Here is a 110,612-nt window from a genome sequence, read left to right as displayed (position 1 = left end):
CGAGCGCGCGCTCCAGGACATCAAGAACCCGAACATCATCGCGCTCGAGACGATCGCCGCCGCCGTGCCGCTGAACGAGAAGATCATCGCCAGGGTCGAGGCGCTGAGCGGCGTCTTCGACCGCTCGTCCGACCTTCTCGACATGGACAAGCCCTTCACCATCAAGCTCTCGACCGGTCTCGAAGCCAGCTTCCAGTCGGCCCATCTCGACATCAAGGGCGGCAAGATGGAGACGAGCGAGCCGGTCGCCATCAAGGCGGACGAAGCGTCCATTGTTGCGCAGTCGCTCAAGATAACGGATAAGGGACGCATTATCACTTTTCAGGGCGCCGTTCGGGTGAACATCCAGCCGTCCGCCATCCGCAAAACGGGCAATTGAGAGCCGGGCCAGTCATGATATTCGAACGCCGCATACCGCTTCTTCCGACCGGCCTGCTGATCGCCACGGGCTTCGCGCTCATGGCCGCATCTCCGGCGGCGCTCGCCCAATCGACCAAGAGCAATCTGAACGGCCTCAAGCTGTCGAACGAACAGCCGATCCAGATCGAGAGCGACGCGCTCGAGATCCGCGAGCAGGAAAAGACCGCGCTGTTCTCCGGCAATGTCAAGGTCGTGCAGGGTACGACGACGCTGCAATCCGGCAACATGACGGTGCACTACCGCGGCGAAGGCACCAGCGTCACCAATGGCGATGCCGACATCGAGAAGATCGACGTCACCGACAAGGTGTTCCTGTCTTCGGGAACGCAGCAGGCGACCGCCGACAAGGGGACCTTCAATCTCGACGCCCAGGTCTTCGTCCTCGAGGGCGACCGCGTGGTGCTGTCGGAAGGCCAGAATGTCTTCGTCGGCTGCAAGCTGACGGTGCAGATGAATTCCGGGGAAGCGAAGCTCGACAGTTGCGGCGGCCGGGTGCAGATCCAGCTCGACCCCAAGTCCCAGAAGAAGAATTAATAGCATCGGCCCCAACGTGAAGATTCCCGTCGTCTCAGACCTGATCGGCGCAAAGCAGGCGCAGCAGCCGAAGCCTGCGGAGACGCGCCTCGACAAGGCGCGCTACGAGGGCACGCTGATCGCCCACGGCCTGACGAAGAGCTACAACACGCGGCGCGTGGTCAACGGGGTGTCGCTCGTCGTGCGCCGCGGCGAGGCGGTCGGCCTTCTCGGGCCGAACGGCGCCGGCAAGACGACCTGCTTCTACATGATCACCGGCCTCGTTCCGGTCGACGCGGGCACCATCGCCATCAATGGCAATGAAGTGACCGGCATGCCGATGTATCGGCGCGCACGCCTCGGCGTCGGCTACCTGCCGCAGGAAGCGTCGATCTTTCGCGGCCTGACGGTCGAGGAGAATATCCGCGCGGTTCTCGAACTGCACGAGAGCGACCGCAGGAAGCGCGAAGCCAAGCTCGACGAGTTGTTGAGCGAATTTCATATCGAAAAGCTTCGCAAGGCACCGGCCGTGGCGCTGTCGGGGGGCGAGCGTCGCCGCCTGGAAATCGCCCGGGCGCTCGCCACGGACCCGACCTTCATGCTGCTCGACGAACCGTTTGCCGGCGTCGACCCGATCTCGGTTTCCGACATCCAGAACCTGGTCCGCCACCTGACGGCCCGCGGCATCGGCGTGCTGATCACCGACCACAATGTGCGCGAAACGCTTGGCCTGATCGACCGCGCCTACATCATCCACGCCGGCGAGGTCTTGACCCACGGACGCGCCAACGACATCGTCAACAATGCCGATGTGCGCCGGCTTTATCTCGGCGACAAGTTCAGCCTCTGACACCCCCTACTTAAGAAATTCACCCGCCCTCCACGGTTCGGCTTGACCAAACGCCTCAAAAAAGCAATTTTTGGGCCAAGTGGAGTTTTGCGGAATTTTCGGCACCATCGCGCTGGAGATTCCAGGGGAATGTAGGGGAGTTTCGCGTCCGCATGGCTTTGTCGGCCAACCTATTCCTGCGCCAGAACCAGTCCCTGGTCATGACACCGCAACTGATGCAATCCATCCAGTTGCTGCAGATGACCCATCTCGAACTGATTCATTTCATCTCGCAGGAGGTGGAGAAGAATCCGCTGCTCGAGATGGCGTCGGATGACGGAGAACCGACCGGGGAGTCACGATCCGGCGGCAATGACGAAGCACAGTCGACCGCCCAGGCCGACAACAATGCGAGCGACGAAGGCAGTCCGGGCGCTTCGCTGGACAGCGAATGGTACGAGCCGGGCCATGGCAACAGCCTCAACGACCGTCTCGACTCCAACTTCGACAGCGCGCTTTCCGACGAGGGCACCGCCACCCGGGCCGACGCTCCGGAACTGCTCGGCCAGTGGAAGTCGATGCCCGGTGCCGGCTCGGAATCGGGGGAAGGCTACGACCTTGATGATTTCGTCGCGGGCCAGATCAGCATTCGCGACCATCTCAACCAGCAGGTTCCCTTCGCCCTTGCCAAGCCGGGTGATCGCCTGATCGCCGCGGTCCTTACCGATCATCTCGATGAGGCCGGCTACCTGCGCGCCGATCTGGCCGAGGTCGCGGCCCGCCTCGGCGACGACGTCGAACGCGTTTCGGCCGTTCTGGACATCCTGCAGAACCTCGACCCGCCAGGGATATTTGCCCGATCCTTGAGCGAATGCCTCTCTATCCAGCTCAGACAGCGCAACCGACTGGACCCGGCTATGCAGGCGCTGGTCGACAATCTCGAACTGCTCGCCAAGCGCGATTTCAACACCCTGAAGAAACTCTGCGGCGTCGACGAGGAAGATCTCATCGACATGCTGGCCGAGATCCGCAAGCTGAACCCGAAGCCCGGCAGCGGCTTCGAGAACACCATTCTCGAATCGGTCATACCGGATATCGTCGTGCGCCCGGCGCCGAACTGCACCTGGCAGGTCGAGCTCAATCCGGATGCCCTGCCCCGCATTCTGGTCAACCAGAATTACGTGACGGCGGTGGGCAAGGGCAGCAAGGCCTCCGACAAGGACCAGGCCTTCCTCTCGGAATGCCTGCAGAACGCCAATTGGCTGACGCGCAGCCTCGACCAGCGCGCCCGCACGATCGTCAAGGTGGCGTGCGAAATCGTCCGGCAGCAGGACGCCTTCCTGCAACACGGCGTCGATCATCTGCGCCCGCTCAATCTCAAGACCGTGGCCGACGCGATCAAGATGCACGAATCGACGGTCAGCCGGGTGACGTCGAACAAATACATGCTGACCCCGCGCGGGCTGTTCGAGCTCAAGTATTTCTTCAGCGTCTCGATCAATTCGGCTGAAGGCGGCGACAATCACTCGGCCGAGGCGGTGCGCCACCGGATCCGCACGATGATCGCCCAGGAAAGCCCGGAAGCGGTGCTGTCCGACGACGATATCGTGCATACCCTGAAGTCCTCGGGCGTCGATCTGGCGCGACGGACCGTGGCAAAATACCGCGAGGCGATGAACATCCCGTCCTCGGTGCAGCGGCGGCGCGAGAAGCGGGCGATTGCCAGGGTCTCGGCAATTTAGGATTGCGCAAATTCCGGTCAGGTTGAGGAAAAGTTAAGAAGACGTTGACTTTTGCAGACTGCGGGGCTAGAAGCCCGCCGCGATCGACACGGGTTAACAGACGGTCCGACTTATCCCCAGCACCCGCCCGGCACACAGGAAACGAACCGACATTAGCGCTCGAAAAGCTTGGATGCGGAAGGGGCTTGGCGTAAACTGATTTCGCCAACCAATGATAAGAAGGGAAACGCCATGAGTGTTCGTGTATCCGGCAAACATATGGAAATCGGCGATGCTTTCCGGCAGAAGATCGGTGAGCGGGTCGAGGACGCCGTCACGAAGTACTTCGACGGAGGGTATTCGGGTCAGGTTACCGTGACCAAGTCGGCAGCCGCTGCAGCGCAGTTCGTGGCCGATTGCATGGTGCACCTGGACGCGGGTGCCAACCTGCAGGCCACCGGTTCCGCCAATGATCCGCAGATCGCTTTCGACATGGCGGCAGACCGTATCGAGAAGCGCCTGCGCCGCTACAAGCGCAAGCTCAAGGATCACCACCCGGCCAACCAGTCCAACCCGTCGATCGAGATCGCCTACACGGTGATGGACGCAGTGCCGGACGAACATGATGAAGTGCCTGAGGATTACGCGCCGACGATCGTCGCCGAAAGCACCAAGCGGCTGCGCACCATGTCGGTGGCCAATGCCGTCATGGCGCTCGACATGACCGACGAACCGGTCCTGCTGTTCCGCAGCCCGGGCAATCAGGAAGTCAACATCGTCTACCGTCGCACCGACGGCAATATCGGATGGATCGATTCCGCCAACATCAAGGGCTGAAGAGCCCAATGGCAAGCGGCGGTCCGCCGCCGCTTGCTTCACCTTGTCTCGGCGGCATGAAGGATTTTGAAATGGCCTTGGCAGATTTGCTGCAACAAGATGCGGTCGTTCCCGCCCTTCGGGTAAATTCCAAGAAGCAGTTGCTGCAGGAATTGGCGGCCAAGGCCGCGAAGCTGACCGGCATTCCCGAGCGGGAAATCTTCGACGTCATCCTGCAGCGCGAGCGGCTCGGCTCCACCGGGGTGGGCAACGGTATCGCCATTCCGCACGGCAAGCTCAATCGCATCCACACCATTACCGGCATCTTCGCGCGGCTGGAGACAGCGGTCGACTTCGAGGCCCTTGACGACCAGCCGGTCGATCTCGTGTTCCTGCTGCTTGCGCCCGAAGGGGCCGGCGCCGATCATCTGAAGGCGCTGTCGCGCATCGCCCGCGTCCTGCGCGACCAGGATCTGGTGGCCAAGCTGCGCGCGACCGATTCCGCGTCGGCCATCTATGCCTTCCTCAACGAGGAACAGGCGTCGAACGCCGCCTGATCGCACAGACAAGACAGCAAGAAAAAAGCGCCCGATGGGCGCTTTTTTTGTTTAATCGTCCGGTCCGGCGGATCAGGCGTTCCTGGCGTCCGCGGCCTCGCCGTTGGCCTCGGCCTTCGGGCCACCCTTGGCAACGCCGACCATGGCCGGGCGAAGCACCCGGTCGCCGATCGCGTAGCCGGCCTGGACCACCTGCACGACGGTGTTGTTCGGCACGTCCGGATTGGGAATTTCGAACATCGCCTGATGGAAGTTCGGATCGAACTTCTGGCCTTCGGCGTCGATCTTGCGAACGCCGTGGCGCTCGAGCGTCGAGAGCATGCCGCGCTCGGTCATCTCCACGCCTTCGACCAGGGCCGAAAGGCCGGCATCAGCAGCGGCGCGGGCTTCATCCGGCAGGGCTTCGAGCGCGCGGCGCAGATTGTCGGAGACCGCCAGCATGTCACGGGCAAAGCCGGTGACGGCATAGGTCTTGGCATCCTTCAGCTCGCGTTCGGTGCGGCGACGCAGGTTGTCCATCTCCGCAGCCAGCCGCAGGAAACGGTCGCGCAGTTCGGCATTTTCGGCCTTCAGCGCTTCCAACGGATCGACCGGTTCATTGCCGGCCATGTTGGCTGCGTCCTGCGCCATGTCGGCTGCGGCCGTCTCGCCGGCCGTTGCGTCAGGTCCGTTGTTGTTGGCTTCGTCGGTCATGACGTCCTCCGAGTGACAGTGTTTGGAATTCCTGCCCGATATCAGGGTTTAAGGTGGAAAAATCAAGGCTTGGGCGAAAGAAGTCTGGAGCCCGGCGGGCTACAGCCCCGTCCGCGACAATCGCGCCATCAGCTGGGCCGTGTAGTCGACCATCGGCACGATGCGGGAATAGTTGAGCCGCGTCGGACCGATGACGCCGACCGCGCCGACGATCCGGTCCTCGCCGTCGCGATAGGGCGCGACGATCAGCGACGAGCCGGACAGCGAAAACAGCTTGTTTTCGGAGCCGATGAAGATGCGCACGCCGGGACCGCTTTCGGCGAGATTGAGGATCTCGATCAGGCTTTCCTTGCGCTCCAGATCGTCGAACAGCAGCCGCAGCCGGTCGATGTCCTCGGAGCCGGCGAGCCCTTCCAGCAGATTGGCACGGCCGCGCACGATCAGCCGCGTCGGCTTTTCCTCGTCGCTGCCGCCGGACCAGACGGCAAGGCCGCGCTCCACCAGATCCTGCGACAGGGTATCGAGTTCGCCGGCCACCTGCTGCTTCAACCGCACGAGCTGGGTGCGCAGTTCGGGCAGTGTCTGGCCTGTCATGTTGGCGTTGAGGAAATTGGCGGCCTCGGTCAGCTGAGAGGCGGTAATGCCGGCCGGCAGGTCGATGATGCGGTTTTCGACCTGGTTATGCTCGCCGACCAGCACGGCAAGCGCCTTTGTGGGCTCGAGCCGGATGAATTCGACATGCTTGAGGATGGGGTCGTTCTTGGCCGAGATGACCAGACCCGCGCCGCGCGACAGGCCGGACAGCATGCGGCTTGCCTCGGTGAGCAGGCTTTCCATCGGCTGGGCGGGACCCGGCGGGCGGATCTGCCGCTCGATGCTGCCGCGTTCCTCGGCGGTCAGATCGCCGACCTGCATGAAGGCATCGACGAAGAAGCGCAGTCCCTGCTGCGTCGGCAGGCGCCCGGCGCTGATATGCGGGGAATAGATCAACCCCAGATCCTCGAGGTCGGCCATCACATTGCGCACCGATGCGGGCGACAGCGACGTGGACAGGAGGCGGGACAGGTTGCGCGAGCCGAGCGGATCGCCGGATTCGAGATAGGTCTCGACGATACGCCGAAAGACCTCCCGGGAGCGATCATCCAGGGAGGCTGCCACGTCCTTGGACAGTGACGTCGGAGATTTCATTCGTCGCGCAGGCTTGGTTGGTCTGTCATTGTGCTGAAATATAGTCACTCCGGCACCGATCACCAATGGGGAATTTCGTCAAGTTCCGCCGGAATCGGCCTGCTCCATGGTTTTTCTTTGCAAATCGCAACCACGGACCGTAGAAGGCCACTAACGATCCAAGGAGTGGGCAATGCGGCCATCAGGCAGAAAAACCGACCAAATGCGCAAGGTGTCCTTCGAGCGCAATTTTTCCAAGCACGCGGAGGGTTCCTGCCTCGTCAAGTTCGGCGACACGCATGTGCTGTGCACTGCGAGCCTCGAGGAAAAGACCCCACCGTGGCTGCGCAACAGCGGCAAGGGCTGGGTCACGGCCGAATACGGCATGCTGCCGCGCGCCACCGGCGACCGCATGAAGCGCGAGGCCGCAGCCGGCAAGCAGGGCGGCCGCACGCAGGAAATCCAGCGGCTGATTGGCCGCTCGCTGCGCGCCATCGTTGATCTCGAAGCGCTCGGCGAGCGCCAGATCACGCTTGACTGCGACGTGATCCAGGCCGATGGCGGCACCCGCACGGCATCGATCACCGGTGCGTGGATTGCGTTGCACGACTGCCTGAAATGGATGGAAACCCGCAACATGGTGAAGGTCGAGAAGGTCCTGAAAGACCACGTCGCGGCCATTTCCTGCGGCATCTTCGCCAACCAGCCGGTCATCGACCTCGACTATCTGGAAGATTCGGCAGCCGAAACCGACGCCAATTTCGTCATGACCGGCTCCGGCGCGATCGTCGAGGTACAGGGCACCGCCGAAGGCGCGCCGTTCTCCGAAGAGGAATTCCTGACGCTGATGCGGCTTGCCCGCGGTGGTATCGGCGAACTTGTCGAGATGCAGAAGCAGGCCCTGCTCTAGGCGAGACAGACCAGAGGAACGGGAGACGTGGCGCAGCCCTTGGACGGTATCCTGGAGACAGCGATCTACGCCGCTGACCTCGATGCGGCGGAGGCTTTCTATGGCGGCGTGCTCGGCCTGGAAAAGGTGACCCGGCAGGCAAATCGGCATCTCTTCTACCGCTGCGGACCCGGCATCCTCCTGATCTTCAACCCGGCCGAGACGGCAAAGCCCGTCCCGGCCGGCGCCCTGCCGGTGCCAAGCCATGGGGCGACCGGACCCGGCCATGTCTGCTTCCGCGTGCGCGGCGAGCAGATGGACGGGATCGTCGCGCGGCTGCAGGCAGCGGGCGTGCCGGTGGAATCGGACTTCTGCTGGTCGAACGGAGCGCGTTCCATCTACTTCCGCGATCCGGCCGGCAACAGCCTGGAATGCGCAGAGCCCAGGCTCTGGAACCTCGAATAGGATTTGACCGCATGCGCAAGCTCGACACCCGCACCATAGTCGTCGCCAGCCACAATGCCGGCAAGATCGCCGAGATCGCCGACCTGATCGGCCCGTTCGGCTTTTCCGCTCGGAGCGCCGCCGAACTGAAGTTCGCCGAACCGGACGAGACCGGCACGACCTTCGAGGAAAACGCCGCGATCAAGGCGCTGGCCTCAGCCCGCGCCGCCGGCATGCCGGCGCTCTCCGACGATTCCGGCCTGGTCGTCGATGCCCTCGACGGGGCGCCCGGCGTCTACACCGCCAACTGGGCGGAGCGCGAGGACGGCAGCCGCGATTTCGCCATGGCCATGGAGAAGGTCGAAAAGGCTCTTGCCGAACGCGGCGTCACCACGCCCGAACAGCGCAGCGGGCGTTTCGTCAGCGTGCTGTGCCTGGCCTGGCCCGACGGTCACACGGAGATGTTTCGCGGCGAGGTGGAGGGCACGATCGTCTGGCCGCCGCGCGGCACCAAGGGCTTCGGTTACGATCCGGTCTTCCAGCCTGAAGGTTTCGACACCACCTTCGGCGAGATGACGTCGGAACAGAAGCATGGCTGGAAACCCGGCGATGCGCAGGCTCTCTCCCACCGGGCGCGCGCCTTCAAGATCTTCGTCGAAACCTGCCTGGAGGCCTGAGCCGCCGATGCTAGAGGCCCCGCCGCTTCTCCTGCCCGATACCGGCGAACCGGGCTTCGGCGTTTACGTGCACTGGCCGTTCTGCGCGGCCAAGTGCCCGTATTGCGATTTCAACAGCCATGTCCGCCACCAGCCGGTCGACCAGCCGCGCTTCGTCTCCGCCTTCCTGCGGGAGATGGAGGAGATGCGGCGGCTGAGCGGCCCCAAGACCGTCACCAGCATCTTTCTCGGCGGCGGCACGCCCTCGCTGATGGATCCGGCAACCGTCGGCGCGATCCTCGACGGCATTGCCCGCCAGTGGCATGTGCCCGACGGCATCGAGATCACCATGGAGGCCAATCCGTCGAGTGTCGAGGCCACCCGCTTTCGCGGCTATCGCGCAGCCGGCGTCAACCGCGCCTCGCTCGGCGTGCAGGCGCTCAACGATCCGGACCTGAAGTTCCTCGGCCGGCTGCACGATGTCGAGGATGCCTTGAAGGCGATCCGGCTGGCGCGCGAGATCTTTCCGCGCATGTCCTTCGACCTGATCTATGCCCGGCCGCACCAGACCGTCGAGGCCTGGGAAAAGGAACTTCGCCAGGCGATCTCCTATGCGGTCGACCACCTGTCGCTCTACCAGCTGACGATCGAGGAGGGCACGGCCTTCTTCGGCCTGCACAAGGCCGGCAAGTTCATCGTGCCGGACGAAGAACAGGCCGCACTGCTCTACGAGGCGACGCAGGAAATCACGGCAAGCGAAGGGCTTCCGGCCTACGAGGTTTCCAACCATGCCCGCCCGGGCGCGGAAAGCCGGCACAACCTCACCTACTGGCGCTATGGCGACTATGCCGGCATCGGCCCCGGCGCCCACGGTCGGCTGACGCGCGGCCGCGACAAGCTTGCGACCGCGACCGAACGCAATCCGGAAGGCTGGCTTGCCGCCGTCGAGCGCGACGGCCACGGCATGATCGAACAGGAATTGCTGGGATCGGACGAGCAGGCCGACGAGCTGCTGTTGATGGGGCTTCGGCTGCGCGAAGGCGTGGACCTTGCCCGCTGGCAGCAGCTTTCCGGCCGCGATCCGGATCCGGTGCGCGAGCAGACTTTACTGGAACACGGTTTCATCGAGAGGCTCGGCAATTCGCGGCTGCGCTGCACGCCCAAGGGCATGCTGATCCTCGACGCGGTGGTGGCCGATCTCGCCTGCTGAGAAGGTCGGCGGTGCGCCTGGCATGGTCAGCCGCGCGCCCAGACATGGAGCCAGTCGGTCGGCTCGCCGTCATAGCCGCCGCCGGACGCCGTCTCTATCCGGGGCGTGGCAAATCCAGCGAGAAGATAGGCATCCGTCAGCCATTCCTGGTCGGGCCGATTGTAGTAGCGGCCGAAGCGATCGCCCCCCTCCTCGACCCCTGCCTTGAAACTTGCATGGAAGTGGCCTCCGTCCCTCAGCGCGCGGCGGATGCGGCGAAGGACATCGGGAAGCTCGGCGCGGGGCACGTGCAGCAGGCAGGCATTGGCCCAGACGCCGTCATAGGCAGCCACCTCGTCCAGACCGGAAAAGCGCATCACCCGGACGGGAAGCCCGAGCCTTGCCTCCGCCTCACGCGCCATGGCGGCCGAACCGTCCGTCGGCGTCACGGCAAAGCCGCGTTCGATCAGCCATGCGCTGTCAGCGCCCGCACCGCAACCGAGCTCCAGGATCGTGCCGCCCGGCGGCAACAGGTCGGCGAAAGCCGTCAGCCGCGCGACCGGTTCCTGGCGTTGCCGGGCCGCATAGGTGGCCGCGTTCTCGTCATAGAAGGCGATCGGCTTGTCCGGTGAGTTCTCCAAGTCGTGGCTCCGCGATTGGCCGCAACGAAGAAGGCCGGCGTTTCCACCGGCCTTCCGTCATGCGTTGTTTTCGTTGATCAGCCGCTTGAGCAGCTCGATCTCGTGGCTGAGCTTGGTGTCCTCGCCGACCAGTTCCTCGATCTTGCGCACCGCATGCAGCACGGTCGTGTGATCGCGCCCGCCAAAGCGGCGGCCGATTTCCGGAAAGGAGCGCGGCGTCAGCGTCTTGGCGAGATACATGGCGATCTGGCGCGGCTTGACGATGACACGGGTGCGGCGGTTCGACACCAGTTCCTGGCGCGAGACATTGTAGTGGCGTGCGACGATGCGCTGGATGTCCTCGATACGGACGCGCTTCTGCTCGGCGGCGCCGACCAGATGGGCGAGCAGTTCGTCGACCCGTTCGACCGACAGGTTCGGCTCGAAGGAGCGGCGGAAGATCAGCTGGTTGAAGGCGCCTTCCAGGTCGCGGCCGCTGCTCGTCACGTTGCGCGCGACGTGCGACAGGATTTCCAGCGGAATGTCGAGCGATGCGTCGTCCTTCTTGGCGGCATCAAGCCGGCTCTTCAGCATTTCCAGGCGCATCTCGTAGTCCGGCGCTTCCATCTCGATGGCAACGCCACCCTGGAGGCGCGAACGCACCCGCGGATCGAGCGATTCCAGCTCCCAGGGGGCGCGGTCGGCGGCGACGACGACCTGCTTGGCGCTGTCGAGCAGCATGTTGAGGAGATGGCAGAATTCGTGCTGGATCATCTTGCCCTGCAGGAACTGCATGTCGTCGATAATCAACAGGTCGATATGGCGCAGCGAGTCCTTGAGCGTCAGGGCATCGTTGTCGCGGATCGCGGTGGCAAAGCGCCACATGAAATATTCGGCCGTCAGATAGACGACGCGCGGCGCGCGCGGGCTGTGCACGGCGGCATTGGCGATCGCCTGCAACAGGTGGGTCTTGCCCAGCCCGACGGAGGAGTGAATGAACAACGGGTTGAAGCGAACGGCGCCGGCGCCGGCTTCGGCAATCGTCTTGGCGGCGGCAAGGGCCACGCGGTTCGACGCGCCTTCGACATAGCCGTCAAAGGTATAGCGGCTGTCGAGCGGCGAACCGAAGAGCGGGCCGTTCGGGGTGCTGCGCGTTGCCGGCGCATTGCCGACAGGCCCTGCGAGCTGGCCGATCGACTGGGCGGAAGACTTGCGGGTCGGCGCGGCGGGGGCCGTTTCCGCTGCCGGACGCTCGTCGGCGGCCGGGGCCTTCAGGTTGCGGCTTGCGCTGCGCACCAGGATCTCGACTTTCAGGATCGCCGGATCTTCCTGCTGGAAAATGCTGGTGATCAGGTCGAGGTAACGGTTGTTGATCCACGACTTGAGGAAAGTCGTCGGCACCGTCAGGCGCACGAGGCTCTTCGAGGCGGAGTGCAACTTCAGTCGACCGAACCAGCTGGCATAGACATCGGGACCGACCTGCGCCTTCAGCCGCTGGCTGAAGCGCTCGAACAGCACATCATGCTTCATTTCGGAATTGTCCCCTGCCGCATCGGAGCATACGGCGCCGAGCGCCGTCTGTGCATGGTCCCTGTTAACCAGCGCACCGGCCGTCACTGTATTCATCTGCATTTCGCCGCCTTTTCACTTCTCTGTCCCACCGGGCGCTGAACGTCCGATGTGCAACTTTTATCCCCGTGCGGTGTGCCGGGCCGCGCCCTCAAGAAGACGACGGCCACACCCCTTCATCGCGTGGCCTGCCCCAGCCAAAGGGTTCCCCATGCGACACGAAACGCGGTCACTGCAACAGCGACTTACATCCCGCAAATTCCGGCGGATCTTTCATCCTCGACATGAAAGACCTTGGCCGTGGCGGCGATCCGTTCCCATTCCTGTTCTTCCGCGCCGACTGATCACCGACGTTTTCGACAAAATCCCCCTTCCGCGGAAACCATGAGATTCCCGGCGCAAGACCAACACTGTCTGAAAAAACGGAATAGGGTAATCCCGCCACAAGAGACGATGAGTGGTCCTGACACGCAATTTGCCAGTTCAGATCACCCCCGGAGGTCAACTCCGCGCCCCTTGTTGAGAAGCATTAAGGCAGGATCAAAAGTGAAGATCAACTGTGATTTTTACGCAAAATTAAACCGCGGCCATTGACTCCCGCGCCCTCATCAGACTGTCACAATTACCGTCTGGAGAATCGCTTTTGAATCAACGAGATTCAAAAAAGGGCGGGGAGGAGCAGGGGAAAATCGCCCAAAAATAAAAATTCGCTTGACTCGAAACCGGGGCCACCTGCCGTTAAGTGAAGCCACCAGCGGCCGGCATTCCTCCCGTATCCATCTGAATTTATTGTGTTTTTTCTGTCATCCAGTTGACACCCAATTGTCAAACGGACCGCAGACCAAAGTCGAACCGAGCAAACGCAGAAAAAGCCCGGCTTCGCAGCCAGGCTCATTCAATCGTGACAAAAATGCGGCGAAAATTAGATCGCCAGCGCCTTAACGCGGCTCGCGAGACGCGAGATCTTGCGCGAAGCGGTGTTGGCGTGAACCACACCCTTGCCGGCTGCACGCTGCAGTTCCGGCTGTGCCGCCTGCAAGGCGTCCTTGGCGAGAGCGGCATCACCGGAGGCGATGGCTTCCTCGACCTTGCGGATGAAACCGCGAACGCGGGAACGGCGAGCCTTGTTGACTGCAGTACGGCGAGCGATCTTGCGGGTCGCCTTCTTCGCCGAAGTTGTATTGGCCATGGATGCCTCTCTTCGAATTCAAACCAAAACCCGCCACCGCCGCGTCGGGTCGTTGCGACCTGCCATATCAGCAATTCGGGAGCTATTCTCGGAAGAGCCATTGGCTCTCCCAACCGTGGGCGGGCATATAGCCCGAAAGCGCAGGGTCGTCAACGCGCAATTTGCAGGAAATCGCGCGTTGCGAGTCCCTTAGCGGTTCTTGAACACCGGCTTGCGCTTCTCAGTGAAGGCCGCCATGCCTTCCTTCTGGTCTTCCGTGGCAAAGAGCGAATGGAAAAGACGGCGCTCGAAGAGCAGCCCTTCACTCAGTGTCTGCTCGAAGGCCCGGCTGACAGTCTCCTTGACCATGCCGACGGCGGTCTGCGAAAAGCCGGCGATCTTCTCCGCCGCAGCCACCGCCTCGTCCAGCAGGCGCTCCTGGTCCACCACCCGCGCGACCAGTCCGGCGCTCTCGGCCTCGTGGGCGTCCATCAGCCGGCCGGTGAGGCAGAGGTCCATCGCCTTGGCCTTGCCGACCGCGCGCGTGAGGCGCTGGGTGCCGCCCATGCCCGGGATGACGCCGAGGGTGATTTCCGGCTGGCCGAACTTCGCCGTCTTGGCGGCGATGATGAAGTCGCACATCATGGCGAGTTCGCAGCCGCCGCCAAGCGCAAAGCCTGACACTGCGGCAATCATCGGCTTGCGGAAGCCCGCGACATCGTCCCAGCCGCTGAACAGATCGCCCCGATAGGCATCGACGAAGTCGAGCGACTGCATCTCCTTGATATCGGCGCCGGCGGCAAAGGCCTTTTCCGAACCGGTCAGCACGACGGCGCCGATGCCGTCATCCGCCTGCAGTTCACCGAGCAGCTGGCGCATTTCGGCCAGCACGGTCGAATTCAGCGCATTCAGCGCCTGCGGCCGGTTGAGCGTGATGATCGCCACGCGGCCGCGGGTCTCCAGCAGGAGGGTTTCATAGGTCATCGGTATCTCCCGTTTCTTCTTGAAGTCTATTTCTGGCAGTCACGACAATAGAATGACGAACGGCCGCCCTGCACGATGCGCTCGACCCTACCGCCGCAGCCGGGCGTGCGGCAAGCTTCACCCTCGCGGTCGTAGACGCAGAAACTGTGCTGAAAATAGCCGAGCGTGCCGTCGGTCTGGATATAGTCGCGCAACGACGAGCCGCCCGCCTCGATCGCCTCGGCGATCACCGCACGGATCGCCTCGGTGAGCGACTGCAGTTCCTTTTTCGGCCGGCCGGTCGCCGTCACCAGGGTCGCGGCCGCGCGCTTCGGCGACAGGTGCGATCGCCACAGCGCCTCGCACACATAGATATTGCCAAGTCCGGCCACGACCTTCTGATCGAGCAGGGCCGTCTTCAGCGGTTGCTGCTTGCCGGCGAAACGGCCGGCGAGATAGGCGGCGTCGAGCGTATTGCCGACGGGCTCGGGCCCGAGCTCGCGAAAGGCGGGATAGGCATCGAGATCGTTGCGCAGCGCCAAATCCATGAAGCCGAAACGGCGCGGGTCATTATAGATCACGCGCGCGACGCCCCTGCCCTGCGGTCGTTCAAGATGAAAGATGACGTGATCGTGCTTTTCGTCCTTCGACCGGGCATGGTGGAAATCGCCTGGCTGGTCGGACCTTTCCCCTTCCTCGATGCGGAACGATCCTGACATGCCGAGATGGGCGACCACGGTCGTTCCGTCGTCGAGATCGATCAGCAGGTATTTGGCGCGCCGGGCGAGACCGACGATCAGCCGGCCGGTCAGCCGTGCGACGAAATCGCGCGGCAGGGGAAAGCGCAGGTCGGGACGACGCAGCTCGACCCGCTGCATCACCGCCCCTTCCATGGTCGGCGAAAGCCCTCTTTTGACCGTCTCGACCTCTGGCAATTCCGGCATTGCATCCCATCTTTCCGTTTGAACGGCGCCTGAAACGTCTGTAGACCAGCGCAACAGCGCGTTTGCCGGCCAGGCCCGAGATAGCGCGCCTGAGGCGATTTCGCTATGGTCTTTCGACCGCATGAGACAATGGAGTGATCAGATGGCCGAGAGCCGCACTTCCGCCGATGGCGGCATGGAAACCTCCTACGGCTTCCGCGAGGTCGCGGAGGGCGAGAAGCAGGTTCTGGTCAACGAGGTCTTCCACAAGGTCGCCAAGCGCTACGACATCATGAACGACGTCATGTCGGCGGGCCTGCACCGCATCTGGAAGGATGCGATGATCGCGGCGCTCAACCCGCGCAAGGACCCCGCCTACAAGGTGCTCGACGTTGCCGGCGGAACCGGCGACATCGCGTTTCGCATCGTCGAGGCTTCCGGCCGGCTTGCCCACGCCACCGTGCTCGATATCAACGGCTCGATGCTCGGCGTCGGCGCCGAACGCGCGGAGAAAAAGGGCCTTTCGGACAACCTCACCTTCGTCGAGGCGAATGCCGAGGAACTGCCCTTCGAGGACAACAGCTTCGACGCCTACACGATCGCGTTTGGCATCCGCAACGTGCCGCGCATCGATGTCGCCTTGAGCGAGGCCTATCGCGTGCTTAAACGCGGCGGGCGCCTGCTGGTGCTGGAGTTCTCCGAAGTCGAGATGCCGCTGCTCGACCGCTTTTACGACCAGTGGTCGTTCAAGGCCATTCCGCGCTTCGGCAAGATGATCACGGGCGATGCGGAGCCCTACCAGTATCTGGTGGAATCGATCCGCAAGTTCCCCAACCAGGGCGATTTCGCCGCGATGATCTCCAAGGCCGGCTTCTCGCGCGTCACCTTCACCAATTATTCCGGCGGCATCGCAGCGCTGCATTCCGGCTGGAAACTCTGATCTTCATGAGCACTGTCGGGGCATATTTCCGCCTGGCGCGGGTGGGCTGGGTGCTGGTCAGGGAAGGCGTGATTTCCGCCCTGCCCTCGGAAGACCTTCCGCCGCTTGTCGCCTTCGCCAAGGGTGCGGCCGGACTTCTGGCGCGCAAGCGCGCCAGGCGCGAGCAGCGCTCAGACCGGCTGGCCCGCGCCGTCGAGCGGCTCGGCCCCTCCTATGTCAAGATCGGCCAGTTCCTGGCGACGCGGCCGGACGTCGTCGGCGCCGACTTCGCCGACGACCTCGCCGGACTGCAGGACCGCATGGCCTTCTTCCCGACGGACGCCGCCAAGGCGACCGTGACGGGATCGCTCGGCCGTTCCATCGACGATCTTTACGCCTCGTTCGGCGAGCCGATCGCTGCGGCCTCGATCGCCCAGGTCCATCCGGCGGAAGTCGACACACCCGACGGACGCAAGAAGGTGGCCGTCAAGGTCATCCGGCCCGGCGTGCGCAAGCGCTTCGCCGCCGATCTCGAGGCCATGTATCTCGTCTCCCACCTGCAGGAGCGTTTCCTGCCGCACACGCGGCGCCTGCGTCCCGTCGAAGTGACCCGCACGCTTGAGCAGACCACCAAGGTCGAGATGGACCTTCGGCTCGAGGCGGCAGCACTTTCGGAAATCACCGAGAACACCCGGAACGATCCGGGCTTCCGCGTGCCGATCGTCGACTGGGAGCGTACCGGTCGCGACGTCGTCACCATGGAGTGGATCGACGGCATCAAGATGTCGGATGTCGAGGCGCTGAAGGCGGCCGGCCACGATCTCGACCATCTGGCCGACACGCTGATCCAGTCCTTCCTGCGCCACACCCTGCGCGACGGCTTCTTCCATGCCGACATGCATCCGGGCAACCTGTTCGTCGCCCCGGACGGCATGATCGTCGCGGTCGACATGGGCATTGCCGGCCGTCTCGGCAAGAAGGAACGCCGCTTCCTCGCCGAGATCCTCTACGGCTTCATCACCCGCGACTATCTGCGGGTTGCCGAGGTGCATTTCGAGGCCGGTTACGTTCCCTCGCACCACAATATCGCGAGCTTTGCCCAGGCGATCCGGGCAATCGGCGAGCCGATCCACGGCCAGCCGGCCGAAACCATCTCCATGGGCAAGCTGCTGACCCTCTTGTTCGAGGTGACCGAGCTGTTCGACATGGAAACGCGGCCCGAGCTCGTCATGCTGCAGAAGACCATGGTCGTGGTCGAGGGCGTGGCGCGCATGCTCAATCCGCGCTTCAACATGTGGAAGGCCTCGGATCCGGTCGTCTCCCAGTGGATCCGCGACAATCTGGGCCCCAAGCGCGTCGTCGGCGACCTCAAGGATGGCGTGCGCGCGGCGCTCAGGCTCGCCGAAGCGCTTCCGGAAATCGCCGCCAAGACGGAAAAACTGCACGGCGAAATCGTCCATATGAGCGAGAACGGTCTCAGGTTCGACTCCGAGACGACCGAGGCAATCGGGCGTTCGGAGGCCCGCCACAGTCGGTTCGGGCGGCTGGCGCTCTGGGTGATCGCAGCTCTCCTGCTCTTGATCGCTGTCAAAATCGGTTGATTTGCCGCTTAAACCTTTCTACCCGTTAGACGACGCCTTCGTGCTCCATTCACCTCGGAATGGGCGGTCGGTTCGGCCGTATCAGCGCCGTCTTGCTCGCTTTCATTCCGATCTGACGCATCTGCGCTCCTTTCGCGCGCCATGATCCCGGAAATGCCATGTCGGCCACCAATGCCAATTTCGTTCGCACGACCTTCCTGATGCTGATCGTCGGGACCATCGTCCTGACCGGTATCATCATCTCTTCGCTCTGGCTCGTCGAGCGGAGTCAGGCGACATTTGCCTATATCATCCATGAGCGCGACATCCGCCGGGCCGCAGCCAACATGCTGCAGACGCTCGTCGACGCAGAGACCGGGCAGCGGGGCTACGTCCTGACGCAGGACGAGAGCTTCCTCGGCGTCTACGAGAAGTCCCTGGGCGAGGTGCGCCAGAACCTTGCCCAAGTCGCCGATCTGGTCAAAGGCCGACCGATCAAGGAAGAGCGTATACCGGAGCTTCGCCGTCTCACCGAAAGCAAGCTCGAGGAGATGATGCAGAGCGTCGAGCTGACCCGAAGCAACCGGCAGGACGAGGCAATCCAGCTGGTCAAGTCGGAACTCGGACGCGTGCTGATGGATGAGATCCGCACGATCCTCGAGTTCTTCAAGACCCAGTCCGACACCAACGTCCAGCGCGGGGTCGACGAACAGCTCGAGGCAACGCGCCAGCTGAAATGGTTCACCCTCGGCGGCGGCGTCGCGATCCTGGCGGTCATGGGCGGGGCCATCGCGATCATCACCCAGCATGTGCGGGCGCTCTCCAGCGCCCGCCGCGAAGTGGAGCTGTTGAACAGCGGGCTTGAGGAACGTGTCAACGAGCGCACCGAGGATCTGATGCGCGCCAACCAGGAAATCCAGCGCTTCGCCTATATCGTCACGCACGATCTGCGCGCGCCGCTGGTCAACGTCATGGGCTTCACCGCGGAACTCGACACCTCGCTCAAGGCGCTGCAGGCCTATGTGCTGGCCGATGGCGGAACGCTGAACGAGAATCAGATCAAGGAAGCGAGGCTCGCCGCATCGGAAGACCTGCCGGAGGCGATCGGCTTCATCCGCTCGTCGACGAAGAAGATGGACGGCCTGATCAACGCCATCCTGAAGATTTCGCGCGATGGACGGCGCCCGCTGAAACCGGAGCAGATCGGCCTGAAAAGCCTGGTGGAGTCGACGAGCGCCAGCGTCCACCATCAGATCGGCGAGAGCGACGGCAAAGTCGAACTCGATATCCGTGTTCCGTCCATCACCACGGATCGTTTTTCGCTTGAGCAGATCCTTGGTAACCTTTTCGACAACGCCGTGAAGTACAAACATCCGGAGAGGCCGCTCAACCTGACGGTGCGCGCAATGCCGGAAGGCCGCAATCTGACGCGCATTGAGGTCGAGGATAATGGTCGCGGCATTGCAGACGAAGACCACGAACGCATATTCGAGCTGTTCCGGCGCTCCGGCCAACAGGACAAGTCCGGCGAGGGCATCGGACTTGCGCATGTGCGGTCCCTGGCAAGGAACCTCGGCGGCGAGATAACCGTTAGGTCCAGACTTGGATCGGGATCAACCTTCGTGCTGCGCCTGCCATCGGATTTATCGCGTATTGTACGGAGTTGAGAGATGAAAGCCGTGGGAAAAGAAGTCACCATCGTCATGGTCGAGGACGACGAGGGGCATGCTCGTCTGATCGAGAAGAACGTGCGCCGGGCCGGGGTGAACAACGAGATCATCCCGTTCACCAACGGCACCGAAGCGCTGGACTTCATCCTCGGCAAGGACAGGAGCGGGACGGCCTCGATCGACCGCTATCTGCTGATCCTGCTCGATCTCAACTTGCCGGACATGTCCGGCACGGATATCCTTGAAAAAGTCAAATCCAACCCACATACCCGGCGCCTGCCGGTCGTCATCCTGACCACGACCGACGACGAACGCGAAATTCAGCGATGCTATGATCTTGGGGCGAATGTCTACATCACAAAACCTGTCGACTATGACAATTTCGCCAATGCCATCCGACAGCTTGGGCTGTTTTTCTCGGTCATGCAGATCCCGTGATGCGGTTGCGGGCCGATGAGCATCCGGATCCTCTATCTGGATGACGACGCGGCCATCGTCCGCCTTGTTCAGAAGGCTCTGGAGCGCCTCGGGCACACACTGGCCCATGCCGCGACGCCTGAGGACGCCATCGCACTGCTCGAAGCGGAGAGCTTTGATGTCATGGTGCTCGACCATTACCTGCAGAACATCACTGGCCACGAGGTGCTGAAGCGGCTGCGCGCTCGCGATATTCCGGTGCCGGTGGTCTATGTGACCGGTTCGAACGAGGCCAAGATCGCCATTGAGGCGATCCGGGCCGGCGCGTCGGACTACGTCATCAAGACAGTCAGCGACGATTTCATGCCGCTTCTGATCAGCGCCATCGAGCATTCGGTGGCCAATGCCCAGTTGCACGCTGCCAAGGAGAGGGCGGAAGAGGAAATCCGCCGCGCCAAGGAGCGTGCGGAAGCCCTGCTGGCCGAGGTCAACCATCGCGTTGCCAATTCGCTCGCGCTCGTTGTCAGCCTGCTCAGGCTGCAGATCTCAAACTCCACGAGCGAGCAGGTGAAGAGCGAACTGGCCGAGACGCAGGCGCGCATCACGGCGATCGCCGGCATGCATCGCAGCCTCTATACCTCCGACGATGTCAGCCGCGTCGAGCTCGACCGCTACCTGCACAACCTCACCGGCGAACTGGCCGGTTCGCTGCAGAATCCGGAAAAGCCGATGCACCTCGTGCTGGAGGCCGATCCGATCTCGATCAGCGCCGACCGCGCCGTCTCCGTCGGCATGATCGTCACCGAACTGGTGACCAATGCCTTCAAGTATGCCTATCCCGGCGAGGTGGCAGGCGGCGAAGTTCGGGTCACCCTCAAGCGCACCGGCGAGAATGAAGCCCTGCTGCGCGTCGCGGACGACGGAGTGGGCATTCAGCCGGGGAGTGCCCCGACCGGCACCGGTCTCGGCAGCCGCATCGTCAAGTCGATGGCAGCGACGCTCGGGCCGGGCATTTCGTATCTTGAGACGCCCAATGGGGCAATCGCCGAAGTGCCGCTGCAGATCTGCATCCCCCAGGTATCGCGCGACTGAGCACCGGGCGTGGCTGATTTCTGCTATCCCCCGGCGATTTCCCCAATGCGGAAATTCGGATAGTGTCGCCGCGACTTCGTGCGTTTCACCGTTTCACGGGAACGGAAAACACGCTATCTCATTGTTTTGACGCAATTCCGGACGGAAAACCGCTTCGCACTTTTCCTGGAATCGCTCTGAGGGAGACTCCACTGGCATGACCTTGGCGGGCAAGCGCATCGTTCTCATCGTCTCGGGCGGCATCGCTGCCTACAAGAGTCTCGACCTCATCCGACGTCTGCGCGAACGCGGTGCGACGGTGCGGCCGGTCATGACGCGCGGGGCACAGGAATTCGTCACGCCGCTTGCGGTCGGAGCCCTGTCGGCGAGCCACGTCTATACCGAGCTTTTCTCCCGCGAGGACGAGCAGGATGTCGGCCATATCCGCCTTGCGCGCGACTGCGACCTGATCGTGATTGCGCCGGCCACCGCCGACTTGATGGCGAAGATGGCGAACGGCCTCGCCGACGACCTCGCCTCGACCGTTTTGCTTGCCACCGACATGCCGGTGCTGGTTGCGCCGGCGATGAACCCGAAGATGTGGGCGCATCCGGCGACGAAACGCAACGTCGCGACACTGACCGCCGACGGGCTTTCCTTCATCGGGCCGATGGCCGGCGAAATGGCCGAGAGCGGCGAAAATGGGCTGGGCCGCATGGCCGAACCGCTCGACATCGTCGCTGCCGCCGAGCGTCTGCTCGATGACGGCCCGAAGCCGCTTGCCGGCCGGACCGCGATCGTCACGTCAGGCCCGACCCATGAGCCGATCGACCCGGTCCGCTACATCGCGAACCGGTCGTCCGGCCGCCAGGGCCATGCGATCGCCGCCGCACTGGCGAGGCTCGGTGCGGACGTGACCCTCGTCTCCGGACCCGTGACCATTGCCGATCCGAAGGGTGTGGCCACCGTGCATGTGGAACGGGCCGAGGAGATGCGCGACGCGGTGATCTCGCGGCTGCCGGCCGACATCGCCGTGATGGTTGCTGCCGTCGCCGACTGGCGCGTCGCCGCATCGGCCGGCCAGAAGATCAAGAAGAAGCCCGGCGAGGCTCCCTCGCCGCTGCAACTCACCGAGAACCCCGACATTCTGAAGACCGTCGGTCATCACGAACACCGTCCGAAAATCGTCGTCGGCTTTGCCGCCGAGACCGAGAATGTCGAGGACAACGGGCGCGCCAAACTGGAACGCAAGGGCGCCGACCTGATCGTCGCCAATGACGTGTCGCCGGAGACCGGCATCATGGGCGGTACGCGCAACAGTGTGAAGCTGATCACCCGGACCAGCGTCGAACAATGGCCGGACCTTTCCAAGGACGAGGTGGCCGACCGGCTGGCGCGGCGCATCACCGAAACGCTTAACGGAGGCTGACTGCCCATGAACCTCTTCGACCAGACGGATTTCGACGCCTTCGTTGCCGGTCTTGCCGGAGTGACGCTGGTCGACCAGTGGGAATCACATGTCGCCAAGGTGGGCGAGAAGGTTTTCACCCTGCTGCATCGCGGCGATCAAGGCGCCAATATCTGCGTCAAGGTCACGGAGGAGACCTTCGAGATCCTGACTTCGCTCGAAGGGATTGCCCAGGCGCCCTATTTCGCCAAGCGCAAATGGGTCTCGATCACCGACAAGGCATCGCTGCCGCCCGAAGAACTCGTGCACTACGTGAAGCGGTCCTACGATCTGGTCGCCGATGGGCTGACGCGCAAGCTGAAGAACGAGCTGGGGATCGTTCCGCTCGCCTGAGACAGTCTGGCTGTCAGAGCGCCATGGCCGTTTGGGCCACGCGTTCGATCTTGGTCTCCGGCTCCCAGGCCGGCTCGAACTTCGCCGCATCGAGGCCGTTGGCATCGAGGATGACCGCACTGCCCGCCGGGATCTCGACCCAGGTGTCGGTCTCGTCATTGAGCGGCTCGGAGACGAGGCAGTATCCGCCCTTGCCGCCCATCGGCGCGGCAAACAGCGTCGGCGCATGGGCGTCGGTGGCATAGCGCACGGCATAGAGTGTCCGGCCGTCGGAGAAGGCGGCCGTAAAGCGCACCCGGGCCGTGCCCATCAGGTGGCGGCTGATCTGCTCGACGAAGCCGATCGCTTCTGCCATGGCGGCGATGGGGCGGTCGCGCAGGCCGAACTGCAGGGCCAGCAGGAAGAGAAGTTCGGAATCGGTCGTGCCGCCGCGGGCGTGGAAATGCTCGTCGTCGAGCATGGATTCCATCGGCCGGCGCAGCCGCTCAAAGTGATCGATCTGTCCGTTGTGCATGAACGACCAGGAGCCGTTGACGAAGGGGTGACAGTTGTCGCGACGCGTCGCGCCGTGGGTGGCGGCCCGCACATGGGCAAGAAACAGCGGCGAACGGATCTGGCGGGCGAGGCTCTTCAGGTTGCAGTCCGACCAGGCCGGCAGCACGTCGCGAAAGCGCCCCGGCTCCGGCCGGTCGCCATACCAGGCAATGCCGAAGCCGTCGGCATTGGTGGCGGTCTTCGCCTTGGTGGCGCAGTGCGACTGTTCGATCAGGGAATGGGCGGGCGAGGTGACGAGTTCCTCGAGATAGATCGGTTCACCGCGATAGGCTGCCCAACGACACATGCTTTCCCGTACTCCGATGGCCTGTCTGCCTCAGCCTTTCGTCCGGACGTTCCCGTCCGAAATCGCAAAGTCCGGCAACGTCGACAGTCTTCGCTCGAATGGCTAACGAAATCTAAACAATCACTCTATTGATGACAGAATTTTGACGATGCCGGCAATCACTTTTTGCGGTGCGGCATTGCCTTTTGTGAACACTGCGTTCCGGCGCGCGCCTCCTGCAAGCGCGGCGGAGATCGATTATGTTGGGTCCAAGTTCAAGCCACGCTCGAAAGGAGCACGACCGATGTCCATACGCCCCGTCAAGCATGAGAGCCGCGCCACGCCTGCCATGGAGGGCGCCGGCGTCAAGCTGCACCGCGTCTTCGGCTTCGGCGATCCGTCGATGACCGACCCCTTCCTGATGATGGACGATTTCCGCAACGACAATCCGTCGGACTATATCCGCGGCTTCCCCTGGCATCCGCATCGCGGCATCGAGACCATCACCTATGTGCTGGCCGGAACCGTCGAGCATGGCGACAGCCTCGGCAATCGCGGCCTGCTGGGGGCCGGCGACGTGCAATGGATGACGGCCGGCAGCGGAATCATGCACCAGGAAATGCCGAAGGGCGATTTCGCCGGCAAGATGCACGGCTTCCAGCTGTGGGCCAACCTGCCCTCGTCGCTGAAGATGACCGCGCCGCGCTATCAGGACATCAAGGGCACGGATATCCCTGTCGTCGTCGATGATGACGGCACCGTGGTGCGCGTCATCACCGGCGATTTCTGGGGCAAGACGGGCCCGGTCGACGGCATCGCCGCCGAGCCGGTCTATCTCGACATTTCCGTGCAGCCGGGCAAGCGCAAGAGCTTCCCGGTCGATACCTACCGCTCGGCATTCGCCTATATCTTCGCCGGCTCCGGCTCCTTCCGCGGCGCCTCCCAGCCTTTCGGCGTGAAGGTGGAGAAGGAATACAGGGGCGAGGAGCTGAACATCCGCGATCTCTCCGGCAACCGCACGCTGGTCGTGTTCGACACCGGCGACGAAGTGACGGTCCAGGCCGGCGACGAGGGCATCCGCTTCCTGCTGGTCACCGGCAAGCCGATCAAGGAACCGGTCGCCTGGCACGGGCCGATCGTGATGAACACCCGCGAGGAGTTGATGCAGGCGATGCGCGAACTGCAGAACGGGACCTTCATCAAGGCCGATCACTGATCCTTGCGTTCGCAACCAGAGACATGAAACGCCGGGCCCTGCGCCCGGCGTTTTCGTTTCGCGCCGGATCCCGCCAAACATGCCTTTTCATCCCACCGCCTTGCGATAGAGTGCCCGGGGAACAATAGAGGCACTTTCATGTACTTACTTTATGGATCAAATGGTTCGGGCAGCGCATCGGTCGAAGCGGCCCTGGCACTTTCCGGTGCCGAATATCAGGTCGTCCAGACGCCGACCGCCGACGGCATGCACCTCACCGAGGACTTCAAGGCCATCAATCCGCGCCAGCAGGTGCCGGCGCTGCGGCTGCCCGACGGATCCGTCATGACGGAAGGCTCGGCGATGATGCTGCACCTGGCCGACGCCATTCCGGCTGCACGGCTGGCACCGGCACCGGGAACGCCGGCCCGCGCCCAGCATGACCGCTGGCTGGTCTTCATGGCGGTCAACATCTACGAGGGCGAACTGCGCAAGGGCTATTCGGATCGCTATACGGACGATCCGGCCGGCGTCGAAGGTGTCAGGACCAGCGCCGATGTCTATGTGAAGCGCCATCACGCCATCCTGGAAGAGGCGATCGTCGGACCTTTTATCCTAGGCCCCGAGCGCTCCATGGCGGACATCTATCTGTGGATGCTGGCCGGCTGGATGGACCAGGAATGGCTCACGGCCCATTGCCCGAAGATCACGGCACTGGCAGCCAGGATCGCACAGGACCCGTCAGTCGCCCCCATCCACGCGACCCATTTCGGCTAAGCGAACATCCGCCGCATCGCATCGCCGCGCGTCCCGGCAAGGAACAGTGAAACATGGAAAAGACCGTTCTCGAAGACATTCAGGAGCGGCTCGCTGCAGCGCGTCGGGAACTCGAGGAAGAACTCGACCGCCGCATCGCGGCACAGCGCGAGCGCTTCCGCTACCAGCTGGAGCAAGGCAAGGTCCGCTTCGAGAAGGACATGCGCGCATGGCAGCGCCAGTATCGCACCGGCCTTCTGCGCTATGTCACGCGCGGCAACCTTGCCTATCTGCTGACGGCGCCGGTGATCTACGGCCTCGTCATCCCGCTGGCGCTGCTCGACCTTTCGGTGACGATCTACCAGCAGATCTGCTTTCGCGTATACGGCATCGATCGGGTGAAACGGGGTGACTACGTCGTCATCGACCGCCACCACCTCGCCTATCTCAACGCTCTCGAAAAGCTCAACTGCGTCTATTGCGGCTACGGCAATGGCGTGATCGCCTATGCGCGAGAGATCGCCGGGCGGACCGAGCGCTTCTGGTGCCCGATCAAGCATGCGAGCCGGGTTGCCGACCCGCATCCCCATTTCGAAAAATTCCTCGAATATGGCGATGCGGAAGCCTATCGTGCCTGGGTGGAGCACTATCGCCGTACCAAGAACCGGCCCGAGGACGAAAAGGCATGAAACCCTTCCCGCTCGACAAGGTCTACCAGCTGATCGAGCCCGGGCCCGTGGTTCTGCTTGCCACGGCCCTCGACGGCAAGCCGAACGTCATGACCATGTCCTGGCACATGATGATGGAGTTTGTCCCGCCGCGCATCGGCTGCATCGTCAGTTCCGCCGACCACAGCTTTACCGCGCTGTTCAGGACCGGCGAATGCGTGATCGCCATTCCCTCGGCCAACATGGCGGAAAAGGTCGTGGCGATCGGCAATTGCTCCGGCCGCGACACCGACAAATTCGCCGAGATCGGCCTGACCGCGCTGCCGGCCGAAGAGGTTTCCGCCCCGCTGATCGGCGAATGCTTCGCCAATCTCGAATGCAGGGTCGTGGACCGGGACTTTGTCGAGCGCCACAACATGTTCGTGCTCGATGTGGTGAAGGCCTGGCACGACCCGAAGCAGGTCGCGCCAAAGACCCTGCATCACAAGGGCTACGGCACCTTCGTGATCGATGGCGAGGAGATTAACCTCGCATCGAAGATGCCGTGAACCACCCGTTCAATTGAACACCAGCCCGCCGTCGACGATCAGGTTCTGGCCCGTGACGGCACGGGACCAGGGACTGGCAAAGAACAGCACGGCATCGGCCATCTCCTCCGGCGTGGTGACCCGGCGAAGCGGCGTGGAACCGGCGATCAGGTCGAACACCGCCTCCGGCGTCGCGCGGCTCGCATCTGTGGTGCGCAACAGCCCACCGGACACCATATTGACGGTAATTCCCGACGGGCCGAGCTCGGCGGCGGCCGTGCGCGTCAAGGACAGCAGCGCCGCCTTGGCCGCGGTGTAGTCATGGTAAGGCACGACCGGATTCTGGAAGAGATTGGTGCCGATCAGCACGATCCGGCCGAAGCCGCGTTCGCGCATGGAAGGTGCCGCCGCCTGGATCAGGTTCAAGGCACCCTTCACGCCCGTCTCCATATGGGCGGCGATCTCGTCCCAGGTCAGGTGATCGAGCTTCGAGCGCGCGTCGCCGTTGAAGGAAAAGTCGGAGAGCGCATTGTGGACGATGGTCGTCGGTGCGCCGAGGCGCGCTGTCACATCGGCCACCATCTGCACGACCGCTTCGCCGTCGCGGACATCGGCACCGAAGGCCGAGGCCTTGCCGCCGAGCCGAGAGGCCAGTTCCTCGGCCGCCTTGCCGCTGTTGCGGTAGTTGACCGCCACGCTTGCGCCTTCGCGGGCAAAGGTGGCGGCAATCGCGGCACCGAGGCCGCGGCCGGCGCCGGTGACGAGAACCGTCTGTTCGTTGAGGGGCAGGCTCATCAGTTGTTTCCTTCCGTGTTCCAGAGAGCGTGAAAATGATGGACGGGGCCGTGGCCGGAGCCGACAGAGAGGTCTTGCGCCGCGGCAACCGCACCGGCGAGCCAGGCTTTGGCGGCGGCGACCGCCTCGGCAGGCGCCGAGCCCTTGGCCAGCTCGGCGGCAATGGCGCTCGACAGCGAGCAGCCCGTGCCATGGGTGTTCTTCGTCTGGATGCGCGGCGCCTCGAACCAATGCGTGCCGGCATTCGTGACCAGCACGTCGGGGCTCTCCGTCCCGCCGAGATGGCCGCCCTTGACCAGCACGGCGGCCGGACCGAGTTCGCGAAGGCTCCGCGCCTGCGCCTCCATCGTCGCCCGGTCGGTCGCTTCCGGCTTGCCCAGCAGCGCGGCCGCCTCCGGCAGGTTGGGCGTGATGAGGGTCGCCAGCGGCAGCAGGCGGGTCGTGAGCGCCGCGACCGCGCGCGGATCGAGCAGCGAGGCGCCGCCCTTGGCGACCATGACCGGATCGAGCACGATCGGCATGCCGCGATGCGCCCCGAGCGCGCCGGCCACCGCCTCGGCAATGCCGGCATTGGCGATCATGCCGATCTTCACCGCATCCACACGCACATCGGCGAATACCATGCGGATCTGCTCGGCGACGAAATCCGGCGGCACGCCATGGACGGCGGAAACCCCTTGCGTGTTCTGGGCAGTCAGCGCCGTGAGCGCCGCCATGCCGTAGACGCCGCGGGCGGAGAAAGCCTTGAGGTCGGCCTGGATGCCGGCGCCGCCCGAAGGGTCGGAGCCGGCAATGGACAAGACGTTGCGGATCATGGTCGGGCCTTTCGGATGGCTTCGGAGAATTCGAACGCAGCGGCCTGCGGGTCCGGCTGGCCGCAGATGGCCGAGACGACGGCGAGGCCCCGGGCGCCCGCCTTGAGGACGGCCTCGACATGGCCGGCCTTCAGGCCGCCGATGGCGACGGCAGGCAGCGAGGTCGCCGCGATCAGCCGGGCAAGCCCGTCCAAACCGACCGGCGGCTTGTGGCCGGGTTTGGTCCGGGTGGCGAAGACGGGGCCGGCACCGACATAGTCGATGACGGCCGGATCGACTGCCGCGGCCAGCGCCTCCGTCTCGACCGACAGTCCGAGGATCATGTCCGGCCCGATCAGGCGGCGCGCGGTCTGCGCATCCCTGTCGTCCTGGCCGACATGCAGGCCGTCAGCACCGATGGCGATCGCCGCCTCGACATCGTCGTTGACGATCAGCGGCACGCCGGTTCCGGAAAGTGCCGCCTTCAGCGCCCGGCCGGTTTCGATCATCTGCCTGGTCGAGGCATCCTTGTCGCGCAGCTGCACCATGGTCACGCCGCCGGCGACGGCCAGCCGCGCGGTCTCGACCATGCCGAGCGGCCGGCAAAGATCCGGATCGAGCACCAGATAAAGGGAGAGGTCGAAGCGCTTCACAGCCGCACCACCCGGGCGCGGTTGTCGAGCATGGCGCCGTCGAGTTCTGCCAGCAGGTCGAGGAAGCGTGCGGCGAAACTGCCCGGCCCTTGCGCCTCTTTCCCGGCCTGCTCGCCGGCCACGGCGAAATGGGCAAGGGCCGCGATGGTCGCGTCGAAGGGATCGTCCGGGCGGATCGCGGCATAGGCGCCGACGAGGCAGGTCAGCGAGCAGCCCAGCGCCGTCACCTTCGGCATCAAAGATGAGCCACCTTCGATCCGCGCCGCCCGACTGCCATCGGTGACGAAGTCGGTGATACCTGTGACGGCGACGATGCAGCCTTGCGTCCCGGCCAGGCGCCCTGCAGCCTCCTCCGCCTGCTCGACCGGATCGCGGCTGTCGACGCCCTTCGCGCTGCTCACGCCGCCGGCAAGGGCGATGATCTCCGAGGCATTGCCGCGCACGATCGTCGGCCCCAAGGCAAGTAGATCTGCCGTCACCTTGCGACGAAAACCGGTGGCGAAATGGGCGACGGGGTCGAGCACCCAGGGACGGTGGGCCGCATTCGCACCGCCGATCGCCGCCTTCATGCCGGCCACCCAGGCGGGCGAGAGCGTGCCGATATTGACGGTGAGAGCGCCGGCGAAGCCGGCGAATTCGCCGGCCTCTTCTTCCGCATGCACCATGGCGGGCGAGGCCCCGGCCGCCAGCAGGACATTGGCGGCGACGTTCATCGCCACGTAATTGGTGATGCACTGGACGAGCGGCGCGGTGCTACGCATGTCCGTCAGCAGGGTTCCGAGTGTTTCGGTCTTCATCATCTTGCCCCTTTCGAGCGGGGCAAGTGCAAGGGGACAGATAGCGCGCGAACGGCGACAAGGCCCCGAGCGACTCCCTCCGCCAGCATTATCTGGTTCAGGTTCAAAGGGTACTTCTCAGCCCGCCTCGCGACGAACGCCCCTGTCTCTCAATGGACCTGTTATAGACACCGCCAGGGCGGCTGTCACCTGCCTTGCCGGGGCATGACGGCGACGTGTGAGACGCATACCCGCATAACGCGAATTTTCGAGAGCCAATCTCGCCACCAAAGGCAATGTGCGCTATGGTGGAAAAACCCCAGACAGAGGCGCGCCGGAACGCTACGGCCGTGCGGCGAGGAGGCGAATGGCATGGATCATCGTTTCGTCGGACAGCCGAAGGATGCGCGGGGAAAGACCGCGAAGACCTATCTCTATACCGCCGACCACCGGACCCGGAAACGCCAGGTCCTGTGGGGAGACTGGCTGCAAGTCACCTCGGAACAGCCGGACGGCTGGCTGGAAGTCCTCTGGAGTCCGACGGGTACCACGCCCGAGACGCTCTACATCCGCAAGGACCATACGACCGACGAGCGACCGCTGGAGATCGTCTTTCTCGACGTCGGCCAGGGCGACGGCGCGGTGCTGATCGCGCCGGAAGAGAATTTTGGCGAGGCGGTGGTCGTCATCGATGCCGGCGTTTCGGAGCACATGTACGAATTCCTGCTGCAGCGCTTCCGCTCCTACAACACCAGCTTCAAGTTTCGCGCCGCGATCATCACCCATCCGGACATCGACCACTATGGCGGCTTCGAACCGATCTTCAACTGGCCGAATTTCGGCTTCGAGACGGTCTACCAGAATGGCCTGGTGGAGCGGGTCGGCGGGGAGAAATTCGACAAGCTTGGCGGCAAGGTGAAGGATGCCGCGACCGGCATCAGCTATGTCGGCGACCTGGCACAGTCACGGGCCGACATCGAGCGGCATTTCGATGCCGTCGGGGCGAACGAGAGGCAGGCGTTTGCCCAGACGATGAAACATGCGCTCGACAATCCCAATATCGGCGGTTTCGCCATGCTGTCGGCCCGCCACGGCACGCAGGAAAACGGGCGCGGCTGGCTGCCCGGCTTTGCGCCCTCCGACCAGCGGGGCTTCAGCATCGAGGTGCTCGGACCGGTGCCCGAACCGGATGCGGCGGGCAAGGACCGCCTGCGCGTGCTCGGCGACTACGGCGAGACGAAGAACGGCCATTCCGTCATCCTGCGCCTGCACTATGGCGACTTCAAAGTCCTGTTCGGTGGAGACCTGAACGAGAAGGCGGAAAAATACCTGCTCTGTCATTATGGCGGGGAGGCCAAATTCCCGAAGATCGGCACGCCGGCCTATGACGCGATGATCGCGAAAGCGTCGACCCGGCTGCGCTCGGACCTGATGAAGGTCTGCCATCACGGCTCGGAGAAGGTGACGGATGCCTTTCTCGACGCGGTCAACCCTGCGGCCTTCGTCATCTCCTCGGGCGACGAGGAAGGTCATATCCACCCGCGGCCGGACCTGCTCGGACGGCTCGGCAAACGCGGCCGCGGCGACGCGCCGGTCATTCTCTCGACCGAACTGCAACGCTCGGTACGCGAGGCAGAAGACGAGAAGCTGGTACAATCGCTGCAGAGCGCCGTACTCAAGCTGCATGACAGGCCGGACAAGGTCCTGCGCGACAAGATCATCAACGACATCTGGACGCTCGGCCGCTCGAACGTCACCGTCTATGGCACGGTCTACGTCAAGACCAACGGCAAGCGGCTGATCGCCGCCTTCCGCATCGAGACCGGCAGCGAGATCGAGAAATGGTTCACCTTCGAATATGCGCTCAATGCGGCCGGCGAACTGATCCGGGTGGAGTGAGCGCTGGCCGCGCGCGGCCTCCTCCGCCGTTCCTCTTCGGCTCAGTTCCCTCGCGCCGGCGCGCACGTAGCGCAACCATTTGCCGCAACGTCCAAAACCGGCTATCTCCCTGTCCCGCCCGCCTTTCCCTTTCCAAGGATCTCCCGATTGAACACCGCCCGACACACGGTCTATGACAAGCGCTATGCCGGCTTCCTGTTCGACATGGACGGAACGCTGCTGAATTCCATCGCCGCCGCCGAGCGGGTCTGGGCCAAATGGGCGACGCGCCATGGCCTCGATGTGGAAGCCTTCCTGCCCACCATGCACGGCAAGCGCGGCATCGACACCATTCGCGGACTGGGCCTGTCGGGCGTCGACGTGGAAGCCGAAGCGCTGTTCATCGAACGCGCCGAGATAGAGGATGTCGAAGGCGTGGTGGCCCTGCCCGGCGCGATCGACTTTCTGAACGCGCTGCCGTCCGACCGCTGGTCGATCGTCACCTCGGCGCCGGTGGCGCTGGCCCGCGCCCGGATCGAAGCCGCCGGCCTGCCGCAGCCGCCGAAGATCGTCACCGCCGAGGATGTGGTCATCGGCAAGCCGGATCCCGCAGGCTACCGACTCGGTGCCCGGCATATCGGCGCGGACCCGGCCCACTGCCTGGTGTTCGAGGATGTTCTGGCGGGTGTGCTCGCGGCCGAGGCCGCAGGGTCCGACGTGATGGTGGTCACCGCCACCCATGGCCATCCCATGGAAACCCCGCACCCGACGATCGCGTCTTACGAGGGCCTTGGCGTGCACGTCGATTCGACGGGCCATTTGCAGATCGTCCGGGCGATCTGAGCGGATCTCATCCCCGGACGAAGCCGGGTTTCACGCTTGGGCTTCATGCTTCCAGGCCCGGAGGGCGGCCGAGCCGCCGCCCCGCAATCATGCCGCCTTGATGGCGTGATATTCCTTGATCGCGGCCATCTTGATCGCCGGATAACGTTCGCTCTCGTAGCGCAGGGAAAATCCGTCCTGCGCCATGAATACCGGATCGCCGTCGAGATCCCGGCAAATGTCGCCGCGGCGCGCCGTCATGAACTTTTCGAGTTCACCCGGCTGATCGGCGGAGATCCAGCGGCAGACGGAAAAGCGCGACATTTCGAACGAGACCGGCAGGCCGTACTCGCCCTGCAGGCGCTCCTTCAGCACGTCGAGCTGCAGCGCACCGACCACGCCGACGATCGCCGGCGAGCCGTCTTCCGGCGAAAACAGCTGCACGACGCCCTCTTCGGCCATCTGCTGGAGGGCTTCCTTCAGCTTCTTGGCCTTCATCGCATCCTCGAGACGGACGCGGCGCAGGATTTCCGGCGAGAAGTTCGGCACGCCCTGGAACACCAGCGGCTCGCCTTCGGTCAGCGTATCGCCGATGCGGAGCGTGCCGTGGTTCGGAATGCCGACCACGTCGCCGGCAAAGGCGGTGTCGGCGAGCTGGCGTTGCGAGGCGAAGAAGAACTGCGGGGCCGTCAGCCCGATCTGCTTGCCGGTGCGGGCGAGCCTGACCTTCATGCCGCGCTCCAGCTTGCCGGAGCAGATGCGGGCAAAGGCGATGCGGTCGCGGTGGTTCGGGTCCATGTTGGCCTGGATCTTGAAGACGAAGGCCGTCATCTTGTCTTCCGCCGCATGGACCGTGCGGATGTCGGCGACCTGGTCGCGCGGCGGCGGAGCGATTTCGCCGAGCGCATTGATCAGGTCGCGCACGCCGAAATTCTTCAGCGCCGAGCCGAAGAAGACCGGGGTCATGTGGCCTTCGAGGAAGGCCTGGCGATCGAAGGGACGGCAGGCCTCCTGGGCCAGTTCCAGCTCTTCGATGAAGGCGGTGCGTTCGTTTTCCGGCAACTGCTCGGCGACATTGGCCGGGCTGTTGACCGGCAGGCCCTCGACCTGCTTGTCGGAGCCGCGGAAGGTGTTTTCCACCAGATTGTAGGAGCCGCAGAAGGACTTCGAGCGGCCGACCGGCCAGGTCACCGGCGCCGTGTCGAGCGCCAGCTTCTCCTCGACCTCGTCGAGGATCTCGAAGGGATCGCGGCTTTCGCGGTCCATCTTGTTGATGAAGGTGATGATCGGGATGTCGCGCATGCGGCAGACCTCAAACAGCTTCAGCGTCCGCGGTTCGATACCCTTCGCGGCGTCGATGACCATGACGGCCGCGTCGACCGCCGTCAGCGTGCGATAGGTGTCGTCGGCGAAGTCTTCGTGGCCGGGCGTATCGAGAATGTTGAAGACGTTGCCGTCATATTCGAAGGTCATCACCGAGGTGACGACCGAAATGCCGCGCTCGCGCTCGATCTTCATCCAGTCCGAACGGGTCTGGATGCGATCTTTCTTGGCCTTGACCTCACCGGCAAGCTGGATGGCGCCGCCGAACAGCAGGAGCTTTTCGGTGAGCGTGGTCTTGCCGGCGTCCGGGTGGGCAATAATAGCGAAGGTGCGGCGACGGGAGACCGCCTCTGCAAGCGTTTCGGCCATGAAGTGAAATTCCTTTTGTTGGCCGGTTATCTAGCGAGTTGAGGTCGAATATGCAATTGGGAAGCGGAACGCCCCTGCACGAAGGAAGCCCCCATGCGCGATGTTCTCGGCCCGATGCTCAACCTCGTTCGCCTGCCGCACGGACACGATATGCCGCTGCCGGCCTACGAGACCGCAGGCGCCGCCGGCATGGATCTCAGGGCCGCCGTCGCCGAAGGCGAGCCGCTCGTGCTTTCGCCGGGCGATCGAACCCTGGTGCCAACCGGCTTCGTCTTCGAGATCCCCGAAGGCTTCGAGGCGCAGATCCGGCCGCGCTCCGGCCTCGCCTTCAAGAACGGCGTCACCTGCCTCAATACGCCGGGCACGATCGACAGCGACTATCGCGGCGAGGTGAAGGTACTGCTGGTCAATCTCGGACACGAGCCCTTCGAGATCAGCCGCGGCATGCGGATCGCCCAGATGGTGATCGCGCCGGTCGTGCAGGCGCGGGTGGCGGAAGTCGCCGATGCTTCGCAAACCACCCGCGGCGCCGGCGGCTTCGGCTCGACGGGGGTCTGACCGTGAAGGGAAACGGACTGACCTTCCGGCAGGATTATTTCGACGATCCGGCGGGTTGGTCAGCGGTCAAGGCGCTGATCCTCGATATCTTCGACGTTGATATCACCCCGCTCGACACGGTCGGCGGGCATGACCAGACGAGTTTTCCATCCGCCTTCTTCGACGAGACGGGTTGTTGTATCGCCAATCTCAGCGCCTTTGCCATGCCGCTCGTGATCGACGGGCGCGCGGTGAAGGCCGCCGGGTGGCAATCGGGCGCGGTGCGACCCGAATATCGGGGTCAGGGGTTGTTTCGTGATCTGATCCGCACCACGCTCGACCGTTGCGAAAAACAGGGCTACGAGGCGATCGTCCTCTACACCGAAAAGCCAGGCCTCTACGAACCATATGGTTTCCGGGCGGTGCCGCAATATGTTTTCAAGGGGGCAGCACCGCCACCAGCGAACGGAAATGCAAGGGCCCGCAGCCTGACCATCGAGGCCGATCTGGCACGGTTGAGAAGCCTTCTTGCCGATCGCACCCCCGTTTCGCATCACTTTGCGGTCGCTGACCAGTCGAAGATGTTCCTGCTCAACTGTCATCTCCTCGATGATGTCAGGCTCTCGCTTCTCACCGGCGACCAGACAGTGATCGCTTGGCGCATGACGCCGGACCACACGTTTCAGCTTCTCGATGTGGTCGGCCGGACTATCCCGACGCTGGCGGAAATCCTTGACGGTCTCGACTTGGCCCCCACATCCGTCGAGAGCTTCATCCCTCCGGATCGGCTGTCCTTCCCAGCCGACCCCGTTCTTGACACCGGCCCACTGGTCTTCATGATGCGGGCGGCAGACAGTCTCCGTTCTGGAGGCCCCTTCTGCCTTTCACCGATGGCAGAGTTCTGACAGCCGACCCTCAGCCGACAAAGGGCGGCAGGCGGCGCTTGACCGGTGTCGACTTGACGAGCGACGTGTTGGTCTGTGATTTCTCCGAGATCTTGTCGAGGATGCGGTCGAGGTCGCCCATGCCGCGCACCGCCATGCGGCAGATGAAGCAGTCGTCACCTGTCACCTTGTCGCATTCGGTGATTTCCGGCGTTTCCTGGATGAGCTTTTCGACGATATGCAGCATGCCCGGCAACGGCCGCACGCGGACGATCGCCTGCAGCGGATAACCGAGCGCCTCAAGCGCCACCTCGGCGCTGTAGCCCGCGAGTACACCGCGCTCTTCGAGCCGTCGCAATCGCTCCGAACAACTGGGCGACGACAAGCCCGCGCGTGCCGCCAGCTCCTTTAGCGACAGGCGCGCATCGGCGGCCAGTGCTTCCACAATGCTTCGGTCGGCGGAATCGAGCAGCTGAACGAAATGCAGGTTCATCGCCATATCTCCTCATACTATTCGGTCAGACGCATCATACACCTCATTTCGAGAAAGCAAATCCACCGCTTTCCTGTCTAGACTCTTGCCATAGACAGGAGACGACCATGACACCCATCATCAAACGCGGCATTCTCGACATGACCCTGGCCATGGTCATGTCCGGCACGATCGGCTGGTTCGTGCTGCAATCCGGCCAGACGCCAATCAACGTGGTGTTCTGGCGCTGCCTGATCGGCGCGCCGGTGCTGGCCTATCTATGCCACCGCGCCGGAGCGCTCTCGATCGCGGCAATCGGCGCCAAGCGTTTCTGGCTCGCCGTGCTCGGTGGTGTGGCGCTGGTGCTGAACTGGCTGGCGCTGTTTTCCGCCTATCCGCTCGCCTCCATTTCGGTGACGACCATCGTCTACAGTGTGCAGCCGTTCATGCTGGTGGGGCTCGGCCTTGCCTTCCTTGGCGAGAAAGTGAACGGCGCAAAGCTGACCTGGCTGGGCCTCGCCTTTGCCGGCATGCTGGGCATGACGCTCGCCGGCCAGCCGGTGGACGGCAGCGGTCGGACCTATCTGCTGGGGATCGCGCTCGCTCTTGCCGCGGCTTCATGCTACGCGATCGCCGCCTTCGTCACCAAGCAGCTGAAAGGCACTTCGCCCTATCTGATCGCGCTGATCCAGGTCCTGACCGGCGTCGTCTTGCTGGCGCCGCTGGCGGACTTCCACGACCTTCCGGCCTCTCCGCAAAGCTGGGCGATGCTCGGCGCGCTCGGCGTGGTCCACACCGGGATCATGTATGCCTTCCTCTACAGCGCGATCCAGAAGCTGCCCGTCGTCCTGACCGGCACACTGTCCTTCCTCTATCCGGTGGTCGCCGTGGCGGTCGACATGGCCGCCTTCGGCCATGTACTGACACTTGCCCAGGCGATCGGCGGCGGCGCCATCCTCTTTGCCGCGATCGCCACGACGCTCAACTGGAGCCCGCTTCCGCTCCTCACTCTTGCATCAGGAAAGGACCGCCCGTGATCACCTGCAGCCTCCGCTACGTCATCGATCCCTACAAGCTCGCCGAATTCGAGCACTATGCCAGGCTCTGGATCCCGCTGGTCAACCGGCTGGGCGGCATTCATCACGGCTATTTCCTGCCGCACGAGGGTGCCAACAACATCGCGCTCGCGCTGTTCAGTTTCCCGTCGCTCGCCGACTACGAGATCTATCGCCAGCGCATGACGGGGGACGCGGAATGCCTTGCGGCCTTTGCCTATGCGGAGCAGACGCGCTGCATCGCCAGCTACGAGCGCAGCTTCATGCGGCCGGTATTCTGAACTCTAGCGCTGGGCTTCAGTCGCCATGCGGACGGCCAGCCCGGCGAGAACCGTGCCCATCAGCCAGCGCTGCACCACCATCCAGAAGGGTCGACCGGCGAGGAAAAGCGCGATCGAACCGGCCATAAGCGCGATCATCGCATTGACCGTGACGCTGATGGCGATCTGGCTGGCGCCGAGCACCACGGATTGCAGGAGCACGCTGCCGAGCGTCGGATCGACAAACTGCGGCAGCAGCGACAGATAGAGGACGGCGGCCTTGGGGTTTAGGAGATTGGTGACCAGCCCCATCATGAAGAGCTTGCGCGGGCTGTCCTTCGGCAGGTCGCGCACCTGGAAGGGAGAGCGGCCGCCCGGTCGCACCGCCTGCCAGGCAAGCCAGAGCAGGTAGGCGGCACCGGCGAATTTCAGGGCCTCGTAGGCGAAGGGCACGGCCATGACCAGCACGGTGATGCCGAGCGCCGACATCAGCATGTAGAAGACGAAACCGAGCGCCACGCCGCCGAGCGAGACGAGGCCGGCGGCCGGCCCCTGGCAGATGGAGCGAGACACGAGATAGATCATGTTCGGTCCGGGCGTCAGCACCATGCCGAGGCAGATGAGGGCAAAAGCGATCAGGGACGAAGAAGAGGGCATGGGGCGAAGCCTCGGCTGGCGTTTCTCGTCCACGACCTAAGCCAGGCCGTTCGCCCGCCGCAACGGCGATCTTGTCACCATTGCAAGTTCGGCCGCGCGGCGCTAGCAATGCGCCATCCACGGAGGCCCCCATGACACCCACCACGCTTCTCGCCTATAGCGGCGCGCTCTTCGTTGCCGCCGCCATTCCCGGCCCCGGCATGACGGCGATCGTGGCGCGGGCGCTCGGCTCCGGATTTCGCCCGACCTTCTTCATGGGGCTCGGCCTGATCCTCGGCGATCTCTGCTACCTGACCGCCGTCATCCTCGGCCTGGCGCTGGTGGCACAGACCTTCACCACGCCCTTCCTGATCATCAAGTATCTCGGCGCGCTCTATCTCGTCTACATCGCCTGGAAGCTCTGGACGACCGGGCTGATCGCGCAGGACATCAAGGCCAAGCGCTCGACCCATATCGGCCTGTCCTTTCTCTCGGGTCTGCTCGTCACGCTCGGCAATCCGAAGACCATGCTGTTCTACGTTGCCCTCGTGCCGACGCTCATCCCGCTCGAAGCCATCGGTGCGAAGGACTATGCGGCCCTCGTCGGTATTACTTTCGTGGTGCTGATCGCCGTGCTCGTTCCGTATATCCTGCTCGCCTCGCAGGCCCGGACGTTGCTGAAAAAGCCGAATTCGCTGAAGGCGCTGAACCGCTCGGCGGCCAGCATCCTGGCGGGCACCGCCGCCTATATCGCCGCGCGCGCCTGAACGAAATTTCGCCGGCAGCGGCGCCGGGGGCGCTATTTTTCCAATCAAACGCGCACGCCTAGGCGAAGGGTTCTGGCGAGTGGCCGGCTTTCGCCCTATTGTGCCGTCAAAGCAGATCCAAAGGGAGATCCACCATGTCCGACACGAAGAAACCGGGCCGCGGCCGCGTCTATGCCTCGATCACTGAAACGATCGGCGATACCCCGATCGTGCGCCTTGACAAGCTGGCGAAGGAAAAGGGCGTAAAGGCCAATCTTCTCGCCAAGCTCGAATTCTTCAACCCGATCGCCTCCGTCAAGGACCGCATCGGCGTGGCGATGATCGAGAGCCTGGAAGCCCAGGGCAAGATCACCCCCGGCAAGACGACCCTGATCGAGCCGACCTCAGGCAATACCGGCATTGCGCTGGCCTTCGCCGCCGCCGCCAAGGGCTACAAGCTGATCCTCACCATGCCCGAAACCATGTCGATCGAGCGCCGCAAGATGCTGGCCCTGCTCGGCGCCGAGCTCGTGCTGACCGAAGGCCCGAAGGGCATGAAGGGCGCAATCGCCAAGGCCGAGGAACTGGCAGCAACGCTTCCCGACGCGATCATTCCGCAGCAGTTCGAAAACCCGGCCAACCCGGAAATCCATCGCAAGACGACGGCCGAGGAAATCTGGAACGACACCGATGGCGGCGTCGATATCTTCGTCTCCGGCATTGGCACCGGCGGCACGATCACCGGCGTCGGCCAGGTGCTGAAGGCGAAGAAGCCCGAGGTCAAGGTCATCGCCGTCGAGCCGGCCGACAGCCCGGTTCTCTCCGGCGGCAATCCCGGCCCGCACAAGATCCAGGGCATCGGCGCCGGCTTCGCACCGAAGATCCTCGACACGCATATCTACGACGAGATCGTCACCGTCACCAATGACGAAGCCTTCGAAACCGCGCGTCTGGTTGCCCGCCTCGAAGGCGTGCCGGTCGGTATTTCCTCGGGCGCGGCGCTCACCGCCGCGATCAAGGTCGGCCAGCGCGAGGAAAACGCCGGCAAGACGATCGTCGTGATCATCCCCTCGTTTGCCGAGCGCTACCTGTCGACCGCACTGTTTGCCGGCCTCGGCGAATAAGCCTTCATCGGCCTGACAAAACCTCATGGAGGGGCGCCAAGCGGCGCCCTTTCTCGTTTCCGCGGGATATGGCCTTCACCCGCCGTCCCTTCATGCCCGGCACAATAGCAGAGCCGGCCCGCCGTCCCGCCTGCATCGCGGGCGCTCTCCTCCGCTCCTTACGCTGTCAGCGAGAGCTGCCGTAGCGGTCGCGCTGCCGGCAAGCCGCCGCACCGCCTCGTCTCTCCTCGCGGCGCGCCTTCACCGGACCGCGGCGGTGTCACCGGCGATCGACGTCTGCGACTATCATCGTCCGCGCGACCGCTCACGCCGCCGCCGACAACCGCTCCGAGGCAATGCGGTAGGAGATCGCTTCCGCCAGGTGAATACGTCCGAGCAGGGCCGCTCCATCCAGATCGGCGAGCGTGCGCGCCACCTTCAGCACCCGGTGATAGCCGCGGGCGGAGAACTTGAACTTGTCGGCCGCGTCGCGCAGCAATTGCAGGCCGGCCGGATCGGGCTCGGCGAGCTTCTCGATCAGCGCCGTCGAGCAGCGGGCATTGGTCGTCACGCCGCCGATCCCGGCCGACTCGAGCCTCTCTCGCTGCATGTCGCGGGCGAGCGCCACGCGCCGCGCCACGTCGGCGCTTCTCTCGGCTGCCATCGGCCGGATGAGATCGGATGCCGAGACCGCCGGCACGTCGATGCGGATGTCGATACGGTCCATCAGCGGCCCGGAAATGCGGCCCTGATAATCGGTGATGCAGCGCGGCCCGCGTGCGCATGTGTGCCCCGGCTCGCCGGCCATGCCGCAGCGGCACGGATTCATCGCCGCCACAAGCTGGAACTCCGAAGGGTAGGCGACCCGGTGATTGGCGCGAGCGATGATGCATTCGCCCGCCTCCAGCGGCTGGCGCAGCGCATCGAGCACCGGCGGGGCAAATTCAGGCAGTTCGTCGAGGAAGAGCACGCCGCGATGGGCAAGCGAGGCCTCGCCCGGCCGGGCGCGCAGGCCGCCACCGACAAGGGCCGCCATGGTCGCCGAGTGGTGCGGGGTGCGGAACGGCCGGCGATCGGACAACTTGCCGCCCGAGAGCTGGCCTGCGATCGAATGGATCATCGAGACTTCGAGCAGTTCGGCGGCAGAAAGCGGCGGCAGGATGGACGGCAGACGGGCCGCCAGCATCGACTTGCCCGAGCCCGGCGGCCCGACCATCAACAGATTGTGCCCGCCGGCGGCCGCCACTTCCAGCGCCCGCTTGGCGCTTTCCTGGCCCTTGATGTCGGCAAGATCCGGCAGATTGGCGGGCAGTGCCCGGATCGCCGGCTCGGGGCGTGTCAGCACCTGGGTGCCGCGGAAGTGGTTGGCGAGCGCGATCAGGCTGCGCGGCGCGAGGATGTCGATGTCGGCACCGGCCCAGGCCGCCTCCGCCCCGCAATCGGCCGGGCAGATCAGCCCCTTGCCGAGCGCATTGGCGCCGATCGCCGCCGGGAGCGCGCCGGCGATCGCCGCGATCGTGCCGTCGAGATTGAGCTCGCCGATCACGACATAATCAGACAGGGCATCGCCCGGAATGGCGCCGAGGGCCGCCATCAGGCCGAGCGCAATGGGCAGGTCGAAATGCGAGCCTTCCTTGGGAAGATCAGCGGGCGCCAGATTGACGGTGACGCGTTTGGGCGGCAGCGCCAGTCCGGACGCATGAAGCGCCGCCTGCACGCGTTCGCGGCTTTCCGCCACCGCCTTGTCCGGCAGGCCGACGATCTGCATGCCGAGCTTGCCCGGCGCGACCATCACCTGGACGTCGACCGGAACGCCCTCAATGCCCTGGAATGCGACTGTACTGACACGCGCTACCATCGCCCGCCCCCACGAACCCAGACCGCCCCTCGCAACTACATCTTGCGCGGGTCATGGATTGCAATCTGGCACGGATCGCGACCGAAAACAAGAACATTAGCGGAACAAATTCACGCTATACTCGATATCGGGTTGCGTCGAGTTGTATAGTTGGAACGAAGGGTGATCAGGTCGAAAGACGGGCCGTTCTCAGGCCCGCTTCTTCTCGATCGCGTCCCACAGAAGCGCGGCAATATCTGCACCACCGAACTTCTTGACTTCCCGGATGCCCGTCGGCGAGGTCACGTTGATCTCGGTCATGTAGTCGCCGATGACGTCGATGCCGACCAGCAGGAAGCCGCGCTCCTTCAGCGCCGGGCCGATGCGGGCGCAGATTTCCTTTTCCCGCGCCGTCAGTTCGGTTGCCTCGGCGCGACCGCCGACATGCATGTTGGATCGGCTGTCGGTCTCGGCCGGAACGCGGTTGATCGCGCCGACCGCCTCGCCGTCAACCAGGATGATGCGCTTGTCGCCCTTGCGCACCGCCGGCAGATAGGCCTGGGCGATGAACGGCTCGCGGAACATCTGATGGAACATCTCGATCAGCGAAGTGAAGTTGCGGTCGTCGCGGGTGGAATGGAAAACCCCGGCGCCGCCATTGCCATAGAGCGGCTTCAGGATGATGTCGCCCATCTCCTCGCGGAAGCGGGCGATCTCGGTGACATCGCGCGTGATGAGGGTCGGCGGCATCAGGTCGGCGAATTCGGTGACGAAGATTTTTTCCGGCGAATTGCGCACCCAGGCCGGATCGTTGACGACCAGCGTCTTCGGGTGGATGCGCTCGAGCAGATGCGTCGAGGTGATATAGGCCATGTCGAAGGGCGGATCCTGACGCAGCAGCACCACGTCCATGGTCGACAGATCGACACGCTCCGGCTCGCCCAGGGTGAAGTGGTTGCCCTTTTCGTCGCGCAGCTCCATCGGCTCGACGGTGGCGATGATCTTGCCGTCGCGCATGGAAAGCCGGTCGGGCGTATAGTGGAACAGCTTGTAGCCGCGGGCCTGGGCCTCCAGGCTCATCGCGAAGGTCGAATCCCCCGCGATCGCGATACCCGCGACATGATCCATTTGGACCGCAATATTGGTGATCTTCGCCATGGCCGGCCCCTCGTTGAAAGCTCCCGAGATTTAGGCCGGCTCCCCGAGAAAGGCAACGTCGACGACCATCAATTCTCCTGAACCTCGGCTCAGCCGAGAACCCGCTTTGCCGAAGGCGAACGAAGGGCATTGCGGATGCGGTAAAGGGTTGCCAGCGGTTCCGGGAATGGCTTGCGCAGGAAGGCGATCTTGCGGACATAGTCGTCGACACGCCAGGTCGCCCAGGTGCCGCCGCGGAAATAGGCGATGTCGCCGGCCTTCAGCAGGCGCTCGGTGCCGTCTTCAGCCGTCACATGCACCTCGCCCTCCTGGATGACCACCGTCTCGTCCCAGCCGAAATACCAGCGGAACTCCCCGGCCGTGCAATCCCAGACCGCGGTCGAGCTTGCCTCGTCGGTGCTGGTCGAGTGGTCGGCGATGCGCGCCAGCGGCGTGCCGCGAATGATCCATTCCGGCTTGATCGGTGCCGGCCTGAGCGCCAGGTGGTCGCTGTGGGCCGCGACCACCGGTGGGTTTTCGTCGATGCGCTGGTTGCGCGGGGCTGCGAGCAGCGTGCCGGCCATGCCGACGAGCAGGAGTTTGAGAGGCATTTCCGTTCCCAGGACTGTCTTGTTCTGCACGGAAAGATAGCAGGCCTCTCTTACCGTTCGCTTTGGCCGATCGTTCGAATTTTAACGATCGGGCATTGCGCCGCAGAACCGCCCGGCGCCTGGCTCAGGCGAAGCTTGCCTCGCGGGCAAGCGGCTGCGGCGCCCGGCTGCCGGGATGCGGTTGCAGCGGCTCGATCCGCCGGCCCGTGTCCCTGGCAAAGAAATGGACCCGCTCCGGGGCCACGGTGAGCAGCAGCTCCTCGGTGATTGCCGCCTCCAGCGGTATGATCGCCGTCAGCGCCTGGGACGAGAGATGGCCGTGCGCCAGCCGATGCGCGCCGAGTTCCTCGACATAGTCGACCTTGAACGGCAGGCCGGCCATGCCTTCGCCGGCCAGCATCAGGTCTTCGGCGCGGATGCCGATGGTCACCGGTCCGCTGGCCGTCGTCGGAATGCCGAAGGCCATCGACACGTCACCGATGACCAGCCGCTCGCCGTCGATCGCGCCATCAAGCAGGTTCATCGCCGGAGAACCGATGAAGCTCGCGACGAAGGTGGAGGCCGGGCGGTGGTAGACCTCGAGCGGCGTGCCGATCTGCTCGATGACGCCGCCGTTGAGGACGACGAGCCGGTCGGCCAGCGTCATGGCCTCCAGCTGGTCGTGGGTCACGTAGATGGCCGTGGTGGCGAGCCGGCGCTGCAGCTTGCGGATCTCGCCACGCATGGTGACGCGCAGCTTGGCGTCGAGATTGGACAGCGGCTCGTCGAACAAGAAGACGGCGGGCTTGCGCACGATGGCGCGCCCCATGGCGACGCGCTGGCGCTGGCCGCCCGAGAGCGCCCTGGGTTTGCGCTTGAGATAGGGTTCGATCTCCAGCATGCGGGCCGCTTCCGCGACACGGGCCTCGATCTCGGCCTTGGGTGTCTTGCGGTTTCTCAGGCCATAGGCGAGGTTGTCGAAGACGCTCATATGCGGATAGAGCGCATAGTTCTGGAACACCATGGCAATGTCGCGGTCGGCAGGCTCGACCGTGTTGACGACGCGTCCACCGATGCTGACCGTGCCCTCGGATATGGCCTCGAGCCCCGCCACCATGCGCAGCAGCGTCGATTTTCCGCAGCCGGAAGGTCCGACAAGCACGATGAATTCGCCGTCCTCGATGGCGATGTCGATGCCCTTCACGGCATGGATCCCGCCGTCATAGATCTTCGAGACCTGGTCGATGTGGATAGTCGCCATGGGGTTCGCCTTTCTTACTTGTCGCTCTCGGTCAGGCCCTTGATGAACCAGCTCTGGAAGATCACGACGATGACGACAGGGGGCAGCATGGCGAGCACGGCCATGGCGAATGCCTCGTTGTAGTCCGGGATCTGCGAGCCGACCCAGACCTGCAGGATCTGCTTGATGCCGCGCATCAGGGTGTAGAAGCTCTCGTCCGTGGTCATCAGCATGGGCCAGAGATACTGGTTCCAGCCATAGACGAACATGATGATGAACACCGCCGCGATCATGGTGCGCGACAGCGGCACCAGGATATCGATGAAGAACTTGAACGGACCGGCACCGTCGATGCGGGCGGCCTCCAGCAGTTCATCGGGCACCGACTTGAAGAACTGACGGAAGAAGAAGGTGCCGGTCGCCGAGGCGAGCAGCGGCAGGATCAGGCCGGTATGGGTGTTGAGCAGGCCGAGTTCGCTCATCACCTTGTAGGACGGCATGATACGCACCTCGAGCGGCAGAAGCAGCGTGGTGAAGATCAGCCAGAAGGCGAGCGTGGCGAAGCGGAAGCGGAAATAGACGATCGCATAGGCCGCCATCATCGACAGCACGATCTTGCCGATGGCGAAGCCGAGGCCGAGGATCAGAGAATTCAGCGCCATGGTGAGGCCCGTGACCTCGCCGGTGAATCCGCCGCCGCGGAACAGCACCTTCTCGTAGGTTTCGGTGAAATGATCGCCGATCGACAGCATCAGTCCGTCGGTGTGGATCTGGGCCGCCGTGTGGGTCGAGGTGGTAAACGCCACCACCAGCGGCCCCAGCATCAGGATGACGCCGGCGATCAGGATGAGGTGGTCGAAGAACTTGGTGCGGTACATGGCTCGACCTCAACCGTAGTGAACGCGGCGTTCGATGAAACGGAACTGGATGAGCGTCAGCACCAGGACGATGACCATCAGGATGACGGACTGGGCCGAAGACGAGCCGAGGTCATTGCCGCGGAAGCCGTCGAGATAGACCTTGTAGACCAGCGTGATCGGGTTGTTGGCCGGCTTGTCTTTCACGATCACGTCGATCACGCCGAAGGTGTCGAACAGCGAATAGGTCATGTTGATGACCAGCAGGAAAAAGGCCGTCGGGGTCAGCAGCGGCAGGATGACCGTCCAGAAGCGGCGGGTGCCGGACTTGCAGTCGATGGCGGCGGCCTCGCGGATCGAGGCCGGAATGCCCTGCAGGCCGGACAGGAAGAAGATGAAATTATAGGGAATCTGGTTCCAGACCGCGACGGCGATCATGGCGAAGGCCGTGTCGAAATAGTTGATCCCGACCTTCATGTCCCAGCCGAACAGCGCGACGAAGTGCACGAAGGGGCCGATATGCTGGTCGAAGAACATCATGCCGATCAGGCCGGCGACCGGCGGGGCGATCGCATAGACGACGATCAGCAGCGTCTTGTAGGTCGATTGGCCGCGAATGACGGCATCAGCCTTCAAGGCCAATAGCAGGCCGAGCGACAGCGTCAGGAAAGTGACGATCAGGCTGTAGGCCACGGTGAAGCGGGCGATCTTCTGGTATTCGTGCGAACCCAGCGCATCGGTGTAGTTGTCGAGACCGACGAAGGCCGAGCCGAAGCCGAAGGGATCCTCGATGAAGAAGGACGAATGGATCGCCTGCGCGGACGGCCAGTAGAAGAAGATCGAAATGATCGCAAACTGCGGCAGGAGCAGCAGGTAGGGAAGATATCGCGAGGAGAACTGGACGCGCTTCATGGGGGTGTCTCTCAAGAAGGAGGGCCTTCTTCGTGGAACGGGAGCCCCTCATCCGCCTGCCGGCACCTTCTCCCCGCAAGCGGGGAGAAGGGCGAAGCTGCGGCATCTGCACTCCCTCGCCCCGCTTGCGGGGAGAGGGTGGGGTGAGGGGCTATATCCCTTTGGCCGATCAGCCGGCCGTCTTGGCGAAGCGGGCGAGCAGTTCGTCGGCTTCCTTCTTGATCGTTTCCATGGCTTCCTTCGGCGTGGTCTCGCCAGCGAAGATACGGTTGTATTCGCGTTCCATCACCGAGCGGATCTGCGGGTAGAAGCCCATGCGATAGCCCTTGTCCCACTCGCCACCCGGCAGCGACAGCTGCTGGATGCCGACTTCGGCGGCCGGCTTCTCGTTGTAGTAGCCTTCCGACTTGGCCAGCTCATAGGCTGCCTTGGTGATGGCGACGTAGCCGGTTGCCTGGTGGTAGAACTTCTGGATCTCGGGCGAGGTCAGGAAGTGGAAGAACGAAGCCGTGCACTTGTTCTCGGCTTCCGGCTTGCCGGCCATGGCGAAGAGGGCCGCGCCACCGATGAAGGTGTGGACGCCTTCCGGGTTGACCGACTTCCAGAAGGGCAGGAAGGTGGCCGAGAACGGCATGGTCGCGGTCTTCTGCAGGCCGCCGAACGAACCGGACGAACCGATCCAGAGCGCAACCTTGCCTTCTTCGAAGGGCTTCTGGTTGTCGTTCCAGCCGGCGCCGTAGTAGCCGAACAGGCCCTGATCGTACCAGGCCTTCAGCTTTTCGTACATCATGACGTGGTTCGGGTCGGTGACGTTGATCGTCGTGTCGACGACGCTGTCGTAACCATTGTTGTTCGAGGCGAACTGCAGGTTATGGCGCGAGAAGAAATTCTCGGTGAACTGCCAGGTGAGCTGCGACTGGACGAGCGGGATGAAGCCGGCTTCCTTGAGCTTCGGCGCGATGGCTTCGAACTCTTCCCAGGTCTTCGGGGCTTCAACGCCGGCCTTCTTCAGCGCGTCGGTGTTGACGTACATGATCGGGGCCGAGGAGTTGAACGGCATGCCGACGAACTTGCCTTCGCTATCGGCGTAGAAATAGCGCACACCTTCGATGAAGTCGTCGCGGTTGAACTCGAAACCGGCGTCCTTGATCAGGTCTTCGGCGGCAACGGCAGCACCCTTGGCATTGATGATGGTGGCGGCACCGGCGTCGAACACCTGCAGGATGTTCGGCTGTTCGCCCGAACGGAAGGCGGCGATGCCGGCCGACAGGGCTTCCTCGTAGGAACCCTTGGAAACCGGCGTCAGGGCGCATTCGCTCTGGGCGGCGTTGAACTTCTGGGCAACTTCGTTGATGACTTCGCCGTTGCGGCCGCCCATGCCGTGCCACCAGGTGATGTTGGTCGCGGCCAGCGTCGTCGATGCGGTCATGGACAGGGCCAGAGCGGCCAAAGAAAGCTTCTTGAACATGGAAAAATCCTCTCCGCCAATATTGGGGTGAGGAGTGCATTAGCCGCGATGTGTGACGCGGAATTAAACGTTTTGTGTCACTTCGATTACAGCAATCGCCGATACGAAAGCAAAACGAACCTAAAACGCGTCTTCGATATGGCGAGGCCACGTCCAGGGCACGATGGCGACGATGTCGTAGCGCAGCGACAGACGCGCGGCATCGGGCTGGCGGGCAAGCCAGTGATCGCCTGCGGCGCGGATTCGGTTCTGGCTGGTGAAGGTCACAGCATCGATCGCGGCCATCAGGTCGCGGCGAGCCTTGACCTCGATAAAGGCGATCACTTCACCGCGGCGCGCGATGATGTCGACCTCGCCTGCCCGGGCGCGGTAGCGCATGGCGAGGATGCTATATCCTTTCGCCATCAGAAATATCGCCGCCCCCCATTCCGACCACCGTCCCCGACGTTCGGCACGCTTTCGCTTTTCGGGCGGGGCGAACCGGCTCATCCCTCACCCTTCAGCTCAAGCAGACGCTGGTACAGGTCCTTGCGCGGCAGGCCGGTGATCTTTGCCGCTTCCGTTGCCGCTTTCGCGGTGGGTAAGGTTTCCGCGAGCTGGGCGAGGATGCGATCGATCTCGCCGGCTTCCGGCGCCGGTTTTTCCAGCGGCGGGCCGACCACCAGCACGACTTCGCCCTTGACGGTCCGGTCGGCGTAGTAGTCGGCAAGTTCCCGCAGCGAGCCGCGGCGGAACTCCTCGAAGGTCTTGGTCAGCTCCCGGCACACCGAAGCCGGTCGTTCGGCCCCGAGCTCATCCGCGGCGGCAGCGAGCGTGTCGCCGATCCGGTGCGGGCTCTCGAAGAAGATGAGGGTGGCGGGCACCTCGCGCAATTGCGCCAGCCGTTCGTGGCGCGCCTTGTCCTTCACCGGCAGGAAGCCGGCAAACAGGAAGGCGTCGTTGGGCAGGCCGGAACCGACGAGGGCGGCAAGCGGCGCCGAGGCGCCGGGGATCGGTACGACGCGATGGCCCGCCTCGATCGCCAGCTGGCCGAGACGATAGCCGGGGTCGGAGACGAGCGGGGTCCCGGCATCCGAGACGAGCGCCACGGACCGGCCGGCCTCCAGCGCCGCGATCAGCTTCGGTCCTGCCTCGTTGGCATTGTATTCGTGATAGGAGTAGGGCCGGTTCTGGATGCCGAAACGGTCCAGCAGCACGCGGGTCACGCGCGTATCTTCGCAGGCCAGCACATCGGCACCGGCCAGCGTTTCCAGCGCCCTGAGCGTGATGTCGCCGAGATTGCCGATCGGGGTTGCGACCAGATAGAGCGCCGGCTCCAGCGGCCGGGCGGCGATCACCACGTCGCTCACCCGATAGGTCCGCTGCGGCGAAGCCGCCTCTTTTCCGTCCTCAGCCACAGTCACGTCCCGTCTCTCCGCATTGTTCCCTCCTTATCGTCCAGCCCCTGCGATTGGGCAAGGGCCGCGCCCGCCCGCACCGGCGTTAGCCATTGCGTCAATTTGGTGCGAACGCCGCGCAGCTGCCTCTTGCTTTTCTCGTTCAATTCCTGCCATTTTGCCCGTCCACATTGTCCGGCCGTCCTCAGTGGCCGGGAGGAACAGTGCGGTCCCGAAGTCTGGACCGCGACAGGTCGAAAGCGGTAGTGTCCATGCGTATTACTCTTGAACGGTCGAACCTTCTGAAATCGCTGAACCACGTGCATCGCGTGGTCGAGCGGCGCAACACGATCCCGATTCTTTCGAACGTCCTGCTGCGCGCCGAGGGCGCGAGCCTGGCGATGAAGGCGACCGACCTCGACCTCGAGATCACCGAGGCGACGCCGGCCATGGTCGAGCAGGCGGGCGCGACCACGGTTCCCGCGCACCTGCTCTATGAAATCGTCCGCAAGCTGCCGGACGGCGCCGAAGTGCTGCTCGCCACCACGCCCGACGGCGCATCCATGACGGTTGCCTCCGGCCGGTCGAAATTCTCGCTGCAGTGCCTGTCGGAAACCGACTTCCCGGACCTGACGGCCGGCAATTTTTCGCATTCCTTCAAGCTGAAGGCGAGCGACCTGAAGATGCTGATCGATCGCACCCAGTTCGCGATCTCGACCGAAGAGACCCGCTACTACCTGAACGGCATCTTCCTGCACACGATCGAGAGCGGCGGCGCGCTGAAGCTCCGCGCGGTAGCAACCGACGGCCATCGCCTGGCCCGCGCCGATGTCGAGGCGCCGTCCGGCTCGGAAGGCATGCCGGGCATCATTATTCCGCGCAAGACGGTCGGCGAACTGCAGAAGCTGATGGACAATCCCGACCTGCTGGTCACCGTCGAGGTCTCCGACGCCAAGATCCGCCTCACCATCGGCGAGATCGTCATAACCTCCAAGCTGATCGACGGCACCTTCCCCGACTACCAGCGTGTCATTCCGGCGGCCAACGACAAGGAAATGCGGGTCGATTGCCAGACCTTCGCCCAGGCCGTCGACCGCGTATCGACAATTTCCTCCGAGCGCGGCCGCGCCGTGAAGCTGGCGCTGTCGGACGGCCACCTGATGCTCACCGTCAACAACCCGGATTCCGGCAGCGCGACGGAAGAAGTCGCAGTCGGCTACGAAAACGACGCGATGGAAATCGGCTTCAACGCCAAATACCTGCTTGATATCACCGCGCAGCTGTCCGGCGACGACGCGATCTTCCTGCTGGCCGATGCCGGTTCGCCAACGCTGATCCGCGATACGGCCGGTGACGACGCGCTGTATGTTCTGATGCCGATGCGGGTTTAAGTCACGATTCGCACAGGCAATTTTGCCGGTTGCGGCATTTCGCCTTGTTTTTGCGACAAACCCGGGCGACATTTGCCGGGCGCGGATGTACGCGCTTTAGGTCTTGAGTGGGGATTAGGCCATGGTACGACGGTTGAAGCAGAAGTTCGAGAAGAAGTTCGATGAGGAGATCCGCTTCTTCAAGGGCATGATGCAAGGGCCGAAGACCGTAGGCGCCATCGCTCCGACATCCTCGATCACCGCACGCAGGATGGCCAGCGTCGTCAATCCGCATGCAAGCCTGCCGGTCCTGGAGCTCGGCCCCGGGACGGGCGTGATCACCAAGGCGATCCTGGCGCGCGGCGTGAAACCGGAAAACCTCGTTTCGATCGAGTATTCCGAGGATTTCTACGATCACCTGGTCCAGGCATATCCGGGCGTCAACTTCATTCACGGCGATGCCTTCGATCTTAAAACGACGCTCGGCCCCCTTGCCGACCAGATGTTCGACTCGGTCGTCTCCGCTGTTCCCCTTCTGAATTTCCCGATGTCGGAGCGCATCCGTATGCTGGAAGCCCTGCTCGACCGCCTGCCGGCAGGACGCCCGGTCATGCAGATTTCCTACGGCGCCGTCTCGCCGATCATCGCCAAGCCGGAAAGCTATCACATCCAGCATTTCGACTTCGTAATGCGCAACATTCCACCGGCGCAGCTGTGGATCTATCGTCGCGGCTGACGACAGGCGGCACGCCCGGATGTTCGGCCTCTATATCACCCACCCCCAGGTCCGGATCGATCCGGCCGTTCCCGTTCCGCAATGGGGACTGTCGGAGATCGGCACCGCCCGCGCAAAACAGGCCGCTTCACGCCCCTGGGCGAAGCAACTCGCACGCATCGTCTCCAGCGCCGAGGTCAAGGCGATCGAGACCGCGGAAATCCTCGCGAGCGCCGCCGGTATCGGCTTCGAGACGGTCGAGGTAATGCACGAAAACGATCGCTCGGCGACCGGTTTCCTGAAGCCGGACGAATTCGAGAAGGCCGCCGACTGGTTTTTTGCCCATCCGCTGGAGAGCTTTCGCGGCTGGGAGAGGGCGATGGACGCTCAGGCCCGCATCGTCGGCGCGGTTACGGCCATCCTTGACGATCACGATCCGGCTGCACCGATCGCCTTTGTCGGCCATGGGGGAGTCGGCACGCTGCTCAGGTGCCACCTGCTCGGCATCCCGATCAGCCGCGCCGAAGACCAGCTGCCCGGCGGCGGCAATCTTTACGCCTTCTCTCTTGCGGATCGGCGCATCGCATGCGACTGGACGCCGATTGAAGACTGGAAGGGGATCGACCCATGACGCCACGCGAACGCCTCATCGTCGGCCTGGATGTGCCGACCGTACGGGAAGCCGAAGCCATCGTCGAAACGCTCGGCGACGACATCCTCTTCTATAAGATCGGCTATCAGCTGGCCTTCGCCGGCGGGCTGGAATTCGCCCGCGAACTGGCCCAGAGCGGCAAGAAGATCTTCCTCGACATGAAGTTGCTCGACATCGACAACACGGTCGCTTCGGGCGTCGAAAATATCGCCAAGATGGGCATGTCGATGCTGACCCTGCACGCCTATCCGAAGGCCATGCGCGCCGCGGTCAAGGCCGCGGAAGGCTCCGGGCTGTGCCTGCTCGGCGTCACCGTGCTCACCTCGATGGACGAGCAGGACCTGGTCGATGCCGGCTATGAATACGATCCTCACACACTCGTGCTGAAGCGCGCCGAACAGGCCCGCATCGCCGGCATGGGCGGCATCGTCTGCTCGGCCGAAGAGGCAAGCGCCGTGCGCAAGGTGATCGGACCCGACATGGCGCTGGTCACCCCCGGCATCCGCCCGGCCGGCGCCGACAAGGGCGACCAGAAGCGGGTGATGACGCCCGCCGACGCGCTGAAGGCCGGTTCCAGCCACCTCGTCGTCGCCCGGCCGATCGTCAAGGCCGCCGATCCGAAGGCTGCGGCCCGTGCCATTCTGGATGAGATGGCCACCGCCCTCTGACCGCAGGCCTTTCCCTCCCCCGGCAGACGCGGTCAATCGTTCCCGACGATCTCGTTGGTCGGGTCGGCGTTGCGGATGAGGCCCCTGCCGCCGCCGATGAAGCGGTTGTCGCGCACGATGTTGAATTGCGCGAAATCCCGCGGATCAAGGCTGCTGCCGAAGGGGAAGGCCGGATCGCTGAAGCGGTGAGAGGTCTTGCCATTGCGCTGGTTGAGCCAGATGGCCGGCCGCGGACGGCCTGCCGGCTCGTAGCGGAAGGTATTGCCCTCGATGACATTGTACTGCGGCGGCTGGTGGCGGATCGTGCCGCCCTCGCCCGCATTGCGGTAGAGGAAGATGCCGCCGTTCACCGGATTCTCGAACACATTGCCGGAGATGACGTTGCGGGCCGAGCCGTCGATGGCGATCTGCTCGCGCCGCGTCGTCTTCATGGCGAAGAGGTTTCCGGTGAAACGGTTCTCGGCGCTTTCGGCATCGAGATAGACAGCCGTGCCCTTGGCCTCGCCCCGGAAGCGTGATCCGTTGACCGTCACCCGCGTGACGCCCGGGCCGAGATAGAGCGGCACTGTGCCGCGCGCCACGAAATCGAGATTGTCGAGCAGGATATCCCGCGGCGCGGCGGCCTGCGCCCTTGCCGTGTGATCGCGGCGGCGCGAGGAAAGCTTGACCAGCTCGCCCTGCCCGTTGGGGCCAAGCCCCATCAGCCGCAGGTTACCGATGATCTTGCAGTTCCTGACAGTCACGCCTTCAGGAACGCTCCACTGCCCGTCTCCTCCCTTGAGCGAACGGATCACGACGGTCGGGCGGCCGGCGCCGATCACCGCGTCAGCCGTGCCGAGCGTTCCGCCCTTGCAATCGAGGGTGACGCCGGAGGCCCGGGCGCCGGAAAAGGCGATCGGCCGGGAAATCACATCCTTCGGACCGAGCGTCATGTCGCAGGCGATCTCGAGCGGGCGCGCCTTCGGGTCGGCGGGTTTGCGCAACTCGGCATAGAGCGGCGCCTGGCAGGCCTTGGCCTCAGCCTGCGCTGGAGCGCAAAGGGCAAAGCCCACCGCCAGCACGGCCCCGGCCAGCCACATGCCGCCGGTGAGGACCATCATTCGTCTCGGATCGTATCTGCGCATCGATTCTTCCTTGTTGACCAGCCGACGGCCGGGCCATCGCGACGCGGCGAAGTGCTTGACCGTGACGCAAATTTACTGAAATAAACCGGCATAACCAGTCAAAGGTGGGACGAAAACATGGCCAAGGGCTACTGGATCGCACGAGTCGATATTCGCGATGCCGAACGTTACAAGGACTATGTCGCGGCAGCGAAGCCGGCCTTCGAGAAGTTCGGTGCAAAGTTCCTCGCGCGCGGCGGCGCGTTCACCGAGCTCGAAGGCAAGGCCCGGGCCCGCAACGTGGTCATCGAGTTCCCTTCGCACCAGGCCGCGGTCGACTGCTACAACTCGCCCGAATACCAGATTGCCGCAAAGATCCGCCAGGAAGTGGCCGACGCGGAAATGGTGGTCGTCGAAGGCGCTTGAGTAAGACCTTTTTCGCGGGGCCGCGCATGTCGACGGCCCTTCCGCTCGCCTTTCGATTCGGCTAAAGACAGCGAGATCTTCAGCGCATCTCAGCGCATGCCTATTCCAAGGAGCCCGTCATGACCTTGTCCAACCTTCCGCCGCTCGTCACCGTGTTCGGGGGATCGGGTTTTGTCGGGCGTCACGTCGTGCGGGCCCTTGCCAAGCGTGGCTACCGCATCCGCGTCGCGGTGCGTCGTCCCGACCTCGCCTTCTTCCTGCAGCCGCTCGGCAATGTCGGACAGATTTCCTTCGTCCAGGCCAATCTTCGCTATCGCGCTTCGGTCGACCAGGCGGTCCAGGGCGCCGACCATGTCGTCAACTGCGTCGGCATCCTGTTCGAGAGCGGCCGCAACAGCTTCGACGCCGTGCAGGACTTCGGCGCACGCGCCGTGGCCGAGGCTGCCCGTTCGGCCGGCGCCCGGCTGACCCATGTTTCCGCCATCGGCGCCGATGCCAAGTCCGGTTCCGACTATGCCGCTTCCAAGGGCCGCGCCGAGGCCGCCGTTCTGTCGATCAAGCCGGACGCCGTCATCCTGCGCCCGTCGATCATCTTCGGACCGGAAGACGGCTTCTTCAACAAGTTCGCCGCCATGGCGAAGATCATGCCGGTCCTGCCGCTGGTCGGCGGTGGCAAGACGAAATTCCAGCCGGTGCATGTCGAGGACGTTGCCGAGGCTGTCGCACGCTCCGTCGATGGCAAGCTCATCCCCGGCAAGGTCTATGAACTCGGCGGCCGTGACGTCATGACGTTCCGCGAATGTCTCGAGACCATGCTCGCCGTCGTCGACCGCAAGCGCCCCTTCCTGACGCTGCCCTTCGGCATCGCCTCGCTGATCGGCAGCCTGTCGTCGATGATCCCCTTCGTCAAACCGGCGCTGACCAGCGACCAGGTCAAGCTGTTGAAGTCCGACAATGTCGTGTCCGATGCCGCCAAGGCCGAGGGCCGCACGCTCGAGGGCATGGGCATCAGCCCTGGTTCGGTCGAAGCGATCCTGCCGACCTATCTCGTCCACTACCGGCCGCACGGCCAGTTTACCGGTTCGGGCAAGGCTGCCTGACCCGTCGCGGAACCAGATCAACCGTCTCGGCGTTGCACAAATGACGCAGAGACGGAATCCTTGCGTTAACTGCGAATTTAGCAAGATCTTCTATTGATGCTCCTGCGGGCAATGCGTAAACAACCACCAGTTCGGACGCGGCGGACACCGCCGGCGACGACCACAAATTCATCTCGAGGGGCCACTTCATGGGTAAGTCTATCGCACTGTTTTTTGCATGTGCGGCATTGGTCATCATCGCCGGTTCGTTCCTGGCACCGTCCACCGTTGCTGCGCGCAAAGGCAATTGCGCACCCGCCTATGGCGTCGATCCCTGCAGCACCGGTTCGATCTCGGTCACGCAGTAAATCTGCGATTCTGATCCAAAAAAATATGGCCGGCTTTCGCCGGCCTTTTCTTTGTCCTTTCACCGCGTCAAGCGGCTCCTCCCAGTCCCAGCAGCAGACCGATCAGCCCCAGTGTGCCGATCACAATCCGCCACCAGGCGAAGAGCGCGTAACCACGCTTCGACACGAAGTCGAGCAGGCTGCGCACCACCAGCAGTGCAGACAGAAATGCCGCGATGAAGCCGATGGCGATGATCGCACCGTCGTCGAAGCTCAGCGCATCGCGGTTCTTGTAGAGGTCGAGGGCAAAGGCGCCGACCATGGTCGGCATGGCGAGGAAGAAGGAGAATTCCGCCGCCGAGCGCTTGTCGGCGCCGAGCAGCAGCGCGCCGACGATCGTCGCGCCGGAGCGCGAAACACCCGGGATCATCGCGACACACTGGCAAAGCCCGATCTTGAAGGCGAGCGACAGCGGGTATTCGGTGACGTCGGTGAACCTGGGCGTAAGCTTCAGCCGGTCGATCCACAGGAGCACGAAACCGCCGAGGATCAGCATGACGCAGATCACCGTCGGGGTTTCGAACAGCACCGACTTGATGAAGTCATGGGCAATCGCCCCGATCACGGCCGCCGGCAGGAAGGCGAGGAGGATCGCCGCGACGAATCGCCGGCTGCCCGGATCGGTCGGCAGACCGATCGCCAGCAGGAAGAGCTTACGGAAATAGACGCTGAGGATCGCCAGGATGGCGCCGAGCTGGATCAGCACGGCGAAGGTGTTTTCCGGCGACTTGAAACCGAGAAAATGACCGGCCAGCAGCACATGCGCGGTCGACGAAACGGGAATGAACTCGGTCAGACCCTCGATCAGGCCGAGAAACAGCGCACTCAGAATGGATTGATCTTCCATGGAAAGTCCTTGAGAAGCGGGGCGGGAGGAAATGCGATTTGCTTGTATTGCGTCAACCAAGCTCCTATAGCTTGGAAGCCGTGGTCATGACCAGCCGCAAGTCGCGCGCCCATGCCGGTGTTCAAACGCCTGAAGAATTCGAGTGACAATGCCAACATTGTATCATCACCCCATGTCCACCGCGTCCCGGTTCATCCGGCTGGTGCTCTCCGAATACGGCTTCCAGGTCGATCTCGTCGAAGAGCAGACATGGGAGAAGCGCCGGGAATTCCTGTCGCTCAACCCGGCCGGAACGCTGCCCGTCTATGTCGACGACAATATGAGGGTGCTGTGCGGACCAGCGGTGATTTCGGAATTCCTCGACGAGACCCACGGCGTGCTGAAGCGCGACCGCAGGCTGCTTGCCGAAGACCCGTTCCAGCGCGCCGAGATCCGCCGCCTGACCGAATGGTTCCTGCAAAAAATGGAGCAGGACGTCACCAAGCCGCTGGTGCGCGAACGCGTGCACAAGCTGCTGATCCCGAACGGGCTCGGCGGTGGGGCGCCCGATTCGAAGGTCCTGCGCACCGCGCGCGGCAATATCCGCCAGCACATGAAATATCTGAGCTGGCTCTCCGGCTCGCGTCCGTGGCTCGCCGGCGACCGGCTGAGCTATGCCGATCTCGCCGCTGCCGCATCGCTCTCCGTGCTCGACTATCTCGGCGAGATCGACTGGTCGGAATATCCCATCGCCAAGGAGTGGTACCAGCGGCTGAAGTCGCGCCCCTCCTTCCGCCCGCTGCTGGCCGAGCGCCTGCGCGGCCTCACCCCGGTTTCGCACTACGCGGACCTGGATTTCTGACGGGACAGGGCCATGCCGCCGGAGCAGGCCGACCCATCGTCCGAAAAGAAGCGTGCGTCGCTGACGGCCTTCATCAGGAAGGAGGCCGAGGCCCAAGGCTTCGAGCTTTGCCGCGTCACCAGACCCGAGGCCATTCCCGAGGCGCCGGCGCGGCTCTCCGCCTATATCGAGGCCGGCTATCACGGCACCATGGAGTGGATGCCGGAGACGCGCGAACGCCGCTCCGATCCGCGTGTGCTGTGGAACGACGTGCGCTCCATCGTCATGTTCGGCATGAATTACGGCCCCGATCTCGACCCGCGTTACCTGCAGGGCAAGCCGGACAAGGGCGCGATCTCGGTCTATGCCCGCAATCGCGACTATCACGATGTGATGAAGGGCCGGCTGAAGGAGATCGCCACGCGCTTTGCCGCGCGGGCCGGCGCCGACGTCAAGGTCTTCGTCGATACCGCGCCGGTGATGGAAAAGCCGCTTGCCGCGTCCGCCGGCCTCGGCTGGCAGGGCAAGCACACCAACCTCGTCAGCCGCGACTACGGCTCCTGGCTTTTCCTCGGCAGCCTGTTCACCACGGCCGATCTGGAGGTCGATGCGCCCGAGATCGATCATTGCGGCTCGTGCCGGGCCTGTCTCGATGCCTGCCCGACCAATGCCTTCCCGGCGCCTTACAAGATCGATGCGCGGCGCTGCATTTCCTATCTGACCATCGAGCACAAGGGCAACATCGACCCTGCGCTGCGCGCCGCCTTCGGCAACCGCATCTACGGCTGCGACGACTGTCTGTCGGCCTGTCCGTGGAACAAGTTCGCGCGCGAGGCGCGCGCGATGAAGCTTCAGGCCCGCGCCGACCTGATCGAGCCGGACCTCTCCTTCCTGCTTTCGCTCGACGACCCGACGTTCCGCAGCTTCTTCAGTGGCTCTCCCGTCAAGCGCATCGGCCGCAACCGCTTCGTCCGCAATTGCCTGATCGCTGCCGGCAATTCGGGTCTCCGTGATCTGATCCCCGCCTGCCGGACGCTGATCGGCGACACGGCACCGGAGGTTCGCGGCATGGCGATCTGGGCCCTGTCGCGCCTGCTGCCGGAGGCGGAATTTGCAGAGCTGCGCGAGGGGCATCTTCCGGGCGAGGCCGAAGCCGAGGTAAGACGTGAATGGACGATGTCGGAGTGAAGTGATGCATGTGATGATTTTCGGCGCCGGCTATTCCGGCAAGGCCATCGGCCAGCTCCTTTCGTCCCACGGATGCCGGGTTTCGGGCACGACGCGCAGCATCGAGAAGCAGGACGCGTTGCGCGACTGCAGAATTCAGCCTTTCCAGTTCGACGGCGGCGAACTCTCCGACGCGCTCACCGCGGAACTGGCGACGGTCACCCACCTCGTCCAGTCGATCGCACCCGGGCGCGACGGCGACCCGCTGATCCGCCTGTTCACCGGCAGCCAGCTCAAGACGCTGATGCCGAAGCTCGAATGGATCGCCTATCTCTCCACCGTCGGCGTCTATGGCGACCATGACGGCGGCTGGGTGGATGAGGCCACGACGCTCAAACCGGTCTCGCAACGCTCGGTCGAACGTGTCGAAGCGGAAGAGGCCTGGCAGGCCCTTGCCGGGCAGAACGGCCTGCCGCTCGCCATCCTGCGCCTGTCGGGCATTTACGGCCCCGGCCGCAATGCCTTCGTCAACCTCGCCAACGGCACGGCGCGGCGCCTCGTCAAGAAGGACCAGGTGTTCAACCGCATCCGCGTCGAGGATATCGCCGGTGCGACCGCCCTGCTCGCGGAACTGCGCCAACCGGGCGTATATAATGTCACGGACAACGAGCCCTGCCCGCCGCAGGACGTGGTCGCCGAGGCGGCGCGCCTGATGGGCATGGAGCCTCCGCCGGAGCAGCCCTTCGAGACGGCCGACCTGTCGCCTATGGCCCGGTCCTTCTACGGCGAGAACAAGCGGGTCTCGAATGCGCGGCTCAAGGCGCTCGGCTACGCCTTCCGCTTCGGCGACTACCGCCAATCGCTGCAGGATCTGTGGTCGAACGGCACCTGGAACAAAGCCGCCACCCAGGCGTTTTAACAGCAGAACGACACCTCCAGACGATTGATCCACCACCGTCTGCCCCCGAATCTCCACATTTCAGGCAGGGAATGTGGCGGTTCGGATTATTTTTGCGTCATTTTTTTCGTGATCGCACCATTTTGGGATTCGCCCGGAATGGCATTCCGCTTTTCGTCTGAAATTAAACTGCTTTTGCTGGATATTATCAAAAGGTAAACGGCGTGATTCGATATGCCAAATCACGAATGTTACGCACTGTAACATTCCGTGATGACGTAAAGGCACGTTTTTGCCATTTTTCCCCTCGTTTTGGCGATGCCGCGCAAAATTCGGCTCGTGTCAACGACTAGGGAAATGCAAATTGACGAATATCCGACGCTCTAGCTTCACCATCGCAACAATTGTTGCCCTCTCTGCTTGCTTGCCGCTCTCGGCCCATGCGGCCTCTTCCTGCGGCGGCGCATCCTGGTATGCGTTGCACTCCAAGACAGCTTCCGGTGAACGCATGAACCCGTCGCTTCTCACCGCTGCCCACAAGTCGCTGCGCTTCGGCACCAAGCTGAAGGTCACCAATGCGAAGAACGGCAAGAGCGTCGTCGTGCGCATCAATGATCGTGGCCCGTTCATCCGCGGCCGGGTTCTCGACCTCTCCAAGGCCGCAGCCCAGAACATCGGCATGGTCCGCTCCGGCCACGGCAAGGTCTGCTACGAGATCATCGGCTAATCGCCAGCTACGGATCGGGCACGATGCCGACCGGTTAGGCGCTTGCTCTTCCATCGGTTCGCCGCTACCACGCTCTCTTCGAATTCAGGAGAATGGAACATGCGTCTGGGCGGCCGCCTCGCTGGTGCGATCGAAGTACTGGATGACATCGAAGCCCGTCGTCGGCCCGTTGCCGACGCGCTGAAGGACTGGGGCCTCGCGCACCGGTTCGCCGGGTCCGGCGACCGCGCCGCGATCGGCAATATCGTCTACGACGCGTTGAGGATGAAGCTCTCGCATGCCTGGCTGATGGACGACGACAGCGCCGCAGCGCTCGGCTGGGCCGTGCTGCTGCGCCAATGGGGCCTTGACGCCGAAGCGCTGGCGGCCGAGTTCGACGGCGACAATTTTGCCCCCAAGCCGCTGACGGCGGAGCAATTGGCCGCCTTTTCGTCCCGCGACCTCGCCGATGCGCCGCTCAATGTGCAGGGCGACATCCCGGAATGGATCCAGCCCTCCTTCGAAGCCGCCTTCGGCGAAGACTGGCTCGACGAAGCCAAGGCGCTCGCCGGCCGTCCGACGCTCGACCTGCGCGTCAACACCATCAAGGCCAATCGCGACAAGGTTCTGAAAGCGCTCGACCGCACCAGTGCCCAGGCGGCCCGCATCGCCCGCTTCGGCATCCGTATTCCGGCCGGCGAAGGCGCTTCGCGACTGCCCAACGTCACCGCCGAACTCAGCTTCCAGAAGGGCTGGTTCGAGGTTCAGGACGAGGGATCGCAGATCGTCTCCGATCTGGTCGACGCCAAGGAAGGCGATCAGGTTCTCGATTTCTGTGCCGGCGGCGGCGGCAAGACGCTCGCCATCGCCGCGGTGATGAACAACAAGGGCCAGGTCCACGCCTATGACGCCGACCGCAAGCGTCTGGCGCCGATCATCGAGCGGCTGAAGCGCGCCGGCACCCGCAACGTCCAGGTGCACGATAGCCTGCGCGGCATCGAAAGCCTCAAAGGCCATGTCGACCGCGTGCTGGTCGACGCCCCCTGCACCGGCACCGGCACCTGGCGCCGACGCCCCGACACGAAATGGCGCCTGACGCTGCGCAATCTGCAGGAACGCGTCGCCCAGCAACAGGAAGCGCTCAGCGAAGCGGCGGCCTATGTGCGGCCGGGCGGGGAACTGCTCTACGTCACCTGTTCGGCGCTGCCGGAAGAAAACGACGCGCAGGCGACCGCCTTTTGCGCCGCCAATCCCGAATTCGAGATTGCTCCGACGCTCGACAGCTGGGACCGGCTGTTCGGCAAGGATGCGCCGCGCCCAGGCTCGCAGAACGGTCTGACCGTGACGCTCAGCCCCGCCTCGACCGATACCGACGGCTTCTTCTTCTGCCGGATGCGCCGCAAGGCATGAGGCACATCCGCCCGGTCGGATTTGACGAACAACAGGTGGCTGGCGTTTTTCGATACTCGACTATTTGACACCAGTTTCTTTTTCCGCCAAGACAAGGTCGTTCGTTTCACGGAGAGGGCGCGCGAGCGTCGAAGGAGAGACCATGTCCCGCAAATCCATTCTTGGCGCCTCGTTCGCGCTATTGATTGCCTCGGCAAGCTTCATGGCCGGCCCCGCAGCCGCAGCCACCGACGCGGCCGCGGTGCTGAACCACTATGCGGCGCTGGCCCATGCCAAGTATGAGGACTCGCTCAACACCGCCAAGGCGCTCGACGCCGCCATCGACGCGCTGATCGCCACCCCGAGCGATGAGACGCTGAAGGCCGCGCGCGCCGCCTGGATCAAGGCCCGCGTGCCCTATCAGCAGTCGGAAGTCTATCGCTTCGGCAATGCCGTGGTCGACGACTGGGAAGGCAAGGTGAATGCCTGGCCGCTCGACGAGGGCCTGATCGACTATGTCGACGCCTCCTACGGCACCGAGAGCGACGAGAACGCGCTGTTCGTCGCCAACGTGATCGCCAACCCGAAGTTGAAGATCAACGGCAAGGATGTCGACGCCACCAACATCACGCCGGAATTCCTCTCCGGAACCCTGCATGAAGCCGGCGAGATCGAAGCCAATGTGGCGACCGGCTATCACGCCATCGAATTCCTGCTGTGGGGCCAGGACCTCAACGGCACGGGTCCGGGCGCCGGAAACCGCGCCTATACCGACTTCGACACCAAGAACTGCACCAACGGCAATTGCGACCGCCGCGCCGCATACCTGAAGGCCGCCTCCTCGCTGCTGGTTTCCGATCTCGAGGAAATGGTCACCGCCTGGGCGCCGGAAGGCGAAGCGACCAAGACCGTGACCGCCGATCCGAAGGCCGGCATTTCCGCCATTCTCACCGGCATGGGCTCGCTGTCCTACGGCGAACTCGCCGGCGAGCGCATGAAGCTCGGCGTCCTGCTGCATGACCCGGAAGAAGAACACGACTGCTTCTCCGACAACACGCATGCCTCGCACCTCAACGACGCCGTCGGCATCGCGTCCGCCTATACCGGCGAATATACCCGCGCCGACGGCACGAAGATGACCGGTCCTTCGCTCTCCGAACTGGTCGCCGCCAAGGATGCGGCCCTCGACACCGAGATGAAGGCCAAGCTCACCAAGACGCTCGACGCAATGAACGCCATGGCCAAGCGCGCCGAGACGGTCGAGGCCTATGACCAGATGATCGGCGAAGGCAATGCCGAGGGCAACGCCACCGTCCAGGCCGCCATCGACGGCCTGATCGACCAGACCAAGACCATCGAGCGCGTCATTGCGTCGCTGGATCTCGGAACGATCGAGCTTGAGGGTTCCGACAGCCTGGATAATCCTAACGCCGTGTTCCAATAAGAGAAAAAGGCGGGCCATCGGAACTCTCCGGTGGCCCGAATTCCATCATCATGTCCCGCATGACCGCCCGCATCCCCCGGCATCTGCTGCTCGCAACCGGCCTGTCGTTCGCTCTTTTCGGCAATGCGCTGGCCGATGATCCGGTGCGACGGACGGATCTGACGCCGAAGGACCTGAAGCGCGTCGAAAAGGTCACGAGCCCGACGAGCGATTTCTCCAGGCCGGAACCGTTCGAACGGATGCAGGGCGGGGCTGCCACGTCGACCCAGCCGGTCAACGGCGATGCCTTCTCGCACTTCTCGTCCAACATAACCTTCTCCGAAGAAGAGACGTTCAAGCTCGGCAATGCGCTGTTCCGCAAGTTCTGGGTCTCCTCGCCGTCGTCCACCCAGGCGTCCGACGGGCTTGGGCCGCTGTTCAATGCCCGCGCCTGCCAGAGTTGCCACCTGAAGGACGGTCGCGGCCATCCGCCGGAAGGGGCTGCCGATTCAACCTCGATGTTCCTCAGGCTCGCCCGCCCGGCACGGACCGCGGAAGAGAGCCAGGCGGTTGCCGAGCTGAAGGCCGTCAATTTCCCGGACCCGACCTATGGCGGCCAGTTGCAGGACCTCGCCGTGCCCGGCCTCGCGGCCGAAGGGCGGATGGTCATAACCTACAAGGAGGAGCCCGTGACGCTCGCCGGCGGAGAGACCGTGTCGCTGCGCCGGCCGCACTACAGCGTCGCCGATCTCGCCTACGGACCGCTCGCCCCGGATACGACGCTGTCGCCGCGCATTGCCAATCCGATGATCGGCATGGGGCTGATCCAGGCGATTGCCGATGCCGATATTCTCGCCCGGGCCGATCCCGAGGACCGGGACGGCGACGGCATTTCCGGCCGGGCGGCCCGCGCCCGCGATCATCGCACCGGCGAGCTGAAGCTGGGCCGTTTCGGCTGGAAGGCGCAGAACGCCTCGGTGCGCGACCAGAGTTCCGGCGCCTTCAAGGGCGACATCGGCATATCGACGCCAGACGCACCGCACTCCTTCGGCGACTGCACGGAGGCGCAGGCGAATTGCCTGGCCATGCCGACCGGCGTGCAGAAGCGGCTCGGCGATACCGAAGCCCCCGACCCGGTGCTCGACCTCGTCACCTTCTATTCGGAAAACCTCGCGCCGCCGGCGCGGCGCGGCATCGATGATCCGGCCGTGCTCAAAGGCAAATCGATCTTCTACACCTCCGGCTGCGTCGCCTGCCATGCGCCCAAATTCGTGACCAGTCGCAAGGCGGAAAACAAGGCGCACCGGTTCCAGCTGATCTGGCCCTATTCCGATTTCCTGCTGCACGACATGGGCGAGGGTCTCGCCGACGGCCAGCAGGTCGGCGATGCGCGCGGGCGCGAGTGGCGCACCCAGCCGCTCTGGGGTATTGGTCTGACCGAGAGGGTGAACGGCCACACCTTCTTCCTGCATGACGGGCGGGCGCGCAACCTGACGGAGGCCATCCTCTGGCACGGCGGCGAAGCGCAGGCCGCCCGCGACACCTTTGCAGGCCTTGTGGCCGATGATCGCAAGGCGCTCATCGCCTTTCTGGAGTCCCTATGAAGCCTTTCCTCCTCGGCGTCTTCACCGCTCTCAGCCTTGCCGCGACCGCAGCGGCGCAGGATGCCAATCTCGCGCCACCTACGCTGAGGAGCGAGGCGATCCAGGCCGTGATGGAAAAGGCTGTCGACGGTTTCATCCGTCCCGGCTACCACCGCTTCCGCGACGCCTCGGCGGCTCTCGAGACCGACCTGCGTGCGCTCTGCGCCGCACCGTCGACCGAGGCGCTCGACGTGGCCCGGGGCGCGTTCGATGAGACGGTTGCGGCATGGTCGGCGATCGAAATCGTCCGCGTCGGTCCGGTGATCGAGGCCAACCGGTTTGAGCGCATTCTCTTCTACCCCGACCGCAAGAGCACGGGCCTGAAACAGGTCCAGGCCATTCTCGCCAAGCCGGACGAAAGCGCTACCTCGGTCGAGACGCTGAAGGACAAGAGTGTCGCCATGCAGGGGCTCGGCGCGCTCGAATTCGTGCTCTTCGGCACGGGATCCGACGGGCTCGTCGAGGAGAAGGAAGGCTTCCGCTGCCGCTACGGCGCGGCGATCGCCGGCAATCTGGTGCGGCTCGGCGGCGAACTCGCCGAGGCATGGGACAAGCCCGACGGCATTCAGGACGCCTGGAAGCACCCCGGCCCCGACAATCCGGAATTCCGCGACGGCCGCGAGGCAATCTCCGCCCTGCTCGGCATCCTGGTCCATGGCGCGGAGGCGATCCGCGACCAGCGCATCGAAACCTTCTACAAGGGCGAGGAGAACAACACCTTTCCCAAGCAGGCGATCTACTGGCGCTCCGGCAATACCTTCACCTCGATCCACGGCAATATCGAGGGCCTGCGCAGCTTGATAAGGCAATCGGCCATGGTCGACCTGCTGAACGAGGAGTCGCGCTCCATCGTCTCGTCGATCGATTTCGTCGCCAAGGCGCTCGTCCGGGTGGCCGACGACGTCAATCCGGACGTCGAAGCGGCCGTCAGCGATCCGGCCGAGCGCGCCAAGCTCGACTTCCTGCTGCTCAACAGCAAGGATCTGATCCTGCGGCTCAACAACGACTATGGCGGCGCGATCGGTCTTGCCGCCGGCTTCTCCTTCTCCGACGGAGACTGAGATGCGGCGATCGGCGCTGATCGACAGGCGATCCTTCATCAAGGCGGCGGGGGCTTTGTTCCTCGCCTCGCTTTCGCCGCGCGCTCTGTTCGCGCTGGAGCGCAGCGATGCGGTCTTTGCCTCCGGCTTCCGCGCGCCGGACGGACGTTTCGGCATCGGCCTTGTCGCCGAGGACGGCACCTTCATCGACCGGATCGATCTGCCGGACCGCATCCACGGTCTGGGCCACAGCCCGGCAACGGGTCTCTCCGTCGCCTTTGCCCGGCGTCCGGGCACGTTTGCGGTCATCTTCGATTCCCACAAGCGCGGCGAGCCGATCGTGATCGCCGCGCCGGCCGACCGGCACTTCTTCGGCCACGGGCACTTTTCGCCGGACGGCCGTCTGCTCTATGCCAGCGAAAACGATTTCGACGCCAATCGCGGCATGATCGGCATCTATGACGCCACGGATGGTTTCCGCCGGATCGGCGAGTTCGAAGCCCACGGCATCGGCACGCACGACATGACGGTCAGCGACGACGGCCGCCTGCTGATCATCGCCAATGGGGGCATCGAGACCCATCCGGATTTCGGCCGCACCAAGCTCAATCTCGATCGCATGGAACCCTCCCTGGTGATCGCCGATGCGGCGAGCGGTGCGCTGATCGAAAAGCATGTCATGCCGCGCGAGTTCAGCCAGTTGTCGACCCGGCATCTGGACGTCAGTGAGGACGGCCGCGCCTGGTTCGCCTGCCAGTATGAAGGCTCGCGCAACGACATGCCGCCACTGGTCGGGCATTTCGCCAGGGGCGAGGCGCTTTCATTCCTGTTCCTTCCCGAGGAGGTGACGAAAGGCCTTGCCAACTACGTCGGCGCCATCGCCGTCAACCGGCGCGACGGTCTGGTCGGCATCGCCTCGCCGAAGGGCGGCCTCGCCGTCACCATCGACGGTCGGAGCGGCGCGGTGGTCTCGACCGCCCCCGTCGCCGATGCGGCCGGGATCGCACCGGCGGCCTCCGGCTTTGCCGTCTCCTCCTATGACGGCCATTTCGGCGCAAACCGCAGCCCGGTCGCCTGGGACCAGCATATCGTCCGCCTTTCTTAAGCCCGGCCTTGGCGGGGAACAGCGGCGCCCTATGTTCCTGCCATGCGCAAGTTCCTCACCTATCTCGTCTTCATCGCCGTCGTCGTCGGGCTGGGCATTCTCTCGGGCGTCTCCAACATGCCGGGCGAATGGTACCAGTCGCTGGAGAAGCCGTTCTTCAACCCGCCGCCCTGGATCTTCGCGCCGGTCTGGACCGCGCTCTACGTGATGATCGCCATTGCCGGCGCCCGCATCTGGCTGGTCGCGCCGGCCTCCGCCGCGATGCAGATCTGGTTTGCCCAGATCGCCCTCAACATGCTCTGGTCGCCGACCTTCTTCGGCCTTCAGGCGACCGGTCTGGCGTTGCTGCTGATTGTGGCGCTGCTCGTCGCCATCCTGGGCTTCATCTGGAAGGCCGGGCCGCTCGACCGCCTGGCCGGATTGCTGTTCCTGCCCTATGCCGCCTGGGTCGGCTTCGCCACTCTGCTCAACGCCTCGATTTTCCTCATGAACTAGTACCACAGCCGCCCGAATCTGCTCTCGGGCCGCTTGCCGAAGTGCATCGGGCGTGCCAATTTCGCACCTGCGAGAGGGCAGCTATATGAGCGAAATCAACAGCGACGCGGTCGGCGAGCGTATTCGGCAGAGCTTTGCGCGGCAGGGTGCCATGCGCACGCTGGGCGCCGAACTCACCAGCGTCAGCAAGGGCGTCGTGGAAATCGAAATGCCCTTCGACGAGAAGCTGACGCAGCAGCACGGCATCCTGCATGCCGGCGTGATTTCAGCCGCCCTCGATGCCGCCTGCACCTACAGCGCCTATACGATGATCGCGCCGGACGTCTCGCTTCTGACGATCGAGTTCAAGGTCAACCTGATGTCGCCCGGCAAGGGCGAGCGCTTCCTGTTTCGCGGCGAGATTACCAAGCCCGGCTCCACAATCGTCGTCGCAGACGGGCGCGGCTACGCGATCGGGGACGGCCCGGCCAAGCTCATTGCCTCCATGACCAGCACGATGATGGCCGTTCGCGGCCGCGAGGGAATTTCCGGATGACGTTCGAGCTCAAGTCGGTATCAGGCAAGTCGATCCTGTTCGTCATGGCGGTCGAGGCCGAATACGGGTCGTTCCTGCGCTCGCGGATCGAACCGCTGATGACCGGCGTCGGCCCAGTCGAAGCCGCCATCGCGCTGACGCGCACGCTGGCGAAGCTCGAACAGGAAAACGAACGGCCCGACCTCGTCGTCTCGCTCGGCTCGGCAGGCTCGGCCAGGTTGGAGCAGACGGAGATCTACCAGGCGTCCTCTGTTTCCTATCGCGACATGGATGCCTCGCCGCTCGGCTTCGAGAAGGGCCGCACGCCCTTTCTCGACCTGCCGGCGGCGCTCGAACTGCCGCTGCGTATTCCCGGCGTGCCGACCGCCAGCCTCTCGACCGGTGCCAACATCGTTTCGGGCGACACCTATGGCACGATCGACGCCGACATGGTCGACATGGAGACCTTTGCGGTCCTCAGGACATGCCATGCCTTCAACCTGCCGCTGATCGGGCTGCGCGGCATTTCCGACGGCAAGCAGGAACTGAAGCATGTCGACGACTGGAAGGAATATCTCCACGTCGTCGATCGCAAGCTGGCGCTCACCGTCGACACCCTGTTCGAAGCGCTCGAAGACGGCGTGTTCTGGTTCTAGAGCACCGGAATTGCGGACAATCGGCACAATTCTCCGATTGAAAGAACCCGCGCTTTTCATTAAAGGCTCGCCATGACCCAGAAAGCACATCCCGACAGCGTTCTCATCATCGATTTCGGCAGCCAGGTAACGCAGCTGATCGCACGGCGCGTGCGCGAAGCCGGCGTCTATTGCGAGATCGTCCCGTTCCAGTCCGCCGAGGAAGGTTTCCACCGGCTGAAGCCGAAGGCAATCATCCTGTCGGGCAGCCCCGCCTCGACGCTGGACGAAGGCAGCCCCCGGGCGCCGCAGATCATCTTCGACAGCGGCCTGCCGATCTTCGGCATCTGCTACGGCCAGCAGACGATGTGCGCCCAGCTCGGCGGCAAGGTCGAAAGCGGCCATCACCGCGAATTCGGCCGCGCCTTCCTCGAGATCGACAAGGAATGCCCGTTGTTCGAGGGCCTGTGGTCCGCCGGCTCGCGTCACCAGGTGTGGATGAGCCATGGCGACCGCGTCACCGCGATCCCGCCGGGCTTCGAGGTCGTCGCCACCTCGTCCAACGCCCCCTTCGCCTTCATCGCCGACGAGAAGCGCAAGTATTACGCCGTGCAGTTCCATCCGGAAGTCGTGCACACGCCGGACGGCGCCAAGCTGATCGGCAACTTCATTCACAACATCGCCGGCCTCAAGGGCGACTGGACCATGTCGGCCTATCGCGCCAAGGCCGTGCAGCAGATCCGCGACCAGGTCGGGACCAAACGCGTCATCTGCGCGCTGTCCGGCGGCGTCGATTCCTCGGTCGCAGCGCTTCTGATCCACGAAGCCGTCGGCGACCAGCTGACCTGCATCCTCGTCGACCACGGCCTGATGCGCAAGAACGAGGCGGCCGACGTGGTCGCCATGTTCAAGGAACACTACAACCTGCACCTCATCCACGTCGATGCGATCGACCGCTTCGTCGGCGAACTGGAAGGTGTGAGCGACCCGGAAACCAAGCGCAAGATCATCGGCCGCCTGTTCATCGAGACCTTCGAGGACGAGGCGAAGAAGCTCGGCGGCGCCGACTTCCTCGGCCAGGGCACGCTTTATCCGGATGTCATCGAAAGCGTCTCCTTCACCGGCGGCCCGTCGGTGACAATCAAGTCGCACCACAATGTCGGCGGCCTTCCCGAACGCATGAACATGCAGCTCGTCGAGCCGCTGCGCGAACTGTTCAAGGACGAGGTGCGGGCGCTCGGCCGCGAACTCGGCCTGCCGGACAGCTTCATCGGCCGCCATCCCTTCCCGGGCCCCGGCCTCGCCATCCGCTGCCCCGGCGGCATCACGCGCGAGAAGCTCGAGATCCTGCGCGAAGCCGACGCCATCTATCTCGACGAGATCCGCAAGGCCGGCCTTTACGACGCCATCTGGCAGGCCTTCGCCGTGCTCCTGCCGGTTCAGACCGTCGGCGTCATGGGCGACGGACGCACCTATGAATTCGTCTGCGCGCTGCGCGCCGTGACCTCGGTCGACGGCATGACGGCCGACTTCTACCACTACGACATGGAATTCCTCGGCCGCGCCGCCACCCGCATCATCAACGAAGTGCGCGGCATCAACCGCGTCGTCTACGACGTGACGTCGAAGCCGCCCGGCACGATCGAGTGGGAATGAGCGTCTAGGTACGCTTGCAGGCCCAAGGGCGGAACAGCATCCGTTTCGCCCTTTCCGGGCATCGTTCCCTTTGCGGGCCATGGTGACGTGCGGAACATGCCGTCATTGCCAGGTGGGATTGGCATGACCGTCATTTCGACCGCCAGAGCGAAGGCAGGTCATTGCCGGTTGAGTCCCCATCCTTAAGCCCCTATCCTTGTCGTCGGCGTCTCTCCGGACGGACGCACACAAGATCCGGGCGGCCGACACGACGCGGCAGGTGGCGCAAGTGGCAAAACTCATCTGGAAATTAGGGGCAGCAGGGCTTCCCTCAGCTTTGGCGGCCATCCTGGCCCTCTCCGCAGGCCCTTGGGGCGCAACCGTCGCTCTTGCCGGTCGCGACACGCCACAGTTTCATAGCGGGGCATGTCGCGGCGCGTATCCCGGATGGCTGCGCGGCGTCGTCGATGGTTACAATGATCTGTCCAAGAGCCCCGTTGAAAACCCGTCGAGCGTCTTGCTGAAGGTTCCCACGCCCAGGGCGCTCTCGCCTGGCGACGAACGTCTCGGATTTGGCGACGGCCTGCAGGCGGGTTTCAAACTGGGGGTAGATTATGGGGCGGAACTGGGCAAGGCCGCGCGAACGCGTGACGACGTTTCCCAAAAAATGGCAAATCTGACGGCCCAGTTCCAGGCATACATGCAGACACACTGTGTCGACCCGGCCGCCGCATTGAACTGGGACACGACTTTTATGAATGAGGCTCAAACCTCGACCGTCGCTAGCCTCAACGAGGCTCAGCTCGCCATGCATCTTGCGGCTACCGCCAATCAGTTGGCAATCGGAGCCGAAAACATGGCTCAGGAAGCCAGGGAAGCCCAGGCAAAGGGTGACCAGGCAGCGGTCATGGCGTTGAGAGCGGCTGCACAGTCTTCCGCGCAGACGGCAGCGGGTTTCGCCCAGATGGCGAAAGGCCATGCCGCCACTGGTCGGGAGGAGGCAGTCCAGGCCATATTCGACGCCCAGGCCGCCGCCGACAGGGCCAGGAAAGCTGCCGATAGCGTTGGCGGTTGATCGGGAAGTCGACGAGGTGACGCCCTCCGCACGGGCCTCATAATCCCCTCACTCAGCTTGAGCATTTGCGACCGACGTTGGGCTTCGCACATTCACCGTTGACTATCCATTTCCGCACTCTTGTTGCAGCCGACCGTCTGTTGACGGACACCAACGAAACATATTGGTAGCAATCGATACTATTAAACGACACACTCACCGCACAACTCTTGCTTATTGTCAATTTTCAGAGCACTTCTGACAATACTTCATACATATATTATAAATATCGAATTCAGAAGATCGTAATATATATAGGCGTTACTATTCATAAACCATAGTGTTCTATCCTCTCCATAGAAGATTCGCGATCAATATTAGGCGAACCAAAATTTCCAGAGATCTTTTATCGGCGAGGGGGCCGCCATGACCAATTTCAAGCAGGACGCCGTGCATTCCACGACCACCCAAGCGGTCGGACAATCAGCGGGAGCGAGCGTCGAGCAGCGCCTCGACTTCATGCAGTTGACGAAGACCGACCGGGACGGGATCCGCAGCCTTAAGGCGCTAATCGACCGGGAACTGCCCAAAGGGCTCGACAAGTTCTATGCGCAGCTGCGCAAGACACCGGAGGTGCGGCGGTTCTTCGCCTCCGACGAGCATATCAGCCGCGCCAAGGGCGCGCAGGTGAACCACTGGTCGAACATTTCCGAGGGCGACTTCAGCGCCGACTATGTGGCAAAGGTCCGCACCATCGGCACGGTGCATGCCCGGATCGGCCTGGAGCCGCGCTGGTATATCGGCGGCTACGCCATCGTGCTCGACCATCTGGTCCAGGAAGTGGTGCGCGATGCCTTCGCCGGCCAGGGCCTGTTCGGCAAGGGGCGGGCCAAGGCGGAGGAGACGGGACGCGTGCTCGGCGCGCTGGTCAAGGCCGTGATGCTCGACATGGACCTCGCCATCTCCGTCTATATCGACGAAGCGGAGGCGGCCAAGCAGAAGGCGCAGGCCGAGGCGATCGCCGCCGAGCGAAACCTGGTCTGCGACATCTTCGGCGAGGCCATGGCGCGCATCGCCGCCAAGGACCTGACCCACTGCATGGCCCACGACGTGCCGATGGCCTATCACTCGGTCTGTTCCGACTTCAACAATGCGACGCAGGAGCTGGCTGCGACGATCGGCGCCATCGAGGCCGGCATGCATCAGATCAACAATGGCAGCGAGGAGATCCGGCAGGCGGCGGAGGATCTTGCCAAGCGCACCGAGCGACAGGCAGCCTCGCTTGAGGAGACGGCGGCCTCGCTTGACGAGATCACCACGACAGTGGGCGACTCGACCCGACGTGCCGGCGAGGCCGGCCTGCTGGTGGCGAGGATGAAGAGCGGGGCTGAGCACTCGGGCGAGATCGTCAAGCAGGCGGTCTCGGCCATGGATGCGATCGAGGCTTCCTCCAGTGCGATCGGCAACATCATCGGCGTGATCGACAACATCGCCTTCCAGACGAACCTGCTGGCGCTGAATGCCGGGGTCGAGGCGGCCCGCGCCGGCGAGGCCGGCAAGGGGTTTGCGGTCGTCGCGCAGGAGGTTCGCGAACTGGCCCAACGCTCGGCCCAGGCGGCGCGCGAGATCAAGGAGCTGATCACCCGGTCCGGCGAGCAGGTGCGCAGCGGCGTGGCCCTGGTCGGCCATACGGGCGAAGCGCTACAAGGGATCGCCACGGACGTCGGCGAACTGACGCATCACATCGGCGCCATCGTCCTGGCGGCCCGCGAACAGTCGACGGCACTCACCGAGATCAACACCGCCGTCAACAGCATGGACCAGGCGACACAGCAGAATGCCGCCATGGTCGAGCAGTCGACGGCGGCTACCCATGCGCTCACCGCCGAGATCGGCCGCATCGTGCAGATGATCCGGCAATTCTCGACTGACAAGGCCGACCCAAGGGCCGCGGAGACCCGCTCCGGAGCGGCAGGCAAAAGGTCGGCGGCCTGAAGAGGGTCGTCATCCTTCGTTTACGATAGCGGCAGGTCGGGGCCGCCCCCGGCCCGCCGACAAACCTCCATTAAGGAATAGGTGGTTCGGTGGACACATCTTACAAAGTATAACTATATTGTCTTGAAAAGGATTTTCTCATGGCTTCCCTATCCACTTACGGAGAGCCATCGCGCCTCGATGACGCGGTTTACAGCAGGATCGTCGCTGAAATGGAAGACGGCATCGTCGCGATCGACGCGGACGGCACGATCCTCTATTGCAATCACGCGGTGGAAAGCCTTTTCCAGCAGACGTCGGCGAGCCTTGTCGGCCAGCCGCTCGACGCGCTCTTGCCCCCGCGCTTCCGCCAGATCCACCGGCACCACCTGGCCGGTTTCATGGAGGGGCAGGTCGACGCGAAATACATGGGCAGCCGGAGATCCTTCATCATCGGCTACCGCGCGGACGGAACGGAGATCCATCTCGGCGCCACCATCCTGCGCACCGGCGGCATAGACGGACCGGTCTTCATCGCCGTGCTGCGCGATTTGACCGAACGGCACGGCTACCAGCACGAGCTCGAACGGCTTGCCAATACCGACCCGCTGTCCGGCATCAACAACCGCCGCGCCTTCACCAACCTCGCGGTCAAGGAACTCTCCCGCTGCCGGCAGGCGCAGGAACCGGTGTCGATCATCCTGTTCGACCTCGACGGCTTCAAGGCCGTCAATGACGGATATGGCCATGATGTCGGCGATACCGTGATCTGCGAATTCACCCAGATCCTGAAATCGGTCGCCCACAGCGGCGACCTGCTGGCCCGCTGGGGCGGCGAGGAATTCGTGCTGATGATGCCGGATACCAGCGTCGAGCGCTGCGCGGCGATCGCCGACATGGTTCGCCGCAATGTCGAGATCCTCGAATTCGGCACGGCAAGCGGCGTGTCGCTGCGCCTGACGGTCAGCGCCGGCGTGAGCACGGCCGGAGCGGCCGACGAGAGCCTCGACGACCTGATCCGTCGCGCCGACCATGCGCTCTATGGCGCCAAGAACGGCGGCCGAAACCGGGTGGTGATCGAGCCAGCGGCCTCTCCGCTTGCTGCGTGAGCCTGCTCGCACGACAGCCGATCGCGGACCAAACCATACGCAACCGACCGACATTGTTCCTCCCACGGCGGGATGTCGCGATCCCGCGCGCTACCCGGTCTATCAGGTCGTCGGGCGGCCCCTCCCCCCGACTCGCATTTGCCTTTAGCCCGCCCCGTGCTATCTGCCTTGTTCGGTTTCATTTGGGATTTTGACCCATGCAGGCACGCATTTACGGCATCAAGAACTGCGACACGATGAAGAAGGCGCGCCTGTGGCTCGAAGAGCACGGCGTCGATTATGCCTTCCACGACTACAAGGTCTCAGGCATCGACCGGGACCATCTCGAACGCTGGTGCGCCGAGGCCGGCTGGCAGACCGTGCTCAATCGCGCCGGCACGACCTTCAGGAACCTGCCCGACGCGGCGAAGCTCGATCTCGACCCGGACAAGGCGATCGAACTGATGCTCGCCCAGCCGTCGATGATCAAGCGGCCGGTGCTGGAGGCCGGCGGCAAGCTGCTCATCGGCTTCAAGCCGGAGGTCTACGCCGCCGCGTTGAAGGCCTGACGCCATGGCGAAGACGACGCGCGCAACCCAGTTCCTGGAAAAGGCCGGGGTGGCCTTTGCCACCGTGACCTATGACTACGATCCGAACGCCGAACGCATCGGCTTGCAGGCCGCGGAGGCGATCGGCGAGGCGCCGCATCGCGTGCTGAAGACGCTGATGGCCGAACTCGACGGCAAGCCGGTCTGCGTCGTCGTGCCCTCCGACAAGGAGGTGAGCATGAAGAAGCTCGCCGCCGCCTTCGGCGGCAAGCATGCGGCTATGATGAAGCCGGCGGTGGCCGAGAAGACGACGGGCTATGTAGTCGGCGGGATCAGCCCCTTCGGCCAGAAGAAGCTTGTGCCGACGGCGATCGAGATCGACGCGCTGTCGGAGACGCAGGTCTATATCAACGGTGGGCAACGCGGCCTCCAGGTTCGGCTCTCGCCGCAGGATGCGCTCAACGCGCTGGGTGCCATCGCCGCATCGTTGGTCTCCTGACTGCGGCCGGCCGAGCCTCAGGCCAGTCGCTTGAGCAGACTTGTCAGCATTTGCGCCTCCTCCTCGCTCAGCCGGGCTCCCAGATGTTCCTCGATCGAGCGCCCGTAGATCGTCCACATGCGCGCGCGCCTTTCCCGCCCCGCCTCGGTGATGACGACCCAGCGTCCGCGACTGTCCTGGTCGAACACCTCACGGCGCACCAGCGCCTCCTTCTCCAGCCGATCGATCAGCCGTGAAAGATTGTACTGGGTCAACAGGGTGCGCTCTTCGATCTCGAAAGGGCGCAGGCGGCCATCTTCCGCGCGATCAAGCTCCCACAGCACGTCGTACCAACTGAGCGGCGGCAAGCCTGCCGCCTTCAGGTCGCATTCCATCGCCGCGAGTACCCGCTGTTGCGCGCGCGCCAGCGTGACCCAGAGTTCCGTGACGCTCGCGGCGGAACACGGGGCGGTCTTCTTTTCGTCGGACATAGATGCAATTACATGCATCTTGACGATCTCCGCAAGATGAATTACATGCAGATGCATCTACTTCATTCAAGGAAGGACGCCCCATGGCCGAACTACGCCTCGTCAGCCACCACCTGTGCCCCTATGTCCAGCGGGCTGCCATCGCGCTCGCCGAAAAGGGCGTACCCTTCGAGCGCATCAACATCGACCTTGCGGCCAAGCCCGACTGGTTCCTGAAAATATCGCCGCTGGGCAAGGTTCCGCTCCTGCAGGTCGAACAGGACGTGCTGTTCGAAAGCTCGGTCATCTGCGAATACCTGGAGGAGACCCAACCGGGCCAGAAGCTGCACCCGGCCGACCCGCTGCGGCGCGCCCGTCATCGCGGCTGGATGGAGTTCGGATCCTCCATCCTCTCCGATCTCTGGGTTTTCGAAACCACCCAGGACCAGGCAGCGCTGGAGGCCAAGAGCAAGGTGCTCGCCTCCAGATTTGCCACGCTGGAGGCCGAACTCGGGGACGGGCCATTCTTCGCCAGTGCACATTTCAGCCTCGTGGATGCGGTCTTCGCGCCGATCTTCCGCTATTTCGACCTGTTCGACAGGCTCGCCGACCATCATATCTTCGACGGCCTGCCGAAGGTGACTGCATGGCGCCAGGCGCTGGCTGCGCGCCCAAGCGTCAAGGGCGCGGTCGCCGACGATTATGCGGACCGGCTCATGGCCTTCCTGGAGAAGCACGACGCTGTCCTTTTGAGGCAGGCGAAGCCAGCGGTCTGAACAGGCGCGGGCTTCGCATCCGTCTTCTGTTTTGCCCGAATCCGTCCTAAAAGGGCGCAACGCAATCGACGGAAGCAGGATATTCGATGAACGCATCTCTCCATACCGCCATCGACCCGGTCGACCCGGTCCGCCTCGACAAGCTTGCCGAAGTGGCCGTCAAGGTCGGGCTCCAGCTGCAGAAGGGTCAGGACCTGGTCATGACCGCGCCGATCGCGGCATTGCCGCTGGTGCGCCTCATCACCAGGCATGCCTATATGGCCGGTGCCGGTCTCGTCACCACCTTCTACGCCGACGAGGAGACGACGCTGGCGCGCTATGCCCACGCGCCCGATGAGAGCTTCGACAAGGCGTCCGGCTGGCTCTATGACGGCATGGCAAGAGCCTTCGAAGGCGGAGCGGCACGGCTCGCCATTGCCGGCGACAATCCCATGCTGCTCTCCGGCCAGGATCCGGCCAAGGTGGCGCGCGCCAACAAGGCCAATTCGATCGCTTACAAGCCGGCGCTGGAGCATATCTCCAATTTCGACATCAACTGGAACATCTGCTCCTATCCCAACCCCTCCTGGGCCAAGCTCGTCTTCCCGGACCTGCCCATCGCCGAGGCCGTCGGCAGGCTAGCCGAGGCGATCTTCGCCGCCTCGCGCGTCAACGAGACCGATCCGATCGCCGCCTGGGCCGCCCATAATGCCGAGCTCCGCAAGCGCTCGGGCTGGCTGAACGGCAAGCGTTTCTCGGCGCTGCATTTCACCGGCCCCGGCACCGACCTGACCGTCGGTCTCGCCGACGGCCATGAATGGCATGGCGGCGCGTCCACGGCCAAGAACGGCGTCACCTGCAATCCCAACATCCCGACCGAGGAAGTGTTCACCACGCCGCACGCGCTCAGGGTCGACGGCCATGTCTCGTCCACCAAGCCGCTGTCACACCAGGGCACGCTGATCGACAATATCCAGGTGCGGTTCGAGGGCGGCCGCATCGTCGAGGCGAAGGCCTCGAAGGGTGAGGAAGTGCTGCTCAAGGTGCTCGACACCGACGAGGGCGCGCGCCGTCTCGGCGAAGTGGCGCTGGTGCCGCATTCCTCGCCGATCTCGGCCTCCGGCGTGCTGTTCTACAACACGCTGTTCGACGAGAACGCGTCGTGCCATATCGCGCTCGGCCAGTGCTATTCCAAGTGCTTCCTCGACGGGGCGTCGCTGACGCCGGATCAAATCAAGGCGCAGGGCGGCAATTCCTCGCTGATCCACATCGACTGGATGATCGGTTCGGACAAGGTCGACATCGACGGCATTCGCGCCGACGGCGCGAAGGTGCCGGTGATGCGCAAGGGCGAATGGGCCTGAGCGATCCGGTCATCGGAGGGGCCGGTCACGCCGGCCTTTCCAGCGTCAGACCTCGGCTGACACCGCCGACGGCGGCCGGGACGCCCATTGCGCCGACCAGACGCTGACGAGCACCGCCACGAAGCCGAGCATCTGCAGCGGCGACAGGTTCTGCCCGAGCAGCGTCCAGCCGAGCAGGGTCGCGACCAGCGGGCTCAGGAAGCCGAGCGAGGCGACTGCCGACGGCTCGAGACGGGCGAGCCCCCAGAACCAGACGAGATAAGTCAGCGCACCGCCGATCAGGCCGAGATGGACAAAGCCGAGATAGTTCGCGAGCGTGAGCGGAGGCAGCGCCGGCTCCAGCAGAAACGCCAAAGGCACCAGCATGATGCCGCCCGCGGTCAGCTGCCAGGCGGTGAAGGTCAGGCTGGAGACCGGCGGGCGCCAATGGCGTGAGAGCACCGTGCCCGCCGCCATGGACGCAGCCCCGGCCAGGCCTGCTGCCACGCCCAGCGGGTCGAGCGCGGCCTTCGGCGTCAGCACCAGCAGTGCCACGCCAAAGAGCCCGCCGGCCGCCGCGAGCACCACGGCGCGGCGCATCGGCGTGCCGATCACGAGCCGGGCGAGGCCGATGACGATCAGCGGCTGGATCGCTCCCACCGTGGCGGCGACGCCGCCCGGCAGGCGATAGGCCGAGACGAACAGCATGGCCCAGAAGACGGTGAAGTTCAGACCGCCGAGCACGAAGACGCGCGGCCACCAGCGGCCGGACGGCAGCTGCCGCACAAGGACCAGCAACAGCAGGCCGGCCGGCAGGGCGCGCAGCATGGCGACCGTCAGCGGATAGCCCTGCGGCAGGAGGCCGGTGGTGACGATGTAGGTGCTGCCCCAGATCGCCGGCGCCAGCGCGGTCAGGGCGATCACCGTCATGGGCGAATTTACCTTCAGTTCCATTATCTTGACCTCAAGTTATATGAGCAGATTATCGGCAGATATCTTGACGTCAAGCAAAATTGTCGGCTAGCTAGTCCCATGACATCTCCCAAGCCCGACGCCGTCGATCAGATTCTCGCCCAATGGAACAGGGAGCGGCCCGACCTCGACGTCTCCGCCATGGGGCCACTCGGACGGCTGGCGCGGCTGCGCACCCATCTGTCGCGCGAGATCGACGCCGTGCTTTCAGCCCACGGGCTGAACAGTTCGACCTTCGACGTTCTGGCGACGCTGCGCCGGTCGGGCACGCCCTACCGTCTCTCTCCTTCCGACCTGATGGCGACCATGATGGTCACTTCAGGCACCATGACCAACCGCATTGACCAGCTGGAGAAGCAGGGTCTCGTCGAGCGCCTGCCCAATCCGGAAGACCGGCGCGGCCTGCTCGTGGCGCTGACGCCCAAGGGCCGGGCGCTGGTGGACGAGGCCGTGACGGCACATGTCGCCAATCAGGACCGGCTGGTGGCCGCGCTCACCGTCGAGGAGCGCCAGGCGCTCGACGCGCTTCTGAGACGACATCTCGCCGCGTTCGAATAGGTCGGCGGGCCGATAGATCAATATGACAGTAGCATCGCGATTGTTGGTGAGCGCCGGAGACTCGCTCCGACGCCCTAAATCTGGCCTAACGGCTCCGCCGTCGGCAAACGCGTTTTGGCAGTGCTGAGGAACTAGCCGCAGCAACGCCAATAGCCGCAGACGCACTCAACACGTCCGTACCGGACGCGTGTGTACGACTGGACCCAGTGACAAGCACGGGGGGCCATTGTTATCCTCCTTCGCTGGAGGACTCTTGAATGTCAGATGAACCTGTGATAACCCACCTTGCGAGGGAGACTTAACCACAGTGTCCATCTTATCCCGCCGACGAGTCATGGTAGGCACAGCGGGACCGGAACCGGCCCTACGGAAGCGTTGGCGCGCTTCGTGGGGCCGTTTTCATTCCGGCATTCATACCCCTTCATACACTCCATTTCAGTGCCACACAAGGGCGCACACACGCCTTGTGCTGATTTTCAACCGAGTGTAAGGTAGCTTTAACTCAGAGGAGTAAAGCGATGTCCGACAAGGTTCTCAAGAACGCCGTGGCGCGAAAAAAATCTTTAATTGACAGACGCTTAGCCTTACACGATGAGATCACTCAGATCGACCAACAAATCGGCGAAGTGGAATCCTTCATCAAGACATGGCACATGTTCTCTGAACAAGAAGGCGACGAATTGTTGTTATCGGCAGCGGAAAAACAGAACAAAGACGAAACCACAGAATCACCGAACAACAGGATCGTGAGCAATTCACGCAAGGAGGATGTCGCAGAAGCCTCTAGGGAAATCATACGCCGCTCGGGCCATCCTCTACGCAGGGAAGAACTGTATGAGGCTTTGATTGCAAAAGGTCTTACGATCAATGGAAAGGACCCGCTGAACGTACTCACCACAATGCTGTGGCGTATGCAACACCGTGTGGCTAAGCGACCGGACGGTCGATATGATCTGGCTGAAAATCAGGGGGAAGGCGCGGATCCAGCATCGGCAACAGCCGATATCGACGATATGTTGGGATAGGACCGTATTATCGCAAATGCGCTCTGTTATTATACATGCAGATTCGACTCATCAGAACAGGCTCCCCTGCCCGGCAGGCGGCTCGCTCTTTTTCGCTGGCCGAGGCGCGGTCGCGGGCCTGGCAGTCACGGCCGGCGATACCGGAGGCGATGACGGTTCGCGCGCTGGCTGCCCTGGCACCCCGTCGCCGCCTTCGGTGATGGCCGACACGCGGCCGTCGGAAAACTCGATCGAGATCGCCGATCCCGCACCAAGGCCAGCCGCCCGCGAGACCGGACGGTCGGCGCCATCGCGGATCACCGCATAGCCGCGCTGGAGCACGTTCTTGTAGGACAGCGACTGCAGCATGCGCTCGTGGCCAGTGAGCGTCGCGCGGTTCGCCCTGAGTTCGTTCAACACTGCGCTGTCGGCGCGCCGGGTGAGCCCCTCCAGCCGGTCGCGGCTGCGGTCGGTCTGCGCGCGCAGGCGTGCCGGCAGATTGCGCAGCACCGCGTCGGCGCCGCCCACCCGGGCCCGCAGGCGATCGATCATGCGTTCGACGATGCGTTCGGCCAGCGCCGAGCGTTCGGCCACCCTCTGGCGTCTTTCGCCGATGCGCCGCGCCAGCATGTCGGGACGGAGCGCCGACGCGGAGCGCTCGAAGGCCCGGCGCTTGGCCATGGTATTGAGTTCGAGGCCCCGGCCAAGCCCGGTCGCCGCCTCGTCGAAACGGCGGCGCGGCAGGGCGAGCAACTGGTCGAGCGACGGCAGCGCACGCGTCAGCGCCCTCAGGCCCTGGCGGCGTATTTCCATCTGGCGGGAGGTGGCGCCCGAAAGCCGCGCGGCGATACTGGCCACCTGCGCCACCAGATCGGCCTTGACCGGCACCGCCATTTCGGCGGCACCCGTCGGCGTCGGTGCGCGCACGTCGGCGGCATAGTCGATCAGCGTCCAGTCGGTCTCGTGGCCGACCGCCGAGATCAGCGGAATGCCGCTTGCCGCGGCCGCGCGCACGACGATCTCGTCGTTGAAGCTCCACAGGTCCTCAAGGCTGCCGCCGCCGCGCGCGACGATCAGCACATCCGGCCGCGGGATCGGGCCGCCCGGCTCCAGCGCGTTGAAGCCATGGATCGCATTGGCCACCTCCTCGCCCGAGCCCTCGCCCTGCACCTTGACCGGCCAGACGAGCACGTGGACCGGAAAGCGGTCGGCGATGCGGTGCAGGATGTCGCGGATGACGGCGCCGGTCGGCGAGGTCACCACCCCGATGACCCTAGGCATGAAGGGCAGGAGCTGCTTCGTCGCTGGGTCGAACAGGCCCTCGGCGCCGAGCTTGCGCTTGCGCTCCTCGATCAACGCCATCAGGGCGCCGGCGCCCGCGGGCTCCATCTGCTCGATGACGATCTGGTATTTTGACGAGCCGGGGAAGGTGGTGATGCGGCCGGTGGCGATCACCTCCATGCCCTCTTCGGGCCTATATTTGAGCTTGGAAAACGAGCCCTTCCAGATCACCGCATCGATGCGCGACTTGTCGTCCTTCAGGCTGAAATAGGCATGGCCCGAGGAATGCGGACCGCGATAGCCGGAGATCTCGCCGCGCACGCGCACATGGTCGAAGGCGGTCTCGATCGTGCGCTTGATGGAGCCCGACAGTTCCGAGACGGTGAACTCGGCGAGATTTGAGCGCGAATCATCGCTGGAGAAACTGGTCATGCTCCCTTCCTAGCGCAAAAAGCGGGGAAGTTCAGCCGCCCCTTGCGCGCTTTTCCTCCCTTTCGCTCTCCGCCCAAGCCACGGCGCCGCAAGGGAAATCCCGCCCAGCTCCCCCATCCGGATCAAGAATTGCGGCACACGATTTTCCCCGCCTCCTTGCCGGGAGCGACAATCGGCCGAGATCAGACGCGCCAAGAGGAGCATTTCCATGACCGACCGCTTCGCAGACTTCCAGCCCTCGCTTTCCGGTCCGGCCTCGACCGGCTTCGCCATCGTTCCTGCCGACGATACCGACCTGCCGGAGGCGACGCGGGCGCTCTATGTCGGTAGCGGCGGCGATCTCGCCGTCACCATGCTGTCCGGCGCAACCGTCGTCTTCACCAGCGTCGCCGGTGGCAGCATGCTGCCGCTGCGGGTCGTGCGTGTGCGGGCGACGGGCACCACCGCCGGTGCCATCGTCGGGCTTGCCTGAGCCTCCTCCTCTCAAGGCAACCGATGGGCCGGGCGCGGCAAAACCTGCGCCCGGCCGCCCTTTCGGCCGGAAACCGCTTGTTAGACAATTCACCCTAGAATGGTCCGACGAGTTCCGAAGCCGAGACCCACGATGATCTTCCCAACCGCCATGATGATCGGATTTGCCGCCGGCCTGACCCGCTCGGCGATCGGCATCGCCCTTTCGGCGGTATTGATCGGTCTGACCTTCACGCTGGCCGTGATGGTATCGCCCGGCCCCGTCGTCTGGCTCTCGCTGGCCTGGGCCTATGCCGGGTTCAATTCGGGCCTGATCGCCGTGCTTCTGGGGCTTGTCGCGATCGAGCGGCGCAAGACCGCCTGAGAGCGCTCCCCTTGCCAGACATCGCCCCTGACCAACGCCGGCATTGAACGGCCGCGTGCCTCAGAACCGCGTGCGGTAGAGCACCATGCCCGATTTGGGATCGAGCGGAAGGGCTTCGAGGTAGGCGGGCACCTCGCCGCGTTCGAGCGCGGCATAGAACCCGTCCGGCTTGAGGTCGCGGATCATCTTCGTCTGCAGGTCGGAGTGGCAATAGGCGACGAGGGTGGCGCCGGACCCGCGCAGGAAGGCTTCCGCCTCCGCGGGCTTCGCGAGGCCGATATGCAGTTCGGTCAGCATGCCGCCCTGGTTGCGGTGATAGGGCGCGGTGAGTACACGATGCGCGGTGAAGCGCAGGATCTCGGACCCCGAATTCGACGGCGCGACCACGGTGGCCGGGGGCAGCGCAGCCAGCTGGCGCAGCGCCGCAGCGGATTCGCAGTCCATGGTCGTCGCGGGACCGACCACCTCGGCCTTGAAGCGCTGCGAAATGCCCGCCGTTCCCTCCGTGACGAAGACGCCGGTCAGCGCCCAGACGCTCGGCACGGCGAGCAGCGTCGAGACGGCAAAGGCGAAACCGGCGCTCGGGTTTTCGGGGTCGCTGCGCGCATTGCGGCGCAGTTCGGCAATCAGCAGCGAGAGCGGCAGGATCGAGAGCAGGTTGGCGAAGACGGCACCGCGCAGCTGAATGAGAGCGATCCCCCAGCTGACGAGGATCAGCGGCAGCAGGATGGCATGCAGTTCCGTGCGGTCGCGTCGGGCGATGCGGAAGAGGCAGGTGACCAGGGCGAAGAAGCCGACGGCATAGAAGCCGCCGACGCTCGCGGGCTCGATGCGCATTTGCCGGAGAACAGACTGGGCCTCGGTGACGTAGTCGAGCCAAAGGGTAAAGAGCAGCGGATCGAGATCGTTCAGCGGGTTCTGCAGGCATTGCGGCGCGAGCACCAGCGCCGCGGCGAGCACCAGCAGGCCATCGACACACAGCACCCCGAAGCGCACAGGACGCGAAGCGCCGCTTGCGAACTCGGCCGAGAGAAACAGCAACATGCCGCCGACCGCCGCGATCCCGTAATAGCCGATCGACAGGCTGTCGCAAGTGACCATGGTGTAGAGGTGCTGCGGCACGGTGGCGAAGAACAGGGCCGAGATGCTGATCGTCACGGTGAGCGCGAAGGCGCGCGCCGCCTGGAGGAAGATCACGCCATGCCAGGCCCAGAGGCCGGCCACCACGAGGCAGGCCGTCGCGACGAGCGGCGTCGTCTCGGCACCGATCGCAATGGCCAGCGCCGCGGCGAGGCCGGCCAGAGCGAAGCTTGCCGGCTTGTGGGCGGGATCGACCAGCATGGCGGTGATCACAGCCACCAGCACGAGCTGCACATTGTGATGGTCGATCGCGCCCGGAAGGAAGCGGTTCGAGGTGATGATCAGCAGTGCGGCAAGCCCGAGCGCTATCTGCATGGCGGGAACGCCGCCGATGCGCCGCGCACCCACCGCGACGGCCGCAAACAACGGGATCGTCAGGGCGAGCGGCCAGACCAAGAGGGCCATGGCTTCGGCACGGGCCGGCGGCAGGAAATGCGAGAAGGCAAGGATCAGCCCTGCGATCGGCAGGTCGATCAGCCGCGACCAGTGCATCAGAGTGCCGCCGTCGAGCCCCAGCCGATATTGCGTGAGATCGAACCACGACTGGCCAGCCAGCAGATCGCGCACCTGGACGAGACGCATCACGTCGTCGTTGTCGGCGCCCACATAGTCTGTGGCGCCCGGCAGGTTGACGAGCAGCAGAATGGCGACCGTGACCGCGCCATAGAAGGCGACAGCGAACCACAAGCGCCCCCAGAGCCGCGCCGCTTCCTTACCGGTCGTTCCTTGATCCGCCATACGCGCGTCAAACCCCGAAGATGAGGCCTCGCGCAGGGAGCGTGAGGCGAAAAACATTGCTTGGTATCGATCGGCGAAACCTAGCCTTAACCTTCTCAAGAAATAGTAAAACCGGGCCGGACACGATCATCGTCGGGCATGTCTTCTGTCGTGAGTAGCCGATATGCGTGGGCCAGCATCCGAAAATCTCGACGTGGCGGTACTGCTGCCCTGCTATAACGAAGCAGGCACGATCGGCGCCGTGGTGCAGGGTTTCCGCGCGGCGCTGCCGCAGGCGCGCATCTACGTCTACGACAACAACTCAACCGACGGCACGGCGCTGACGGCCATGCTTGCCGGCGCAACCGTCATGCGCGAGCGCCGGCAGGGCAAGGGCCATGTGGTGCGCCGCATGTTCTGCGACATCGAGGCCGACGTCTATGTCATGGCCGACGGCGACGGCACCTATGCACCCGACGATGCCGAGGAACTGATCCGCACGCTTGTGACCGAGCGCGCCGACATGGTGGTCGGCACGCGTCGTGGCGTGCATGCCGACGCAGGCCGCAACGGCCACGCCTTCGGCAACCGGCTGTTCAACAAACTCTACCGTTTCCTGTTCGGCAGCGACTTCACCGACATCCTGTCGGGTTACCGGGTCTTTTCCCGCCGTTTCGTCAAGAGCTTCCCCGCCGTCTCGGCCGGGTTCGAGATCGAGACGGAAATGTCGGTCCATGCCTCGCGGCTGAAGCTGCCGGTGGCCGAGCTCGAGCTCGACTATGGCCGCCGCCCGGAAGGCTCGCATTCCAAGCTGTCGACCTTCAGGGACGGCGCAAAGATCCTGTGGATGTTTGCCATGCTGATGAAGGAAACCCGTCCTTTCGCCTTCTTCGGCGCTATCGCGGCGACGATCATGGCGGCGAGCCTCATCTTCATGGCCCCCGTGCTCGTCGAATACTTCACCACCGGCCTCGTCAGCCGCATGCCGACCTGGATCCTGGCGACGGCGCTGATGATGATGTCGCTGCTCGCCTTCACCGCCGGGCTGATCCTCGATTCGCTCGCCCGCTCGCGCGCCGAACAGCTGCGCATCCACTATCTCAGCCTGCCGGCGCTTGCCCATGCGCAACCGGGCGCCCGCGCGGACCGCGAAAAGCGTAAGCCGGCGCGAACCGCCGACGCGGCATGAAGAAGCTTGTCCGCTTCGGCATCGTCGGCACGGCGGGTTTCGTCATCGATGCCGTCCTGCTCTGGCTGCTGCTCGAAACGACACCGCTCGGTCCCTTCCTCGCCCGTGCCATCGCCATTGCGGTTGCGCTCGTCGCAACCTGGTATCTGAACCGCAGCTTCACCTTCGGCGCCTCGCGCCGCTCGATCGCGGTGGAAGGCTTCCGCTACGGCTCGGTCGGCCTCGTCTCGTCCGCGGTCAACTATCTGATCTATAGCGGGCTTCTTCTGTCGCTGCCGATCCTCCAGCCGATGGCGGCGCTGGTGATCGCCTCGATCGCCGCCATGGCCTTTTCCTTCTTCGGCTATTCGCGCTTCGTCTTTCGCCGCTGATCTCCGGCTCAGACCGTCTCCCAGCCGTCCTTCTCGCCGGCGCGATAGATCGCGTCGATGAAGCGCTGGTTGTCGCGCGAGCTTTCCAGGTTTACGACGTCGGAGCGATCGCCGCTCAGCGCTGCCTTGGCAAAGGCCTCGGCCTCGCGCCGATACTGCCGGCTGTCCTGGAAGCGGAAGACCTGCGACTGGTTGTGCGACTGGTTGGAAAGCTCGACCTCTTCGGCGCCCCAGCGATCGGCGTTGAAGGGCGAACGGACCTCGATGAAGCCTTCCGTGCCGTGGAACACCATGGACTGGCGGTTGGCCATCTGGGTCGAGACGTAGAAGCTCAGCTCGAAAGTGCCGAAATCCGCCTTGACGCTCGAATAGATGTCGGTGCCGAATTCGGCATCACGCTCGACCACGGCCTGCACCTTCAACGGTTCGGTGCCGGTGGCGAAACGCGTGGCGATCGCCGGATAGACGCCGATGTCCGGCAGGCCGCCGCCGCCGAGTTCGGGAATGTTGCGCATGTTGCCGGGGTCGCGGTTGAAATAGGTGAAGACGCCCTGCACGTGGCGCAGCCGGCCGATCGCCCCTTCGGACAGCAGGGCGCGCACCTTGCGCCAGACCGGCGCGTAAGTGACCATGAACGCTTCGGAGACCAGCACGCCGTTTCGGTCGCGCGCCGCGATCAGCTGGTCGATGTCCGACGCCTTGAGCGCAATCGGCTTTTCGCACAGCACATGCTTGCCGGCGTCGGCGGCCCTGATCGTCCATTCGACGTGCTGCGCCGTCGGCAGCGGAATGTAGACGGCATCAATCGTATCGGAGGCCAGCATTTCCTCGTAGGAGCCGAAGGCATGCGGCACGGAGAAGCGATCAGCCATGGCGCGCGCCTTGGAAATATCACGGCTTGCAACCGCCGTGACGACGCAGTTCTCGGCGTCCTGCATGGCCGGCACGACGAGGTCGCGGCCGATCTTGGCCGTGGACAGAATTCCGAAACGCAGCATGGGGGCTCCTCCTGTAACGTTGCCGCGCGACCCTAGTCAGAGATCCGCCGCTTGGCAACGGGCCTCGAAGGCAGGTCAGGGCGTGCCGCGTGGCAGATCATGGTTGGCCGGAAATGTCCCATCATCGTCCGGAGCAGAACTTTTTCCCTTTTTCTCATGCGGTATTTTCGGCTATCCCATCAACACAGAGGATGCAGAAAATGACCGCCAGCAACACAGCCCTCCTTGTCATCGACGTACAGGAATCCTTCCGCCACCGCCCCTACTGGCGCGACGAGGACGTCGTCGATTTCCTCTCCAGGCAGCAGGCGCTGATCGACGGGGCGAAGGCCGCCGGCCATGCCGTCGTGCAGATCTTCCACACCGACAACGATGCAGAATTCCGCCTCGACAGCGGTTTCGTCACGACGCTCGCCGGCCTTAAGATCGAGCCTGATGTCATCATCCACAAGACCCGGCACTCGGCCTTCGTCGGCACGCCGCTCGAAATCTGGCTGCGCCAGCGCGGCATCGGCCGGCTGATCGTCTCGGGCATCCGCACCGAGCAGTGCTGCGAGACAACGACGCGCCACGGCGCCGATCTCGGCTTTGCGGTCGACTACGTCACCGAGGCGACGCTGACCTTCCCGATGACCCATGCCTCTGGCCAGGTCTTCAGCGCGGCCGACATCAAGACCCGCACCGAACTCGTGCTTGCCGGTCGCTTTGCCCGCATCGCGACGGTCGAACAGGCGCTCGGCCAGATCGGGCTTGCCGCATGACAGCCGCGCCCCGCCCCGACCGCCGGACCATCCCTGTCTATGTCGTGCTGCCGCCGCACACGCTCTTGATGGATGTCGCCGGTCCGGTCGAGGTGTTGCGCTATGCCAACAGCGAACAGGAGGAAATCCTGTTCGACTGCCGTTTCGTCGCTGCCCGTGCCGAACAGACAACATCGATCGGGCTGACGCTCGCCAATCTCCAGCCCCTGCCCGATCGCCTCCCCGACGGCGCCTATGTCGTCATTTCCGGCAGCATGGGCGCGGTTCCCGATCCGGCATCGGTCGCGGCGGAGCGGGCGGAGATCGCGCGCTGGCTCGGCCGCGTCGTCGTGCCCGGCATCACGCTCGTCACCATCTGTTCCGGCGCCCTGCTTGCAGCATCCGCCGGCCTGCTCGACGGCCATGCCTGCACCACCCATTCGGACTGCATCGACGACCTGCGGCGTCTCTCTCCGACCGCGCAGGTGCTGGAAAACCGCCTCTTCGTCGAGGACGGCGAACGCTTTTCCAGCGCCGGCATCTCCACCGGCATAGACCTGATGCTGCACATCGTCGCGAAGCTGACCTCCGCCCCCGTTGCGCTGGCGATCGCGCGGACCATGGTGATCTACATGCGCCGCAGCGGCGCCGATCCACAGCTCTCCCCTTGGCTGTCCGGCCGCAACCACCTGCACCCGGCGATCCACCGCATCCAGGATGCGATCATGGCCGATCCGGCGCGCGACTGGACGCTGTCGCAGCTGGCGGATCTCGGCCATTTGAGCGAGCGCCACATGACACGGCTGTTTCGCGAGCACGCCGGATTGTCCGTCATCGCTTACGTCAATCTGATGCGGGTGACGCTGGCGCGCGACATCCTCTCTCACTCCCGCCTCGACATGGAGACGGTGGCCGAGCGGGCGGGTTTCTCCTCACCGCGCCATCTCAGGCGCATCTGGGCGCAGCACAACACCCTGCCGCCGAGCCACTACAGGACGTCCGATCAAAGAAATTGAGTGGTCGATCACAGGCGCGGTTGCTAACCTGCGACCTCTCAAGCCCGGCCGCCTTCGGCCGCCTCCCGCGAACCCACGGAGTTTACCCATGCAGAAGCGTTCGCTCGGCCGCACCGGCCTTTCCATCGCGCCCGTCGTCTTCGGCGGCAATGTGTTCGGCTGGACCGTCGACGAAAAGACCTCGTTCGACCTGCTCGATGCCTTTTTCGACGCAGGCTACAATGCGATCGACACGGCAGACGTCTATTCCTCCTGGGTCGACGGCCACAAGGGCGGCGAGAGCGAGGAAATCATCGGCCGGTGGCTGAAGCGCGGCCATGTCGCCCGCGACAAGGCGGTGATCGTGACCAAGGTCGGCTTCGACAGCCAAGGGCGAAAGACCGGGCTTTCCGCCAAGTGGATCGCGGAAGCGGCCGAGGCCTCGCTAAAGCGGCTCGGCACCGATTATATCGACCTCTATCTCGCCCACAAGCCGGACGAGGACGTGCCGATCGAGGAAACGCTGGAGGCCTTTGCCCGGCTCAAGCAGCAGGGCAAGGTCCGGGCGATCGGCTGCTCGAACTACGAGGCCGACCAGTTGCAGGCTTCGCTCGACGCCGCGGCAAAAAACAACCTGCCGCGCTATGACGTCGTGCAGCCGGAATACAATCTCTATACCCGCGACAGGTTCGAAGGGCCGCTTGCCGACCTCTGCGTCAAGGAAGAGATCGGCGTCATCAGCTATTACGCGCTCGCCGCCGGCTTCCTCACCGGCAAGTATCGCAGCCTGAAGGACACGGAAGGTGCGGCGCGCAGCTACCGCGTCGGCAATTATCTCGACGACAAGGGCTTGAAGATCCTCGCCGCCCTAGACCAGGTCGCGGCCGAGACCGGCACCACGCCGGCAACCGTCGCGATCGCCTGGGTCGTAGCGCGTCCCGGCATCACCGCGCCGATCGCCTCCGCCACCAGCCTTCGCCAGCTCGAAAGCCTGATCGCCGCCGGCGAGCTTGCGCTTTCCGAAGCCCAGATGACTCTCCTCACCGACGCCGGAGCGTAAGAATTCCATGACCATCGAGATACGTTATGCCGAGCCCGCCGACGAAGTCGCCTGGCGGCGCCTGTGGAAGGGATACCTCACCTTCTACAAGGTCGACCTGCCGGAAGAGATCACCAACCGCACCTGGGCGCGCATCCTCGACCCTTCGTCCCGCGTCGCCATGCGGGTGGCGCTGGTCGGTGACCAGATGGCCGGTTTCGCCATCCACCACTTCCACGATTCCACCTGGGCACTGACCCCGGACTGCTATCTGGAAGACCTCTATCTCGATGAAAAATTCCGCGGCCGCGGTCTCGGCCGGGCCCTGATCGACGATCTGATCGCCCTCGCCATGCAAAAGGGCTGGTCCCGCCTCTACTGGCACACCAACCACGACAATGCGACAGCGCGCAAGCTCTACGACACCTATGCGAAGGAAGACGGACACGTGCGCTATCGGATGGCGCTGGCGTAAGGCTATTGCCCGACAACGGCGAAACAACTATGAAGTGCGCATCATTTCAACCGGATCTATTTACACATGACAATCAGATATTCTTTGCCCTTGCTCGCTGTCGCACTGTCCTTGAGCGGGTGTGCCGTATCCCAGCAGCGATATGAAGCTGGCCGTACTGCGCTGGAGGGGAGCCCGAAGCTGAAGCAGGAGGCTATCAACCAATGCACAAAGGACACGAAGTCCAAGTCGTCCGAAAAACTGAAAGTTCTTGCGATGCTGGCCAATACATCGACTGCGGCTGTGCCTAAGGTCTTGTGCACACGTGTCTACAATGCATGGGCCAACGGGCGCTTGACCTATCAGGACTACAAGTCCGGCATGACCGGCAATCCCACTCCGGCCACCATCAAGATCATCCAGGGCCGGTAAACTCCATCGATCGGATCCTGGTTCGGCTTGAACCGGCAAACCTGCTGCAACCGAAGCCAGGCAGCCGCTTGGCCTTTTGCACATGCGCGATCAGCACACCGATTGACGGCAAAAGCCGGGCACCGACGAGCCAGAGGCACGTCGGTGCTTTCTTGGATAGGAATCGGAATGAACCTCAGAAGTCCAATTTTTCTTGCCCTGATCGGTCTGGGGCTGGTCGGTTGTGCCGTGTCGGAGCCGAGATATGCGGCAATGCAGACAGCTCTTGAGGGGAGCCCGAAGCTCAAGGACGAGTTGATCCGAAGGTGCGTGAAGGAATACAAGACAAATCCGGCGGAACGACGCAAGACCGACGCGGAGCTGGCCAGGATTTCGGTCAAGCTCGGGCCGGAGACGGTTTGCGCGCGTGTTGCCAACGGCATTGCCGACGGACGTATCGGTTATGCCGACTACGTCGCGCTGACCAGGGACCGGCTGTCGCCGAACGTCGCAAACATTCTTCGCCGTCGTTAGTTCCAGGCACACCACCCAGATCATGGACGGCGCTGATCCGTCAGCCCCGGTGCCGAAAGAAATCCACGAAGGCGCGCAGCGCCGGGCGCATCTGGCGGCGCGAGGGATAGTAGATGAAGAAGCCCTCGAAGGGCGGGCACCAGTCCTCAAGCACGGGGACGAGCCTTCCGGCGGCGACATCCGCGTCGACGCGCCCATCAAACAGGTAGGCAAGCCCCACGCCGTCGATCGCCGCGCGGCGTATCAGCCGCTGGTCGGAGAGGATCAGCGGGCCGGACACGTCGACGGCCAACACCTTTCCCGCCTTTTCCAGCTCCCAGCGATAGATGCGCCCGCTGGAAAAACGCCGCCGGATGCAACGGTGATGAATGAGATCGTCCGGCGCCTGCGGCCGGCCATGGGCGGCGATGTAGGCCGGCGCCGCGACGATCACACCACGCTGCGGACCGCTGGCGCGAACCGCGATCATGTCGGCCTCCAGATGCTCGCCGAGCCTCAGCCCCGCGTCAAAACCTTCGGCGACGATGTCCTCGAAGCGGTCATTGGTGACGACGTCCAGCTCGATCTCCGGATAGGCGCTGAGGAAGGCGCCAAGGCGCGGAGCGATCAGGTCTTCGGCGGCGAGCATCGGCATGGTCACGCGCAACGGCCCCGCCGGCGTACCCCTGCGGTCCGCAAGCCCCTCCAGCACCGCACCGATGTCGGCGAGCGCCGGCGACAGCGTTTCCAAGAGCATGCGTCCCTCCTCCGTCGGCGCGACGCTGCGGGTGGTGCGGGCGAGCAGGCGCACGCCGAGGCTCGCCTCCAGCGCGGTCACGGCATGGCTGACGGCGGAGGGGGCAATGCCCAGTTCCTCGGCCGCCTTGCGAAAGCTGCGGCCTTCGGCAACGGCGGCCAGAACGGCAAGCTGCGAGAGTTGGATCCTGTTCATTGTTCTATCTGATAGAACAAGCTGCGACAGATTGCATGCATTATCGGCAGACTGATGCCGCGCTATCTTGCCCCCGTCACCTCCGTCTATACTGACGGACGGTGATCGAACATCAGAGGTACGATTTCATGAAGACACGCACACTTGGCCCCCTCACCGTTTCCTCGCTCGGCCTTGGCTGCATGGGCATGAGCCATGGCTACACCCAGACAGGCGACGAGGCGGGATCGCTGGCAACGCTTGCCCGTGCCGTCGAGCTCGGCGTCACCCTGTTCGACACCGCCGAGATCTACGGGCCGTTCACCAACGAGATCCTCGTCGGCAAGGGCCTGAAGCCCTATCGCGACCGGGTGAAGATCGCCACCAAGTTCGGCTTTCGCATCAACACGGAAAATCCCAATGACGCGAGCGCCGGCGGCACGGATTCCCGCCCGGAACATGTGCGCGAAGTCGCCGAGGCCTCGCTGAAGCGGCTCGGCGTCGAGGTCATCGACCTGTTCTACCAGCACCGCGTCGACCCGGACGTGCCGATCGAGGACACGGTCGGCGCCATGGCCGACCTTGTGCGCCAGGGCAAGGTGCGCGCGATCGGTCTGTCCGAGGCAAGTGCCGCGACGCTGCGGCGTGCCCATGCCGTGCACCCCATCGCCGCCATCCAGAGCGAATATTCGCTATGGACCCGCGATCCGGAAGAAAACGGCGTGCTCGACACCTGCCGCGAGCTCGGCATCGGCTTCGTGCCCTTTTCGCCGCTCGGCCGCGGCGTGCTGACCGGTGCGCTGAAGACCCTCGACGGCATGGCGGAGAACGACTTTCGCCGGTCCTTGCCGCGTTTTTCGCAGGAGAATTTCGACACCAATCTGGCGCTCATCTCGGCGCTGGAACGGATGGCGGCGGAGAAGGGCGTGACGCCGGGCCAGCTGGCGCTTGCCTGGGTTCTGGCCCAGGGCGATTTCATCGTGCCGATCCCCGGCACGACCAAGATCGCCAATCTCGAAAAGAACGTCGCGGCCGCCGACATCGTGCTTTCGACGCAAGAGGTAAAGACCCTCGGCGACATGCTCTCGCCGCAGAAGGTGGCGGGTGCGCGCTATCCGGAACGCATGGCGAAGATGGCGAACAAGTAGCCCACCGTTCAGGCAGCAACCGCGACGCCGTGCCGGTAGGAGGACGGCGTCGTGCCCGTCATAGCCTTGAAGACCCGCGTCATGTGGCTCTGGCTGCTGAAGCCGCAGGCGGATGCGATCTGCGCGATCGGATCGCATCCTGCCAGGAGGGACTTGGCGCGGGCAAGACGCCGGCGCAGCACCCAACCATGGGGAGAGATGCCGCAGCTGGCAGTGAACATGCGCTGCAGGTGAAACTCGCTCAGACCGGCGATCGACGCCAGGTCGCTCAGCGTGACCTGGCTGTCGAGATGAGCTTCGATATAGTCGAGGAGGCGCCGCCGGACGGCCGGCGAGAGACCGCCCCGGATGGCGCGCGAGCGGGCGCCGCCATAGCGCGGATCGCCAAGCAGAGTGACGAAGGCGGTGTTGATCGCCTCCTCGGCCAGCAGCGGCTGTTGCGACCGCGTCGCCAAGGCGAGCCGGCGCAGCGCCTCGGCCAGCGCCGGCGCATGATCGAAGGTCGCCTCGGGCAGAACCATCAGCCGGGCATCCTGGTCGAAGGTCTCGGCAAAGACGCGCCGGAGTTCATGATCGGGGACATAGAAGTGGACGAACTCGAAGAGGTCGGTAATCTCCCATTCCGACGAGGTGCCCTGCGGCATGAGGCAGAAGGCGCCCGGCCAGCCATGGCGGGGGCCACCGTCGAGCCTACGCGTGCCGACCCCGCCTTCGAGATAGAGGCTGAACGTGTGATCCGCCGTGCGTTCATAGGTCATGCGGTCGTTGGCATTGCGCCAGATCGCCGCCGATCGCCCCAGGCCGAGATCGAGCGCGCCCATCATCTCCGCGCTCGGCGATGCCGAGAGGAAGCTGAAGACGGACCTGTGCTGGGACGACATGGCATAACCTCGAAACAGGCCGCCATTCTATCGCAGACTTCGCCGCAGGCCACTGCCGAATAACGCTGAGGGCGCCGTTCATCGGCATTTCACCGCAAGAATATGCAAGAGCCAGACGATCAGGCGGTCTAGACCTCGGGCTCAATCCGAGAGGGCCCATGACCAATATTCTGCTTTTCGCCTCGACCGTCCTCATCTGGGGTACGACCTGGATCGCCATCGCCATGCAGGTCGGTCCGGTGCCCGTGCTGGTCTCGGTGTTCTATCGCTTCGCCGCGGCGGCCGTGCTGTTCCTGCTGGTGCTGGCGGCCACGGGCAGGCTGACGATACCGGCGCTGAAGCACCAGCCCTTCGTCCTGGCGCAGGCGCTCTGCCTGTTCTGCTGCAACTTCCTGTGCTTTTACACCGCGGCCGGCTTCGTTCCGTCCGGCCTGATCTCCGTGATCTTTTCCCTGGCCACGATCTACAACGCGGTCAACGCGCGGCTGTTCTTCGGCGATCCCATCACCGGCCGCACGCTGGTCGCCGCCGTTCTCGGTGCCACCGGCCTCGTCCTGCTGTTCGGTCCCGACATCGTGCTCGACTTTGACGCCGACACGTGGAAGGGCATCGGCCTCTCGGTGCTCGGAACCCTGTTCTTCTCGCTCGGCAACATGGCTTCGCGCCGCAACAGCGCCGTCGGGATCCCGCCGGTGATCGCCAACGCCTGGGGCATGGCCTATGGGGCCGTCATCCTGCTCTCCCTGATCGCGGTGACCGGCACGCCCGTCGTCGCGCCACCGGACACAAGATATCTGGTGGCCCTGCTTTATCTCGCCGCCATCGGCTCGGTGGTCGGGTTCACCACCTATCTCATGCTGGTCTCGCGCCTCGGCTCCTCCAAGGCCGCCTATACGACGGTGCTCTTTCCCGTCGTCGCGCTTTCGCTGTCGACGATCTACGAAGGCTACCACTGGACGGCAGCGGGTTTGTTCGGCCTCTTCCTCACGCTGCTCGGCAATGTGGTGATCTTCACCAAGCCGGCGCCCCGCCGCACGCCCGCGACCGCCTGACGACCGGCGCGGCTCCAGCGATCCCGAAACGCAAAAGGCCCGCAGAGCGGGCCTTTTATCTTGATCAATGGTCTTTCGCCCTCAGGCGCGCAGGCTGCCGCCGGTGGTCTTTTCGACATTGCCGACGATCTTCTTGGTCAGCGCGTCGAAATCCTCGTCGGTCAGCGTCTTGTCGGCCGGCTGGATCAGCACTTCGATCGCCACCGACTTCCGGCCCTCGCCGAGGCTTGCCCCCTCGAAGATGTCGAAGACGTTGACGCCGGTGATCAGCTTGCGGTCGGCGCTGGCCGCCGCCTTGATGATCGCGCCTGCCTCGACCGACTTCTCCACCACGAAGGCGAAGTCGCGCTTCACCATCTGGAAGGGCGAGAGATCGAGCGCGGGCTTGGTGCGGGTCGCCTTCCGCTTCGGTTCCGGCACGACGTCGAGATAAACCTCGAAGCCGCACAGCGCACCGGACACGTCGAGCGCTTCGAGCGTCTTCGGATTGAATTCGCCGAAATGGCCGATCACCACCTTCGGACCCATCTTGATCGTGCCGGAACGACCCGGATGATACCAGGCCGGACCGCCCTGCTCGACCTGGACGTTCGACATCGGCAGGCCGCAGGCCTCAAGCACGGCGAGCGCATCGGCCTTGGCGTCATAGACGTCGACCGGCTTGCCGCCGCCCTTGGCCGCGTTCGACCACATGCGGCCGGCGCCGGCAAGCGAGGCCGTGCCGCGGCGGATGCCGCCGGCCACGCGACGCTGGCCTTCCGGCTTGTCGCTCTCATAGGTGCCCGAGACCTCGAAGATCGCCACGTCGCCGAAGCCGCGGTCGGCGTTGCGCTGGGCAGCGGTCAAAAGGCCCGGCAGCAGCGAGGGGCGCATGTCCGACATATCGGCGGCGATCGGGTTGGCAAGCTTCAGCGCACGGCTTCCGCCGCCGAAAAGCTTGGCGTGCGCTTCCGGGATGAAGGACCAGGTGACGGCCTCCAGCATGCCGCGCGAGGCCAGCGCCCGCTTGGCGGTACGGGTACGGATCTGCAGGGGTGTGAGGATCTTGGCGTTGACCGAACCGGTCGGCGCCAGCGGCTCGGGCTTGATCTTGTCGACGCCAAACACGCGCATGACCTCTTCGACCAGATCCGCCTTGCCGTCGACATCCGGGCGCCAGGACGGCACCGCGACGGAAACCGTCTCGCCTTCGCCGGACACCTCGAAGCCGAGGCCGGTCAGGATCTGGCGCGATTCGTCGTTGGAGACGGTAAGCCCGGTCAGCCGCTTCACTTCCGAGAAGGGGAAATCGACGATCTTGCGGTCGAAACCCTTGTAGCCGACGACCTTGGCCTTGGCCGCGGTGCCGCCGCACATGGAAAGAACCAGTTCGGTGGTGCGCTCGAGACCGGGCATCATGTATTCCGGGTCGACGCCGCGCTCGAAGCGATAGCGCGCATCGGTGATGATGCCGTGGCTGCGGCCGGTCTTGGCGATGTTGATCGGATCCCACAGCGCGGATTCGATCAGCACGTTGACGGTATTCTCGTCGCAGCCGGAGTGTTCGCCACCCATGATGCCGCCGATCGATTCCGGACCATTGTCGTCGACGATGATGACGTTGGCCGGGTTGAGCTTGTAGGTGCGGGTGTCGAGCGCCAGGATTTCCTCGCCCTCGCGGGCGCGGCGAACCACGAGCGCGCCCTTGACCTTGTCGGCGTCGAAGACGTGCATCGGCCGGCCCTGGTCGATGGTCATGTAGTTGGTGACGTCGACCAGCGCCGAGATCGGACGAAGGCCGATCGCCAGCAGCCGCTGCTGCATCCAGCGCGGGCTCGGACCGTTCTTCACGCCGCGCACCAGGCGATAGGCAAAGCCCGGGCAGAGCTTCTCGTCGTCGAGCACGATCTTCACTTCGATCGGCGTTTCGCCGTCGGTCTTGAACTCGGGCGCCTTCGCGGTCTTGAGCCTGCCCAGGCCGGAGGCGGCGAGATCGCGGGCAATGCCGAAGACGCTCGTGCAGTCCGGGCGGTTCGGCGTCAGGTTGATCTCGATGACCGGATCGTCGAGGCCGGCATAGGACGCGAAGCTCGTGCCGACCGGCGCATCGGCGGGCAGGTCGATGATGCCGTCGTGATTGTCCGACATGTTGAGCTCCTTTTCGGAGCACATCATGCCGTGGCTTTCCACGCCGCGGATCTTGCCGACGGCGAGCGTCACGTCGATGCCGGGCACATAGGTGCCGGGACGGGCCAGCGCACCGACCAGGCCGGCACGCGCATTCGGTGCGCCGCAGACGATCTGCACCGGCGCTGCACCGTCGCCGGCATCGACCGTCAGGACCTTCAGCCGGTCGGCTTCGGGATGCTTTTCAGCGGTAAGGATCTTCGCAATGACGAAGGGCTTGTAGGCCGCCTTGTCATCGACGTCCTCGACCTCGAGACCGATCGCCGTCAGGCGCTCGCAGATTTCCTCGAGTGTGGCGTCGGTTTCCAGGTGATCCTTCAGCCAGGAGAGTGTGAATTTCATGGGTCTATCCTCCTTACGCGCTCAGGCCGCCGAACAGGGTCGGCATGTCGAGCGGACGGAAACCGTAATGGCTCATCCAGCGCACGTCGGCGTTGAAGAAGTCGCGCAGGTCCGGCATGCCGTATTTCAGCATGGCGATGCGGTCGAGCCCCATGCCCCAGGCAAAGCCCTGGTATTCGTCGGGATCGAGACCGCCGGCGCGCAGCACGTTCGGATGGACCATGCCGCAGCCGAGGATTTCCATCCAGTCGGTACCCTCGCCGAACTTGACGATCGGGCCGGACGAGCGGTCGCACTGGATGTCGACCTCGAAGGACGGCTCCGTGAACGGGAAGAAGGATGGGCGGAAGCGCATCACGACATTGTCGACCTCGAAGAAGGCCTTGCAGAACTCTTCCAGGATCCAGCGCAGATGGCCGACATTGGCGGTCTTGTCGATGACCAGGCCTTCGACCTGATGGAACATCGGCGAGTGCGTGGCGTCACTGTCCTGGCGGTAGGTCTTGCCGGGAATGACGATGCGGATCGGCGGCTTCTGCGCTTCCATGGTGCGCACCTGCACCGGCGAGGTATGGGTGCGCAGAACCTTGCGGTCGCCGTTGTCGTCCGGCTCCAGGAAGAAGGTGTCGTGCATCTCGCGGGCCGGATGGCCTTCGGGGAAGTTGAGCGCGGTGAAATTGTAGTAGTCGGTCTCGATATCCGGGCCTTCGGCGATCGAGAAGCCCATGTCGGCGAAGATCGCGGTGATCTCGTCGACGATCTGGCTGATCGGATGGATGCGGCCGCGCTCGGCCGGCGAGGAGCGGACGGGCAGCGAGACGTCGACGGTCTCGGCCTTCAGCCGCGCGGTGATGGCGGCGTCCTTCAGCTCGGCCTTGCGGGCAGTGATCTTTTCGGTGATTTCGTTCTTCAGCGCGTTGATCGCCGCACCGCGCGTCTGGCGCTCTTCCGGCGTCATCGAGCCCAGCGTCTTCAGGAGTTCGGAAACCGAACCCTTCTTGCCGAGGGCGGCGACGCGGACCGCTTCGATATCGGCTTCATTGTCCGCCGCGGCGATGTCGGCGAGAAGCGCCGTTTTCAAACTGTCGAGATCGGACATGTCCGTTTCCTGCCCCTTATACCACCGCGGGTCCCTAACGCCCCGGCATGACGACAAAATGAAAAACCCGCGCTAGCCCTGCCAGCGCGGGTTTCCCAACAATTTCTTTTTACAAAAGCTTGGGAAGCGCTGGCTTACTTGACCGCGCTTTCAAACTCGTTCGCCGTGCCGGCGTCCTTGAGGTAGGCCAGTGCCTTCTTGGCAGCCGCGATCAGCGAGCCGAAGGCTGCCGGTTCGTGGATGGCCATGTCGGACAGAACCTTGCGGTCGACTTCGATGCCGGCCTTGTTCAGACCGTCGATGAAGCGGCCATAGGTCAGGCCGTGTTCGCGCACAGCAGCGTTGATACGCTGGATCCACAGGGCGCGGAAGTTGCGCTTGTTGACCTTGCGGTCGCGGTAGGCGAATGCCTTCGAACGATCCACAGCTGCCTTTGCTGCGCGGATCGTGTTCTTGCGGCGGCCGTAGAAACCCTTGGCTGCCTTGAATACCTTGTTGTGCTTGGCGCGGGAAGTTACGCCACGTTTTACGCGTGCCATGTCATGATCTCCTTAATGATCCAAAAAGCGAAAGGGTCTCAGAGACCGTTCGGCAGGTAGTTCTTGATGACCTTCTTGCCGTCAGCTTCGGAAAGAACCATCGTGCCGCGTGCATCGCGGATGAACTTGTTGGACCGCTTGATCATGCCGTGACGCTTGCCGGCGGCGGCCGCGAGGACCTTGCCGGTGGCAGTGATCTTGAACCGCTTTTTGGCGGAGGACTTCGTCTTCATCTTGGGCATTTTGCTACTCCATTGTTCTTGTATCGAAACGGACAGACGACGCCCGTTTTCAAGCATAAAGAACGGCCACGGCATGCCCTGCCGGACCGTTCGGACGCGCGCTTATAACCGCTGACGGATAAAAGCGCAACGGGTCACATCGGGAATCTCGAACGGCACCGATGGTGCGAACCCGCTACCCGCGAAGCGGCACAGACAGCCGGACCGACAGCCCGCCGAGTTCGGAGCGGCCGAGCTCCAGCACACCGCCATAGGCCGACAGGATTTCCGCCGTGATGGAAAGCCCTAGACCGGAACCGCCGTCGTCATCCCCCAGATGCACGCCCCGCGACGGGAGGATGGCCAGGTCCGTGTCCGCCACGCCCGGTCCGTCGTCCTCAACGGTCACCACCGCCGCCTTGTCCTCGCCGGTGGCCGTGATGCGGATTTCGCCCCGGGCAAACCGGGTGGCGTTGTCGAGCACGTTGCCCAGCGCTTCTGCGAAATCCGCCGCGTCCATGTCCACGGCAAGCCCGGCCGGAACGCGGATCAACCATTCGATACCGCTCGGCTCGGTGATCGGCCTCAGCACCATGACCAGCTTGCCGACCAGCGAGCCGAGTTCGGTCAGGCTCATCTGCTCGACGCCCAGCCGTGCCGATTGCAGCTGGCGGTCGGCGCGCTGGCGAATGAGATCCACCTGCTGGCGCGCCAGTTCCTTCTCTTCGGGCGGAAGCTGGTCGGCGAGATGGAGAAGGACGGTCAAGGGCGTCTTCAGGCCATGCGCTAGATCGCTGGCCCGGGCTCGCGCCCGTTCGACGGCCGTCTCGCGTTCCTGGAGCAGCAGGTTGAGCTCGGAAACGAGCGGCCGCAGTTCCGACACGCCGACATCGTCGACCGAATTCGCCTGTCCGGAGCGCACCAGCCCCACCCGCTGCTGAAGGCGCACGAGAGGCGCGAGCCCGACGCCCACCTGAAAGATCGCGGCGGCCACTAGGACTGTGGCGCTGAGGGTCAGCATCAGGGCCATGGCACTGTGAAACTGGGCAACCGCATCGTCGAACTCGAAACGATCGAAGGCGGCCGACAGCGTAAACCGCCGCGAGCCATGCGGCTCATCGAGAGAGATCGCACGCTGATAGACAAGAAGGTCGGCACCGTCGGGCCCCTCCGCCGCCAGGAACCCGTAATCCGCCGGAAGCAGCGCATCGGCCGGCAGGTCGATATCCCACAGCGACCGCGAGCGCAGCACCTCGCCCGGTTGGGGAACCACCTGCCAGTACCGTCCACTGCCGGGAAGCGTGAAGCGGGGATCGGTCGGCGTCTTTTCGAGAACCACCTTGCCGTCGCGCAGCTCCAGGCCCGCAGCGAGCTGATCGACGATGCCCGCCATTTCCACCCTGTAGCGCTCGGCGACATAGCCGGAAAAGACACGGCTCAGGCCATAACCCAGCACCAGAAGAATGAAGACGATGGCGGCAAAGGCGCCGAGGACGACCCGGATCCGGAGCGAATGGATCATGCGTCTTGATCCGGCAGCACATAGCCGAAGCCCCGGCGCGTCTCGATCGCTTCCGGATCGGTCTTGCGCCGAAGCCGGGCGATCATAGCCTCGACCGAGTTCTTGGCCGTGTCGTCGTCCCGCCCCTGCACGCGTCGGGCGATCTCGATCGGATCGAAGACGCGGCCCGGCTCGCTGACAAGCATTTGCACGAGGCGATATTCCAGCGCGGTCAGTTCCAGCGGCTGGCCGTCATAGGTGACCCGCCGCGTCTGGTCGTCGACCACGAAACGCCCCGCCGACTTGATCGGCGACGGGCGCTTGCGGGAGCGGCGCAGCAAGGCCTTGAGACGGGCGATCAGTTCCTCGCTGCGAAACGGCTTCGGCAGGTAGTCGTCCGCGCCGGCCTCGAAGCCATCGACCCGCTCCATCCAGGAACCGCGCGCCGTCAGGACGAGGATCGGCGTATCGAGGCCGCTTGCCCGCCAGCGCTTGAGGATCGACAGGCCGTCCATGCCCGGCAGGCCAAGATCGAGGATGATGGCGGCATAGTCGCCGGTCTCGCCCTCCTCCCAGACCTCGGGGCCGGAGGCGAGATGGTCGACGAGATAGCCCTCCGCCTCGAGCTTGGCTTTCGTGTGTTCCGCGATATCGCGATCATCTTCGGCAAGCAGCAACCTCATGTCGTCACCACCATGCGAACGGGCCGAGCGCGCGACCCGTCTCCGCATTGAGGCGAAGCGTGCGCACGCTTCCCGTGTTGTTCTCGACCTTGAGGATATAGACCGGCGTCCTGCCGCCCAGCGTCAGATCGACCGACAGGACACGCCCGGCACGCATGGCTTTCACCCGGTTCAGGATTTCGCGAAGCGGCAGGATGCGGCCGTTACGAACGGCATCACGCGCTTCGACGTGGTCGTCCGCGTCGCCGTCTTTGTCGGCGCTGTCCTTGCCATCATCGTCATTGCCGCCATCATCGTCATTTCCGCTATCGTCGTCGCCGCCGTCATCGCCGCCATCGTCGCCGCCGTCATCGCCGCCATCGTCGCCGCCGTCGTCTCCACCATCGTCGCCGCCGTCATCGTCGTCCGCCAACACCGGATTGACATGCAGCATTGCGCCGGCGCCGGGCAGCGCCGCCAGCAACAACAGCAGGAAATCTCGCCTGTTCATCATTTTCACGATTTCGTCGTTCTCTTCGCCGGTCGATCACCATTGAGACTAGCGACTGTCGGGCCGATGCGCCACTGCAACGAGAAGACCCCGCCCGGGTTGCGGGCGGGGTGAAACGGCTGCGGCACCGGCGGCTGCGCCGCATCCGTTTCGACGGACCTCAGTTGGCCGGGACGATTGTCACGGCAGTCACCGAATTGCGCGGCGCCTTTATCTTGACTTCGGTCCGGTTGCGGTTCCGCTCCATTTCGAGGGCGAGGCGGCGACCCTTCTGGTCAACTGCAACCATCGAACCGTTCTTCAGCCCACGCAGCTGGGCGTCGTTGACCACGAGGCTGGTGCGTTCGCCATCTGCATTCGCGCCGGTGGAGTCGTCATCGGTACCATTGTCATCGACGCCGTTATCATCCGTCGAGTCGTCATCCGTACCGTTGTCGTCGTCGTCGGTACCGTTGTCATTGTCATCGGTGCCGTTGTCATCGTCGTCATTGCCGTTATCGCTGTCGTCATTACCGCCGTCGTCATTGCCGTTGTCGTCATTGCCGCCGTTGTCGTCGTCACTGCCGTTGTCATCGTCACCGCCGTCGTCGTCGTTGCCGCCATCATTGTCATCGTCGGCGAGCGCGACCGAGACGATCGATGCGCCAAGGGGGGCCGACAGCGCGGAAACGAGCGCCGGCGCAAGGGTGAGCGAGAAGAGGGCGGTGGTCGAGACGAGCAGGTGCCTGCGCAAAAGGTTGATCATGTTATCCTCCGGTTTGCTGTGATGAACTCTATGACGAGCATCATGCATCCGGGAGGCTGACAGCTTGCCCAACGGGGCTGTCAGGGAAATGTCAGCAACGGCCCATGAAAAAAGCCGCCTTAGCGGCGGCTTGTTTCGCGGTGCGTCTTTTCAGACTCACTTCGGCGCGAGCACCATCATCATCTGCCGGCCTTCGAGCTTCGGCTCGGCCTCGACCTTGGCGATGGTGACGGTATCTTCCTTCACCTGCTGCAGAAGCTTCATGCCGAGTTCCTGGTGGGCCATTTCACGACCGCGGAACTTCAGCGTCACCTTGACCTTGTCACCCTCTTCGAAGAAGCGGTTCATCGCCTTCATCTTCACCTCATAGTCATGGGTGTCGATGTTGGGACGCATCTTGATTTCCTTGACCTCGACGATCTTCTGCTTCCTGCGCGCTTCGGCCGCCTTCTTCTGGTTGGCGAATTTCAGCTTGCCGAGGTCCAGGATCTTGCAAACCGGCGGCTCGGCATTGGGCGAGATCTCGACGAGATCGAGACCCGCCTCTTCCGCCATCCTGAGCGCCTCGTCCGTCGGCACGATGCCGAGGTTCTGGCCTTCGTCATTGATAAGCTGGACCCGGGGAATCCGGATCTCCCGATTGGAGCGCGGCCCTTCCTTGACAGGGGCATCGGCTTTGAAAGGTCTGCGAATGGTCGTATTCTCCTGAACTGTTGAGCCTTGCGGCAACGCGCTTCAAGCGCGGGCTTCTAGCGTTTCAGCTATTTGGCTATTGCCGCTCGGCAAGTCAATAACACGCTTCGGATCGAAAATCACCTGCTGTCCGTCACTTCGCGAATCTGTTTTACAGGGCCATTCACGCCCAGGGAGCCCTGCATGACCACGATCCATTCCGCCCCGCGCGCCGAGACAATTACGGTGGGCAACGGCGGCGACGCCCGCGACATCGCGCTCCTTCTCCGCCCCGCCGGTCCGGCGTCCGAGCCGTCAAGGCCGGCGCTCGTCTGGCTCGGCGGCTACCGGTCCGACATGAGCGGCACCAAGGCGATCGAAATGGATGCGCTGGCGGCGGAAAAGGGTCTGGCAGCGATCCGTTTCGACTATTCCGGCCACGGCGCCTCCGGCGGCGCGTTCCGCTCCGGCACGATCACGCGCTGGCTTGAGGAGGCGCTGGCCGTTCTCGACCATGTCGCACCGCAGAGCGTCGTGCTGGTCGGCTCGTCGATGGGCGGCTGGATCGCGCTCAGGCTCGTGCAGGCGCTTGCGCGTCGCGGTTTAGGCCCCCGCGTTGTCGGCATGGTGCTGATCGCACCGGCGCCGGACTTCACCATCGAACTGATCGAGCCGAACCTTTCCGACGTCGAGCGGGCGTCGCTGGCCGAGCGCGGCTATTTCGAGGAACCATCGGAATACAGCCCCGAGCCAAACATCTTCACCCGCGCCCTGATCGAGGACGGCCGCGCCAACCGCGTGCTGACCGGCATCATCCAAACCGGTTGCCCGGTGCATATCCTGCAGGGTATGGCCGATCCCGACGTACCCTATGCCCATGCGCTCAAGCTCATGGAATTCCTGCCGGCCGACGATGTCGTACTCACCCTGGTGCGCGATGGCGACCATCGGCTGTCCCGCCCCGAGGACATCGCGCGGATGAAGGCGGCGATCCTGTCCATGGCCGCGACGGACGGCGCGCCGGGCCTGTAGCATTTTAACCATAGTTGACAAATCCCTAACGCGCGGGCGCCACCGCGATTGACTCGAAACCCGCTTGGACCTTAACGTTTTGTTAAGGATTAAAGGGACGAGTTCATGATGAACCGATCGCGCGCTTTTGCTGCGTTGCTTGTGGTGCTTGGTGTATCGGCGCCGGCCGGCACCGGCTTCACCGCACCCAAGACACTGCTGTCGATGACGACGGGCAGCGTCACGTCACAGCCGATCGGTCATTACGAATTTTGCCGCCTGCATCGCGACGAATGCAGCGTGAAGAGCAAGTCTGGCGCCCTGCCGCGACTGACCCCGCATGGCTGGGACGTGGTGCGCGACATCAACCTGACCGTCAATTCCGCCATCACGCCGGTCACCGATGCCGATGCCTATGGCCGCGAGGAAGTGTGGGCCTATCCGGTCGATGCGGGCGACTGCGAGGACTTTGTCCTGCTGAAGCGCGAAAAGATGATGGAAGCGGGCTTTTCGCCCGCCGACCTGCTGATCACCGTGGTGCGCAAGCCCGACGGCGAAGGCCATGCCGTACTGACGTTGCGCAGTGCCCAGGGCGATTTCGTCCTCGACAACCTCGTCAACGACGTCAAGCTGTGGACCGAGACGCCCTATACCTATCTCAAGCGCCAGGCGAGCTTCGATACCGGTCGCTGGGTGACGATCGAGAACGGCACCACCGACGTCATGGTCGGCGCGCTCGACTAGACAACGTCCGATGTTTTAGGACAGCTGGCCCCGGCGTTCCGCGTCTAAGCGCAGCGGCGGCAGGCGGGAAAGTCCGACCATCGCCAGAAGACCGATAGCCCCCATCAGAAGCAGGCAGCCGATCGCGGCCTCGACGCCCAGACGCTCATTGACGAAGATGATCGTCACCGGGGCGGCGGCCGACAGGACCATGCGGATACCCGACAACGTGCCCATGGTGCGGCCGTAGCCTGCCGTGCCGAAAAAGTGCAGCGGCAGGACGCCGCGGATGATCGAGGTCAGCCCCTGCCCGATGCCGAAGAAGACGGCGAAGACCAGCACGATGGCGACGGCCGGGAAAATGGCCGCGGCAAACAGCAAGGTCAGCGCCAGAAAGATCGCCCCCGTGGCGATCAGCCCCGTCACAGGTGGAGACAGCACGCCCCGGCGCGCATATTCGATGACGCGGGCGGCGACCTGCGACGGACCAATCAGGCTGCCGGTCAGGGTGGCGATCGCCGGCGTGAAGCCGGCATCGCCGAGCAGCACCAGGAGCGATGCGCCCATGGCCGAGAGAACGAAACCGCCGGCCGAAAGGCTGATGGCCATCAGCGCGAGATGCGGCCGGCGGCTGGCGACGGCGGGAGCGCCGGCTTCGGCCGATGATTTTTGCGGGACTGCGACCTCGCGTCGATAGGACGGCCAGAGCGCGTGCACCGGAAGGGCGAGCGCCAGGTTGAGACCGGCGAGCACGAGATAGACCTCGCGCCAGGTCATCATCGTCAAGAGCCACTGGATCAGCGGCCAGAACACCGTCGAGGCAAAGCCCGCGACCAGCGTCACCAGGGTGATCTGGCTTCTGGCCTCCTGGCCGTGACGCTGGGCCAGCGCGGCAAAGCCCGCATCGTACTGCACGGCGATCGACACGAATTCGGCCGCCAGAGTGACGGCGGCGAACTGCCAGCCGTTCTGCACCATCGATAGGCCTGCGAGAGCGGCGGCGGCAAGGATCGACCCGAAGGTCAGCACGGGGCGTGCGCCGAAGCGGTCGATCAGCCGCCCGATGATCGGTGCGGAGACGGCGCCGCCCAGCAGGCCGATCGAGAAAACCGCGAAGACAAAGCTCTGCGACCAGCCGAATTCGCGGGCGATTTCGGGAGCCAGTATGGAGAAGGAATAATAGAGCGTGCCATAACCGACGGTCATGGAAACGCCCATGCCGAGGGTGGCGGGGGATGGTTTCATGATGACGCCGCTACGCTATTCGTGTTGCGGCGTCATGACAAGGATCAACCGTTGCCGATCAGGATGCCGGCCGCCAGGACCAGCGAGCCGCCGAGCACGACCTGCATGGCGGCGCGCAGGAAAGGCGTCTCCATGTACTTGTTCTGGATGAAGGCGATCGCCCAGAGTTCGATGAAGACGACCACGGCGGCGGTGAGGGTCGCCGTCCAGAAGTGCGGGATCAGATAGGGCAGCGCATGGCCGAGACCGCCGAGCGCCGTCATGATGCCCGAGGCCAGGCCGCGCTTGATCGGCGAGCCGCGACCGGACAGCTTGCCGTCGTCGTGGGCGGCTTCAGTGAAGCCCATGGAAATGCCGGCGCCGACCGAGGCGGACAGGCCGACGAGGAAGGTCTGCCAGGTATCGCCGGTGGCGAAGGCGGCGGCGAAGATCGGCGCCAGCGTCGAGACCGATCCGTCCATCAGCCCGGCAAGGCCCGGCTGCACATAGGTCAGCACGAACTGGCGGTGGGCGCTCGCATCCTCTTCCGCCTTGACGTCTTCCGGCGTGTGGCGCTCGCCGAGCATGGAGGCGATTTCCTCATGGCCCTGCTCGGCCAGCGCCAGATCGCCGAGCAGCTTGCGCGTCTGGGCGTCCGTCGTGCGCTGCGCCGCGGCGATATAGAAGCGATAGGCACCCTGCTCCATCGTCTCCGCCTCGGCGCGGATCTGGTCGAGGCTCTGGTTGGCGCGCAGCCAGTCGGGCTTGCGATGGTAGAAGTCGCTCACATGCTCGCGGCGGATCAGCGGAATGCGTTCGCCGAAGCGCAGGCGGTGCATGTCGATCAGCTGGTTGCGATGGGTGTGCTCGACCTCCGCCATGTCCTCGAACACCTTGGCCGACTGCGGATACTGTTCGCGCAGCTGGTCGGCATAGGCGAGATAGATGCGCGCATCGTCCTCTTCCGAGGAAATCGCCAGCGCCAGGATTTCCTGTTCGCTCAGGCTGGAAAACGGTCGTTTCGACGAAGAAAAAAAGCGCGCGAGCATCGGTGCCTATCCTGTTCTTTATAATTGTTCTAAACTTATTGCGTCGTGTTTTCCAGGTCAAGCCGCAGCGATGCCGCAGTGCGCACAAACGCAGGGAAGCCGCCGATGCGACGATCGGCACGGACCCGCGCGTTTGACGCCCGCCCGACGATACGCGACAAGCGTGGAGACGACCAAGAATGACGGAAGGACATGGCGATGCAGGATGATCTGATCGGCCGCGCCGCGCACCGGGCGGAAATCACCGCCCGCGCCGAGGCGCAGATGGCCGCAATGGGCGTCGATCCGGCCTTCATAGACCGGCTGGTCGAGACCTTCTACAGCCGGATCCAGGCCCATCCGAACCTCGGCCCCGTCTTCGACGGCCGACTTTCCGGCCGCTGGCCCGCGCACCTCGCCAAGATGAAGGCCTTCTGGGCTTCGGTCGCGTTCAAGAACGGCGCCTATGGCGGCAAGCCGGTCCAGGCTCATCACGGCGTGGCCGGCGTCACCGAGGGCCTTTTCGTCGAATGGCTGGCGCTGTTCAACCAAACCCTCGTCGACATGGAAGCGACGGAAGAAGCGCGCGGCTGGTTCATGGCGACGGCCGAACGGATCGCCCGCAGCCTCGTGCTCGCCCTGTTTTACAATCCGGCCCTCGACGACCCGGCCCGACGCATCCAGCCATCGACCTGAGCGGGCCTCGCGCCATCCCACCGCAAAGAGGCCTTGCGCAGTTTTTGCAAGCTTCGCGCTCGATCAACGCAATTTTCCGCAAGCATCACCGCCCCAGCGCGCAATTCAGACTGCTTTCGGGCTTGCATGAACGGGTCATGATGGCTAGACCCGCCTCCGGAGGGGGAGGACGATTATAGGAAACAACCAAGGCTAAAGACCATGAACCGCCGTAAATTCTTCCAGCAGGCCGGCGCCGCCGGCTTGGGTGCTGCCGCCTCCGTCACGCTTGCCGCCCCTGCCATCGCCCAGGAAAATCCGAAGCTCAACTGGCGCCTGACCTCATCCTTCCCGAAGAGCCTCGACATCATCTTCAGCGCCGCCACCGACATCGCCCAGAGCGTGTCCGAGGCCACCAGCGGCAATTTCACCATCACCCCGTTTGCCGCCGGCGAGATCATCCCGCCGCTGCAGGCCGCCGATGCGGTCGCCGCCGGCACCGTCGAGATGGCGCACACCTGCTGCTACTATTACATTGGCAAGGATCCGGCCTTTGCGCTCGGCACGGCCATTCCGTTCGGCCTTAATGCCCGCATGACCAATGCCTGGTTCACCGCCGGCGGCGGCAACGAGCTGCTCAACGAATTTCTCGCCGGCCACAAGCTCTATGCGCTGCCCGCCGGCAATACCGGCGCCCAGATGGGCGGCTGGTACCGCAAGGAAATCAAGACGATCGACGATCTCAAGGGCTTGAAGATGCGCATTGCCGGCCTCGCCGGCGAAGTCATGAGCAAGGTCGGCGTCACGCCGCAGCAGATCGCCGGCTCGGACGTCTACCCGGCACTCGAGAAGGGCACGATCGACGCCACCGAATTCGTCGGCCCCTATGACGACCTGAAGCTCGGCTTCCACAAGGTCGCCAAATACTACTACTATCCGGCGTGGTGGGAAGGCGGCCCGGCCGTCCACGCCTTCTTCAATTCCGACACGTTCAACGAACTGCCGGCCAACTACAAGCGCATCCTGACCGACGCCTGCGCGGCTGCGAACGCCCGCATGCTGGCCCGCTACGACGCCTCGAATGCCGCGGCCCTTCGCCAGCTGGTGGCACAGGGCACAGAGCTTCGCGCCTTCGGCTCGGACATCCTCGACGTCTGCCACAAGGCGGCGCTGGAGACCTATGCCGATCTCAGCGCCAAGAACGAGAACTTCAAGAAGCTCTATGACAGCCAGCAGGCCTTCAAGAAGGATGCCTATCTGTGGGCCCAGGTCGCCGAATACGGTTTCGACACCTACATGATGATCCAGCAGCGTCAGGGCACGCTCTAAGCGCCGTTGGCACAATTCGGGAACAGTGCCGCCCCGGTCAGCCATGGCCGGGGTGTTTCCTTTTGAAACATTTTTTGCCGGCAGGCCCACATATCCTTTCGGGACCTGTCATTTAGACGTTAGGCATTTGTTATTTTGAATGTTTTACGCTTCCGGCTGATTTTCTCGCCGGGGGGCACTCATGTACCGCGTATCCATCGCCATTGCCGCGATCGTCCTGACACTGTTCCAAGCCGCCGGCGCATGGGCCGAAGGATGGACCGTTTCCAAGGTCAAGCAGCCAGTCAACTACACCTTGGACAAGTACACCTGGCTGCGTCTCGACCAGGGCATGGAAGTGCCCGCGGGCGCCTGGATCAGCACCGGCCCGCGTGGGCGCGTCGTGCTCGTCCATGACGAAGACATGGTCACGGTCCAGCCCGGCACGCTGACGGCAATCTTCGCCAAGGACCGCGTGGGCAAGAAATTCGAGATCGCCCAGCAGGTCGGCGAGGTTCTGGTCGACTTCGAAAAACGCGACGGACGCAGTCTTTCCGTCCAGACGCCGTTCCTCGCTGCCGTGGTGAAGGGAACCCGATTTACCGTGCGGGTAGACCACCAGGGCGCCAATCTCGGTGTCGCGCGCGGGGTCGTCGGCGTCACCGATCCGCGCCGCGGCCAGGCGGTCGACGTGCGCCCCGGCCAGTCCGTCGCGGTGTCTCCGACCATGACCGGATCCCTCAGCGTGGTCGGCCCAGGCCCCAAGGCACCGGTGGTGAACGTGGCCGTGACCAGCCCGGCCGTTCCCAGCGTCTCCCAGCCGACGACCGGCACCAAGGGCAAGAGCGCCACGGCCGGCAGCAACAGCGATAACGGACAGTCCACCTCGGCCGGGAACGGTAGCGGGAATGGGAACGGAACCGGGAACGGCAACGGGAACGGCAACGGCAACGGAAACGGGAACGGGAACGGCAACGGCAACGGAAACGGCAACGG

Annotated in this window: 119 protein-coding genes and 1 riboswitch (1 of these 120 running past the window's edge); of the genes, 75 read left to right on the top strand and 44 right to left on the bottom strand. The window is 64.1% G+C overall.

Translation table 11 applies throughout. The features are described from left to right. The 6 genes from lptC to ptsN form a co-directional block, all read left to right on the top strand. Positions 1-379: the 3' portion of an LPS export ABC transporter periplasmic protein LptC gene (gene lptC, locus L867_RS0121665; RefSeq protein ID WP_028738773.1), read on the top strand. Its footprint begins 287 nt before the window's first position; only the last 379 of its 666 coding nucleotides appear in the window; the start codon falls outside the window, past its left edge; the stop codon is at positions 377-379. Further along, the gene (locus L867_RS0121660) at positions 376-954 is read left to right on the top strand and encodes an LptA/OstA family protein (RefSeq protein ID WP_408605999.1); all 579 of its coding nucleotides are present in this window, start codon (positions 376-378) and stop codon (positions 952-954) included. Before lptC ends, L867_RS0121660 begins: the two co-directional genes overlap by 4 nt. A gap of 40 nt (positions 955-994) precedes the next feature. Then, positions 995-1,783: an LPS export ABC transporter ATP-binding protein gene (gene lptB / locus L867_RS0121655; protein ID WP_051439185.1), complete on the top strand. Its 789-nt coding sequence runs from the start codon at positions 995-997 to the stop codon at positions 1,781-1,783. Between the two features lie 152 nt (positions 1,784-1,935). Beyond that, positions 1,936-3,504 (top strand): RNA polymerase factor sigma-54, encoded by a 1,569-nt coding sequence (rpoN, locus tag L867_RS0121650; RefSeq protein WP_028738770.1) that lies wholly within the window; start codon positions 1,936-1,938, stop codon positions 3,502-3,504. 231 nt (positions 3,505-3,735) lie between these two features. Next, entirely contained in the window at positions 3,736-4,320 is a 585-nt protein-coding gene (gene hpf / locus L867_RS0121645) for a ribosome hibernation-promoting factor, HPF/YfiA family (RefSeq protein ID WP_028738769.1), read from the top strand. A 71-nt stretch (positions 4,321-4,391) separates the two neighbouring features. Further along, entirely contained in the window at positions 4,392-4,856 is a 465-nt protein-coding gene (ptsN, locus tag L867_RS0121640) for a PTS IIA-like nitrogen regulatory protein PtsN (protein ID WP_028738768.1), read from the top strand. 72 nt (positions 4,857-4,928) lie between these two features. Here ptsN and grpE read toward each other — a convergent pair whose 3' ends face one another. Then, the gene (gene grpE / locus L867_RS0121635; protein WP_028738767.1) at positions 4,929-5,549 is read right to left on the bottom strand and encodes a nucleotide exchange factor GrpE; all 621 of its coding nucleotides are present in this window, start codon (positions 5,547-5,549) and stop codon (positions 4,929-4,931) included. A gap of 99 nt (positions 5,550-5,648) precedes the next feature. Further along, on the bottom strand, positions 5,649-6,737 hold the full coding sequence (gene hrcA, locus L867_RS0121630; RefSeq protein WP_028738766.1) for a heat-inducible transcriptional repressor HrcA: 1,089 nt from the start codon (positions 6,735-6,737) through the stop codon (positions 5,649-5,651). 172 nt (positions 6,738-6,909) lie between these two features. Here hrcA and rph point away from each other — a divergent pair, with 172 nt between their 5' ends. From rph to hemW, 4 genes are read left to right on the top strand one after another with little or no spacing between them, the layout of a single operon-like run. Then, positions 6,910-7,626, top strand: a complete 717-nt coding sequence (gene rph, locus L867_RS0121625; RefSeq protein WP_028738765.1) for a ribonuclease PH — start codon at positions 6,910-6,912, stop codon at positions 7,624-7,626. Positions 7,627-7,653: 27 nt separating this feature from the next. Next, positions 7,654-8,070: a VOC family protein gene (locus tag L867_RS0121620; protein WP_028738764.1), complete on the top strand. Its 417-nt coding sequence runs from the start codon at positions 7,654-7,656 to the stop codon at positions 8,068-8,070. A gap of 11 nt (positions 8,071-8,081) precedes the next feature. Further along, positions 8,082-8,726, top strand: a complete 645-nt coding sequence (rdgB, locus tag L867_RS0121615) for an RdgB/HAM1 family non-canonical purine NTP pyrophosphatase (RefSeq protein ID WP_028738763.1) — start codon at positions 8,082-8,084, stop codon at positions 8,724-8,726. Continuing rightward, entirely contained in the window at positions 8,659-9,915 is a 1,257-nt protein-coding gene (hemW, locus tag L867_RS0121610; protein WP_084638687.1) for a radical SAM family heme chaperone HemW, read from the top strand. The genes rdgB and hemW overlap by 68 nt, the downstream gene beginning before the upstream one ends. A 26-nt stretch (positions 9,916-9,941) precedes the next feature. Here hemW and L867_RS0121605 read toward each other — a convergent pair whose 3' ends face one another. The 5 genes from L867_RS0121605 to mutM form a co-directional block, all read right to left on the bottom strand. Continuing rightward, positions 9,942-10,535 (bottom strand): class I SAM-dependent methyltransferase, encoded by a 594-nt coding sequence (locus L867_RS0121605; RefSeq protein WP_028738761.1) that lies wholly within the window; start codon positions 10,533-10,535, stop codon positions 9,942-9,944. Between the two features lie 57 nt (positions 10,536-10,592). Next, complete coding sequence (gene dnaA / locus L867_RS0121600; RefSeq protein WP_028738760.1) at positions 10,593-12,146, bottom strand: chromosomal replication initiator protein DnaA; 1,554 nt, start codon at positions 12,144-12,146, stop codon at positions 10,593-10,595. Between the two features lie 859 nt (positions 12,147-13,005). Further along, entirely contained in the window at positions 13,006-13,272 is a 267-nt protein-coding gene (gene rpsT, locus L867_RS0121595; RefSeq protein WP_028738759.1) for a 30S ribosomal protein S20, read from the bottom strand. Positions 13,273-13,461: 189 nt separating this feature from the next. After that, positions 13,462-14,235: an enoyl-CoA hydratase gene (locus tag L867_RS0121590; RefSeq protein WP_028738758.1), complete on the bottom strand. Its 774-nt coding sequence runs from the start codon at positions 14,233-14,235 to the stop codon at positions 13,462-13,464. Positions 14,236-14,261: 26 nt separating this feature from the next. Beyond that, entirely contained in the window at positions 14,262-15,158 is an 897-nt protein-coding gene (mutM, locus tag L867_RS0121585; protein ID WP_028738757.1) for a bifunctional DNA-formamidopyrimidine glycosylase/DNA-(apurinic or apyrimidinic site) lyase, read from the bottom strand. 142 nt (positions 15,159-15,300) lie between these two features. On the opposite strand from mutM, the gene ubiE reads away from it, so the two are divergent. From ubiE to L867_RS0121550, 7 genes are all read left to right on the top strand, one after another. After that, positions 15,301-16,077 (top strand): bifunctional demethylmenaquinone methyltransferase/2-methoxy-6-polyprenyl-1,4-benzoquinol methylase UbiE, encoded by a 777-nt coding sequence (gene ubiE / locus L867_RS0121580; protein ID WP_028738756.1) that lies wholly within the window; start codon positions 15,301-15,303, stop codon positions 16,075-16,077. Between the two features lie 5 nt (positions 16,078-16,082). Continuing rightward, positions 16,083-17,657 (top strand): 2-polyprenylphenol 6-hydroxylase, encoded by a 1,575-nt coding sequence (ubiB, locus tag L867_RS0121575; RefSeq protein ID WP_028738755.1) that lies wholly within the window; start codon positions 16,083-16,085, stop codon positions 17,655-17,657. A 158-nt stretch (positions 17,658-17,815) separates the two neighbouring features. Then, positions 17,816-19,303: a sensor histidine kinase gene (locus L867_RS0121570; protein WP_028738754.1), complete on the top strand. Its 1,488-nt coding sequence runs from the start codon at positions 17,816-17,818 to the stop codon at positions 19,301-19,303. Between the two features lie 3 nt (positions 19,304-19,306). Continuing rightward, a complete protein-coding gene (locus L867_RS0121565) occupies positions 19,307-19,744 on the top strand; it encodes a response regulator (RefSeq protein WP_028738753.1) in 438 nt (145 codons plus the stop codon). Positions 19,745-19,759: 15 nt separating this feature from the next. After that, positions 19,760-20,815 carry a sensor histidine kinase gene (locus L867_RS0121560; RefSeq protein WP_028738752.1) on the top strand — a complete coding sequence of 352 codons (1,056 nt, stop codon included), beginning with the start codon at positions 19,760-19,762 and terminating at the stop codon, positions 20,813-20,815. A 196-nt stretch (positions 20,816-21,011) separates the two neighbouring features. Next, the gene (coaBC, locus tag L867_RS0121555) at positions 21,012-22,223 is read left to right on the top strand and encodes a bifunctional phosphopantothenoylcysteine decarboxylase/phosphopantothenate--cysteine ligase CoaBC (RefSeq protein ID WP_028738751.1); all 1,212 of its coding nucleotides are present in this window, start codon (positions 21,012-21,014) and stop codon (positions 22,221-22,223) included. 6 nt (positions 22,224-22,229) lie between these two features. Further along, on the top strand, positions 22,230-22,595 hold the full coding sequence (locus L867_RS0121550) for an MmcQ/YjbR family DNA-binding protein (RefSeq protein WP_028738750.1): 366 nt from the start codon (positions 22,230-22,232) through the stop codon (positions 22,593-22,595). 13 nt (positions 22,596-22,608) lie between these two features. Here L867_RS0121550 and L867_RS0121545 read toward each other — a convergent pair whose 3' ends face one another. Further along, positions 22,609-23,436 carry a class II glutamine amidotransferase gene (locus L867_RS0121545; protein ID WP_028738749.1) on the bottom strand — a complete coding sequence of 276 codons (828 nt, stop codon included), beginning with the start codon at positions 23,434-23,436 and terminating at the stop codon, positions 22,609-22,611. A 283-nt stretch (positions 23,437-23,719) separates the two neighbouring features. Between L867_RS0121545 and L867_RS0121540 the strand changes: the two genes are divergently transcribed. The 4 genes from L867_RS0121540 to L867_RS0121525 all read left to right on the top strand — a co-directional run bounded on the left by L867_RS0121540 (position 23,720) and on the right by L867_RS0121525 (position 26,582). After that, positions 23,720-24,631 (top strand): pirin family protein, encoded by a 912-nt coding sequence (locus L867_RS0121540; RefSeq protein WP_028738748.1) that lies wholly within the window; start codon positions 23,720-23,722, stop codon positions 24,629-24,631. Between the two features lie 138 nt (positions 24,632-24,769). Next, positions 24,770-25,387, top strand: coding sequence for a glutathione S-transferase family protein (locus L867_RS0121535; protein WP_028738747.1), 618 nt, complete (start codon positions 24,770-24,772; stop codon positions 25,385-25,387). A gap of 53 nt (positions 25,388-25,440) precedes the next feature. Next, positions 25,441-26,055, top strand: coding sequence for a hypothetical protein (locus L867_RS0121530; protein ID WP_028738746.1), 615 nt, complete (start codon positions 25,441-25,443; stop codon positions 26,053-26,055). Beyond that, positions 26,052-26,582, top strand: a complete 531-nt coding sequence (locus L867_RS0121525) for a flavin reductase family protein (RefSeq protein WP_028738745.1) — start codon at positions 26,052-26,054, stop codon at positions 26,580-26,582. The genes L867_RS0121530 and L867_RS0121525 overlap by 4 nt, the downstream gene beginning before the upstream one ends. 9 nt (positions 26,583-26,591) lie before the next feature. Here L867_RS0121525 and L867_RS0121520 read toward each other — a convergent pair whose 3' ends face one another. From L867_RS0121520 to thiM, 4 genes are read right to left on the bottom strand one after another with little or no spacing between them, the layout of a single operon-like run. After that, complete coding sequence (locus tag L867_RS0121520) at positions 26,592-27,356, bottom strand: 3-oxoacyl-ACP reductase (RefSeq protein ID WP_028738744.1); 765 nt, start codon at positions 27,354-27,356, stop codon at positions 26,592-26,594. Next, entirely contained in the window at positions 27,356-28,171 is an 816-nt protein-coding gene (thiD, locus tag L867_RS0121515) for a bifunctional hydroxymethylpyrimidine kinase/phosphomethylpyrimidine kinase (protein ID WP_028738743.1), read from the bottom strand. The genes L867_RS0121520 and thiD overlap by 1 nt, the downstream gene beginning before the upstream one ends. Next, a complete protein-coding gene (gene thiE, locus L867_RS0121510) occupies positions 28,168-28,803 on the bottom strand; it encodes a thiamine phosphate synthase (RefSeq protein ID WP_028738742.1) in 636 nt (211 codons plus the stop codon). The genes thiD and thiE overlap by 4 nt, the downstream gene beginning before the upstream one ends. After that, entirely contained in the window at positions 28,800-29,600 is an 801-nt protein-coding gene (gene thiM, locus L867_RS0121505; RefSeq protein WP_104368118.1) for a hydroxyethylthiazole kinase, read from the bottom strand. The genes thiE and thiM overlap by 4 nt, the downstream gene beginning before the upstream one ends. Before the next feature lie 57 nt (positions 29,601-29,657). Beyond that, positions 29,658-29,754: riboswitch (TPP riboswitch) on the bottom strand. A gap of 197 nt (positions 29,755-29,951) precedes the next feature. On the opposite strand from thiM, the gene L867_RS0121500 reads away from it, so the two are divergent. Together L867_RS0121500 and L867_RS0121495 are read left to right on the top strand one after the other, a co-directional pair. Further along, entirely contained in the window at positions 29,952-31,478 is a 1,527-nt protein-coding gene (locus L867_RS0121500) for a ComEC/Rec2 family competence protein (protein WP_028738740.1), read from the top strand. Between the two features lie 147 nt (positions 31,479-31,625). Beyond that, entirely contained in the window at positions 31,626-32,300 is a 675-nt protein-coding gene (locus L867_RS0121495; protein ID WP_028738739.1) for an HAD-IA family hydrolase, read from the top strand. An 87-nt stretch (positions 32,301-32,387) separates the two neighbouring features. Here L867_RS0121495 and L867_RS0121490 read toward each other — a convergent pair whose 3' ends face one another. Continuing rightward, positions 32,388-33,971, bottom strand: coding sequence for a peptide chain release factor 3 (locus L867_RS0121490; RefSeq protein WP_028738738.1), 1,584 nt, complete (start codon positions 33,969-33,971; stop codon positions 32,388-32,390). A 93-nt stretch (positions 33,972-34,064) separates the two neighbouring features. Between L867_RS0121490 and dut the strand changes: the two genes are divergently transcribed. Together dut and L867_RS0121480 are read left to right on the top strand one after the other, a co-directional pair. Then, complete coding sequence (gene dut / locus L867_RS0121485; protein WP_028738737.1) at positions 34,065-34,529, top strand: dUTP diphosphatase; 465 nt, start codon at positions 34,065-34,067, stop codon at positions 34,527-34,529. 2 nt (positions 34,530-34,531) lie between these two features. Next, complete coding sequence (locus L867_RS0121480; protein ID WP_104368066.1) at positions 34,532-35,413, top strand: GNAT family N-acetyltransferase; 882 nt, start codon at positions 34,532-34,534, stop codon at positions 35,411-35,413. Positions 35,414-35,423: 10 nt separating this feature from the next. Here L867_RS0121480 and L867_RS0121475 read toward each other — a convergent pair whose 3' ends face one another. Then, positions 35,424-35,864: an Lrp/AsnC family transcriptional regulator gene (locus tag L867_RS0121475; RefSeq protein WP_028738736.1), complete on the bottom strand. Its 441-nt coding sequence runs from the start codon at positions 35,862-35,864 to the stop codon at positions 35,424-35,426. 128 nt (positions 35,865-35,992) lie between these two features. On the opposite strand from L867_RS0121475, the gene L867_RS0121470 reads away from it, so the two are divergent. Beyond that, a complete protein-coding gene (locus L867_RS0121470) occupies positions 35,993-36,901 on the top strand; it encodes a DMT family transporter (RefSeq protein ID WP_028738735.1) in 909 nt (302 codons plus the stop codon). Next, a complete protein-coding gene (locus tag L867_RS0121465) occupies positions 36,898-37,200 on the top strand; it encodes an NIPSNAP family protein (RefSeq protein WP_028738734.1) in 303 nt (100 codons plus the stop codon). The genes L867_RS0121470 and L867_RS0121465 overlap by 4 nt, the downstream gene beginning before the upstream one ends. 3 nt (positions 37,201-37,203) lie before the next feature. Here L867_RS0121465 and L867_RS0121460 read toward each other — a convergent pair whose 3' ends face one another. After that, positions 37,204-37,836, bottom strand: a complete 633-nt coding sequence (locus L867_RS0121460) for a LysE family translocator (protein ID WP_028738733.1) — start codon at positions 37,834-37,836, stop codon at positions 37,204-37,206. 131 nt (positions 37,837-37,967) lie between these two features. On the opposite strand from L867_RS0121460, the gene L867_RS0121455 reads away from it, so the two are divergent. Both L867_RS0121455 and cysK read left to right on the top strand, forming a co-directional pair. After that, positions 37,968-38,582, top strand: coding sequence for a LysE family translocator (locus tag L867_RS0121455; RefSeq protein WP_028738732.1), 615 nt, complete (start codon positions 37,968-37,970; stop codon positions 38,580-38,582). A gap of 134 nt (positions 38,583-38,716) precedes the next feature. Beyond that, positions 38,717-39,685, top strand: a complete 969-nt coding sequence (gene cysK / locus L867_RS0121450) for a cysteine synthase A (RefSeq protein WP_028738731.1) — start codon at positions 38,717-38,719, stop codon at positions 39,683-39,685. 304 nt (positions 39,686-39,989) lie between these two features. Here the strand turns inward: cysK and L867_RS0121445 are convergent, their stop codons facing one another. From L867_RS0121445 to rsmI, 9 genes are all read right to left on the bottom strand, one after another. Further along, a complete protein-coding gene (locus tag L867_RS0121445) occupies positions 39,990-41,522 on the bottom strand; it encodes a YifB family Mg chelatase-like AAA ATPase (RefSeq protein WP_028738730.1) in 1,533 nt (510 codons plus the stop codon). Between the two features lie 189 nt (positions 41,523-41,711). After that, complete coding sequence (gene gshB / locus L867_RS0121440) at positions 41,712-42,659, bottom strand: glutathione synthase (protein ID WP_028738729.1); 948 nt, start codon at positions 42,657-42,659, stop codon at positions 41,712-41,714. Between the two features lie 89 nt (positions 42,660-42,748). Beyond that, complete coding sequence (locus tag L867_RS0121435; protein ID WP_051439183.1) at positions 42,749-43,222, bottom strand: cupin domain-containing protein; 474 nt, start codon at positions 43,220-43,222, stop codon at positions 42,749-42,751. 151 nt (positions 43,223-43,373) lie between these two features. Continuing rightward, positions 43,374-44,489, bottom strand: a complete 1,116-nt coding sequence (locus L867_RS26100; protein WP_051439153.1) for a sn-glycerol-3-phosphate import ATP-binding protein UgpC — start codon at positions 44,487-44,489, stop codon at positions 43,374-43,376. 14 nt (positions 44,490-44,503) lie between these two features. After that, on the bottom strand, positions 44,504-45,346 hold the full coding sequence (gene ugpE / locus L867_RS0121425) for a sn-glycerol-3-phosphate ABC transporter permease UgpE (RefSeq protein ID WP_028738727.1): 843 nt from the start codon (positions 45,344-45,346) through the stop codon (positions 44,504-44,506). 9 nt (positions 45,347-45,355) lie between these two features. Continuing rightward, the gene (locus L867_RS0121420; protein WP_028738726.1) at positions 45,356-46,237 is read right to left on the bottom strand and encodes an ABC transporter permease subunit; all 882 of its coding nucleotides are present in this window, start codon (positions 46,235-46,237) and stop codon (positions 45,356-45,358) included. A 169-nt stretch (positions 46,238-46,406) separates the two neighbouring features. Further along, entirely contained in the window at positions 46,407-47,705 is a 1,299-nt protein-coding gene (locus tag L867_RS0121415; protein ID WP_028738725.1) for an extracellular solute-binding protein, read from the bottom strand. Between the two features lie 120 nt (positions 47,706-47,825). After that, a complete protein-coding gene (locus L867_RS0121410) occupies positions 47,826-48,194 on the bottom strand; it encodes a YraN family protein (protein ID WP_028738724.1) in 369 nt (122 codons plus the stop codon). After that, positions 48,191-49,054 carry a 16S rRNA (cytidine(1402)-2'-O)-methyltransferase gene (rsmI, locus tag L867_RS0121405; protein WP_408606004.1) on the bottom strand — a complete coding sequence of 288 codons (864 nt, stop codon included), beginning with the start codon at positions 49,052-49,054 and terminating at the stop codon, positions 48,191-48,193. The genes L867_RS0121410 and rsmI overlap by 4 nt, the downstream gene beginning before the upstream one ends. Before the next feature lie 299 nt (positions 49,055-49,353). Between rsmI and dnaN the strand changes: the two genes are divergently transcribed. The 4 genes from dnaN to pyrF all read left to right on the top strand — a co-directional run bounded on the left by dnaN (position 49,354) and on the right by pyrF (position 52,486). Further along, a complete protein-coding gene (dnaN, locus tag L867_RS0121395; RefSeq protein ID WP_028738722.1) occupies positions 49,354-50,472 on the top strand; it encodes a DNA polymerase III subunit beta in 1,119 nt (372 codons plus the stop codon). A gap of 121 nt (positions 50,473-50,593) precedes the next feature. After that, positions 50,594-51,187, top strand: coding sequence for a phospholipid N-methyltransferase PmtA (pmtA, locus tag L867_RS0121390; protein WP_028738721.1), 594 nt, complete (start codon positions 50,594-50,596; stop codon positions 51,185-51,187). A gap of 19 nt (positions 51,188-51,206) precedes the next feature. Beyond that, on the top strand, positions 51,207-51,797 hold the full coding sequence (locus L867_RS0121385) for a histidine phosphatase family protein (protein ID WP_028738720.1): 591 nt from the start codon (positions 51,207-51,209) through the stop codon (positions 51,795-51,797). Further along, positions 51,794-52,486, top strand: coding sequence for an orotidine-5'-phosphate decarboxylase (gene pyrF, locus L867_RS0121380; protein WP_028738719.1), 693 nt, complete (start codon positions 51,794-51,796; stop codon positions 52,484-52,486). Before L867_RS0121385 ends, pyrF begins: the two co-directional genes overlap by 4 nt. Positions 52,487-52,518: 32 nt before the next feature. On the opposite strand, the gene L867_RS0121375 is transcribed toward pyrF, so the two are convergent. After that, positions 52,519-53,610 (bottom strand): right-handed parallel beta-helix repeat-containing protein, encoded by a 1,092-nt coding sequence (locus L867_RS0121375; protein ID WP_232363990.1) that lies wholly within the window; start codon positions 53,608-53,610, stop codon positions 52,519-52,521. A 117-nt stretch (positions 53,611-53,727) separates the two neighbouring features. Between L867_RS0121375 and L867_RS0121370 the strand changes: the two genes are divergently transcribed. The 3 genes from L867_RS0121370 to L867_RS27785 all read left to right on the top strand — a co-directional run bounded on the left by L867_RS0121370 (position 53,728) and on the right by L867_RS27785 (position 55,462). Next, on the top strand, positions 53,728-54,015 hold the full coding sequence (locus tag L867_RS0121370; RefSeq protein WP_028738717.1) for a DUF1330 domain-containing protein: 288 nt from the start codon (positions 53,728-53,730) through the stop codon (positions 54,013-54,015). A gap of 119 nt (positions 54,016-54,134) precedes the next feature. Beyond that, positions 54,135-55,115 (top strand): complex I NDUFA9 subunit family protein, encoded by a 981-nt coding sequence (locus L867_RS0121365; RefSeq protein WP_028738716.1) that lies wholly within the window; start codon positions 54,135-54,137, stop codon positions 55,113-55,115. Between the two features lie 188 nt (positions 55,116-55,303). Beyond that, positions 55,304-55,462 (top strand): hypothetical protein, encoded by a 159-nt coding sequence (locus tag L867_RS27785; RefSeq protein ID WP_028738715.1) that lies wholly within the window; start codon positions 55,304-55,306, stop codon positions 55,460-55,462. Positions 55,463-55,529: 67 nt separating this feature from the next. On the opposite strand, the gene L867_RS0121355 is transcribed toward L867_RS27785, so the two are convergent. Further along, a complete protein-coding gene (locus L867_RS0121355) occupies positions 55,530-56,348 on the bottom strand; it encodes an undecaprenyl-diphosphate phosphatase (protein WP_028738714.1) in 819 nt (272 codons plus the stop codon). A gap of 148 nt (positions 56,349-56,496) precedes the next feature. Here L867_RS0121355 and L867_RS0121350 point away from each other — a divergent pair, with 148 nt between their 5' ends. The 18 genes from L867_RS0121350 (at position 56,497) to ybaK (ending at position 74,981) form a co-directional block, all read left to right on the top strand. Then, the gene (locus tag L867_RS0121350) at positions 56,497-57,189 is read left to right on the top strand and encodes a glutathione S-transferase family protein (protein WP_028738713.1); all 693 of its coding nucleotides are present in this window, start codon (positions 56,497-56,499) and stop codon (positions 57,187-57,189) included. A gap of 12 nt (positions 57,190-57,201) precedes the next feature. Then, on the top strand, positions 57,202-58,356 hold the full coding sequence (gene queG, locus L867_RS0121345; RefSeq protein WP_028738712.1) for a tRNA epoxyqueuosine(34) reductase QueG: 1,155 nt from the start codon (positions 57,202-57,204) through the stop codon (positions 58,354-58,356). Positions 58,357-58,360: 4 nt separating this feature from the next. Next, positions 58,361-59,254 carry an SDR family oxidoreductase gene (locus L867_RS0121340; RefSeq protein ID WP_028738711.1) on the top strand — a complete coding sequence of 298 codons (894 nt, stop codon included), beginning with the start codon at positions 58,361-58,363 and terminating at the stop codon, positions 59,252-59,254. 343 nt (positions 59,255-59,597) lie between these two features. Continuing rightward, the gene (locus L867_RS0121335; RefSeq protein ID WP_028738710.1) at positions 59,598-59,960 is read left to right on the top strand and encodes a septal ring lytic transglycosylase RlpA family protein; all 363 of its coding nucleotides are present in this window, start codon (positions 59,598-59,600) and stop codon (positions 59,958-59,960) included. A gap of 99 nt (positions 59,961-60,059) precedes the next feature. Beyond that, positions 60,060-61,349: an RsmB/NOP family class I SAM-dependent RNA methyltransferase gene (locus tag L867_RS0121330; protein WP_028738709.1), complete on the top strand. Its 1,290-nt coding sequence runs from the start codon at positions 60,060-60,062 to the stop codon at positions 61,347-61,349. Positions 61,350-61,491: 142 nt separating this feature from the next. Further along, positions 61,492-62,772: an imelysin family protein gene (locus tag L867_RS0121325; protein ID WP_028738708.1), complete on the top strand. Its 1,281-nt coding sequence runs from the start codon at positions 61,492-61,494 to the stop codon at positions 62,770-62,772. A gap of 50 nt (positions 62,773-62,822) precedes the next feature. Continuing rightward, positions 62,823-64,355 (top strand): di-heme oxidoreductase family protein, encoded by a 1,533-nt coding sequence (locus tag L867_RS0121320; protein WP_104368067.1) that lies wholly within the window; start codon positions 62,823-62,825, stop codon positions 64,353-64,355. Beyond that, entirely contained in the window at positions 64,352-65,455 is a 1,104-nt protein-coding gene (locus L867_RS0121315; protein ID WP_028738706.1) for an imelysin family protein, read from the top strand. The genes L867_RS0121320 and L867_RS0121315 overlap by 4 nt, the downstream gene beginning before the upstream one ends. Position 65,456: 1 nt before the next feature. Then, entirely contained in the window at positions 65,457-66,539 is a 1,083-nt protein-coding gene (locus L867_RS0121310; protein ID WP_028738705.1) for a DUF1513 domain-containing protein, read from the top strand. 42 nt (positions 66,540-66,581) lie between these two features. Then, positions 66,582-67,034 (top strand): TspO/MBR family protein, encoded by a 453-nt coding sequence (locus L867_RS0121305; protein ID WP_028738704.1) that lies wholly within the window; start codon positions 66,582-66,584, stop codon positions 67,032-67,034. Between the two features lie 85 nt (positions 67,035-67,119). Then, the gene (locus L867_RS0121300; protein WP_028738703.1) at positions 67,120-67,569 is read left to right on the top strand and encodes a PaaI family thioesterase; all 450 of its coding nucleotides are present in this window, start codon (positions 67,120-67,122) and stop codon (positions 67,567-67,569) included. Next, a complete protein-coding gene (locus L867_RS0121295; RefSeq protein WP_028738702.1) occupies positions 67,566-68,204 on the top strand; it encodes a 5'-methylthioadenosine/S-adenosylhomocysteine nucleosidase in 639 nt (212 codons plus the stop codon). The genes L867_RS0121300 and L867_RS0121295 overlap by 4 nt, the downstream gene beginning before the upstream one ends. 72 nt (positions 68,205-68,276) lie before the next feature. Beyond that, complete coding sequence (guaA, locus tag L867_RS0121290; protein WP_028738701.1) at positions 68,277-69,839, top strand: glutamine-hydrolyzing GMP synthase; 1,563 nt, start codon at positions 68,277-68,279, stop codon at positions 69,837-69,839. Positions 69,840-70,107: 268 nt separating this feature from the next. Further along, positions 70,108-70,893 (top strand): hypothetical protein, encoded by a 786-nt coding sequence (locus L867_RS0121285; RefSeq protein ID WP_146086617.1) that lies wholly within the window; start codon positions 70,108-70,110, stop codon positions 70,891-70,893. A gap of 405 nt (positions 70,894-71,298) precedes the next feature. Continuing rightward, a complete protein-coding gene (locus L867_RS26095; protein WP_051439152.1) occupies positions 71,299-72,867 on the top strand; it encodes a methyl-accepting chemotaxis protein in 1,569 nt (522 codons plus the stop codon). Between the two features lie 140 nt (positions 72,868-73,007). Further along, positions 73,008-73,955: a GGDEF domain-containing protein gene (locus L867_RS0121275; protein WP_084638685.1), complete on the top strand. Its 948-nt coding sequence runs from the start codon at positions 73,008-73,010 to the stop codon at positions 73,953-73,955. Positions 73,956-74,152: 197 nt separating this feature from the next. After that, positions 74,153-74,503 carry an ArsC family reductase gene (locus tag L867_RS0121270; protein ID WP_028738698.1) on the top strand — a complete coding sequence of 117 codons (351 nt, stop codon included), beginning with the start codon at positions 74,153-74,155 and terminating at the stop codon, positions 74,501-74,503. A gap of 4 nt (positions 74,504-74,507) precedes the next feature. After that, positions 74,508-74,981, top strand: a complete 474-nt coding sequence (ybaK, locus tag L867_RS0121265; RefSeq protein ID WP_028738697.1) for a Cys-tRNA(Pro) deacylase — start codon at positions 74,508-74,510, stop codon at positions 74,979-74,981. A 17-nt stretch (positions 74,982-74,998) separates the two neighbouring features. On the opposite strand, the gene L867_RS0121260 is transcribed toward ybaK, so the two are convergent. Further along, positions 74,999-75,451 carry a MarR family winged helix-turn-helix transcriptional regulator gene (locus L867_RS0121260; protein WP_037174279.1) on the bottom strand — a complete coding sequence of 151 codons (453 nt, stop codon included), beginning with the start codon at positions 75,449-75,451 and terminating at the stop codon, positions 74,999-75,001. Between the two features lie 83 nt (positions 75,452-75,534). Between L867_RS0121260 and L867_RS0121255 the strand changes: the two genes are divergently transcribed. Together L867_RS0121255 and L867_RS0121250 are read left to right on the top strand one after the other, a co-directional pair. Beyond that, positions 75,535-76,206 carry a glutathione S-transferase family protein gene (locus tag L867_RS0121255; RefSeq protein ID WP_028738695.1) on the top strand — a complete coding sequence of 224 codons (672 nt, stop codon included), beginning with the start codon at positions 75,535-75,537 and terminating at the stop codon, positions 76,204-76,206. A gap of 86 nt (positions 76,207-76,292) precedes the next feature. Beyond that, the gene (locus L867_RS0121250) at positions 76,293-77,549 is read left to right on the top strand and encodes an aminopeptidase (RefSeq protein WP_028738694.1); all 1,257 of its coding nucleotides are present in this window, start codon (positions 76,293-76,295) and stop codon (positions 77,547-77,549) included. Between the two features lie 45 nt (positions 77,550-77,594). On the opposite strand, the gene L867_RS0121245 is transcribed toward L867_RS0121250, so the two are convergent. Continuing rightward, complete coding sequence (locus L867_RS0121245) at positions 77,595-78,476, bottom strand: EamA family transporter (RefSeq protein ID WP_028738693.1); 882 nt, start codon at positions 78,474-78,476, stop codon at positions 77,595-77,597. A gap of 84 nt (positions 78,477-78,560) precedes the next feature. Here L867_RS0121245 and L867_RS0121240 point away from each other — a divergent pair, with 84 nt between their 5' ends. Beyond that, positions 78,561-79,058 (top strand): MarR family winged helix-turn-helix transcriptional regulator, encoded by a 498-nt coding sequence (locus L867_RS0121240; RefSeq protein ID WP_028738692.1) that lies wholly within the window; start codon positions 78,561-78,563, stop codon positions 79,056-79,058. A 518-nt stretch (positions 79,059-79,576) separates the two neighbouring features. After that, positions 79,577-80,083, top strand: coding sequence for a hypothetical protein (locus tag L867_RS0121235; protein WP_028738691.1), 507 nt, complete (start codon positions 79,577-79,579; stop codon positions 80,081-80,083). Between the two features lie 51 nt (positions 80,084-80,134). Here L867_RS0121235 and xseA read toward each other — a convergent pair whose 3' ends face one another. Next, positions 80,135-81,775, bottom strand: coding sequence for an exodeoxyribonuclease VII large subunit (gene xseA / locus L867_RS0121230; RefSeq protein WP_028738690.1), 1,641 nt, complete (start codon positions 81,773-81,775; stop codon positions 80,135-80,137). A 208-nt stretch (positions 81,776-81,983) separates the two neighbouring features. Between xseA and L867_RS0121220 the strand changes: the two genes are divergently transcribed. Together L867_RS0121220 and L867_RS0121215 are read left to right on the top strand one after the other, a co-directional pair. Further along, a complete protein-coding gene (locus tag L867_RS0121220; protein ID WP_028738688.1) occupies positions 81,984-82,247 on the top strand; it encodes a spike base protein, RCAP_Rcc01079 family in 264 nt (87 codons plus the stop codon). 132 nt (positions 82,248-82,379) lie between these two features. Then, positions 82,380-82,610: a hypothetical protein gene (locus L867_RS0121215; protein ID WP_028738687.1), complete on the top strand. Its 231-nt coding sequence runs from the start codon at positions 82,380-82,382 to the stop codon at positions 82,608-82,610. A 60-nt stretch (positions 82,611-82,670) separates the two neighbouring features. Here L867_RS0121215 and L867_RS26090 read toward each other — a convergent pair whose 3' ends face one another. Beyond that, on the bottom strand, positions 82,671-84,488 hold the full coding sequence (locus tag L867_RS26090; protein ID WP_037174166.1) for a hypothetical protein: 1,818 nt from the start codon (positions 84,486-84,488) through the stop codon (positions 82,671-82,673). 163 nt (positions 84,489-84,651) lie between these two features. On the opposite strand from L867_RS26090, the gene L867_RS0121205 reads away from it, so the two are divergent. Beyond that, positions 84,652-85,656, top strand: coding sequence for a glycosyltransferase (locus L867_RS0121205; protein ID WP_028738686.1), 1,005 nt, complete (start codon positions 84,652-84,654; stop codon positions 85,654-85,656). Beyond that, a complete protein-coding gene (locus tag L867_RS0121200; RefSeq protein WP_028738685.1) occupies positions 85,653-86,027 on the top strand; it encodes a GtrA family protein in 375 nt (124 codons plus the stop codon). Before L867_RS0121205 ends, L867_RS0121200 begins: the two co-directional genes overlap by 4 nt. A gap of 8 nt (positions 86,028-86,035) precedes the next feature. Here L867_RS0121200 and L867_RS0121195 read toward each other — a convergent pair whose 3' ends face one another. Continuing rightward, a complete protein-coding gene (locus tag L867_RS0121195) occupies positions 86,036-87,025 on the bottom strand; it encodes a Gfo/Idh/MocA family protein (protein WP_028738684.1) in 990 nt (329 codons plus the stop codon). A gap of 200 nt (positions 87,026-87,225) precedes the next feature. Here L867_RS0121195 and L867_RS0121190 point away from each other — a divergent pair, with 200 nt between their 5' ends. The 6 genes from L867_RS0121190 to L867_RS0121165 all read left to right on the top strand — a co-directional run bounded on the left by L867_RS0121190 (position 87,226) and on the right by L867_RS0121165 (position 91,198). Beyond that, positions 87,226-87,786: a cysteine hydrolase family protein gene (locus L867_RS0121190; protein ID WP_028738683.1), complete on the top strand. Its 561-nt coding sequence runs from the start codon at positions 87,226-87,228 to the stop codon at positions 87,784-87,786. Then, positions 87,783-88,781: a GlxA family transcriptional regulator gene (locus tag L867_RS0121185; RefSeq protein ID WP_028738682.1), complete on the top strand. Its 999-nt coding sequence runs from the start codon at positions 87,783-87,785 to the stop codon at positions 88,779-88,781. Before L867_RS0121190 ends, L867_RS0121185 begins: the two co-directional genes overlap by 4 nt. Before the next feature lie 88 nt (positions 88,782-88,869). Next, positions 88,870-89,820 (top strand): aldo/keto reductase, encoded by a 951-nt coding sequence (locus tag L867_RS0121180; protein ID WP_028738681.1) that lies wholly within the window; start codon positions 88,870-88,872, stop codon positions 89,818-89,820. Positions 89,821-89,827: 7 nt separating this feature from the next. After that, the gene (locus L867_RS0121175; RefSeq protein WP_028738680.1) at positions 89,828-90,274 is read left to right on the top strand and encodes a GNAT family N-acetyltransferase; all 447 of its coding nucleotides are present in this window, start codon (positions 89,828-89,830) and stop codon (positions 90,272-90,274) included. Between the two features lie 66 nt (positions 90,275-90,340). Beyond that, positions 90,341-90,685 carry a hypothetical protein gene (locus L867_RS0121170; protein WP_028738679.1) on the top strand — a complete coding sequence of 115 codons (345 nt, stop codon included), beginning with the start codon at positions 90,341-90,343 and terminating at the stop codon, positions 90,683-90,685. Positions 90,686-90,853: 168 nt separating this feature from the next. Then, positions 90,854-91,198 (top strand): hypothetical protein, encoded by a 345-nt coding sequence (locus L867_RS0121165; protein WP_028738678.1) that lies wholly within the window; start codon positions 90,854-90,856, stop codon positions 91,196-91,198. A gap of 40 nt (positions 91,199-91,238) precedes the next feature. On the opposite strand, the gene L867_RS0121160 is transcribed toward L867_RS0121165, so the two are convergent. Then, positions 91,239-92,129, bottom strand: a complete 891-nt coding sequence (locus L867_RS0121160) for a LysR family transcriptional regulator (RefSeq protein ID WP_028738677.1) — start codon at positions 92,127-92,129, stop codon at positions 91,239-91,241. 128 nt (positions 92,130-92,257) lie between these two features. Here L867_RS0121160 and L867_RS0121155 point away from each other — a divergent pair, with 128 nt between their 5' ends. Next, the gene (locus L867_RS0121155) at positions 92,258-93,256 is read left to right on the top strand and encodes an aldo/keto reductase (protein ID WP_028738676.1); all 999 of its coding nucleotides are present in this window, start codon (positions 92,258-92,260) and stop codon (positions 93,254-93,256) included. Positions 93,257-93,264: 8 nt separating this feature from the next. On the opposite strand, the gene L867_RS0121150 is transcribed toward L867_RS0121155, so the two are convergent. Next, on the bottom strand, positions 93,265-94,014 hold the full coding sequence (locus tag L867_RS0121150) for a helix-turn-helix domain-containing protein (protein WP_028738675.1): 750 nt from the start codon (positions 94,012-94,014) through the stop codon (positions 93,265-93,267). Positions 94,015-94,295: 281 nt separating this feature from the next. Here L867_RS0121150 and L867_RS0121145 point away from each other — a divergent pair, with 281 nt between their 5' ends. Next, positions 94,296-95,189 (top strand): DMT family transporter, encoded by an 894-nt coding sequence (locus L867_RS0121145; RefSeq protein ID WP_028738674.1) that lies wholly within the window; start codon positions 94,296-94,298, stop codon positions 95,187-95,189. 81 nt (positions 95,190-95,270) lie between these two features. Here the strand turns inward: L867_RS0121145 and pheT are convergent, their stop codons facing one another. The 9 genes from pheT to infC form a co-directional block, all read right to left on the bottom strand. Continuing rightward, positions 95,271-97,697, bottom strand: a complete 2,427-nt coding sequence (pheT, locus tag L867_RS0121140; RefSeq protein ID WP_028738673.1) for a phenylalanine--tRNA ligase subunit beta — start codon at positions 97,695-97,697, stop codon at positions 95,271-95,273. Positions 97,698-97,710: 13 nt separating this feature from the next. Beyond that, positions 97,711-98,796, bottom strand: coding sequence for a phenylalanine--tRNA ligase subunit alpha (gene pheS / locus L867_RS0121135; RefSeq protein WP_028738672.1), 1,086 nt, complete (start codon positions 98,794-98,796; stop codon positions 97,711-97,713). Between the two features lie 134 nt (positions 98,797-98,930). Then, a complete protein-coding gene (rplT, locus tag L867_RS0121130; RefSeq protein ID WP_028738671.1) occupies positions 98,931-99,335 on the bottom strand; it encodes a 50S ribosomal protein L20 in 405 nt (134 codons plus the stop codon). A gap of 38 nt (positions 99,336-99,373) precedes the next feature. After that, on the bottom strand, positions 99,374-99,577 hold the full coding sequence (rpmI, locus tag L867_RS0121125; protein ID WP_028738670.1) for a 50S ribosomal protein L35: 204 nt from the start codon (positions 99,575-99,577) through the stop codon (positions 99,374-99,376). A gap of 175 nt (positions 99,578-99,752) precedes the next feature. Then, the gene (locus L867_RS0121120) at positions 99,753-101,078 is read right to left on the bottom strand and encodes a sensor histidine kinase (protein WP_028738669.1); all 1,326 of its coding nucleotides are present in this window, start codon (positions 101,076-101,078) and stop codon (positions 99,753-99,755) included. Continuing rightward, positions 101,075-101,740, bottom strand: a complete 666-nt coding sequence (locus tag L867_RS0121115) for a response regulator transcription factor (RefSeq protein ID WP_028738668.1) — start codon at positions 101,738-101,740, stop codon at positions 101,075-101,077. The genes L867_RS0121120 and L867_RS0121115 overlap by 4 nt, the downstream gene beginning before the upstream one ends. 4 nt (positions 101,741-101,744) lie before the next feature. Continuing rightward, positions 101,745-102,233, bottom strand: coding sequence for a PepSY domain-containing protein (locus L867_RS27780; protein ID WP_051439150.1), 489 nt, complete (start codon positions 102,231-102,233; stop codon positions 101,745-101,747). A gap of 157 nt (positions 102,234-102,390) precedes the next feature. Beyond that, positions 102,391-102,975 (bottom strand): hypothetical protein, encoded by a 585-nt coding sequence (locus tag L867_RS0121105; RefSeq protein WP_028738667.1) that lies wholly within the window; start codon positions 102,973-102,975, stop codon positions 102,391-102,393. Positions 102,976-103,131: 156 nt separating this feature from the next. After that, positions 103,132-103,668 carry a translation initiation factor IF-3 gene (gene infC / locus L867_RS0121100; RefSeq protein WP_084638707.1) on the bottom strand — a complete coding sequence of 179 codons (537 nt, stop codon included), beginning with the start codon at positions 103,666-103,668 and terminating at the stop codon, positions 103,132-103,134. Between the two features lie 183 nt (positions 103,669-103,851). On the opposite strand from infC, the gene L867_RS0121095 reads away from it, so the two are divergent. Then, positions 103,852-104,679: an alpha/beta hydrolase gene (locus L867_RS0121095; protein WP_028738665.1), complete on the top strand. Its 828-nt coding sequence runs from the start codon at positions 103,852-103,854 to the stop codon at positions 104,677-104,679. A 105-nt stretch (positions 104,680-104,784) separates the two neighbouring features. Further along, a complete protein-coding gene (locus L867_RS0121090) occupies positions 104,785-105,402 on the top strand; it encodes a transglutaminase-like cysteine peptidase (RefSeq protein WP_169734110.1) in 618 nt (205 codons plus the stop codon). A 15-nt stretch (positions 105,403-105,417) separates the two neighbouring features. On the opposite strand, the gene L867_RS0121085 is transcribed toward L867_RS0121090, so the two are convergent. Together L867_RS0121085 and mbfA are read right to left on the bottom strand one after the other, a co-directional pair. Further along, positions 105,418-106,626, bottom strand: coding sequence for an MFS transporter (locus L867_RS0121085; RefSeq protein ID WP_028738663.1), 1,209 nt, complete (start codon positions 106,624-106,626; stop codon positions 105,418-105,420). 44 nt (positions 106,627-106,670) lie between these two features. Continuing rightward, positions 106,671-107,654: an iron exporter MbfA gene (gene mbfA, locus L867_RS0121080; RefSeq protein ID WP_028738662.1), complete on the bottom strand. Its 984-nt coding sequence runs from the start codon at positions 107,652-107,654 to the stop codon at positions 106,671-106,673. A 198-nt stretch (positions 107,655-107,852) separates the two neighbouring features. Here mbfA and L867_RS0121075 point away from each other — a divergent pair, with 198 nt between their 5' ends. The 3 genes from L867_RS0121075 to L867_RS27600 all read left to right on the top strand — a co-directional run. Next, a complete protein-coding gene (locus tag L867_RS0121075) occupies positions 107,853-108,329 on the top strand; it encodes a group III truncated hemoglobin (RefSeq protein ID WP_028738661.1) in 477 nt (158 codons plus the stop codon). Between the two features lie 201 nt (positions 108,330-108,530). Then, positions 108,531-109,637 (top strand): TRAP transporter substrate-binding protein, encoded by a 1,107-nt coding sequence (locus L867_RS0121070; protein WP_028738660.1) that lies wholly within the window; start codon positions 108,531-108,533, stop codon positions 109,635-109,637. 181 nt (positions 109,638-109,818) lie between these two features. Then, positions 109,819-110,612, top strand: a 794-nt coding sequence (locus L867_RS27600) for a FecR domain-containing protein (protein WP_037174274.1), incomplete at its 3' end; no start/stop codon positions are given.

The sequence above is a fragment of the Paenirhizobium selenitireducens ATCC BAA-1503 genome, assembly GCF_000518785.1.
Classification (GTDB): domain Bacteria; phylum Pseudomonadota; class Alphaproteobacteria; order Rhizobiales; family Rhizobiaceae; genus Allorhizobium; species Allorhizobium selenitireducens.
Note: the sequence above shows the minus strand (reverse complement) of the source record. Positions and strands in the feature narration are given on the sequence as shown.

Excerpts from the sequence above, each read along its gene's own strand:
- rpoN (WP_028738770.1), top strand. The coding sequence starts at position 1,936 with ATGGCTTTGTCGGCCAACCTATTCCTGCGCCAGAACCAGTCCCTGGTC.
- hpf (WP_028738769.1), top strand. The coding sequence starts at position 3,736 with ATGAGTGTTCGTGTATCCGGCAAACATATGGAAATCGGCGATGCTTTC.
- ptsN (WP_028738768.1), top strand. The coding sequence starts at position 4,392 with ATGGCCTTGGCAGATTTGCTGCAACAAGATGCGGTCGTTCCCGCCCTT.
- grpE (WP_028738767.1), bottom strand. The coding sequence starts at position 5,549 with ATGACCGACGAAGCCAACAACAACGGACCTGACGCAACGGCCGGCGAG.
- hrcA (WP_028738766.1), bottom strand. The coding sequence starts at position 6,737 with ATGAAATCTCCGACGTCACTGTCCAAGGACGTGGCAGCCTCCCTGGAT.
- rph (WP_028738765.1), top strand. The coding sequence starts at position 6,910 with ATGCGGCCATCAGGCAGAAAAACCGACCAAATGCGCAAGGTGTCCTTC.
- rdgB (WP_028738763.1), top strand. The coding sequence starts at position 8,082 with ATGCGCAAGCTCGACACCCGCACCATAGTCGTCGCCAGCCACAATGCC.
- hemW (WP_084638687.1), top strand. The coding sequence starts at position 8,659 with ATGCGCAGGCTCTCTCCCACCGGGCGCGCGCCTTCAAGATCTTCGTCG.
- dnaA (WP_028738760.1), bottom strand. The coding sequence starts at position 12,146 with ATGCAGATGAATACAGTGACGGCCGGTGCGCTGGTTAACAGGGACCAT.
- rpsT (WP_028738759.1), bottom strand. The coding sequence starts at position 13,272 with ATGGCCAATACAACTTCGGCGAAGAAGGCGACCCGCAAGATCGCTCGC.
- L867_RS0121590 (WP_028738758.1), bottom strand. The coding sequence starts at position 14,235 with ATGACCTATGAAACCCTCCTGCTGGAGACCCGCGGCCGCGTGGCGATC.
- mutM (WP_028738757.1), bottom strand. The coding sequence starts at position 15,158 with ATGCCGGAATTGCCAGAGGTCGAGACGGTCAAAAGAGGGCTTTCGCCG.
- ubiE (WP_028738756.1), top strand. The coding sequence starts at position 15,301 with ATGGCCGAGAGCCGCACTTCCGCCGATGGCGGCATGGAAACCTCCTAC.
- ubiB (WP_028738755.1), top strand. The coding sequence starts at position 16,083 with ATGAGCACTGTCGGGGCATATTTCCGCCTGGCGCGGGTGGGCTGGGTG.
- L867_RS0121570 (WP_028738754.1), top strand. The coding sequence starts at position 17,816 with ATGTCGGCCACCAATGCCAATTTCGTTCGCACGACCTTCCTGATGCTG.
- L867_RS0121565 (WP_028738753.1), top strand. The coding sequence starts at position 19,307 with ATGAAAGCCGTGGGAAAAGAAGTCACCATCGTCATGGTCGAGGACGAC.
- L867_RS0121560 (WP_028738752.1), top strand. The coding sequence starts at position 19,760 with ATGAGCATCCGGATCCTCTATCTGGATGACGACGCGGCCATCGTCCGC.
- coaBC (WP_028738751.1), top strand. The coding sequence starts at position 21,012 with ATGACCTTGGCGGGCAAGCGCATCGTTCTCATCGTCTCGGGCGGCATC.
- L867_RS0121550 (WP_028738750.1), top strand. The coding sequence starts at position 22,230 with ATGAACCTCTTCGACCAGACGGATTTCGACGCCTTCGTTGCCGGTCTT.
- L867_RS0121545 (WP_028738749.1), bottom strand. The coding sequence starts at position 23,436 with ATGTGTCGTTGGGCAGCCTATCGCGGTGAACCGATCTATCTCGAGGAA.
- L867_RS0121540 (WP_028738748.1), top strand. The coding sequence starts at position 23,720 with ATGTCCATACGCCCCGTCAAGCATGAGAGCCGCGCCACGCCTGCCATG.
- L867_RS0121535 (WP_028738747.1), top strand. The coding sequence starts at position 24,770 with ATGTACTTACTTTATGGATCAAATGGTTCGGGCAGCGCATCGGTCGAA.
- L867_RS0121530 (WP_028738746.1), top strand. The coding sequence starts at position 25,441 with ATGGAAAAGACCGTTCTCGAAGACATTCAGGAGCGGCTCGCTGCAGCG.
- L867_RS0121525 (WP_028738745.1), top strand. The coding sequence starts at position 26,052 with ATGAAACCCTTCCCGCTCGACAAGGTCTACCAGCTGATCGAGCCCGGG.
- L867_RS0121520 (WP_028738744.1), bottom strand. The coding sequence starts at position 27,356 with ATGAGCCTGCCCCTCAACGAACAGACGGTTCTCGTCACCGGCGCCGGC.
- thiD (WP_028738743.1), bottom strand. The coding sequence starts at position 28,171 with ATGATCCGCAACGTCTTGTCCATTGCCGGCTCCGACCCTTCGGGCGGC.
- thiM (WP_104368118.1), bottom strand. The coding sequence starts at position 29,600 with ATGAAGACCGAAACACTCGGAACCCTGCTGACGGACATGCGTAGCACC.
- L867_RS0121500 (WP_028738740.1), top strand. The coding sequence starts at position 29,952 with ATGGATCATCGTTTCGTCGGACAGCCGAAGGATGCGCGGGGAAAGACC.
- L867_RS0121490 (WP_028738738.1), bottom strand. The coding sequence starts at position 33,971 with ATGGCCGAAACGCTTGCAGAGGCGGTCTCCCGTCGCCGCACCTTCGCT.
- dut (WP_028738737.1), top strand. The coding sequence starts at position 34,065 with ATGCGCGATGTTCTCGGCCCGATGCTCAACCTCGTTCGCCTGCCGCAC.
- L867_RS0121470 (WP_028738735.1), top strand. The coding sequence starts at position 35,993 with ATGACACCCATCATCAAACGCGGCATTCTCGACATGACCCTGGCCATG.
- L867_RS0121460 (WP_028738733.1), bottom strand. The coding sequence starts at position 37,836 with ATGCCCTCTTCTTCGTCCCTGATCGCTTTTGCCCTCATCTGCCTCGGC.
- L867_RS0121455 (WP_028738732.1), top strand. The coding sequence starts at position 37,968 with ATGACACCCACCACGCTTCTCGCCTATAGCGGCGCGCTCTTCGTTGCC.
- cysK (WP_028738731.1), top strand. The coding sequence starts at position 38,717 with ATGTCCGACACGAAGAAACCGGGCCGCGGCCGCGTCTATGCCTCGATC.
- L867_RS0121445 (WP_028738730.1), bottom strand. The coding sequence starts at position 41,522 with ATGGTAGCGCGTGTCAGTACAGTCGCATTCCAGGGCATTGAGGGCGTT.
- gshB (WP_028738729.1), bottom strand. The coding sequence starts at position 42,659 with ATGGCGAAGATCACCAATATTGCGGTCCAAATGGATCATGTCGCGGGT.
- L867_RS0121435 (WP_051439183.1), bottom strand. The coding sequence starts at position 43,222 with ATGGCCGGCACGCTGCTCGCAGCCCCGCGCAACCAGCGCATCGACGAA.
- L867_RS26100 (WP_051439153.1), bottom strand. The coding sequence starts at position 44,489 with ATGGCGACTATCCACATCGACCAGGTCTCGAAGATCTATGACGGCGGG.
- ugpE (WP_028738727.1), bottom strand. The coding sequence starts at position 45,346 with ATGTACCGCACCAAGTTCTTCGACCACCTCATCCTGATCGCCGGCGTC.
- L867_RS0121420 (WP_028738726.1), bottom strand. The coding sequence starts at position 46,237 with ATGAAGCGCGTCCAGTTCTCCTCGCGATATCTTCCCTACCTGCTGCTC.
- L867_RS0121415 (WP_028738725.1), bottom strand. The coding sequence starts at position 47,705 with ATGTTCAAGAAGCTTTCTTTGGCCGCTCTGGCCCTGTCCATGACCGCA.
- L867_RS0121410 (WP_028738724.1), bottom strand. The coding sequence starts at position 48,194 with ATGAGCCGGTTCGCCCCGCCCGAAAAGCGAAAGCGTGCCGAACGTCGG.
- dnaN (WP_028738722.1), top strand. The coding sequence starts at position 49,354 with ATGCGTATTACTCTTGAACGGTCGAACCTTCTGAAATCGCTGAACCAC.
- pmtA (WP_028738721.1), top strand. The coding sequence starts at position 50,594 with ATGGTACGACGGTTGAAGCAGAAGTTCGAGAAGAAGTTCGATGAGGAG.
- L867_RS0121385 (WP_028738720.1), top strand. The coding sequence starts at position 51,207 with ATGTTCGGCCTCTATATCACCCACCCCCAGGTCCGGATCGATCCGGCC.
- pyrF (WP_028738719.1), top strand. The coding sequence starts at position 51,794 with ATGACGCCACGCGAACGCCTCATCGTCGGCCTGGATGTGCCGACCGTA.
- L867_RS0121375 (WP_232363990.1), bottom strand. The coding sequence starts at position 53,610 with ATGCGCAGATACGATCCGAGACGAATGATGGTCCTCACCGGCGGCATG.
- L867_RS0121370 (WP_028738717.1), top strand. The coding sequence starts at position 53,728 with ATGGCCAAGGGCTACTGGATCGCACGAGTCGATATTCGCGATGCCGAA.
- L867_RS0121365 (WP_028738716.1), top strand. The coding sequence starts at position 54,135 with ATGACCTTGTCCAACCTTCCGCCGCTCGTCACCGTGTTCGGGGGATCG.
- L867_RS27785 (WP_028738715.1), top strand. The coding sequence starts at position 55,304 with ATGGGTAAGTCTATCGCACTGTTTTTTGCATGTGCGGCATTGGTCATC.
- L867_RS0121355 (WP_028738714.1), bottom strand. The coding sequence starts at position 56,348 with ATGGAAGATCAATCCATTCTGAGTGCGCTGTTTCTCGGCCTGATCGAG.
- L867_RS0121350 (WP_028738713.1), top strand. The coding sequence starts at position 56,497 with ATGCCAACATTGTATCATCACCCCATGTCCACCGCGTCCCGGTTCATC.
- queG (WP_028738712.1), top strand. The coding sequence starts at position 57,202 with ATGCCGCCGGAGCAGGCCGACCCATCGTCCGAAAAGAAGCGTGCGTCG.
- L867_RS0121340 (WP_028738711.1), top strand. The coding sequence starts at position 58,361 with ATGCATGTGATGATTTTCGGCGCCGGCTATTCCGGCAAGGCCATCGGC.
- L867_RS0121330 (WP_028738709.1), top strand. The coding sequence starts at position 60,060 with ATGCGTCTGGGCGGCCGCCTCGCTGGTGCGATCGAAGTACTGGATGAC.
- L867_RS0121325 (WP_028738708.1), top strand. The coding sequence starts at position 61,492 with ATGTCCCGCAAATCCATTCTTGGCGCCTCGTTCGCGCTATTGATTGCC.
- L867_RS0121320 (WP_104368067.1), top strand. The coding sequence starts at position 62,823 with ATGTCCCGCATGACCGCCCGCATCCCCCGGCATCTGCTGCTCGCAACC.
- L867_RS0121315 (WP_028738706.1), top strand. The coding sequence starts at position 64,352 with ATGAAGCCTTTCCTCCTCGGCGTCTTCACCGCTCTCAGCCTTGCCGCG.
- L867_RS0121310 (WP_028738705.1), top strand. The coding sequence starts at position 65,457 with ATGCGGCGATCGGCGCTGATCGACAGGCGATCCTTCATCAAGGCGGCG.
- L867_RS0121305 (WP_028738704.1), top strand. The coding sequence starts at position 66,582 with ATGCGCAAGTTCCTCACCTATCTCGTCTTCATCGCCGTCGTCGTCGGG.
- L867_RS0121300 (WP_028738703.1), top strand. The coding sequence starts at position 67,120 with ATGAGCGAAATCAACAGCGACGCGGTCGGCGAGCGTATTCGGCAGAGC.
- L867_RS0121295 (WP_028738702.1), top strand. The coding sequence starts at position 67,566 with ATGACGTTCGAGCTCAAGTCGGTATCAGGCAAGTCGATCCTGTTCGTC.
- guaA (WP_028738701.1), top strand. The coding sequence starts at position 68,277 with ATGACCCAGAAAGCACATCCCGACAGCGTTCTCATCATCGATTTCGGC.
- L867_RS26095 (WP_051439152.1), top strand. The coding sequence starts at position 71,299 with ATGACCAATTTCAAGCAGGACGCCGTGCATTCCACGACCACCCAAGCG.
- L867_RS0121275 (WP_084638685.1), top strand. The coding sequence starts at position 73,008 with ATGGCTTCCCTATCCACTTACGGAGAGCCATCGCGCCTCGATGACGCG.
- L867_RS0121270 (WP_028738698.1), top strand. The coding sequence starts at position 74,153 with ATGCAGGCACGCATTTACGGCATCAAGAACTGCGACACGATGAAGAAG.
- ybaK (WP_028738697.1), top strand. The coding sequence starts at position 74,508 with ATGGCGAAGACGACGCGCGCAACCCAGTTCCTGGAAAAGGCCGGGGTG.
- L867_RS0121260 (WP_037174279.1), bottom strand. The coding sequence starts at position 75,451 with ATGTCCGACGAAAAGAAGACCGCCCCGTGTTCCGCCGCGAGCGTCACG.
- L867_RS0121255 (WP_028738695.1), top strand. The coding sequence starts at position 75,535 with ATGGCCGAACTACGCCTCGTCAGCCACCACCTGTGCCCCTATGTCCAG.
- L867_RS0121250 (WP_028738694.1), top strand. The coding sequence starts at position 76,293 with ATGAACGCATCTCTCCATACCGCCATCGACCCGGTCGACCCGGTCCGC.
- L867_RS0121240 (WP_028738692.1), top strand. The coding sequence starts at position 78,561 with ATGACATCTCCCAAGCCCGACGCCGTCGATCAGATTCTCGCCCAATGG.
- L867_RS0121235 (WP_028738691.1), top strand. The coding sequence starts at position 79,577 with ATGTCCGACAAGGTTCTCAAGAACGCCGTGGCGCGAAAAAAATCTTTA.
- xseA (WP_028738690.1), bottom strand. The coding sequence starts at position 81,775 with ATGACCAGTTTCTCCAGCGATGATTCGCGCTCAAATCTCGCCGAGTTC.
- L867_RS0121220 (WP_028738688.1), top strand. The coding sequence starts at position 81,984 with ATGACCGACCGCTTCGCAGACTTCCAGCCCTCGCTTTCCGGTCCGGCC.
- L867_RS0121215 (WP_028738687.1), top strand. The coding sequence starts at position 82,380 with ATGATCTTCCCAACCGCCATGATGATCGGATTTGCCGCCGGCCTGACC.
- L867_RS26090 (WP_037174166.1), bottom strand. The coding sequence starts at position 84,488 with ATGGCGGATCAAGGAACGACCGGTAAGGAAGCGGCGCGGCTCTGGGGG.
- L867_RS0121205 (WP_028738686.1), top strand. The coding sequence starts at position 84,652 with ATGCGTGGGCCAGCATCCGAAAATCTCGACGTGGCGGTACTGCTGCCC.
- L867_RS0121200 (WP_028738685.1), top strand. The coding sequence starts at position 85,653 with ATGAAGAAGCTTGTCCGCTTCGGCATCGTCGGCACGGCGGGTTTCGTC.
- L867_RS0121195 (WP_028738684.1), bottom strand. The coding sequence starts at position 87,025 with ATGCTGCGTTTCGGAATTCTGTCCACGGCCAAGATCGGCCGCGACCTC.
- L867_RS0121190 (WP_028738683.1), top strand. The coding sequence starts at position 87,226 with ATGACCGCCAGCAACACAGCCCTCCTTGTCATCGACGTACAGGAATCC.
- L867_RS0121185 (WP_028738682.1), top strand. The coding sequence starts at position 87,783 with ATGACAGCCGCGCCCCGCCCCGACCGCCGGACCATCCCTGTCTATGTC.
- L867_RS0121180 (WP_028738681.1), top strand. The coding sequence starts at position 88,870 with ATGCAGAAGCGTTCGCTCGGCCGCACCGGCCTTTCCATCGCGCCCGTC.
- L867_RS0121175 (WP_028738680.1), top strand. The coding sequence starts at position 89,828 with ATGACCATCGAGATACGTTATGCCGAGCCCGCCGACGAAGTCGCCTGG.
- L867_RS0121170 (WP_028738679.1), top strand. The coding sequence starts at position 90,341 with ATGACAATCAGATATTCTTTGCCCTTGCTCGCTGTCGCACTGTCCTTG.
- L867_RS0121165 (WP_028738678.1), top strand. The coding sequence starts at position 90,854 with ATGAACCTCAGAAGTCCAATTTTTCTTGCCCTGATCGGTCTGGGGCTG.
- L867_RS0121160 (WP_028738677.1), bottom strand. The coding sequence starts at position 92,129 with ATGAACAGGATCCAACTCTCGCAGCTTGCCGTTCTGGCCGCCGTTGCC.
- L867_RS0121155 (WP_028738676.1), top strand. The coding sequence starts at position 92,258 with ATGAAGACACGCACACTTGGCCCCCTCACCGTTTCCTCGCTCGGCCTT.
- L867_RS0121150 (WP_028738675.1), bottom strand. The coding sequence starts at position 94,014 with ATGACCTATGAACGCACGGCGGATCACACGTTCAGCCTCTATCTCGAA.
- L867_RS0121145 (WP_028738674.1), top strand. The coding sequence starts at position 94,296 with ATGACCAATATTCTGCTTTTCGCCTCGACCGTCCTCATCTGGGGTACG.
- pheT (WP_028738673.1), bottom strand. The coding sequence starts at position 97,697 with ATGAAATTCACACTCTCCTGGCTGAAGGATCACCTGGAAACCGACGCC.
- pheS (WP_028738672.1), bottom strand. The coding sequence starts at position 98,796 with ATGTCCGATCTCGACAGTTTGAAAACGGCGCTTCTCGCCGACATCGCC.
- rplT (WP_028738671.1), bottom strand. The coding sequence starts at position 99,335 with ATGGCACGCGTAAAACGTGGCGTAACTTCCCGCGCCAAGCACAACAAG.
- rpmI (WP_028738670.1), bottom strand. The coding sequence starts at position 99,577 with ATGCCCAAGATGAAGACGAAGTCCTCCGCCAAAAAGCGGTTCAAGATC.
- L867_RS0121120 (WP_028738669.1), bottom strand. The coding sequence starts at position 101,078 with ATGATCCATTCGCTCCGGATCCGGGTCGTCCTCGGCGCCTTTGCCGCC.
- L867_RS0121115 (WP_028738668.1), bottom strand. The coding sequence starts at position 101,740 with ATGAGGTTGCTGCTTGCCGAAGATGATCGCGATATCGCGGAACACACG.
- L867_RS27780 (WP_051439150.1), bottom strand. The coding sequence starts at position 102,233 with ATGATGAACAGGCGAGATTTCCTGCTGTTGTTGCTGGCGGCGCTGCCC.
- L867_RS0121105 (WP_028738667.1), bottom strand. The coding sequence starts at position 102,975 with ATGATCAACCTTTTGCGCAGGCACCTGCTCGTCTCGACCACCGCCCTC.
- L867_RS0121095 (WP_028738665.1), top strand. The coding sequence starts at position 103,852 with ATGACCACGATCCATTCCGCCCCGCGCGCCGAGACAATTACGGTGGGC.
- L867_RS0121090 (WP_169734110.1), top strand. The coding sequence starts at position 104,785 with ATGATGAACCGATCGCGCGCTTTTGCTGCGTTGCTTGTGGTGCTTGGT.
- L867_RS0121085 (WP_028738663.1), bottom strand. The coding sequence starts at position 106,626 with ATGAAACCATCCCCCGCCACCCTCGGCATGGGCGTTTCCATGACCGTC.
- mbfA (WP_028738662.1), bottom strand. The coding sequence starts at position 107,654 with ATGCTCGCGCGCTTTTTTTCTTCGTCGAAACGACCGTTTTCCAGCCTG.
- L867_RS0121075 (WP_028738661.1), top strand. The coding sequence starts at position 107,853 with ATGCAGGATGATCTGATCGGCCGCGCCGCGCACCGGGCGGAAATCACC.
- L867_RS0121070 (WP_028738660.1), top strand. The coding sequence starts at position 108,531 with ATGAACCGCCGTAAATTCTTCCAGCAGGCCGGCGCCGCCGGCTTGGGT.